This window comes from Deinococcus sp., assembly GCF_018260405.1.
Lineage (GTDB): Bacteria > Deinococcota > Deinococci > Deinococcales > Deinococcaceae > Deinococcus.
The window spans coordinates 256-87,491 of sequence record NZ_JAGLBG010000002.1; the positions used below are offsets into that span (position 1 = coordinate 256).

74 protein-coding genes, 2 tRNA genes and 1 riboswitch are annotated in these 87,236 nt (G+C 63.3%); of the genes, 39 read left to right on the top strand and 37 right to left on the bottom strand.

What is annotated here, in order from left to right:
- The first annotated feature begins 242 nt into the window (after positions 1-242).
- The 6 genes from thiC (at position 243) to thiD (ending at position 5,915) form a co-directional block, all read left to right on the top strand.
- Positions 243-2,063 (top strand): phosphomethylpyrimidine synthase ThiC, encoded by a 1,821-nt coding sequence (gene thiC / locus QZ269_RS00450; RefSeq protein ID WP_291423126.1) that lies wholly within the window; start codon positions 243-245, stop codon positions 2,061-2,063.
- 167 nt (positions 2,064-2,230) lie between these two features.
- Positions 2,231-2,890 (top strand): thiamine phosphate synthase, encoded by a 660-nt coding sequence (thiE, locus tag QZ269_RS00455; RefSeq protein WP_291423129.1) that lies wholly within the window; start codon positions 2,231-2,233, stop codon positions 2,888-2,890.
- 213 nt (positions 2,891-3,103) lie between these two features.
- Positions 3,104-3,298, top strand: a complete 195-nt coding sequence (gene thiS / locus QZ269_RS00460) for a sulfur carrier protein ThiS (RefSeq protein ID WP_291423131.1) — start codon at positions 3,104-3,106, stop codon at positions 3,296-3,298.
- A gap of 75 nt (positions 3,299-3,373) precedes the next feature.
- Entirely contained in the window at positions 3,374-4,177 is an 804-nt protein-coding gene (locus tag QZ269_RS00465) for a thiazole synthase (RefSeq protein ID WP_291423133.1), read from the top strand.
- Positions 4,174-5,154 carry an FAD-binding oxidoreductase gene (locus tag QZ269_RS00470; protein ID WP_291423134.1) on the top strand — a complete coding sequence of 327 codons (981 nt, stop codon included), beginning with the start codon at positions 4,174-4,176 and terminating at the stop codon, positions 5,152-5,154. Before QZ269_RS00465 ends, QZ269_RS00470 begins: the two co-directional genes overlap by 4 nt.
- The gene (thiD, locus tag QZ269_RS00475) at positions 5,151-5,915 is read left to right on the top strand and encodes a bifunctional hydroxymethylpyrimidine kinase/phosphomethylpyrimidine kinase (RefSeq protein ID WP_291423135.1); all 765 of its coding nucleotides are present in this window, start codon (positions 5,151-5,153) and stop codon (positions 5,913-5,915) included. The genes QZ269_RS00470 and thiD overlap by 4 nt, the downstream gene beginning before the upstream one ends.
- Before the next feature lie 242 nt (positions 5,916-6,157).
- Here thiD and hpaI read toward each other — a convergent pair whose 3' ends face one another.
- On the bottom strand, positions 6,158-6,967 hold the full coding sequence (gene hpaI, locus QZ269_RS00480) for a 4-hydroxy-2-oxoheptanedioate aldolase (RefSeq protein WP_291423137.1): 810 nt from the start codon (positions 6,965-6,967) through the stop codon (positions 6,158-6,160).
- Positions 6,968-7,026: 59 nt separating this feature from the next.
- On the opposite strand from hpaI, the gene QZ269_RS00485 reads away from it, so the two are divergent.
- A complete protein-coding gene (locus QZ269_RS00485; protein WP_291423138.1) occupies positions 7,027-8,034 on the top strand; it encodes an LLM class flavin-dependent oxidoreductase in 1,008 nt (335 codons plus the stop codon).
- Here QZ269_RS00485 and hpaH read toward each other — a convergent pair.
- From hpaH to QZ269_RS00500, 3 genes are all read right to left on the bottom strand, one after another.
- Positions 8,024-8,830: a 2-oxo-hept-4-ene-1,7-dioate hydratase gene (gene hpaH, locus QZ269_RS00490; RefSeq protein ID WP_291423140.1), complete on the bottom strand. Its 807-nt coding sequence runs from the start codon at positions 8,828-8,830 to the stop codon at positions 8,024-8,026. The two genes, QZ269_RS00485 and hpaH, sit on opposite strands and share 11 nt — an antisense overlap.
- A gap of 75 nt (positions 8,831-8,905) precedes the next feature.
- Positions 8,906-9,295, bottom strand: a complete 390-nt coding sequence (locus tag QZ269_RS00495; protein WP_291423142.1) for a 5-carboxymethyl-2-hydroxymuconate Delta-isomerase — start codon at positions 9,293-9,295, stop codon at positions 8,906-8,908.
- An 87-nt stretch (positions 9,296-9,382) separates the two neighbouring features.
- Positions 9,383-10,171, bottom strand: a complete 789-nt coding sequence (locus tag QZ269_RS00500; protein ID WP_291423144.1) for a fumarylacetoacetate hydrolase family protein — start codon at positions 10,169-10,171, stop codon at positions 9,383-9,385.
- 393 nt (positions 10,172-10,564) lie between these two features.
- Between QZ269_RS00500 and ilvD the strand changes: the two genes are divergently transcribed.
- Both ilvD and QZ269_RS00510 read left to right on the top strand, forming a co-directional pair.
- Positions 10,565-12,394, top strand: coding sequence for a dihydroxy-acid dehydratase (gene ilvD, locus QZ269_RS00505; RefSeq protein ID WP_291423146.1), 1,830 nt, complete (start codon positions 10,565-10,567; stop codon positions 12,392-12,394).
- A 407-nt stretch (positions 12,395-12,801) separates the two neighbouring features.
- Positions 12,802-13,872 (top strand): transposase, encoded by a 1,071-nt coding sequence (locus QZ269_RS00510; RefSeq protein WP_291423148.1) that lies wholly within the window; start codon positions 12,802-12,804, stop codon positions 13,870-13,872.
- A gap of 28 nt (positions 13,873-13,900) precedes the next feature.
- On the opposite strand, the gene hpaD is transcribed toward QZ269_RS00510, so the two are convergent.
- From hpaD to QZ269_RS00530, 4 genes are all read right to left on the bottom strand, one after another.
- Positions 13,901-14,878, bottom strand: a complete 978-nt coding sequence (gene hpaD, locus QZ269_RS00515) for a 3,4-dihydroxyphenylacetate 2,3-dioxygenase (RefSeq protein ID WP_291423150.1) — start codon at positions 14,876-14,878, stop codon at positions 13,901-13,903.
- The gene (gene hpaB, locus QZ269_RS00520) at positions 14,871-16,403 is read right to left on the bottom strand and encodes a 4-hydroxyphenylacetate 3-monooxygenase, oxygenase component (RefSeq protein ID WP_291423152.1); all 1,533 of its coding nucleotides are present in this window, start codon (positions 16,401-16,403) and stop codon (positions 14,871-14,873) included. Before hpaB ends, hpaD begins: the two co-directional genes overlap by 8 nt.
- A gap of 104 nt (positions 16,404-16,507) precedes the next feature.
- Positions 16,508-18,067 (bottom strand): 5-carboxymethyl-2-hydroxymuconate semialdehyde dehydrogenase, encoded by a 1,560-nt coding sequence (gene hpaE / locus QZ269_RS00525; protein ID WP_291423154.1) that lies wholly within the window; start codon positions 18,065-18,067, stop codon positions 16,508-16,510.
- A gap of 191 nt (positions 18,068-18,258) precedes the next feature.
- On the bottom strand, positions 18,259-18,498 hold the full coding sequence (locus tag QZ269_RS00530; RefSeq protein ID WP_291423156.1) for a hypothetical protein: 240 nt from the start codon (positions 18,496-18,498) through the stop codon (positions 18,259-18,261).
- A gap of 389 nt (positions 18,499-18,887) precedes the next feature.
- Between QZ269_RS00530 and QZ269_RS00535 the strand changes: the two genes are divergently transcribed.
- The 5 genes from QZ269_RS00535 to guaD all read left to right on the top strand — a co-directional run bounded on the left by QZ269_RS00535 (position 18,888) and on the right by guaD (position 26,400).
- Positions 18,888-19,928: a helix-turn-helix domain-containing protein gene (locus QZ269_RS00535; RefSeq protein WP_291423157.1), complete on the top strand. Its 1,041-nt coding sequence runs from the start codon at positions 18,888-18,890 to the stop codon at positions 19,926-19,928.
- A gap of 458 nt (positions 19,929-20,386) precedes the next feature.
- Positions 20,387-21,805 (top strand): FAD binding domain-containing protein, encoded by a 1,419-nt coding sequence (locus QZ269_RS00540; RefSeq protein ID WP_291423159.1) that lies wholly within the window; start codon positions 20,387-20,389, stop codon positions 21,803-21,805.
- The gene (gene xdhB, locus QZ269_RS00545; protein ID WP_291423161.1) at positions 21,799-24,207 is read left to right on the top strand and encodes a xanthine dehydrogenase molybdopterin binding subunit; all 2,409 of its coding nucleotides are present in this window, start codon (positions 21,799-21,801) and stop codon (positions 24,205-24,207) included. The genes QZ269_RS00540 and xdhB overlap by 7 nt, the downstream gene beginning before the upstream one ends.
- Complete coding sequence (gene xdhC / locus QZ269_RS00550) at positions 24,204-25,064, top strand: xanthine dehydrogenase accessory protein XdhC (RefSeq protein ID WP_291423163.1); 861 nt, start codon at positions 24,204-24,206, stop codon at positions 25,062-25,064. The genes xdhB and xdhC overlap by 4 nt, the downstream gene beginning before the upstream one ends.
- 4 nt (positions 25,065-25,068) lie before the next feature.
- On the top strand, positions 25,069-26,400 hold the full coding sequence (gene guaD, locus QZ269_RS00555) for a guanine deaminase (RefSeq protein ID WP_291423165.1): 1,332 nt from the start codon (positions 25,069-25,071) through the stop codon (positions 26,398-26,400).
- A gap of 275 nt (positions 26,401-26,675) precedes the next feature.
- On the opposite strand, the gene QZ269_RS00560 is transcribed toward guaD, so the two are convergent.
- From QZ269_RS00560 to QZ269_RS00570, 3 genes are all read right to left on the bottom strand, one after another.
- Positions 26,676-27,029, bottom strand: coding sequence for a helix-hairpin-helix domain-containing protein (locus tag QZ269_RS00560; protein WP_291423167.1), 354 nt, complete (start codon positions 27,027-27,029; stop codon positions 26,676-26,678).
- A gap of 491 nt (positions 27,030-27,520) precedes the next feature.
- On the bottom strand, positions 27,521-28,555 hold the full coding sequence (locus QZ269_RS00565) for a TolC family protein (protein WP_291423169.1): 1,035 nt from the start codon (positions 28,553-28,555) through the stop codon (positions 27,521-27,523).
- The gene (locus QZ269_RS00570; protein WP_291423171.1) at positions 28,552-30,045 is read right to left on the bottom strand and encodes a TolC family protein; all 1,494 of its coding nucleotides are present in this window, start codon (positions 30,043-30,045) and stop codon (positions 28,552-28,554) included. The genes QZ269_RS00565 and QZ269_RS00570 overlap by 4 nt, the downstream gene beginning before the upstream one ends.
- Positions 30,046-30,543: 498 nt before the next feature.
- Here QZ269_RS00570 and QZ269_RS00575 point away from each other — a divergent pair, with 498 nt between their 5' ends.
- Positions 30,544-31,692, top strand: coding sequence for a branched-chain amino acid ABC transporter substrate-binding protein (locus tag QZ269_RS00575; protein WP_291423173.1), 1,149 nt, complete (start codon positions 30,544-30,546; stop codon positions 31,690-31,692).
- A 425-nt stretch (positions 31,693-32,117) separates the two neighbouring features.
- Here the strand turns inward: QZ269_RS00575 and QZ269_RS00580 are convergent, their stop codons facing one another.
- The 4 genes from QZ269_RS00580 to QZ269_RS00595 all read right to left on the bottom strand — a co-directional run bounded on the left by QZ269_RS00580 (position 32,118) and on the right by QZ269_RS00595 (position 35,627).
- Positions 32,118-32,957, bottom strand: coding sequence for a hypothetical protein (locus QZ269_RS00580; protein WP_291423175.1), 840 nt, complete (start codon positions 32,955-32,957; stop codon positions 32,118-32,120).
- A gap of 539 nt (positions 32,958-33,496) precedes the next feature.
- Complete coding sequence (locus QZ269_RS00585; RefSeq protein ID WP_291423177.1) at positions 33,497-34,174, bottom strand: GNAT family N-acetyltransferase; 678 nt, start codon at positions 34,172-34,174, stop codon at positions 33,497-33,499.
- Positions 34,174-34,656 (bottom strand): MerR family transcriptional regulator, encoded by a 483-nt coding sequence (locus QZ269_RS00590; protein WP_291423179.1) that lies wholly within the window; start codon positions 34,654-34,656, stop codon positions 34,174-34,176. Before QZ269_RS00590 ends, QZ269_RS00585 begins: the two co-directional genes overlap by 1 nt.
- Complete coding sequence (locus QZ269_RS00595) at positions 34,653-35,627, bottom strand: NADPH:quinone oxidoreductase family protein (protein ID WP_291423181.1); 975 nt, start codon at positions 35,625-35,627, stop codon at positions 34,653-34,655. Before QZ269_RS00595 ends, QZ269_RS00590 begins: the two co-directional genes overlap by 4 nt.
- A gap of 131 nt (positions 35,628-35,758) precedes the next feature.
- Here QZ269_RS00595 and QZ269_RS00600 point away from each other — a divergent pair, with 131 nt between their 5' ends.
- Entirely contained in the window at positions 35,759-37,567 is a 1,809-nt protein-coding gene (locus tag QZ269_RS00600; protein WP_291423184.1) for an acyl-CoA dehydrogenase, read from the top strand.
- Positions 37,568-37,765: 198 nt separating this feature from the next.
- Here the strand turns inward: QZ269_RS00600 and QZ269_RS00605 are convergent, their stop codons facing one another.
- Positions 37,766-38,854 carry a mannose-1-phosphate guanylyltransferase gene (locus QZ269_RS00605; RefSeq protein WP_291423185.1) on the bottom strand — a complete coding sequence of 363 codons (1,089 nt, stop codon included), beginning with the start codon at positions 38,852-38,854 and terminating at the stop codon, positions 37,766-37,768.
- 313 nt (positions 38,855-39,167) lie between these two features.
- Between QZ269_RS00605 and QZ269_RS00610 the strand changes: the two genes are divergently transcribed.
- The 3 genes from QZ269_RS00610 to QZ269_RS00620 all read left to right on the top strand — a co-directional run bounded on the left by QZ269_RS00610 (position 39,168) and on the right by QZ269_RS00620 (position 43,384).
- Positions 39,168-40,226: a glucose-1-phosphate thymidylyltransferase gene (locus QZ269_RS00610; protein ID WP_291423187.1), complete on the top strand. Its 1,059-nt coding sequence runs from the start codon at positions 39,168-39,170 to the stop codon at positions 40,224-40,226.
- A gap of 235 nt (positions 40,227-40,461) precedes the next feature.
- Positions 40,462-41,337, top strand: coding sequence for an alkaline phosphatase family protein (locus tag QZ269_RS00615; protein ID WP_291423189.1), 876 nt, complete (start codon positions 40,462-40,464; stop codon positions 41,335-41,337).
- Between the two features lie 652 nt (positions 41,338-41,989).
- Positions 41,990-43,384: a hypothetical protein gene (locus QZ269_RS00620; protein WP_291423191.1), complete on the top strand. Its 1,395-nt coding sequence runs from the start codon at positions 41,990-41,992 to the stop codon at positions 43,382-43,384.
- A 25-nt stretch (positions 43,385-43,409) separates the two neighbouring features.
- Here QZ269_RS00620 and QZ269_RS00625 read toward each other — a convergent pair whose 3' ends face one another.
- From QZ269_RS00625 to QZ269_RS00685, 13 genes are all read right to left on the bottom strand, one after another.
- Positions 43,410-44,120: an alpha/beta hydrolase gene (locus QZ269_RS00625; RefSeq protein ID WP_291423193.1), complete on the bottom strand. Its 711-nt coding sequence runs from the start codon at positions 44,118-44,120 to the stop codon at positions 43,410-43,412.
- Entirely contained in the window at positions 44,113-45,018 is a 906-nt protein-coding gene (pdxY, locus tag QZ269_RS00630; protein WP_291423195.1) for a pyridoxal kinase, read from the bottom strand. The genes QZ269_RS00625 and pdxY overlap by 8 nt, the downstream gene beginning before the upstream one ends.
- A complete protein-coding gene (locus QZ269_RS00635; RefSeq protein ID WP_291423197.1) occupies positions 45,005-45,703 on the bottom strand; it encodes a phosphatase PAP2 family protein in 699 nt (232 codons plus the stop codon). Before QZ269_RS00635 ends, pdxY begins: the two co-directional genes overlap by 14 nt.
- A 200-nt stretch (positions 45,704-45,903) precedes the next feature.
- On the bottom strand, positions 45,904-47,298 hold the full coding sequence (locus QZ269_RS00640) for an IS66 family transposase (RefSeq protein ID WP_291423199.1): 1,395 nt from the start codon (positions 47,296-47,298) through the stop codon (positions 45,904-45,906).
- A 121-nt stretch (positions 47,299-47,419) separates the two neighbouring features.
- Positions 47,420-48,931 carry a Ppx/GppA phosphatase family protein gene (locus QZ269_RS00645; RefSeq protein WP_291423201.1) on the bottom strand — a complete coding sequence of 504 codons (1,512 nt, stop codon included), beginning with the start codon at positions 48,929-48,931 and terminating at the stop codon, positions 47,420-47,422.
- Positions 48,932-49,195: 264 nt separating this feature from the next.
- Entirely contained in the window at positions 49,196-50,290 is a 1,095-nt protein-coding gene (locus QZ269_RS00650) for a GTP-binding protein (RefSeq protein ID WP_291423204.1), read from the bottom strand.
- Positions 50,291-50,703: 413 nt separating this feature from the next.
- Positions 50,704-52,257: a precorrin-3B C(17)-methyltransferase gene (cobJ, locus tag QZ269_RS00655; protein ID WP_291423206.1), complete on the bottom strand. Its 1,554-nt coding sequence runs from the start codon at positions 52,255-52,257 to the stop codon at positions 50,704-50,706.
- Positions 52,254-53,018, bottom strand: coding sequence for a cobalamin biosynthesis protein (locus tag QZ269_RS00660; RefSeq protein WP_291423208.1), 765 nt, complete (start codon positions 53,016-53,018; stop codon positions 52,254-52,256). The genes cobJ and QZ269_RS00660 overlap by 4 nt, the downstream gene beginning before the upstream one ends.
- A complete protein-coding gene (cobM, locus tag QZ269_RS00665; RefSeq protein ID WP_291423210.1) occupies positions 53,015-53,965 on the bottom strand; it encodes a precorrin-4 C(11)-methyltransferase in 951 nt (316 codons plus the stop codon). Before cobM ends, QZ269_RS00660 begins: the two co-directional genes overlap by 4 nt.
- A gap of 98 nt (positions 53,966-54,063) precedes the next feature.
- Positions 54,064-54,813 (bottom strand): precorrin-2 C(20)-methyltransferase, encoded by a 750-nt coding sequence (gene cobI, locus QZ269_RS00670; protein ID WP_291423212.1) that lies wholly within the window; start codon positions 54,811-54,813, stop codon positions 54,064-54,066.
- Positions 54,806-55,945, bottom strand: coding sequence for a cobalt-precorrin-5B (C(1))-methyltransferase CbiD (gene cbiD, locus QZ269_RS00675; protein ID WP_291423214.1), 1,140 nt, complete (start codon positions 55,943-55,945; stop codon positions 54,806-54,808). The genes cobI and cbiD overlap by 8 nt, the downstream gene beginning before the upstream one ends.
- Positions 55,946-55,977: 32 nt before the next feature.
- Positions 55,978-57,630 carry a precorrin-8X methylmutase gene (locus QZ269_RS00680; RefSeq protein ID WP_291423216.1) on the bottom strand — a complete coding sequence of 551 codons (1,653 nt, stop codon included), beginning with the start codon at positions 57,628-57,630 and terminating at the stop codon, positions 55,978-55,980.
- Positions 57,627-58,313 (bottom strand): cobalt-precorrin-7 (C(5))-methyltransferase, encoded by a 687-nt coding sequence (locus tag QZ269_RS00685; protein WP_291423218.1) that lies wholly within the window; start codon positions 58,311-58,313, stop codon positions 57,627-57,629. Before QZ269_RS00685 ends, QZ269_RS00680 begins: the two co-directional genes overlap by 4 nt.
- Before the next feature lie 198 nt (positions 58,314-58,511).
- Positions 58,512-58,652: riboswitch (cobalamin riboswitch) on the bottom strand.
- Positions 58,653-58,905: 253 nt separating this feature from the next.
- Between QZ269_RS00685 and QZ269_RS00690 the strand changes: the two genes are divergently transcribed.
- The 12 genes from QZ269_RS00690 to QZ269_RS00745 all read left to right on the top strand — a co-directional run bounded on the left by QZ269_RS00690 (position 58,906) and on the right by QZ269_RS00745 (position 70,743).
- The gene (locus QZ269_RS00690) at positions 58,906-59,376 is read left to right on the top strand and encodes a MaoC family dehydratase (RefSeq protein WP_291423220.1); all 471 of its coding nucleotides are present in this window, start codon (positions 58,906-58,908) and stop codon (positions 59,374-59,376) included.
- Positions 59,373-59,843 carry a PaaI family thioesterase gene (locus QZ269_RS00695; protein WP_291423222.1) on the top strand — a complete coding sequence of 157 codons (471 nt, stop codon included), beginning with the start codon at positions 59,373-59,375 and terminating at the stop codon, positions 59,841-59,843. Before QZ269_RS00690 ends, QZ269_RS00695 begins: the two co-directional genes overlap by 4 nt.
- 67 nt (positions 59,844-59,910) lie before the next feature.
- Positions 59,911-61,179 carry an acyl-CoA dehydrogenase family protein gene (locus tag QZ269_RS00700; protein WP_291423224.1) on the top strand — a complete coding sequence of 423 codons (1,269 nt, stop codon included), beginning with the start codon at positions 59,911-59,913 and terminating at the stop codon, positions 61,177-61,179.
- Positions 61,180-61,350: 171 nt separating this feature from the next.
- Positions 61,351-62,130: an SDR family oxidoreductase gene (locus QZ269_RS00705; RefSeq protein ID WP_291423226.1), complete on the top strand. Its 780-nt coding sequence runs from the start codon at positions 61,351-61,353 to the stop codon at positions 62,128-62,130.
- Complete coding sequence (locus QZ269_RS00710; protein WP_291423229.1) at positions 62,127-63,254, top strand: phosphotransferase family protein; 1,128 nt, start codon at positions 62,127-62,129, stop codon at positions 63,252-63,254. The genes QZ269_RS00705 and QZ269_RS00710 overlap by 4 nt, the downstream gene beginning before the upstream one ends.
- Positions 63,255-63,256: 2 nt before the next feature.
- Positions 63,257-63,949 (top strand): histidine phosphatase family protein, encoded by a 693-nt coding sequence (locus QZ269_RS00715; RefSeq protein ID WP_291423231.1) that lies wholly within the window; start codon positions 63,257-63,259, stop codon positions 63,947-63,949.
- A 299-nt stretch (positions 63,950-64,248) separates the two neighbouring features.
- A complete protein-coding gene (gene allE / locus QZ269_RS00720) occupies positions 64,249-65,022 on the top strand; it encodes a (S)-ureidoglycine aminohydrolase (RefSeq protein ID WP_291423233.1) in 774 nt (257 codons plus the stop codon).
- Positions 65,019-66,746, top strand: coding sequence for an NAD-dependent malic enzyme (locus tag QZ269_RS00725; RefSeq protein WP_291423235.1), 1,728 nt, complete (start codon positions 65,019-65,021; stop codon positions 66,744-66,746). The genes allE and QZ269_RS00725 overlap by 4 nt, the downstream gene beginning before the upstream one ends.
- 600 nt (positions 66,747-67,346) lie before the next feature.
- The gene (locus tag QZ269_RS00730; RefSeq protein WP_291423271.1) at positions 67,347-68,339 is read left to right on the top strand and encodes a methionine ABC transporter ATP-binding protein; all 993 of its coding nucleotides are present in this window, start codon (positions 67,347-67,349) and stop codon (positions 68,337-68,339) included.
- Entirely contained in the window at positions 68,336-68,992 is a 657-nt protein-coding gene (locus QZ269_RS00735) for a methionine ABC transporter permease (protein ID WP_291423238.1), read from the top strand. Before QZ269_RS00730 ends, QZ269_RS00735 begins: the two co-directional genes overlap by 4 nt.
- A gap of 39 nt (positions 68,993-69,031) precedes the next feature.
- Positions 69,032-69,802, top strand: a complete 771-nt coding sequence (locus tag QZ269_RS00740; RefSeq protein WP_291423239.1) for a MetQ/NlpA family ABC transporter substrate-binding protein — start codon at positions 69,032-69,034, stop codon at positions 69,800-69,802.
- Positions 69,803-69,972: 170 nt separating this feature from the next.
- Positions 69,973-70,743 carry a MetQ/NlpA family ABC transporter substrate-binding protein gene (locus QZ269_RS00745; RefSeq protein ID WP_291423241.1) on the top strand — a complete coding sequence of 257 codons (771 nt, stop codon included), beginning with the start codon at positions 69,973-69,975 and terminating at the stop codon, positions 70,741-70,743.
- A 431-nt stretch (positions 70,744-71,174) separates the two neighbouring features.
- Here the strand turns inward: QZ269_RS00745 and QZ269_RS00750 are convergent, their stop codons facing one another.
- Entirely contained in the window at positions 71,175-73,010 is a 1,836-nt protein-coding gene (locus tag QZ269_RS00750; protein ID WP_291423243.1) for an ABC transporter ATP-binding protein, read from the bottom strand.
- A 252-nt stretch (positions 73,011-73,262) separates the two neighbouring features.
- On the opposite strand from QZ269_RS00750, the gene QZ269_RS00755 reads away from it, so the two are divergent.
- The gene (locus tag QZ269_RS00755; protein ID WP_291423245.1) at positions 73,263-73,820 is read left to right on the top strand and encodes an ankyrin repeat domain-containing protein; all 558 of its coding nucleotides are present in this window, start codon (positions 73,263-73,265) and stop codon (positions 73,818-73,820) included.
- A gap of 159 nt (positions 73,821-73,979) precedes the next feature.
- Here the strand turns inward: QZ269_RS00755 and QZ269_RS00760 are convergent, their stop codons facing one another.
- The 4 genes from QZ269_RS00760 to QZ269_RS00775 all read right to left on the bottom strand — a co-directional run bounded on the left by QZ269_RS00760 (position 73,980) and on the right by QZ269_RS00775 (position 77,559).
- Positions 73,980-75,842 (bottom strand): clostripain-related cysteine peptidase, encoded by a 1,863-nt coding sequence (locus QZ269_RS00760; protein WP_291423247.1) that lies wholly within the window; start codon positions 75,840-75,842, stop codon positions 73,980-73,982.
- Between the two features lie 226 nt (positions 75,843-76,068).
- Positions 76,069-76,145 (bottom strand) — tRNA-Met (locus QZ269_RS00765).
- A gap of 694 nt (positions 76,146-76,839) precedes the next feature.
- Positions 76,840-77,223 (bottom strand): S1 RNA-binding domain-containing protein, encoded by a 384-nt coding sequence (locus tag QZ269_RS00770; protein WP_291423250.1) that lies wholly within the window; start codon positions 77,221-77,223, stop codon positions 76,840-76,842.
- Between the two features lie 132 nt (positions 77,224-77,355).
- The gene (locus tag QZ269_RS00775; protein ID WP_291423252.1) at positions 77,356-77,559 is read right to left on the bottom strand and encodes a helix-turn-helix domain-containing protein; all 204 of its coding nucleotides are present in this window, start codon (positions 77,557-77,559) and stop codon (positions 77,356-77,358) included.
- 267 nt (positions 77,560-77,826) lie between these two features.
- Between QZ269_RS00775 and QZ269_RS00780 the strand changes: the two genes are divergently transcribed.
- The gene (locus QZ269_RS00780; protein ID WP_291423254.1) at positions 77,827-78,600 is read left to right on the top strand and encodes a DUF554 domain-containing protein; all 774 of its coding nucleotides are present in this window, start codon (positions 77,827-77,829) and stop codon (positions 78,598-78,600) included.
- A gap of 353 nt (positions 78,601-78,953) precedes the next feature.
- On the opposite strand, the gene QZ269_RS00785 is transcribed toward QZ269_RS00780, so the two are convergent.
- Together QZ269_RS00785 and QZ269_RS00790 are read right to left on the bottom strand one after the other, a co-directional pair.
- The gene (locus QZ269_RS00785; RefSeq protein ID WP_291423256.1) at positions 78,954-80,537 is read right to left on the bottom strand and encodes a 2-isopropylmalate synthase; all 1,584 of its coding nucleotides are present in this window, start codon (positions 80,535-80,537) and stop codon (positions 78,954-78,956) included.
- 308 nt (positions 80,538-80,845) lie between these two features.
- Positions 80,846-81,271, bottom strand: coding sequence for a DUF3197 domain-containing protein (locus QZ269_RS00790; RefSeq protein WP_291423258.1), 426 nt, complete (start codon positions 81,269-81,271; stop codon positions 80,846-80,848).
- A 103-nt stretch (positions 81,272-81,374) separates the two neighbouring features.
- Here QZ269_RS00790 and QZ269_RS00795 point away from each other — a divergent pair, with 103 nt between their 5' ends.
- From QZ269_RS00795 to QZ269_RS00810, 4 genes are all read left to right on the top strand, one after another.
- A complete protein-coding gene (locus tag QZ269_RS00795; protein WP_291423260.1) occupies positions 81,375-82,076 on the top strand; it encodes a S4 domain-containing protein in 702 nt (233 codons plus the stop codon).
- On the top strand, positions 82,073-83,092 hold the full coding sequence (zapE, locus tag QZ269_RS00800) for a cell division protein ZapE (protein ID WP_291423262.1): 1,020 nt from the start codon (positions 82,073-82,075) through the stop codon (positions 83,090-83,092). Before QZ269_RS00795 ends, zapE begins: the two co-directional genes overlap by 4 nt.
- Positions 83,093-83,099: 7 nt before the next feature.
- Positions 83,100-84,185 (top strand): serine hydrolase, encoded by a 1,086-nt coding sequence (locus QZ269_RS00805; RefSeq protein ID WP_291423264.1) that lies wholly within the window; start codon positions 83,100-83,102, stop codon positions 84,183-84,185.
- 80 nt (positions 84,186-84,265) lie between these two features.
- A tRNA-Ala gene (locus tag QZ269_RS00810) sits at positions 84,266-84,341 on the top strand.
- 273 nt (positions 84,342-84,614) lie between these two features.
- On the opposite strand, the gene QZ269_RS00815 is transcribed toward QZ269_RS00810, so the two are convergent.
- On the bottom strand, positions 84,615-85,307 hold the full coding sequence (locus QZ269_RS00815) for a S24 family peptidase (RefSeq protein WP_291423266.1): 693 nt from the start codon (positions 85,305-85,307) through the stop codon (positions 84,615-84,617).
- Positions 85,308-85,376: 69 nt separating this feature from the next.
- Between QZ269_RS00815 and QZ269_RS13525 the strand changes: the two genes are divergently transcribed.
- Complete coding sequence (locus QZ269_RS13525) at positions 85,377-85,646, top strand: helix-turn-helix domain-containing protein (RefSeq protein ID WP_367272177.1); 270 nt, start codon at positions 85,377-85,379, stop codon at positions 85,644-85,646.
- On the top strand, positions 85,643-87,236 hold a 1,594-nt coding region (locus QZ269_RS00820; protein WP_291423269.1), incomplete at its 3' end, for a DDE-type integrase/transposase/recombinase. The genes QZ269_RS13525 and QZ269_RS00820, both read left to right, overlap by 4 nt.

Consider the following 87,236-nt stretch of genomic DNA (forward strand, 5'->3'; position numbering starts at 1 on the left):
TGATGGCTGTTAGAAGCTCTAGGCCCCCTCTGCCGCGCCTGACCTAAAACAGAGTTTGACCCTTGTGCCCGCACGCCTCTGACAGACGCGCTGATGGCTTTTTAGTGCGCTGAATTTGAGCGACGTTGGTCTGCCTGCCCCAGATCTGCCTGGCCCTGGTCTGACTGCCCCTGGTTCAGAGGCCCCAATGCCGGGCCGCTCTACAAGATTGCCCCGCCTAGCAGAGCGTTAAAGGAGTTTCCATGATTGACCACTCCCGCCTCAGTACCGAGCCTTTTCCCGGTTCCGAAAAGCGTTACCTGACAGGCGAGCGTTTCCCCGAAATCCGCGTGCCAGTGCGGGCCATTAAACTTTCGCCCACTTTGGAGGCGTTCGGCGGCGTGACCCGCACCCTGCCCAATCCCGACCTGCTGGTGCCCGATACCAGTGGCCCCTACACCGACCCCGCCGCGCAGATTGATTTGCAGCGGGGACTGCCACACGCCCGGCCCTGGCTGGCGCGGGCCGACAACACTGAGCCGACGCCGCGTTTCTCGGCGCTGGCTGACATGGACGGGCCGCTGCCCTATCCCAACGTGCTGACCCCGCGGCGGGCCAGAGCGGGGCGGCACATCACCCAGATGCAAGCGGCGCGACGCGGCGAGATCACGCCCGAAATGGAATTCGTGGCCGTGCGAGAAAACCTGCGCCAGGCGGCACGGTTGGAAGGTGGGGACAATGACCTCCTACAGCACCCCGGCGAGTCGTTCGGCGCGAGTCTGCCGCACGTCTACACTCCCGAATTTGTGCGGGACGAGGTCGCGCGGGGCCGGGCGGTTATTCCGGCGAATATCAACCACCCCGAACTGGAACCGACCATCATCGGGCGTAACTTCCGGGTGAAAATCAATGCCAACCTCGGAACGTCCATCGTGACCTCCAGCATTGAAGAAGAGGTGGAGAAGATGGTCTGGGCCACGCGCTGGGGGGCCGATACGGTGATGGACCTGTCTACCGGCAGGCACATTCACCAGACCCGCGAGTGGATTGTGCGGGGCAGCCCGGTGCCGATTGGAACGGTGCCAATTTACCAGGCGCTGGAAAAGGTGGACGGCAAGGCCGAGGAACTGACCTGGGAGGTCTACCGCGACACCCTGATTGAACAGGCCGAGCAGGGCGTAGACTACTTCACTATTCACGCGGGGGTGCGGCTCGCGCACATTCCGCTGACGGCCCGCCGCCGCACCGGAATCGTGTCGCGTGGCGGCAGCATCCTGGCGAAGTGGTGCCTGGCGCATCATCAGGAAAATTTTCTGTACACCCGCTTCAGCGAAATTTGCGAAATCATGGCCGCCTACGACGTGACCTTTAGCCTGGGCGACGGCCTGCGCCCCGGCAGCATTCAGGATGCCAACGACGCCGCGCAGTTTGCCGAGCTGGACACGCTGGGCGAACTCACGCGGGTGGCCTGGGAACACGGCGTGCAGACGATGATTGAAGGCCCCGGACACGTGCCCATGCAACTTATCCGCGAGAACATGACCCGGCAGTTAGACGTGTGCGCCGAGGCCCCGTTCTACACGCTGGGGCCGCTGACCACCGACATCGCGCCGGGGTATGACCACATCACGTCGGCCATCGGGGCGGCGCAAATCGCCTGGTACGGCACCGCCATGCTGTGTTACGTGACCCCCAAGGAACACCTGGGCCTGCCCGACAAGCAGGACGTGCGCGACGGCGTGATGACCTACAAGATTGCCGCGCACGCCGCCGATCTCGCTAAGGGGCATCCCGGCGCACAGGCCCGCGACAACGCGCTGAGCAAGGCCCGCTTTGAATTCAGGTGGCAAGACCAGTTTAATCTCGCTCTGGATCCCGAAAAGGCCCGGAGCTTTCACGACGAGACGCTGCCCGCCGACGCCGCCAAGACCGCACACTTTTGCTCGATGTGCGGGCCGCATTTTTGTTCCATGAAACTGAGCCACGACATCCGCGCCGCCGACGTGCTGGCGGGTCTACAGGAAAAGGCGCGGGAGTTCAAGGAGCTGGGCAGCGAGATTTATGTGGAGGGGGCGGATGACTAGGCAGAAAATGGGTGATAAGGCTGCGGGGTGCCCCCCCCTTCCCGGCGGGCCTGCTCACTCTGCTTCGCCGCTGTGCAAGCCCGTTCGGAGGAAAGAGGCAAGGGGAGGGGGGCTACCCTGCCAAATCTAATTCCCCCCACCCCCCAAATCAAAGCCGAGGCCCCCGCGTGACCCCCTCTGCCCGCGCCCTTGGCTACCTCTATCTCGTCGCCACCCCGCGCCTCAGACAGACGGAGACCGAGTTTCTGCTGCGGGTGCAGGACGCGCTGGACGGCGGCGTGGACACCCTGCAACTGCGCTGCAAGGGCGATGCGGGGCCGTACGGGGAGGCGCGGCCCTACATCGCACTGGCTGAAAGAGTGCGTGACCTCGCCCACGCCAGAAACGTGCCCTTTTTCGTCAACGACCGCGTGGACGTGGCGCTGGCGGCGGGCGCCGACGGCGTTCACCTGGGCCAGAACGACCTGCCGGTGGGCTGGGCGCGGCAGATTGCGCCGGGCCTGCGGCTTGGCCGCTCTACCCACCGCCCCGAGGATGCCGAACGCGCCCTGGCCGAAGCCCCCGCCTATTTCGCCACCGGCCCCGTCTACGCCACGCCCACCAAACCGGGCCGCGCCCCCGCCGGACTGGACTACGTGCGCTTTGTGGCTGCGCTCCGGCCCGCGCTGCCCTGGTACGCCATCGGCGGCATCGACCTGACCAACGTGCAGGAGGTGCTGGACGCCGGGGCCGAGCGCGTCGCGGTAGTACGGGCCGTTCTGGACGCGCCGGACGTGGCGGCGGCGGCCAATGCGCTGCTACAAAAGGTCAGGCAACGGGCCGACTAAGGCCCCGGCCGCCTGTTTCGTTGACCACCCGCCCAGGCACCCCTGCCCAGGCACTGACCGGGTGCCCCACTCCGCGCCCGGAACCCGCTTCCCTTCTGCCCGCGCTGCGGCGCAGCTCTACGAGTCCGCCCTGGTTGAAGGGTTTTTACATACCTTTGAACCCGAATCCGTATCATCCATCATCTCCCAACCACGACCCAGAGGAGCCGAACTATGCAGGTCAACGGACAACCCCATCCCTTTACCCCCGGCCTGACCCTTCACGCCCTGTTGCGCGAGCTGGCCATTGCCCCCGAGCGGGTCGCCATCGCTGTCGGGGACGACTTCTATCCCGGCGGGCAGGCCCCGGACTGCGAACTGGCCGAGGAAGACGTGGTGGAAATCGTGCGGGCGATTGGTGGCGGGTAGGGCACAAGGCCCGGTGCGCCTCTGTTCAAGCCTTTGCCTGCCTTCTGCCAGCCGCCAGCGGCAAAAAGGAACACCATGACCCACTCCGACCCCCTGACCATTGCCGGAAAAACCTTCACCTCACGCCTGATGCTGGGCACGGGCAAATATCACGACTTCACGGTGATGCGGGCCGCACTGGAAGCCAGCGGCACACAAATTGTGACTGTCGCCATTCGCCGCGTGGAACTGAAAGCGCCCGGTCACGACGGCCTGCTAGACGCGCTGAATTTGGAGCGGTATCAGCTGCTGCCGAACACAGCTGGCTGCCGCACCGCCGAGGAAGCTGTGCGGGTGGCGAAACTGGCCCGCGCCGCGACGGGCGTGAACTGGCTGAAACTGGAAGTTATTCCCGATCCCAAATACCTGCTCCCCGACCCCATCGGCACCCTGAAAGCCGCCGAAATCCTGGTGGGCGAGGGCTTTACTGTGCTGCCCTACATTCAGCCCGACGCCGTACTCGCCCGCGCTCTGGAACGGGTCGGTTGCGCTACCGTGATGCCGCTTGCCAGCCCCATCGGCAGCGGCAGGGGCCTGCGCACCTCCGAGCTGATTCGTACCGTGCTGGACGGCGCGGCGGTTCCGGTCGTGGTAGACGCCGGGCTGGGCGTGCCCAGTGACGCGGCACAAGCTCTGGAACTCGGCGCGGACGCCGCGCTGGTTAACACCGCCATTGCCGAGGCCCGCGACCCCGCCGCCATGGCCCACGCTTTTGCGCTGGGTGTGCAGGCCGGGCGGCTGAGCTACCTGGCCGGACGCATGGCCGAACGCGAGAGCGCCAGCCCCAGCAGTCCAGTTGCCGGGGTGGTGCGGCTGCCCGACCCCGAAATCCCGGCGTGACCACCCAAAAGCAGTGGCGCCCGGCCATCATCCATCATCCAGCTCCCATCACCATTATCGGCGCGGGCCTCATCGGGGCGACCATCGCCTTTACCCTGCGCCGCGCCGGATACGCCGTGACCCTGTGGGACGCCGATCTTCCCGGTGCCGCCTGGAAAGCCGGGGCCGGAATGCTGACTCCGGACGGCGAGGGGCTAACGGGCTGCCTCGCACAAAAGGCCCGTGAAAGCCTGCGCCTGTGGCCGGGGTTTGCCCGCGACCTGGAGGCGCAGAGCGGTGTCAACGTCCATTTCCGCGAGGGACTGGAACGGACGCAGCCGGACGGCTCCCGCCGGATGACCCCTGGCGAAGGGCAGGTGCACCCGCCGAGCGTGGTACAAGCGGCGCTGCATGGGCTGGAGGTGCGGCGCGAGACTTATACTCTTTCCCCTTCGCCGGGCAGTGTCCTTGCAGAGCAAGGGGGAGGTAGTGCGTCCAGACCGACTTCATCGGCTCCGTTTCCCCTGACTATCCTGGCAGCCGGGGCTTTCAGTGCGTGCTTTGGCCTCCCGGTCTTTCCGGTGCAGGGGCAGGCGCTCTTGCTGGAGGCCCACAGCGAGCGGCCCGCCCTGTTCGGCCACCGCCGACGCGGGGAGGGCGCAAAAGCCTACGCCCTGGCACGGCCTGACGGCGTGTACGTCGGCGCGACTGTGCGGCAAACCGCTTGCCCCCAGCCTGATGCCCACGCCCGGCGCTGGCTGGAGCAGGCACGCGGCCAGCTGCTGCCCGAGCTGTACGCCGCGCCCGTGAAGCAAACCCTGGTCGGCCTGCGCCCCGGCACAGCAGACGGCTTACCCATCGTCGGGCCGCACCCCGCCTGGCCAAATGTGCTGGTCGCTACCGGCCACGGGCGACATGGGGCGCTGCTGGCCCCCTGGACTGCACGGGAAATCCTGCGGCTGGTACAAGAAAGAACACCACTAGAGGCCCGAGCATGACTCCGCCGCCGGTGGCCCTTACTATCGCCGGTTCGGATTCCGGCGGTGGCGCGGGGATTCAGGCCGACCTCAAAACCTTTGAGGCTCACGGGGTGTTTGGCACCTCGGCCATCACGCTGATTACCGCGCAGAACACCCTGGGTGTGCGGGGCGTGGAGTATGTCTCGCCGGGGATGCTGCGGGCACAGATTCGCGCCGTGCTAGATGATTTTCCGGTTGCCGCTGTCAAGACGGGCGCACTGGGCCGCCCCGAACTGGTGCAGGTGGTGGCCGAGGAACTGCGCGGCGCGGGGTTGCCACTGGTTGTTGACCCGGTCATGCTCGCCAAAAGTGGGGACGCCCTGCTGGACGCAGCAGCCGTTCGCACCTTGCTGGACGAACTTTTCCCGCTGGCGACCCTGATCACCCCCAACCGGCCCGAATGGGACGTTTTGCGGGAGGCGGGTGCCGCCCACTCGTTGCCGCTACTGCTCAAAGGTGGACACGCCCCCACTGGCGACCTGCCTACTGGCGACGCTACCGTAACAGACGAACTTCGCACGCCCGCGCACTCGCTAAGGCTGTCGGCCCCCCGGCTGCACACCCGGCACACCCACGGCACCGGCTGCACACTGTCGGCAGCCATCACCGCGAATTTGGCGCGGGGGCTGGCCTTACCTCAAGCTGTGGCACAGGCCCACGCCTACTTACAAGCGGCGCTCAGGCGTGCGCCGGGGCTGGGCGCTGGACAGGGGCCTCTGGGCTTCAGGTCAGGGCCATAATACAAATTCCGCTAAATTCTAGTCCAGTCTGGGTGCGGGCAGGCCCCATATGGGTGCCGTTCTGCCCAAGAAGCGGGCAGGCTTGCTCAAGCGAGTCCGTTCTGCCCAAGAAGCCGCTTTGCCCAATAAGACACCGCCTGTAGCGCCAAACTCGTCTTTTTTCTCCTCGCCTGCGCCCGGATTGAATCCAACGTGGCCCAGTTCAATCGGCAGGTCGCATGACCCCTCTTACCTTGCCGCGATCAGTACGGCCCAGAGGGTTCCTTTTGCGCGGGTTGGCCGCTTGCCTTGAAGCTCTGGGCCAATGCCCGCGCTCCGCGTGCCAGCAGCGTCGTATCCACGCCCACTGCCACGAAGGTCGCGCCCAGTTCCAGGTACCGTCGCGAGAGTTTTTCATCGGCGCTGAGAATGCCTGCCGCCTTACCCGCCGCCACAATCCTGGAAATGGCTCCTTCGATGGCCTGCACCACGTCTGAATGCCCCGGATTTCCCAGGTGGCCCAGGCTGGCGCTGAGGTCGGCGGGGCCAATAAAGACGCCGTCTACACCTTCGACGGCCAGAATTTCATCCAGATTGTCGAGGGCCAGTTTCGTTTCGGCCTGCACCAGCAGACAGATTTCTTCGTTGGCCCGGTGCAGGTAGTCCGGCACAGCGTTCCAGCGCGAGGCGCGAGCCAGAGCACTCCCTACGCCCCGGACACCCTGCGGTGGGTAGCGGGTGGCGGCGACCATCTGCCGGGCCTGCTCGGGCGTGTCGATCATAGGAATCAGCAGGTTTTGCACGCCCAGATCGAGATACTGCTTGACCAGATGCACCTCACCGACGGGCGGGCGCACAACAGGAAAGACGGGATAAGCAGCCAGCGCCTGCACAATCGCCAGGGTGCTCCGAACATCGTTGGGCGCGTGTTCGCCGTCGATCAGCAGCCAGTCGAAGCCCGCACCAGCGCAGACCTCGGCGCAGTAGGAGTCGGCCAGACCCAGCCACAGGCCAATCTGGGACTGTTTGTGTCTCAGGGCCGCCTTGAACGGGTTGTGCAGTGGGTCGGTCATAGCGTCAGAATAGTCCGAAGTCACGGTCAACAGGCCCCAGGCAGGCGGATACTCGGCACATGACTACCCCCGCCCTCTCCGTTCTTGACCTGACGCCCGTGAGTTCCGGCCAGCAGCCCGGCGAGGCGCTGCGCCACACGCTGAAACTGGCCGAAACGGTAGACCGCGCTGGCTACAAACGCCTGTGGATTGCCGAGCACCACAACAGCGTGGCCTTTGTCAGTGCGGCCACCGAAATCCTGATCGCGCTGGCCGCCGAGCGTACACAGCGCATCCGTGTTGGCTCGGGAGGGGTCATGTTGCCCAACCACTCGCCGCTCAAAGTCGCTGAGAATTTCATGAGTCTGGAGGCACTGTATCCGGGCCGGATTGACCTGGGTCTGGGGCGGGCACCAGGCACCGATGGCCGCACCGCGCTGGCCCTGCGCCGCAGCCGCGAGGCGCTGATGGCCGATGATTTTCCTCAGCAGATCGCGCAGCTACGCGCCTTTGCCGCACAGCTGGACTGGCCCGCCGGAGCCGTCTTTGAAGGCGTGCTGGCCGAGCCGCGCGGCGTGCCACTGCCGCCGCTGTGGATTCTGGGTTCTAGCCTGTACGGGGCGCAGCTGGCAGGCGAACTGGGCGTGGGCTTCGCCTTCGCCTACCACTTTAGCCAGGAAAACCCGCTCACGGCGGTGCAAACCTACCACCGCCACTTCCGGCCCGGCCCCCTCGCAGAGCCTTACGCGGTTCTGGGTGTCAACGCGCTGAGCGCCGACACCGACGACGAGGCGCACGAGCTAGCCCTGACTTCCGCTGCTCTAGCGCTGGGCATTCTGAGCGGGCAGCGCGGCCCCCTGCTTAGCCCGGCAGACGCGCGGCAGTGGCTGAGCGATACGGAAAACGACCCCGCCAAGCTGCTGAAAAAAGCCCGCATCGGCACGCCGCAAAAAGTTTGGGCCGACTTGCAGGAGCTGGCGGCCCAGACGGGTGCGAATGAACTGATGGTGGCCGCATATACCCACGACCCACTCAAGCGCCAGCGGTCTTACGAGTTGCTGGCGCAGGCGGCGGGGCTTAACGGCTAAAGCGGAAGGCGACGCCGCCCAGCGGGCCGTAATCGGCGTGGAAGACGTCGCCCGGTTCAGCCTCGACGGGCCGCGTAAACGACCCCGCCAGGATGACCTGCCCCGCCTCCAGCCTGCGCCCATGCGGGGCATATTTGTTCGCCAGCCACGCTACGCCGTTCGCTGGATGGTTCAGCACGCCCGCCGCCACACCGGTTTCCTCGATCACGCCGTTTTTGTAAAGCAGGGCGCCCATCCAGCGCAGATCAACGTCAAAAGGCCGCACCGTTCGCCCCCCGGTAATAATCCCCGCATTGGCGGCGTTGTCGCTAATGGTATCGAAGACTTTGCGCGTGGCCTTCGTTTCGGGGTCTACCTGCTGAATACGGGCGTCGATGATTTCAATAGCCGGGAAAACGTAAGCGGTGGCATTCAAAACGTCAAAAATGGTGCAGTTCGGCCCCTGAAGCGGTTTTTCCAGTAAGAAGGCCAGCTCCACTTCCACGCGCGGTACGATAAAGCGGCTGGTCGGAATCTCGGAGCCTTCGGGGTAGACCATATCGTCGAGCAGCACACCGTAATCGGGTTCACTGATATTGCTGCTCTTTTGCATGGCCCGCGAGGTCAGGCCGATTTTATGACCGTACACCTCGCGTCCTAGCCCGAGCTTGTGTGCTACCCAGGCGTCCTGCACGGCGTAGGCATCTTCGGTAGTGATGCCGGGGTACTGACGCGAAAGCTGCCCAATCTGGCTGCGGGTTTCCTCGGCGGCATGTAAGCGGGCAACGGCGTCTGTGATCTGTTCCGGGGTCAGCATGATTTCTCCTGATGGAGGGGGGGCAAAGAGTCTAAGGGGCCGGAAGTCCAAGAACATTCTTAGACCTTTGGAGGCTTAGACCTCCTGGTACCGCGCGTGAATATTGTTCTTCTTCCACGTTCCGGCCTCGCTGAACTCGCCAATTTCGGCAGAGAGCATCAGCCCATGCGCGGCGAAGGCTTCAGCAAAATGCTCGGTCAGCACGGCGAACAGCGCGTCTCCAGTTTCTTTCTTGACTTCCTCGCTGCGTCCCTGGGCCAGTTTGAGCGACAGGTGTACGAAGGCGTCCGTCGGCGCAGACGAATCGGCCAGCGCATACTCGCCTAGGCGGTAGGCACGGGCGCGGAGTCCGCCTACTGGAAAGTGTTCAGGGCGGGCCAGCAGCACACCGTTTAGCTTTTGCAGCAGCTCGGGAACGCGCGGATCGGCGATGTTGTCGGTGTATTCAAGGGTGAGGTGAGGCATGGGTTACTGCGGAACGTTAAACCGCCTAAAGGCCAAACGGTCAAACAGCCTGAGCCGTCAGACGATTCGGCACCTAGACCGTTCAACTTATTTCCGCTCCCCCTCATCGGCCATGAGAGGCTCGGCGCTCTCGTCTTCCAGCGCCACCGGGTTTTCCAGTGCACCCAGGCCGTCAATTTCCATACGCATCACGTCGCCGGGGTGAACGTGGCTCACGCCTTCGGGGGTGCCGGTCAGGATCACGTCGCCCGCTTCCAGGGTCATGAAACGGCTCATGAACTCGATCAGTTCGGGGGCGCGCCGGATCATGTCCGACGTATTGCCCTCCTGCCTCAACTCGCCGTTGACATACGAGCGGATGCCCAGGTTGTAGGGGTCGGCAATCTCGTCGGCGGTGACGTAATACGGCCCCATTGGCCCGAAAGTGTCCCAACCCTTGGCCCGCATGGGGGGGCGGTAGTAGTTGGACACGTAATCGCGCACCACCAGATCGTTGGAGATGGTATAGCCGCCGACGTAGTCCTCGGCGTCTTTGGCCTTAACGCGGCGGGCGTCGCGCCCGATAACTATTCCCAGTTCGCACTCGTAGTGCATGTACTTTGCGCCGCGCGGGTAAATCACGGTTCCGCCGTGCGGCAGCAGACTGGTATTGGGCTTGAGGAACATCACTGGCTCGGGCGGGGCCGAGAAGCCCAGTTCCTTGACGTGGTCGCCGTAATTCAGCGCCAGCGCGATGACCTTGCCGGGCTTGAGCGGCAGCAGAAACTGCACGTCTGCGGGCTTGTGGGCTTCGCCCGCCGCGTCGTACAGCAGACCGTCTTGGCGAAGTTCGCCTTTGAGTGTGCGGCCCCCGGCAATAAAATTAGCGGTTTTCATGTGGTCTCCTCGGGTACATTGCACGCCCGGCATAGAGCCAGGGCGATTGTACGCGCCTGGTCCCGCTCCTTGCTGCAAGGTCTTTCCCCCAGATTACCATCCGGTACCGTCGGTGGGGGTCATCCCGGCGCGGGCTTGCGTCACCGCTGCTGACCGTCGTCGCAGCACGCGAGCAGGAGGGAAGCGGGTTCCGGGCGTGGAGTGGGCCGGGGCCTGGGCAGATTGTTAACCAGGCAAACGGCCTAGGCGCAGTGAAGCGGGGGGACGGCCCAGTATGAGCAGACCCGCCGCCTAGTCACGCGCTTGCTGGTGATTGCCCTGGGGACGGAAGTATAGATTTAACCTGAGCCGCAGAACCTTCACCGACCCGTGTCGGCGCTAGACTGCCCCATTATGCCGACCTACCGATCCAGAACCACCACCGAAGGCCGCAACATGGCCGGAGCACGCGCCCTGTGGCGAGCCACTGGCATGCAGGACGGCGATTTCCAGAAGCCGATTATCGCCGTGGTGAACTCGTTCACGCAGTTTGTGCCGGGCCACGTCCACCTCAAGGATCTCGGGCAACTGGTCGCCCGCGAGATCGAGGCGGCGGGGGGCGTGGCAAAGGAATTCAATACGATTGCCGTGGACGACGGGATCGCCATGGGCCACGACGGAATGCTGTACTCGCTGCCCAGCCGCGAAATTATCGCCGACAGTGTGGAATACATGGTCAACGCCCACTGCGCCGACGCGATGGTGTGTATCTCCAATTGCGACAAAATTACGCCGGGCATGCTGATGGCCGCGCTGCGCCTGAATATTCCGGTGGTGTTCGTATCCGGCGGGCCTATGGAGGCAGGCAAGATCAAACTTAGCGAAGGCGACCGGGCGCTTGATCTGGTAGACGCGATGGTGATGGCCGCCGATGACAGCGTGAGTGACGAAGATATTGAACTGGTCGAGCGTTCGGCCTGCCCTACCTGCGGCAGTTGCTCGGGGATGTTTACGGCCAACTCGATGAACTGCCTGACCGAGGCGCTGGGGCTTTCGCTGCCGGGCAATGGCTCGGTGCTGGCGACCCACAGTGACCGCCAGAACCTGTTCAAACGCGCCGGGCACCTGATCGTGGAACTTGCCAAGCGCTACTACGAGGGCGACGACGAAAGTGTGCTGCCGCGCAGCATCGCTACCTACGAGGCTTTCGAGAACGCCATGACCCTAGACATCTCGATGGGCGGCAGTACCAACACCGTGCTGCACCTGCTGGCCGCCGCGCATGAGGCAGGCGTGGACTTCACGATGAAGGACATCGACCAACTCTCGCGCCACGTGCCGGTGCTGTGCAAGGTTGCTCCCGCCAAGGCCGACGTGCACATGGAAGACGTACACCGCGCTGGGGGCATCATGGCAATTCTAGGCGAACTCGACCGCGCCGGGCTGCTCAAGACCAATGTGAACATGATTCACGCCCCCAGCATGAGCGACGCCCTGAATCAGTGGGACGTGGTCCGCACCCAAGACGAAAAGGTTCACGAATTCTACCGCGCCGCGCCGGGGGGGATTCCTACCGTGTTCGCCTTCTCGCAGTCGCGCCGCTACCGCGAGGTAGACCTGAACCGTGAGCAGGGCGTGATCCGCACTGCCGCGAACGCCTTCTCGCAAGACGGTGGCTTGGCCGTGCTGTACGGCAACCTCTCGGAAGACGGCTGCATCGTCAAGACGGCGGGCGTGGACGAGTCGATCTTGAAATTCAGCGGCCCAGCCCGCGTGTTCGAGAGCCAGGACGACGCCGTAGACGGGATTCTGGATGGTAGTGTGCTGGAAGGCGAAGTGGTCGTGATCCGCTACGAAGGCCCACGCGGTGGCCCCGGTATGCAGGAAATGCTGTACCCGACAAGTTACCTTAAGTCTAAGGGCCTGGGCAAAGCCTGCGCTCTGGTTACCGACGGGCGCTTCTCGGGTGGTTCATCGGGGCTGTGCATCGGCCACGTTTCGCCGGAAGCGGCGGAGGGCGGCCTGATCGGACTGGTCGAAACGGGTGACATCATCGAAATCGACATTCCCAACCGCAAGATTCACCTTGCCGTGGAGGATAGCGAACTGGCTGATCGCCGCCAGAAGCGCGACGAACTGGGCTGGAAACCCGCGCAGCAGCGCCCGCGCAAGATCACGGCGGCGCTGCGGGCCTACGCTTCGATGGCGACCAGCGCGGCAAAAGGGGCTGTGCGGAACATCTGAAGGTAGGGCGTGGAGCTGCGCTCGGGGCGATGAGGCAATCATTACCCGCCAGCTACTTACGAACGGCCAAGTGGAACAAGTGAAAAAGAAAGAGTAGGACGTAGAATGAAGGGGGCGGCGGTGTTGTTCCGGCGTGCCCATCCTTCGGAGAACTGCTCTCAGCGCAATCCGTATCAGAAAGCCGGGGCGACCATGTTCAGTCGTCCCGGCCTGTGGTGTCGGGTCTGGCGGCCTGACAAACTTTATGAGAAATCGTCCCCGATAGGGGACAATTTCTGTTAGTGACAATAAAACTGCTCCTCGGCGACGTTCCCCGACTCTACCAGAATGTTCGCCCCTTCCTCAGTCCCCTCCTTTGGAACGATCTCCGCAATGCGGACACCTGTGCCTGGCTCGTTGCAGGGTGCTTGGAAAGCCAGGTCTGCTCTCTCCCTGCATGGGTGAGCGGTCGAATCTCGAAAGCGCAGATCGCGCAAAGCCGAGAGGTTCAGGCCCGCAGGTTCCTGGAGAACCCGAAGATTGATCCTTTTGAGATCTACGCGCCGCTCGTCTTCCAGGCTCTACGCCACTGGGGCGAGCACCGTCTGGTGCTCGCTCTGGACACCAGCATGCTTTTCGGGAACTTCTGCCTGATTCGCTTCGCCGTCACCTTCAGGGGGCGATCCCTTCCACTGCATCAGGAAGTCATCCAGCACGAAAGCGCCCAGGTTTCGACCCGGCAACTTCTTCCTCTGCTCGCCCGAGTCAAAGGCATCCTTGATGCGTTGGGCATCCGTGACGTTCGCCTCCTTGCTGATCGAGGTTTTTGTGACACTGAACTCATGGATTGGCTTTGGGCCTGTGGGTGGAATTACCGCATTCGCATCAAGTCGAACCTGATCCTCGCTGACCTGAAGGGTCAGCGCCTGTGCAAACTGGACGAAATTCGACTTCAGCCCAGAGAGACCCGGTGTTTCCACAACGTCGCGATTACTGGGCAGGTTTTTGGCCCAGTCCATGTGGCGCTCGCTAGACCGACAGACGCTCAGGAGCAGTGGCAGGTCGTGAGCAGTGAGCCGACGAGCCTGGAAACGTTCGCTGAGTACGGTGAACGCTTCCAAATCGAAGAGGGCTTCCTGGACGATAAAAGTGGTTTCCATGGGCTGGAATCCTCGAAACTGCGTGATGTTGCGAGCCTGAACAGGCTCGTCATGGTTGTGGCGCTGGCAACGCTCTTTCTCATCACCAAGGGCGTGCAAATCGTTGCCGAAGGCAAACGGCGGATGGTCGATTCGCATTGGCAACGCGGACTGAGCTATCTCAAAATTGGGGAACGGGCCATGCGCTGGGCACTCAGTCGCGGCCTTGAAGTGTTTACCCACCTGGCACTGCCAGGTGGGCCAGATCCAGAACCTTTGGGAAAACGGAAGAAGAAATGCTCTAACCTCATCACGCTGCTGGAAGTCGGTTGGACCGTGGTTTTACGCCCGCTCTCATAAAGTTTGTCAGGCCGCCAGGGTGTCGGGTTCAGATCACATGTACCGGAATGCCTTTCAGATTGCCTTCCTTGGCAGGCTGAATCCCACCGTCGAAGGCTTCCATTGGGCTGGCTTCTTCAAACCAGCTGCGCGGAGTTTTTGCGCCCCACAGCGTCTGACGGCGGGGGTCGTCGCGCATCCACTTAATGGGTTCAAAGTCGGGGTCGACGGTGATGTAATCGCTGGTGTAAAGCTCAATGCGGTGGCCGTCGGGGTCACGGATATACAGAAAAAAGGCGTTGGACACGCCGTGACGCCCCGGCCCACGCTCGATACGCTCGGGCTGGCGCGCTCCAGCCAGGATGTCGCAGGTCTTGATGATGCTGCCCGCGTCGGGCATCCAGTAGGCCCAGTGGTGCAGGCAGGGGCCAGCGCCGTTGGTCAGGGCAAAGTCGTGCACGCCGCCACGCCGCTGAATCCAGGCGGCCCACCACTGGTCTTGCTCATCTACGGTATACTCGGACACCCGAAAGCCGAGTTCCTGGCAGTACCAGTCCAGCGTCGCCTTGACGTCGGGCACGCGCACGTTGCAGTGGTCTACGCGCTGTAACCCTGGGCCGCGTTGCTGGTGGTATTCCTGCAAGAGCCAGGGATAAGTTTTGACCTCATGGTAAAACGTCACCGGGATGCCGAAGGGGTCTTGCATCCGCAGCATCCGGGGGCGGTCAAGTTCTTCCTCCCAGCGGTGCGGGAGCTTCTGCGCGTCGGCCAGGGCCACCAGCGCGTCCAGGGCGGCCTCGTCGCGCACGCGGTAGCCGAGGTGCCGCACGCGGGGTTCCTCGCCGCCGCCGCACTGCTCCACCTTAAGCGTCCACTCGCGGTCTTCTACGCCGCGCAGGTACAGGGCATTAGATTCTTCGTGCAGGATGTTCATGCCGAGCAGGTCGACGTAAAATTCACGGCTGGCGTTCAGGTCTTTGACGGTGAAGATGGCCTGGGCGATGCGGATGATATCGGGCTTAGGCATGGGCCGCACCATCCCCGCGCTTCAAAAACTCCCCAATCCGCGCCACCGCTTCGCTGCTGTCGTAGACCTCGTACAGCGCCGAGTGCATCCGCACGGGGTCCCCAAAGAAAAAGCGCTCGTACAGTTCCTGGCGACCCGCAAAAGAACTCATGGACATGTCCCAGGCCAGGCGGAACAGTTTGAGGCGTCCCTCGGCGCTGGCGTTGCCGGTTTGCAAGAACTTGGCGATTTGCGGCCCCAGCGGGCCTTCGCGGTCGGCCTTGCTGGGCATCATGATGATTCCGGAGGCGCCCAGCAGTTGCAGCAGTTCGGGAAGGCGGGCGTGGTTGGCAGGGTAGTAGTTGCGGGCGGCGTCCAGCGGAGCGCGGGCGGGGGTCATCACGCCGTAGTCGTTGACCTGGGCCTGCTCACGGGCAGCGACTTCCAGCGCCCGCATGACTTCCAGCATGATGATGATTTCGGCGACTTTGCTCTGAACGTGCTGAAATTGCCCGCTGTTAATCGCGTTGACGATGCTCTGCGCGGCGCCCAGGAAGGCTTCGGTCTTGGCAATCTTGAGGTTGACCACCTGATAGGCCATGTGCAGCACGGCGTCGGTTCCGGCATACGCCTTGTTCGCCAGTTCCACGTCGTACAGCAGGAAAACGCGCTCCCAGGGAACAAGAACATCATCAAAAATCACGAAGGCGTCTTGCTCGTCAAAGCGGCTGCTCAGCGGGTGGTCTTCGCGGTCACGGCCCACGTCAATGGGTTCGCGGCACTGGAAGCTCAGGCCCGGCGTGTTGGTCGGGATACCGAAGCCCATCGCGTAGCGGCTCTTGTCGGCGTTTTCTTTCAGCACCGTACTGGGGAAAATCAGGATTTCATCGGCAATCGGCAGGGTCGCCATCATGCGTGCGCCGCGCACGATCACGCCTTTTTCCGTTTCCTCCACGATGCCCAGCGCGATATATGGGTCGGGCAGTTCGGACGCGAGCTTGGCGCGGTTGACCTGCGGATTGGTCAGCGCGTGGGTCAGGCACAGGTCGTTGTCGCGGATGAATTCGTAGTACTTCCGCATGTTGGCGGCAAAATCCTTCTTAGGGTCGCCGGGAATCGCCGCGCTGCACCCGTTGAAATATTCTGCGCCCATGCCCGCCGCCATCACGTTGGCATTCATGTAGTCGGGGGCGCGGCCCAGAAAGCCGAGGCTATAGTTGGCGCGGATGCGGTGGCTCTCGGCCATCAGGCGCAGGTCTTCTTTCGTCCTGGGCGGCATAAAGGCGCGGGCGTAGCGCTTGCCGCCCTCCTGGTAGGTGAGGGTGTCCTTGTATTCCTCGTCAAATTGCAGGTCGTAGAGGCCAGCCAGCGACTCGCACATGTTGCGGGTGTTGAGGTGCGTGGTGGGGTCTTCCACACGCTTGCCGTCAATGTAAAGGGTGGGCGGATTCTGGCGCAGGCGCTCCAAGAACTGCTGGCCGGTGATTGCGCCCTGGCCGTTGCTGTGCATGGGGGGGATGGACTTGTCGTGGTGCATGGTCGTCATGGCGTCTCCTTAAAAGGTTGAGAGGTTATCTGGTGGCCCATTTCGTAACTGCTGGCTGCACTGTGAACAGGGAGAGGCAAAAAAAGCTGGCCCGACCAAGTTGCTCACTCCCCCGCTTCCTCTTTCGTCACTCTGGGCGCAGCGTTCACCCCCAGCCGCGCCGTCTTGTGCGTCCCCAGCGAAATGGCGATGTTCTTGGTTTCCATGTAGAACTCGAAACTGTAATCGCCGCCGTCGCGCCCGATGCCGCTGTTTTTCACGCCGCCAAAGGGCGTGGGCAGGTGCCGCACGTTCTCGGAATTGACCCAGATCATGCCCGCTTCCAGACCGTGCGCGAAGCGGTGGGCGCGGGTTACGTCGGTTGTCCAGAGGTACCCCGCCAGCCCATAGGCCACACCGTTGGCAATGCTGAGGGCGTCGGCTTCGTCCCCAAAGGGGATGGCGGTCAGCACTGGCCCGAAGATTTCTTCCTGGGCAATCTTCATGTCGTTGCGAGCGCCCGTGAACAGCGTGGGCCGCACGAAATTGCCCTTGTCGCCCACGCGCACGCCGCCCTCGGCAATCGTCGCGCCTTCCTCGCGGGCGCAGCCGAAGTAGGACATCACCTTGTCGAAGTGGCGCGGGTGAACCAGCGGCCCAACCTCAGTTTCGGGGTCGAGCGGGTCGCCCACGCGGATCTTCGCGGCGCGCTGTGCAATCCGGCGCGTGAATTCGTCGTAAATACCTTGCTGAATCAGCACGCGGCTGGAGCTGGTGCAGCGTTCTCCGTTGAGGCTGTAAATCATGAAGACCACAGCGTCCAGGGCTTTGTCCAGGTCAGCGTCATCGAACACCACCACAGGATTTTTGCCGCCCAGCTCGAAGTGAACGCGCTTGAGGGTATCGGCCCCCTGCCGCATGATGTGGCTGCCCGTGGTGGTTTCGCCCACAAAGGCGACGGCCTTAATCAGCGGGTGCTCGGTCAGCGCCTTGCCCGCGCTTTCGCCAAAGCCGTGCACCAGGTTATGCACGCCTTTGGGCAGTCCCGCCTCATCCATGATTTCAGCCAGCAGGGTGGCGCTCACGGGCGACCATTCGGCGGGCTTATGTACCACCGTGCAACCCGCCGCCAGCGCGGGCGCAATCTTCCAGGTGGACAGCATAAACGGCGTGTTCCAGGGCGTAATCACCCCGACGGGGCCAATCGGTTGACGAATGGAATAGTTGATGAAATCGGGCGTTGGAAGGCTTTGCCCGTCGTTGGCACTGGGGGCGAGGTCGGCGTAAAAGCGGAAGTTCTCGGCCCCCCGCGCCGCCGCCGACTTCATGAAGCGGATGGCCTGACCGGTATCCATGCTTTCCAGCACGGCGATTTCAGAGGAGCGCTTCTCAATCAGGTTGGCGATGTTGTGTAAGACCCTGCGGCGCTCGGCTCCGCCTACCTCGCGCCAAGTCTGGAAGGCTTCCCAAGCAGCTTTGGCGGCGCGGTCAATGTCCTGTGCGTCCCCTTCTGCTACCTTTGCCAGAAAGCCGTTGTCTACGGGCGAATGGGTGTCAAAAGTCTTGCCTGCCTGCCCATTGACCCACTGCCCGCCGATGAAATGCTGAATGCCTTTGCTCAGGCGCGAGTCGCGGAGTTGGGCGGCGAGGTCGTGATTGGTTTGGGCTGTTCCGGATTGGGTCATGGTTGAACACTCCTATTTTTTCGCAAGGTTGTAGGAATAGGCGAGGAACTATCTGGTGGAGACTACTTTCCACCGCGCCGAACTTCGGCGAAGGTCTTAAATGGGTGGTACAGGACGTTGTAAGTGTAAACCGGTGTGGCTGCGAAGCGATATTGCGGCCCCAAGTCCTTGTAGCCGACTTTGTCTACCCGTCACAAAAATACCCAGCGTCCCGTCGAAACTGCGTGTGGCATAGAAACCTCGGCCCCTAGCTTGAGTTCGCCCGTTTTGGTCTTGCGGTAGGCGGGGTCTTGAACGTTTTCAATGTCGCTGGTGTGGACATACCCTTGCTTGCCCTTGTAGAAGCCGGAGATGACTTTGAAAAGCGGGTAGGTCTGGCCTGTTCCACTCTCCGAGGGCGCAACAATGGCACGGCTCTGGGAATAATTCATCAGGGCGCCGGGGGCCTTAGTAAGCGTAACCAAGTCGGCGTAACCAAGTCAGCGTAAGAAGTGCCGGAAGCATCTTTTTCCGGTTGAGTGATGGCAATCACTTTTTTGCTCCACCGCACCAAGCCAACGCCTCTGTTGCACTCCCGGTCATCACATAAGACCGCGTCTCATATCCGGCTGCCCTAGCCCAAGCACCCAATGACAGCAGCGCCGCCATCAGTATTTTTCGCATGTTGTCAGTGTGCCGCTGCGCCATGAGCCTCCTCAGCGGAGTGACCCGCTTACTTTCAAAAAATTGTCCTTTAGATTCACTAGTTTACGGGTCATCCGTCCCATTTGGAACTTGGAGAAAGCACCAGACTTTACAAAATTTTTTGTAGATTTCTACAGTGTCTACCTTGCCTACTCAGCTGACTCTTGCGACTCTACCCACTCTGCTCCAGCTTATGCGGGGCGCGGTGTCTTCACGCCGTCCAGAACGTGACCTGGTTCGCCTAGTGGCCCGCTTGACAGGAGGCTTTGCCGAAATCCGGGCCAGTTGGGGCGATGTGGTAGCGCAGGCGGGTACGGTGTCGGGCAATGTGCAGGAGTTCAAGCTGGTACATGCCGGGCGCAATGTGGGCAAAGTGCAGCTTAATGTTCCAGGCCACTGGGCAGATTTGGCCCCAGTTGCAGTAGAATATGCCCTACTGGCCCGGTTGCAGTCGGCGTCAGCGGGCGCGGCGCGGCGGAGGGTAGGAGAGAGAACACTGGACGCCCTGTTAGACGGGCGTGAACAGGCGGGCACTCTGGATGATGAGCCGTTTGCCGTGGCCCTGGCTACATTTGTGCAGAGGCCAGGGCGAGGAACAGGGGCACAGGCCGCGCACGCTTACGCGCTAGACGTACTGGCCGGGGCTGGCGAGGGGTTTTTCAACGAGCGCGGCCTGGGCGGGCTTTGCACGGTGCGGGGTGAGCACGCGGTGTGGCTCTGGCCCACCCACGACTTGCCAGTCGAGGCCCAGGATTTATTCACGGCGCTGCGGGAATCCAGCGGGCAGGCGCTGCGGCTCGGAGTCAGCACCTGCCAGCGCAATGTCGCGGCGGCCTTTGGCGAGGCCGGACAGGCAGCTGGTAAGGTGGGGCCGGACGGAGTTGAGATATTCACCCGCCCGGACGCCCTGCATTCGCTCCTGCAAAGCCCAGCCCTGGACGAACTCCGCCAGCAGGTTCGGGCCGAACTGGCCGCTCTGAACGATGACGGGCGCACCGAGGCTACCTTAATCGCGTTCCTGACACATTCAGGCACACTTGAAGAACTCGCTGACCGCCAGCGGATTCACATCAACACGTTGCGCTATCGCCTGAAAGCTGCTGAGAGAGCCGTGAAGGGGCCTCTAAATTCGCCCGCAACTATCAGTCGGCTTTACCTTGCTCTGGCTCATTCCTGAGCCTCGTGGGAGCCGCATGTGGCCTACCGGGATTCAGTCAAAGCCGTAACTGCGAGATTTTGAAAAGTTCAGGCGTTCGGACAGCGTCAAACTTGGCGGAGTTCGCAACCCGGCGTCCTTCCGGGTTATCAACGAAACAGACAGCAGTTCATATAAACTACCAGAACCGACAATTAGGCCGCTGTTCTCCATGGATAACCGGTGGCTCGCCCCTTTCGTGTACCCTCGGCGCTGAGGACAACCAAGTTTGTCTTTAGCCAAAGCGAGCGGACTCGTAGAGCTGCGCCGAAGAGCGAGTAGGGGAAAAGGTGCGGCCCAGTGTAAGTGTAGGGACAGCCTGGTGTTTAGGTCATCCCTACACGGTAACTTGGCTCTACTTAACCATGTCTCCGGCAAAGCTTTTCGTGTCGGCGGCGTTTCAGGCTCAGGGACCGAGGCACTTTCAAGGAGGCGGGATGATGGAGCAGTTCACTCTAAGCGTCAATGGGCAGCGCAGGCCGCTGGGCCAGGTTAGTCCGCAGACCAATCTGCTGGGCTGGCTGCGCTCGCAGGGGCTGACAGGCAGCAAGGAAGGCTGCGCCGAGGGCGAATGTGGGGCGTGCGCGGTGCTGGTGGCGTGTCCGGAACTGGGTGCGGGCGGCGAGCGCCAGACGCGCTGGGAGGCGCTCAACAGCTGCCTGACACCGGTGCTGGCGCTGGCCGGGCGCGAAATCATGACCGCCGAGGGCCTGGGTACGCCGGAACAGTTGCACCCCGTACAGCGCGAGATGGCGACGCGGGGCGGCAGCCAGTGCGGGTACTGCACGCCCGGTTTCGTGGTCAGCATGGCCGCCGAGTATTACCGCCCTGACCGTTCAGGCGGTGAGCACGGCGTACCCAACGGCTTCGACCTGCATGCCCTAAGCGGAAACCTGTGCCGCTGCACGGGGTACCGGCCTATTCAGGACGCGGCTTACGCGCTGGAGCGGCCCGCGCCCGGCGACCCGCTGGCCCAGCGCTGCACGCTGCCGACGGCCCCCGCTGCCGAACACCAGTTTTCTCTGCCGGAGGGAGCGTTCTATCAACCCCCCGAGTTGCGCCCCGCACTAGAATTTCTGGCGGCGCACCCGGCGGCCAAAGTGGTGGCGGGGAACACCGATTGGGGCGTGGAAGTCAACATTCGTCACGCCCGCACGCCGGTCACGCTGAGCATCGGGGAGGTGCAAGAGTTAAAAGAGTTGCGCTGGCACCCGGAGCGCGTAGAGATCGGCGCGGGGTTGACCCTCAGCCAAATCGAGCGGGGGCTGGGTGGCCGGGTTCCCTTGCTGGCGCAACTCTTTCCGCAGTTCGCCAGCCGCCTGATTCGTAATGCGGCGACCCTGGGCGGCAACCTGGGCACCGCCTCGCCCATCGGGGACAGTCCGCCCGCGCTGCTGGCGCTGAACGCCGCGCTGAAGCTTGTTTCTGTGCGCGGCGAGCGCGAGGTGCCATTGCGGGACTACTTCACAGGCTATCGCCAGACGGCGCGGCAACCCGACGAGCTGATCCGTTCGGTGGTCATTCCGCTGCCGCTGGCGACGCACACGGCTTTTCACAAGATCGCCAAGCGCCGCTTCGACGATATTTCCAGTGTGGCGGTGGCCTTCGCGCTGGACATCGACGGTGGAGTGGTGCGCCGGGCACGCATCGGGCTGGGGGGCGTCGCCGCTACGCCGCTCCGGGCACTGAAAACTGAAGCCGCGCTGGAAGGGCAGCCCTGGACCGAGAGCACCGTGCAAGCCGCCGCCGCCGTGCTGGCGACCGAGGGCACGCCGCTCGACGATCACCGGGCCAGTGCCCGCTACCGCGCGGCCATGCTGGGCCAGGCCCTGCTGCGTTTCTGGGAGGAACAGTGGTAAACAGTCTGCACGAACGTCCACCTACGGCGGCGGTCGGGGAAGCCGCCATTCACGAGAGCGCGGCGCTGCACGTCACTGGGCAGGCGCTGTACACCGACGATCTGGGAGTGCGCTGGCAAAACCTGCTGCACGCCTGGCCGTGTCAGGTACCCCAGACCCACGCACGGGTGACCCGGCTAGACACCGCGCCCGCTCTGAGGGTGCCCGGCGTGGTGCGGGTGCTGAGCGCCGCCGACGTGCCCGGCGAGAACGATTCCGGCGTCAAGCATGACGAGCCGCTGTTTCCAGATGAAATTATGTTTCACGGGCAGGCGGTGTGCTGGGTGCTGGCCGAAACGCAGGAAGCCGCCCGCCTGGGAGCGGAAGCCATACTGGTCGAGTGCGAGCCGCTGCCCTCCATCCTGACCCTGAAGGAGGCCATTGCCGCCGGGTCGTTCCAGGGGTCGGCGTCTACACTGCGGCGCGGGGACGTGGCCCTGGGCTTTACAAACACCCGGCACGTCTTTGAAGGCGAATTCGAGTTCGGCGGGCAGGAACACTTCTATCTGGAAACGAACGCGGCGCTGGCGCAGGTCGACGAGTCCGGGCAGGTGTTCATCCAGTCGAGCACGCAGCACCCCACCGAAACCCAGGAAATCACGGCGCATGTGCTGGGGCTGCCCTCCAGTCACGTTACCGTGCAGTGCCTGCGGATGGGCGGCGGCTTCGGCGGCAAGGAGATGCAGCCACACGGGTACGCTGCGGTTGCTGCGCTGGGCGCGGTGCTCACGGGCCGCCCGGTGCGGGTGCGCCTCAACCGCACGCAGGACCTCACGCTGACGGGCAAGCGCCACCCCTTTCACGCCGTCTGGAAGGTCGGTTTTGGTGCTGGGGGCAAGCTGACAGCCTTGCAGGCCACACTGACCAGCGACGGCGGCTGGAGCCTCGACCTCTCCGAACCGGTGCTGGCGCGGGCGCTGTGCCATATAGACAACGCCTACTCCATTCCGCACGTCGAGGTGTTGGGCCGGGTCGCCAAGACGAATAAAACGTCTCAGACGGCGTTCCGGGGCTTTGGTGGGCCACAGGGCATGTTGGTCATCGAGGATATCCTGGGGCGCTGCGCCCCGCTGCTGGGCCTGGAAGCGCACGAACTCCGGCGGCGCAACTTCTATCAGCCGCACGACGCCACGCCCTACGGCCAGCCGGTGCGCCACGCCGAGCGCCTGGGCCAGTTGTGGGACACCCTGAAGCAGACCAGTGATTTCGAGGCCCGCCGCGCCGAGATTCAGGCGTTTAACGCTTCGCAGCGCCACAAAAAACGGGGGCTGGCGATCACACCGGTCAAGTTCGGCATCTCGTTCAATTTCACGTCCTACAATCAGGCCGGGGCGCTGGTGCACGTCTACAAAGACGGCTCGGTGCTCATCAACCACGGCGGCACCGAGATGGGGCAGGGGCTGCACACCAAAATGATTCAGGTGGCGGCCACGGCGCTGGGCGTGCCCATGGCCTGCGTGCGGCTGGCCCCGACCCGCACCGACAAGGTGCCCAATACCTCCGCGACGGCGGCCAGCAGCGGGGCCGACCTCAACGGCGGCGCGATCAAGGACGCCTGCGACCAGATCGGGCGCCGACTGGCAGAGGTGGCGGCGGGGTCGCTGGTGAGCCGCTCGGTGAAAGTGGGTTCGCTCGGCATTCACCCTGACGACGTGCGCTTCCAGGGGGGGCGGGTGTTCCCGGTGGGCCATCCCGAACTGGGCATGGACTTCCGCGAGGTCGTTCACGATGCCTACCACCTCCGCACGCCGCTATGGGCCGCCGGGTACTACCGCACACCCGGTCTGCACTGGGACCGGGTGGCGATGCAGGGCGAACCGTTCAAGTACTTCGCTTACGGCGCGTCGGTGTCCGAGGTCGAGGTCTGCGGCTTCACGGGCGCGTCTATCCTGCGCCGGGTAGACATCCTGCACGATGTGGGCGACAGCCTCTCGCCGCTGATCGACCTGGGCCAGATCGAGGGCGGCTTCGTGCAGGGTGCGGGCTGGCTGACCCTCGAAGACCTGCGCTGGGACGTATCGGAGGGGCCGGGGCGCGGCAGACTGGCGACTCAGTCCGCCAGCACCTACAAGCTGCCCAGCTTTTCCGAGATGCCGGAGGTATTCAACGTGGCGTTTCTGGAAGGGGCCGCCGAAACGGGCGTGGTCTACGGCTCTAAGGCCGTCGGAGAGCCGCCCTTTATGCTGGCAATGAGCGTGCGCGAGGCGCTGCGGGAGGCGTGCGCGGCCTTCGGCGCAGGCGGGCAGGCTCAAATACTGGCCAGTCCGGCGACCCCCGAAGCGGTCTACTGGGCGCTGGAAGAAGCTAGAGCAGCAGCCAGGGCAGCGGGCACGCAAGACGGCGCGGGACCTCGGGCGCAGTGAACTGGCTGGAGGCCGTCAATCAGCTGGGTGACCTCGGAGAGCCGGGCGTGCTGGTCACGCTGGCCGCCGTGCGTGGACATGCGCCGCGCGAGGCTGGGGCTAAGATGGTCGTAGGCCGCGCCAAATGCTGGGGCAGCGTGGGCGGCGGCAATCTGGAAGCCGAGGCGGTGGCCTGCGCTCGCGCCCTGCTGCGGAACGCGAGCGCTGGGCCAGCGGCGCCGCGACTCCTGACCCTGCGCCTGACCCCTACGGCCCCGAATGAACACGGGCGGCAGTGCTGCGGCGGCGAGGTGACGCTGTTGCTGGAACTGCTGCCCGGTGCGCGGCCCCACGTCGCCATTTTCGGCATTGGTCACGTGGGGCTGGAACTGGCCCTCATTCTGTCGCGGCTGCCGCTGGAACTGCATCTGGTCGATTCGCGGCCCGCGCAGCTGACCCCGGAGCGCCTGGCCGGTCTAGGCGGGGGAGAAGCCCGGCTGCACGTTCGGCACGCCCCGCTGCCCGAAACGGTGGTGGCCGAACTGCCCGCCGGGGCCAGCCTCGTTATGCTCACCCACGACCACGCCGAGGACCTGGTGCTGTGTGACGCCGCGCTGAGGCGTCCGGAGCTAGGGTATGTTGGCCTGATCGCTTCCCCGGCCAAGTGGAGCCATTTCCGTGAGCAACTGCGGCGCGAGGGCCACCGCGACCACGACCTGAGCCGCATCACCACCCCTATCGGCCTGCCTGACATTAGGGGCAAGTCGCCCGCCGTCATCGCCATTAGCGTGGCGGCGCAACTAGTGCAGCAGCTCGAACAGCAGGCGGCCCGCATGTCGGCCAACGTGCCAGCGGCGCCCCTTCAAGGAAATCCGTAACGTCATGACCCAGTTTCAGACCGATCAGGCGCAGCTTTACCGCGCCACTCTCATGCACACGCCCGCCAATCCTTTCAGGCAAGCTGACGCTCTACATCTTCAGGAAGACGGCGGTTTGCTTGTCGGGGGGGGCATCATTCGGGCGAGTGGTGCCTACGCCGACCTCAGAAAAGAGTATCCAACCGCTCCCGTTAGTGACCTGCGCGGCGGGCTGCTGCTGCCGGGTTTTATCGATACCCACGTGCATTTTCCACAGGTGCGCGTCATCGGTGGGCTGGGAATGCCGCTGCTCGACTGGCTGGGCCAGGTCGCCTTGCCCGAGGAGGCGCGGCTGGCCGACCCCGACTATGCCCGCGCTGTGGCCCGTGAATTTACGCGCGGTTTGGTGCAGGCAGGAACGACCACCGCGCTGGTGTTCGGCAGCCATTTTGCGGCGGCGGTAGACGTTTTTTTCGAGGAAGCCGCGCAGCTGGGCCTGCGGAGCGTGGCCGGGCTGGTCGTCAGTGACCGCCTGCTGCGCCCCGAACTGCACACCACGCCGCAGCGAGCTTACGACGAGGCTAAAACCCTGATCGAGAAGTGGCACGGCGCGGGCCGTAACCTCTACGCCGTCACGCCGCGTTTTTCGCTCTCGGCGTCGGAGGGCATTCTGGAGGCGTGTGGCACGCTGCTGCGCGAGTTTCCAGACGTGCGCTTCACCAGTCATATCAACGAGAACCGCGCCGAGATCGGAACGGTTAAGGAGCTTTTTCCGGCGTCGCGTGACTACCTGGACACCTACGAACAGGCTGGGCTGGTCACACCGCGCAGCGTCCTGGCGCACAATGTTCACCCCACGGGGCGCGAACTGGGCGTCATGGCGGCGCACCACTGCACAGCCGCGCACTGCCCGTGCAGCAATTCGGCGCTGGGCAGCGGCTTTTTCCCCTTGCGCCGTCATCTGGACGCCGGGGTTCACGTTTCGCTGGGCAGCGACGTAGGCGGCGGCACCGGCTTTTCGCTGCTCAAAGAAGGCTTGCAGGCGTACTTCATGCAGCAGCTGCTGGGCGAGGACGGTGTCCCGCTGACCCCCGCCCACCTGCTTTACCTGTCTACCCGTGCCGGGGCCGAGGCGCTGGGCCTGGGCGACCTGATCGGCGATTTCAGCGTTGGGCGGCAGTTCGACGCCGTGCTGCTCTCACCGCAGGCCGGAACGCCGCTGCGGGCGGTGTACGACCACGCCGCAGGCCCCGAGCGGAAATTGGCAGCCACTTTCGCCACGGGCACCCCTAGCGACGTGGCCCGGGTCTGGATCGGCGGCGATTTGGTGCATACGCGCACTTCACTCCGGGACTAATCCGCAACCTGTTTCGCTTCTGCCCGCGCTGCGGCGCAGCGTTGTAAGTCCGCCCGGATTGAATCCAACACTGCACAGTTCAATCGGCAGTTCGTAAGTAGCTCGGGACTATGATGCAATCATCACCCGCCAGCTACTGCTTAGCAGTTCTCGGAATGATGGGCACGTCGAGAAAAACACCGCCGCCCCCTCGCATTCTACGTCCTGCTCTTTTTTTCACTCGTTCCACTCGGCAAAAAGATGGTCAAAGGAGCACCATCTTTTTGCAAAATGCTCTAGAAGCTAATGTAGGGCTGCATCTTCAGCACGTTCTTGGAGCCGATGCCCTTGACCTTCTTGACCAGTTCAGCGGCGTTCTTGTAAGGGCGGTTCTTGATCACGTCAGCGGCGATCTTAGCGTTGATGCCGGGGATGGTGGTCAGGTCGGCGGCGCTGGCGGTGTTCACGTTGACGACCTTGCCGAGCATAGGCGCGGGGGTCGCCGTGTTGACCTGGCTGTGGTGGTGGCTGCTGGTAGCCGGGGCTGGCCTGGTCGGGGCGGTGGGAGCGGGCATGGTGGCGGGAGCAGTCTGGGCAAAAGCGGCAGCAGGCAGCAGCAGGGCGGCCAGGGTGAGCATGATTTTCTTCATACCCAGAGCCTATACCAGAGTCCGTATCAGTGGCCTGCACTGACCGGGGGCTACGGCTGTACCGGGGCGAAGTCTAGCGAGTGATTCATTTAAATCACCATACCGTAAGGGGGCTGTCCAGGCGTTCCTTTCAAAAAGAACAGGGGAGATCGGGGCGTTCTTTTCGTAAAGAACAGGCGATTCAAAAGTGTTCTTTTCGTAAAGAACGCAGAGGCCGATTCTACAATCTGCTTTCCAGAACGCAGTTTCCCCAGACTGGCGAGCACCGCTTTGGAGTGCGGCACCACAAAAAAACCTCCCCAGCGTAGGGGAGGGGCATCAGGCAGCGGGGGTTTGTACGGACTCCGGTTAAGTGGTGTGCAAAGACCCTTCAATTCGAGCAGACTCGTAAAGCTGCGCCGCAGAGCGAAGGACAGCAAACCAGAGTTCGGGCTTGGCGTTGGCCCTCCAGTGCCCTTGCAGCTTGTGAACGGAACAGCCCGTAGGCCGGATCAGTAACTGATGCCAGTCAGGTTCTGTCCGGCAGCTACCGACAGGGCAGCGAGGGCCGAAAGCACGTTGTCCTGGGCTTGTAGGCGGGCATACTGCGCCTGCTTCAGCGTCAGCTGGCTGCTTTGCAACTCGACGGCGCTGATCGTGCCGCTCTTCAGGCGGGCGGCGTCCTGGGTGTACTGCTTTTGCGCGGCGGCTTCCTTGCTCTGGGTGACTTTCAGCAGCTCAGTGGTGTTCAGCGCCGACTGATAGGCCGACGACAGCGCCTGAGAGGTGTTCTGCTGGGCGGTGGTTACGTTGCGCTGAGCGTTCGCTAGGGCGGTCTGGGCCTGCTGCTTGGTCTGGGCGGGCGTAAAGTCGTTGTCGGTCAGCTTGACGTTCAGCTGCGCGACCGCCAGGGCATTGTTGACCGCAACGAGGGTGCTTAGGCGTGTACGCGCCGCCTGAAGGCTGCTCAGCGAGGTCGAGAGCTTAGGCACGTTCGGCGCACCAGCCGCCCGCACCGGGCCACTCACGCCCATCTGAGTCGCCAGCTTGGAACTGGCTAGGTTCAGCTGTGCCTGGGCTGCCACTAGATTTTGCTGCCCTCCCGACAGCGAGTTCTGGGCAGTCTGAACGTCCAGATTGGTGGCGTTGCCCGTGCTCAGCTTGACCTTGGCAACCTGAAGAGCCTTGGTCAGCACCTGCACTTGCAAGGTTTGTAAATTGACATTTTCCTGCGCCTCAAGCACGTTGACGTAATCGGTGATGGTCGTTTGCAGGGTCGCCAACTGGGCCGCCCGCAACTGCGCCTGCGAGAGCGAAACGCCGTTGGTGGCGCTCAGTTTCTCGGTTACTAGCGAACTGGGGTCGGCCTGGGTGGCCTGCAAGACGCCCTGCGCCTGGTTCAGGTTGGCCTGGGCGGTCTTGACATCGGCGTTGATCGGCAGCGCGGCCTTGACAGCCCCGGTCAGCGAAGTGGTGGTGGCGGTCTGAGCAAAAGAAACCGCGCCTAGTAAAGCGGCGCCCAGCAGAAGTTGACGGATGGATTTCATGGTTGGCCTCCAGCGGCATTTTGAAGTTGAACTAGGGCGATCTGCGCGGCCACCCGGTCAGTCTGTAGAGTATTTTGAGCCGAAACGAGGGCCAGCTGCGCCTGATTGACATCGTCCTGAGTCGCCAACCCAGCCTCCAGGCGGCTCTGCGCGGTTCCCAGAGCGGTTTGCGCGACCTGCACCTGGGTCTGCTGGGCCTGCAAAGCCAGCAGCGCGTTCCGGTAAGTGTTGTATCTGGTTCGCACGTCCAGTTCCACGTTTTGCTGCGCCACACTTAGCGACAGTTGGTACTGGGTCACGTTGGCGCGGTAGGCGGCCAACTGCGCTCTAAGGGCGGGCGAGTAGACCACGTAGCTGCCGTTCACGCTGGCGGTCAGGTGGTTAGAGTTGCTGCTGGCACTGTCGCCCCAGGGCACGGTGTAGCTGCCGTTCATGGTGCCTTTTTGTAGGTCGAGGCTCGCCCCGATGCCAGTCGAAGCCGTGGGGCCGTAGTTGACCCCGGCGGTCAACGAGGGCAGGGTGTTATTGCGCTGCGCCTGCTCTAGCTGGTCCTGCGCGTCACCGAGCTGCTTGCGGGCGTACATCACCTCGCTGCGGGTCGCCCGGGCACGGCTTACTAGCGCCTCAACCTCCGGATTGCCGAAGCTGGTCGGCGCGACCGAAACGAAGTTGTAGCCGCTCATATCGCGTCCCAGTGCTGCGCCCAGGCTCAGGTGGGCCGTCTGAAAAGCCCCCTGGGCCTGGGCCAGCTGCGCCTGAGCAGTCTGAAGGTTTGCCTGGGCGCTCAGGACACTCTCGGCGGTGGCGTTCTGAAGGTTCTGCTGCGTCTGGGCCACGCTCAGCGCCCGCTGCCGCAGGGCCACGGTCTGCTGGGCCAAGTTGACGGCCTGCTGCGCCGAAACAGCGTTGTAGTACTGCTGAATAACGTTCAGGCGGCCATTGTGCTCGGCGTCGGCCAGGTACGCCTCGGCCAGCGAAAGGTTGCGCTGGGCGCTACGCAGGGTGTACTGGTTGGTGCTCCAGGGCAAAATACCCAGGCTCACGTCTACCCCGGCCACGCCGCCCAGGGTGCTCGGAGCCGTGACGTTGGCTCCGGTAGTGGGTGCCTTGGTGGTGTAACTGGCGCTGTAGCCCCCGTTGCCTACCACACTTACGGTCAGGCCCAGGGCGGTGCGGGCCGCGTTCAGGTTGGCCTGCGCCGCCTCGACGCTCAGGCGCGCCTGCGTGACTGACGGGGCCTGACTCAGTTGCAGCAGGGCCGCTTCGAGGGTCAGGTCTTGGGACGGCGCGGGGGAGGGAGTAGGAGAGACCGGGGCGGCGGTTGGAACCGTAACAGGCGGGGCCGCGACAGATGGTGCAGGAACGACTGGAAGAGTGGCGGCTGGTGGAGTATCTGCCGTCTGCACTGTTGTCTGGGCGGCAGCCACACCCGACAGCAGTGCAGCGCTGAGCAAAACGGCTTTGGGAAGAAGCAGCGCGGGTCTGGGCATCCTCTCCAGTCTGACAGGATGTCCCGAAGCCTGTTCGCAGCTTCTGCGAAAATTCTTCGAATGGATTTTTTTGCCGTTTAGCATGTCAAAAGTCTAACAAATGCTGTCTGAGGAGCCTGATGCCGGGCCTTCGCACAGCCTTCACGTGCGTCTGTCCAATAGCTCGCGGTTACACTTGCAGCTATCCGGCTTGGAAATTAGTGTGGACAGGCGGCCCACGCCCAGAGCACACGGGACGGTGCTGGACGTAGACGCCGACGGTTCCGGCATCCCGGAGGGCAGCTAAGCCGTCTCGACGAAAGCCGGGCACGCGACACCGGGGGCAGCGGCCTGGGGCTGGCGACTGTGCGGGTGCCCCCCGCTTCAGCGTGGTTCTTCCGGTGCAGCCCGCAGCGTGGTCTATCTCCAGGCGTTTTAGCTGTATAGGACGAACCAGAGTCCCGCGAACGGCGTGTATGATGCAGCGCGACGATCACGTTGCTGATCAGGAGACCCCCCATGAACCTAAAAGCCACCGCTCTTTCCCTTATGTCTGCCGGGCTGCTCGGCAGTGCCCAGGCCGCCACCTCTGTCAAGATTGCCACCATCAGCCCTTTGTCGGGGCCAGTCAGTAATATGGGCCTTCAGCTCAAGAACGGCACGCAGCTGGCCGTCAACGAGATGAGGCCCGCGTTTGCCAGGGCGGGCATGACCCTGAACCTGGTGGCCTACGACGATCAGGCCGACCCCGGCACCGGCACCGCCGCCGCCCGCCGCATCGTGGCCGATAAGACCGTACTGGGCGTGGTCGGGCCACTGACCAGCGGCGTGGCGATTCCGGGCAGCGCCGTCCTGGCCCCCAGCCATGTGGTCGCCGTGACGCCGACGGCCACCAGCGACAAGGTGACCGGGCGCGGCCTCGCTAACATGAACCGCGTCTGCGCCCGTGACGACGCGCAGGGTTCGGCGGGCGGCAGCTATCTGGTCAAGACCCTTAAGGCCAAAAAAATATACGTGCTGAACGACAAGACTCCCTACGGCCAGGGCCTCGCCGATCAGGCCGAGAAGGCCATGAAGACGGCTGGAGCAAGCATCGTGCAGAGTGAAGGCATCGACGCCCAGGACCGCGACTTCACGGCGATCATCACCAAGATTCAGGCCCTCAAGCCCGACGCCGTGTACTTCGGCGGCATGTACGGCCAGATTGGCCCCTTCGCCAAGCAGTTGCGCGACAAGGGCGTGACCATTCCGCTGTTCAGCGGCGACGGCCTCGACAGCCCCGATCTGGCTAAACTGGCGGGCACTGGCGCGACCAACATCTATTTCACGACCACCGCGCCCGATACCCAAATCGTACCTGCCGCCAGGGCCGAGGCTAGCAGTTTCAAGAAGACTTTCGGCACCGAGATTCAGGGCTTCGGCATCCTGTCCTACGACGCGGCCAAGGTGATCTTGCAAGGTATCCTGAACGCGGCCAAGGCCAACGGCAATAAGGTCCCCAGCCGCGCTCAAGTCGAAGCGGCGGTGCGCGGCGGCAAGTTCAAGGGACTGACCGGCGATATCGATTTCGACAGCAAGGGCGACCGCGTCAGCGCCAAGATGTACGTCGTGACCCTCAAGAACGGCCAACGCAGCAGCGCCGGAGTGATCGACATTCAGCGTAAATAGAGCAGTTCTCCGAATGATGGGCATGTCGGAACAACACCGCCGCCCCCTTCATGCTATGTCCTGCTCTTTCTTGTTCACTCGTTCCACTCGGCAAAAAGATGGTCAAAAGAGCACTATCTTTTTCCACAATGCTCTAAGTCAGGCGTTCGGATCAACCTGAAATTAAAACTGAACCGGAGGCCACTCAAGCGGGGTGGCCTCCGGTTTGTATTCCCCCACTATGGACTCGCAGAGTTGTCCGGCAGAGATGCATCTGGCGCTTTTGTCAGTGTGCCTTTGCAAGTGTGCCGCAATTGAGCGCAGTCCATATACCTGGCCCCGAATTGAATGAGACAATTTATAAAAACCGTTCAATCTGAGCGGACTCGTAGGGCTGGGCCGCAAAGCGAGTGGCCTCTACCATTCTGCGGCCCGTGTTCAGTGCTTTAAGGAGTGCTGGTGGGCGCGGGCAAACTCACATCGGAGGCGGGCGTTTCGGGCACCACCTCGGGCGGCGCAGCTGTAGAAGTGTTCTCAGGGGGCGCTGCGGGCAAGGCGGAACTGCTGCCTGGAACCGCCGCATTGTCTGCCGGAGAACCGGTCTGCGTAGACACGGGGGCTGAACTGGTTTCCGGCGGCGTTACGGGAGTGGGCGGTGCAATGCGGCTAGTCCGGGAAGGCTGGGCAGTGACGCCCGGCGGCGGTTCGCTGAGCGGTGCTGCCTGGCCGCCGGTGTCTTCGCTACTGGTGTCCTGGCTACTGGTCTGCTGGACCCCGCCCTGATCCTGCTGCTGCCGGGCCTGCTCTTCGGCTTGTTGTTGCGCCTGTTGCTGGGCTTGCTGCTCGGCCTGCTGTTGCTGGGCAAGGGCAATAGCGCGGGCCTGGGCTTCTTGCTGTAGCCGGGCTTGCCGCTCTGCTTCCCGGCGGGCTTCCTCGCGCAGGGCGGCCTGCCGCTCGGCCTCCCGCCTGGCCGCCAGCGCCTTTTCGTAGGCTACGCGGGCTGCGGCACGCTGCTGCTCGACCTTGGCCCAGGGCGTGATCTCGGTGTTGACGCTGTTGTGGGGTTGCGGCTCGGCCACCCGCGACGTAGGCACCCCGCTGACCTTGTCACCCGCCGCACTAACCGTGACTGGCGCAACCGTGCCCGGCGAGCGCCGAATGGTCGTGGCCGGATCGACGGGCACGGGTTTAGGCGGCTGAACCACCTTCCACAAGATTCCTAGACTGCCCAGGAACAGCGCCGCACTCAGGCTGCCCCAGAGCATCAGGTTAGGCTTTGAATGCACAGGGGAAGGGGCCGCCTGTTGCGTTGGCCCCGTTTGTCCTATGTCAGCTGGCTGCTCCACCGAAAAACACCTCCCAGGTGCCGACCTATCATATGCAGCCCCCTGCCAGAACAGATGAGCCGGGCCACACTATGTACACTGAAGGTAATCTTTACATTAACCGGGCGAAACGGAAGTCTTCAGAAGTAGAGCAGTTCTCCGAATGATGGGCAGCACCCTCTTTTTGCAAAATGCTCTAAGTGGCTCCTGGCTACAGGTATGCGCACGGGCGGTTGATTCGGCTCAAGCCCGAAGCACACCGAGCGGACGTGAGAAGGAACAACAGACGGACTGGGCGGTGTGAAGCCGCAGGCGGCGGCCTTCCCGACTGTGGCAGAGTGGTGCGGCAGTCCGTCTTACAGGGGTCCGGGAAAAGCGCCCCAATCCACTCCACTTCCGCCCAAAGCTCCTTTTGGCGACTCGCTCTGCTTCGCAACTTTGTAAGTCCGCTCGGGGCAATGATGCCCTCACCACCTTAGCTGCACCGGCTGAAGCGAACCTTAACGCTCAGGCGAGGCGAGCGGCTTGGCCAGCACCAGATGCACCGTCCCGTGTCCCAGCCAAGGTTTCCAAAAAGCGCTACGCCGGGAAGCGATCAGGATAAACCCCTGTTTGGCGTACACCTTCAGGGCGACCTGATTTTCCAGCGTGGTTGACAGCTGTACGCCGCGCACGCCCAGCGCGTTCAGGCGCTCCAGGTAGCGTTCCAGCAGCGGGCGGCTCAGGCCAAAGCCCCGCGCTTCAGCAAGCAGGTTCAGGTGCAGGTGAGCTGGAAACACGTTCCAGTCGCCATGCGGCGAGGAAAGCAGCTGACCGCGTACAAAATAGGGGAGCGCGGGCCAGGGACGCCGGTAGCGCCCGGTCAGCAGACCCGGCAGCACGACGCCGAACACCACGCCCAGCACTGCCCGGGTGTAGACCGCCTGGTCAGGAGCGCCCAGAATGTAGCCCTCGACCTGTCCCCGGCGCTCGGCCACGAAGGCGACCCGGCCCGCGCCCGCAAAGTAGGGCCGCACCCATAGGTCGGCAAACAGCCGCTGATCCGGAAAATACCGCGCGGCACTCTCACCGAAAAACCCTGTCTGATACGCCACTTCCCCGATGGGCTGCTCGTCGGCGGGGGTGGCCTCCCGAATGGTGAATTCGGCGGCGTCAGGCAGCCCGTCAGGGGCCGACATCAGCCGTCTGTCCCGAACGGCCTTTCCGGCAGTTCCCCGCCCGTAAAACGCTTGGTCAGCCAGCGGTCAAAGCGGGCCATGTTGTCGGCCTGACGCTGGTACGCCCCATTGATGGCCCGTAGCCGTAGGTGCAGTCGCCGCAACTGCTCGTCGCTTAGGGGCACGTCCCCGCGCTGCCAGTCGCGGCGGTAGTAACCCGCGATGTCGTGGGTGGCGCGGCGCAGCACTACCATATCGCGGGCTTCCTCCAGGGTCATGCCCAGCGCCCGAAGGTCGATCAGGTCGCGCAGCAGCCGCAGCGAGTAAGGCCCGTACAGCGATCTCCCCGAGGCCGTTACCTGGTCGGGGGTCAGCAGCCCCAGTTCGGCGTAGTGCATAACGGTGCGGCGCGTGACCCCGGCTTCACGGGCCAGTTCCGCCGTCGTGAAAAAGCGGATGTCCGGACTGGCCCCGGACTTCAGTGCTAGGGGCTGAACACTCACGGAACGATAACCACCTTCCCGGTCACGCGCCGCTCCAGCAGATCGCGCATGGCCTGTGGGGCGCTCTCCAGCGAGTAGGTGCGGCTGACCAGCGGGCGCACCTTGCCTTCGCCGATCCAGGCAGCCAGCTGCGCCAGATGCGCGGCGTTGCCCCTGGAGTCACGTTTGGCGTACTCGCCCCAAAACACCCCGACCAGTGAAGCGCCCTTGAGCAGCGGCAGGTTCAGGGGCAGCTTGGGAATCTCACCGCCCGCAAACCCGATCACCAGATAACGGCCCTCCCAGGCAATTGAGCGGAAAGCCGCCTCGGCATACTGGCCGCCCACCGGGTCGAAAATCACATTCGGGCCTTTGCCGTCTGTCAGGGTCTTGAGGCGTTCACGCAGGTCCTCGCGGCTATACACAATAACCTCATCTGCGCCGTGATCACGGGCAATCTGCGCCTTTTCCCCGGTGCTGACCCCAGCGATCACCTTTGCACCAATGGCCTTGCCGATCATGACCGCCGCGAGGCCCACACCGCCCGCCGCGCCGAGTACGAACATGGTTTCGCCTGCCCGCAACTGGCCCCGGTCAAGAACCGCGTGCATAGACGTGCCGTAAGCCAGCGGCAGCCCGGCGGCAACCTCGAAGGGTAAGCCCTCGGGCAGCGGCATGACCACGGCGGCGGGGGCCCTAAGGTGCGAGGCAAACGCCCCGGTGCCGGTAAACGCCACCACCCGCTGACCGACCTGCAAGTGCCGCACGCCCTCGCCCACGGCGCTCACCACGCCCGATGCCTCGGCCCCGGGCACAAAGGGAAGGGGTGGTTTGATCTGGTACTGGCCCATGACCATCAGCGCGTCGGGGTAGTTCACGCCCGCTGCCCGGACTTCCATGACCACCTCACCAGGGCCGGGAACGGGGTCGGGCTGCTGCTGCACGCTCAGCGCTTCGGGCTGGTCGAATTTTTCACAGGTCAGGGCACGCATTGAAAACCTCCGGGTATAGGGGAAGAAGAGGCAGAAGAGAACAGCTCGAATGGCCTATATTAACGCCAACGTACACAATAGACGCACACGGAGAATCTACCCCCCTTCTCCCGCCTGCAAGGAGTTTAATCATGGCCCCCTTTCTGAGTAAACGCGACCTGCAATTTCAACTGTTCGAGGTGCTGGACACTGCCGGGCTGCCTCAGCGCTCCCGCTACGCCGATCACAGCTGCGAGGTCTACACCGATATTCTGAACCTTGCCTACAACGTGGCCGAGAAGTATTTTGCCAACCATACCCGCGCCGCCGACCTGAACGAGCCGCATATCGAAGGCGGTAAGGTCAAACTGGTGCCGGAAGCTAAGCAGGCCATGGACGCCTTCCGGGACGCCGGGTTTTTCAGCGCCCACCACGACGAGGAACTGGGCGGGTTGCAACTGCCCTGGGTGGTTATGCAGGCGGTGCAGGCGCACTTTCAGGCGGCCAACCCTGGAACGGCCAGCTATACCTTCCTGACCATCGGCAACGCCAATTTGCAGCGGGTGTTTGCCAGCCCCCAGCAGCAGGAAAAGTATATGCGTCCGCTGCTGGAAGGCCGCTGGTTCGGCACCATGGCCCTCTCCGAGCCACATGCCGGGTCCGGGCTGGCCGACATTACGACCACGGCGACGCTGCGTGAGGACGGCACCTACAGCCTCAGCGGTACCAAGATGTGGATTTCGGCGGGTGAACACGAACTGTCGGAAAATATCGTTCACTTGGTGCTGGCCCGTATGAGGGGCGCTCCGGCGGGGGTCAAGGGCATCAGCCTGTTTCTAGTTCCGCGTTACCGCATCGGCGTGGACGGCCGTGTCGGTCAGGGAGACGAGAAACAGAGTAATCATGTTGTACTGGCCGGGCTGAATCACAAGATGGGGCACCGGGGCACCACCAACACGCTGCTCAACTTTGGCGAGGGCGGCGAAACCATCGGCGAGATCGTGGGCGAACCGGGCCGAGGCTTGGCGCAGATGTTCTACATGATGAACGAGGCCCGCATTGGCGTGGGGATGGGAGCGGTCATGAGCGGCTACGCGGGCTATCTGGCGAGCTTAGACTACGCCCGTGACCGTGCCCAGGGCCGTCTGCCCAGCAACAAGGATCCGCACGCACCAGCCATTTCGATTATCGAACACGCCGACGTCAAACGGCTCCTGCTGCGCCAGAAGGTCTTTGTCGAGGGCGGTCTGGCGCTGGGGCTTTACGCTGCCTCGCTGGTCGACGATCTGAACACCGGCCCCGAAGTGCAGAAGGCTGACACCGCCTTGCTGCTTGACCTGCTGACGCCAATTGCCAAATCGTGGCCCAGCAAGTACAGCCAAGAAGCCCTCAGTGACGCGATTCAGGTGATGGGCGGCGCAGGCTACACCCGCGACTACCCAGTCGAAATGTACTACCGCGACAACCGCCTGAATCCCATCCACGAGGGCACCGAGGGCATTCAGGGCAACGACCTGCTGGGCCGCAAGCTGACGGCGGGCCAGGGCCGCGCCCTGGAAGTGCTGCTGGAGCGCGTCCAGACCGACCTGAAAGCCGCCGAGACTCTGGAAGGCACAACCGAGATTCGCGCCGCGCTGGCTCAGGCCATGCAGGACTGCACCGGGGCCATCCGGAGCATTCTGGGCAAGGCTGCTGGTCTTAGCCCCGACCTGTTTCTGGCGAACGCCAATAGCGCCCTGGAGATGGTAGGGCACACGGTTGTTGGCTGGATGTGGCTGCGCCAGGCGATGGCGGCGGCACGCGCCCTGGCGCAGGCAAGGGGAGACGGGCACTTTTACCGGGGCAAGTTACAGGCCGCTCGATTCTTTGCGGTCTACGAGCTGCCGAAAGTCAAACTGCACGCCGACCTGCTGGCAAGTGCCGACACGACCACCAGCGACATGCAGCCCGACTGGTTCTAATAGCGGCAGCGAACCGCGTTATCCGGCGACTTACCTACAGTCTGTACGACCTCTTTGCTTTCTGGGCCTGCTGCCTGGGCTTGCTTTCTGGGTCTGTCGTCCGCGTCCGCTTCTTGAGGCCCCGCAGCCCCGCAAAGCACTTACGAGGGGCAAGGATAGGCGGCGCACAGCATTCTTGTGGTGCTTGTGTCAATGGCCCTAAGCAAAGCGCTCCAGCTCGGGATGGGCCTTAAGCTGCTGAACCACTTTTTTGATGTCCTGGGTGCGGTCTTTGCGGACTACCAGCGTTACTTCATCGGCCCGCACCACCACCACATCCTCCAGGCCGATGGTGGCGATCAGGTCGTCGCCGTTGGTCGTATACAAGATCGCGCCCCCAGTGTCCAGGCCAACGTGGCGGCCCACCGACACGTTCTCGCCGTCACCCTTGAGTAACCTTTCCAGGGCATTCCAGTCGCCCAGATCGTCCCAGCCGAATTCCGCCGGAATCACCGCCACCTGGTCGGACTTTTCCAGAATCGCGTAATCGATGCTGATTTTGGTCAGGGTCGGAAAGACTTCGCGCACGGCGGCCGAGTTGTTGCCGGGCCGCGCGAACGCCCCAGCGAGCGCCTGATAAAGCTCGGGCTGATGCTGCTCGAAGGCCTGCAAGATAGCCTGCACTTTCCAGATGAACATGCCGCTGTTCCAGCTGAAGCCGCCCTGTTCGAGGAAGCCTCTGGCGGTCTGCTCGTCGGGTTTTTCGGTAAAGCGGTTCACCGCGTAGGTCGGCAATTCCCCGCCCAGCAGTTGCGTGCCCTGCTGGATGTACCCGTAGCCCGTCGCCGGAAATGCAGGGGTAATCCCGATGGTGACCAGCTTGCCTGTCGTCTCTGCGACCTCGATGGCCCGCTTGACCACCCGTTCAAACGCCTCGGGATCGGTAATGCGGTGATCTGCCGGAAACACGCCCATAATCGCGTCTAAGTCGGGCTGGTCACGCGCAATACGCAGCGCAGCATACAGCACTGCCGGGGCGGTGTCACGGGCAAGCGGCTCGACCACCAGGTTCTCCAGTGGCATGTCGGGCAACTGTTCGAGCACCTGCCCCCGGTACTCGTTGCCGGTCACGACCATAACGTTCTCAACCGTTCCACTAATCTGCTCCAGCCGGTCACTGGTCGCCTGTAACAGACTGCGCCCGGACTCGTCCAGCGTCAGAAACTGCTTGGGACGGTGACGCCGCGACAGAGGCCAGAAGCGCTCTCCACTGCCACCAGCCAGAATAACAGGAAGAAAATGGGTCATTGCAGACTCCTTGTAGTCAGCTCAGTTGAAGGAGTCAGGTCAGCTGAGAAGACCGTACACCGTGGGCGGCCCATATCCTTCCAAACCCTGGGCAATCCAGCTGCAGGGCTTTGTTTGTCAGGGGAGCTTTCTTCCCGCGGTATGCCAGTATGATTCACCGGGCTATTTTACATCCCGCCCTGCAAAGCAGCAGACAATTTCTGAAGAAAATGAAGGTATCTGGGGATTTTTACACCCTCCTGTCCTCATGTCCCAAGAGTCCATCAGCAAGATGAGAAGATTGGGAGCTCGGCTCACGATTAACATAGGAGTTGTGAAAGCTATCATTCCAGCCGCTGGCCTGGGGACCCGCCTACGACCACTGACCTTTACGCGTCCCAAGCCGGTCTTGAGGGTCGCTAATGAACCTATCATCCGCCACGCGATCAAAACGTTGCAGGAGGCCGGAATAGAGGAAATCGGTGTGGTCGTCTCGGACATGACCCGCGACGAGATTCAGCACGCGCTACGCAACGTCAAATCGCCCGCGATCACCCTGATCAATCAGCACGAGCAACTGGGCCTGGGCCACGCGGTACTGGTGGCCCGCGAGTGGGTCGGCGACAGCGATTTCTGCGTGTATCTGGGTGATAACCTGTTCGAATTCGGCGCCCAGCCTTTTATCCAGCGCTTTACCAAAGACCATCCCGATGCCCTGATCGCTCTGGTCGAAGTCGCGGACCCCACGGCCTTTGGCGTCGCCCGCATGGACGGCGAACGCATCTTGCAGCTGGTCGAAAAACCCAAAGTTCCGCCGAGTAACCTGGCGGTGGCCGGAATCTACTGCTTTACCCAAAGAATCTTTGACATTCTGGGTGTGCTAAAGCCCTCCGAGAGGGGAGAGTACGAGATCACCGACGCTATTCAGGCACTGATCGAAAGCGGCGGACAGGTCACCGGGCAACAAGTGCAGGGCTGGTGGAAGGACACGGGCCGCCCCGTCGACCTGCTCGACGCCAACCGCCTGCTGCTCGAGCGGGTGGTACCGGAAATCAAGGGAGAAGTGATCAATTCGCGGATTTCCGGGCGCGTCTCTATTCCAGCGAGCGCCAAAGTGGTGAATAGCAAGATCGTCGGGCCCGTACTGATCGGTGAAAACGTGGTGATCGAGGACGCTTATATCGGTCCCTTTACCAGCATTGGGCGCGATACCTCCATCCGCCATGCGGAAGTCGAGCACAGTGTTATCGACGCTGAGACGATCATCGAAAACCTCGACACGCGCCTTCAGGACTGCCTGATCGGTGTCCGGGCCCAGGTGCGTGGCGGGCGCAAGATTCCGCGCACGCACAAGCTGACCGTTTCGGACGCCAGCATCATCGAACTGGCCTGAACCCACGCCCCCGGACTTCACCTGGGGATCAACAGGTCTGTCTCTAGACCAACCGGGCCAGCCAGGAGTAGGCCAAAGGATGTCCAGGTGGGGATGAAGGGAGACTCTGCCGTCTGGCTTGGCCCAAAACGCTAGCCTGGATGTACCGAAATGCTGGCACAGACCGTTAGCCTGGGGTATGAAAATATTGGCGCGTTTAGCTTTTGCCCTTCTTTTAGCCTCCAGTTCCAGTCTGATGCAGGCCACGGCCTCCACGCCGACCCCCTCAACGCCGACGCCACCCCCGGCACACACGCTTTCGCATGTCTTTATCTTTGTGCTGGAAAATCATGGCACGGGCAGCGTTATCGGTAATCCCAGACTGCCAGCACTCAATCGCCTTGCCGCCCAGGGAGCGGTGGCGCTGAATAACCACGGCGTGACCCATCCCAGCCTACCCAACTACGTGGCCCTGCTGGCCGGAAGCAGTTTCGGCAGCCACAGCGACGACCCGAACCAGAAATTCAACGTGCCCAACCTGGCAGACCGCCTTGAGGCCGCTGGCCTGAACTGGAAAGGTTATTTTCAGGGCTTGCCCCGCGCCGGGTTCACAGGCGATTACGCCGGGCCGTTTTGGGTGTATGTCAAGCGCCACAACCCGTTTATGCTCTTTCCGTCGGTGGCCCAGAACCCCGCCCGGGCCGCTAATGTGGTGCCCTTAGACCAGCTGGAGCGGGATTTGCAGGCTGGTAAGGCCCCGACCTTCGCCCTGATCGTTCCGGACCTTTGCCATGACCTGCACCGCAACGTCAACTGCTTGGATCAGGCCCGGCTGGCGGCCAACGCCGACGCTTTTATCGCCAAATGGGTGAACGCCATCCGCAACAGCCCGGCCTGGGATGATCAGGCCGCCATCGTCATCACTTTCGACGAGGCCGAAGGCAGCGACAAGCGTGGGGGTGGCGGGCGTATTCCGGCCATCGTGCTGACCCGCTCCGGTCCACAGGGCTATTCAACCGAAACGAACTACAACCACTACAGTTTGTTGCGCACGCTGACCGATGCCTGGAACCTCGCGCCGCTGGGTGAAAGTGCCCAGGCTGTGCCCATGAACGAGATGTTCTTCAAATGAAACCAGCCCCCCCCATTCTGATTTACACGCCGGTGCCGGAAGCAGCCAGGGGGCCACGCCACAGGAGTTCGCTGAATCGACAGGGGTCATACAGGCTGGTTGTGCAGCCCATAAGACTGCTGAAACTGATTTCAGCGTCAGGTAGCTGATTGAAATCTTTGAAGGCTTACTGTACCTTTATCTGCACACCAATGGAAAACCTACTGCCTATTCTGACCGTATGGGGAACGCTTAACATCGCTCTTCTCGCTATCTGCCTAATCAGCGCTGGCCTGCGCTCAAAAGAACCTGCCTCCTGGGATAACGACTGACCGCCACAAAATTTCCCGAGTCCGTATGACTGGAGAATAGACCTCTTGCAAAAGTCACCCGGTTATTTTAATAAGGTTCGCCTCTACTCGCCCTGCTCGGCGAAAGCGGGGATGCGGGGCGGCCCGACCCCACTTTTGCAAGAGGTCTCTTGTTCCCTGCCCAAGGTGAACCCCGCGCTGAACTTAGAGCATTGTGCAAAAAGATGGTGCTCTTTTGACCATCTTTTTGCCGAGTGGAACGAGTGAAAAAAAAGAGCAGGACGTAGAATGAAGGGGGCGGCGGTGTTTTTCCGACGTGCCCATCATTCGGAGAACGGCTCTAACTGCACTAAACTGTAGCCGTGATTGATGTCCAGATGTGCTGGCAGCAGGTGTGCGCCGCCCTTGCCAGCGACCAGTACGACGTGGCCGTGACTATTCTTGACGCGGCCATGTCGGTAGCCCAGCCCGCCCAACGTGCCCGCCTCGCCCTTTACCTGGCCAGTGTCCAGTCGCTTTACGGCGAAACCGGGATGGCCGATGTGCAGTCGGCGTTGGCCCTGGCCCTCAGCAGTGACGCGGCCCTCGGCGCCGACCCGCTGTACCAGGCACTGGCCAGCGAGCAAGCCGCCCGCCGGGGCGAGACCGTCGAGGTTCCGATTGAACTGCGGCAAGCGGCAGACCCCCTGACCCGTTTTCACGCCTTTTGCACCCTGAATCTTATGATGTTGCCGCAAGAAGCCCTGGAAATTGATCTGCCGGTGGCCGAACTGCCCGAGCACCTGCGCTGGCGGCTACGTTCCTGGCAGGCCGACGCCCAGGAGTCACTCGGCCAGACCCAGGACGCCGCCCACCTGTACGCGGAAGCGGCCCACCTGACCCGTGGCCCTAACCGCGCAGTGATGCTTCAGGAACAGTCGGCGCTGCTGCTTAACCTGTCCCAGCCCGAGGAAGCCCGCCGCCTGCTGGAACAGGCCCGCGCCCTGTACACGGGCCGTGATCCCGAAGAAGGACTGAATCTGGCGACGTGGTACTACCTTCAGGCCCAGGTAACGCTGCAACTGGGCCAGCCCGAGGACGCCTTCAAGGAAATTCAGGAAGCCGCCCGTCTCGAAAAGCTGGGGGGCGAGAACAGTTACGGCGTGGCGCTGGTGCGCGGTCAGGTTCTGCTTCACCTGGGGCAGCATGAAAAGGCGCTGGTGGCCTTCGAGGAAGCGCTGCGCCTCGCTTCGGACGGTGACCGCCCGTATGCCAACCACGAACTGGGGGTCGCCCTGCTGGATTTAGACCGCCCGGTGGAAGCCCGCGAGAAACTGGAAAGTGTCTTGCAGGAACCGGGCTATCCTTATATTCCTGAAGTCATGGCCGACATTGCCGAGTGCGATTACCGCCTGGGACGTCTGGCCGAGGCCCAGCAGGGCGCGGAACAGGCGCTGGCGCAGGGTGCGGTGGTGCCTGCCAGTCTGGTGCTGGGCAACGTGGCACTCGACTACTATCACCTCGAAGACGCGCTGGAGCACTACGAGCGCGTGGTGCAGGAGGCCGCCCCCGAAAGCCGCGACTGGGTGATCGGTCACCAGATGGCCGCCGACGTGATGGCGCAGCAGGGCTTTCTGAACCCCGCGCTGGCCTATGCCCACGCCCAGCAGGCCCTGGCACACACCCCCGAAAGTGATGACTGGTACGTTACTTTGCAAGATCACCTTCGCAAAGCCGAGGAACTGCTGGGTCATTCCGGGGGACGCACGCTTAATTGACGCTGGTTTCGATCACAGGCCGAGTTCAAAAGGTCTGGTCATGGTTCGCTCCTTGCGTTGCACAACATGGTGCCAGCCAGCGCGTCAGAATCACGGTGTCGTGGTCGGTGATCGCGTGCCCGGCATTCAGGCGGCGGTCTTCGAGATCAGCTCCCAGCTTCCGTAGCAGCGGAGCAATGGCTTCCCCGAACGGGGCGTAAGGGTCGTCTACGCCGTGCAAGAGCAAGACAGGCAAGCTGTTCAGGATGGTGGTCAGCGGCCCATTCAGCGGCGTACCCAGTGGCTCATCGACCGGGAGCGTCGGGCGAAGCAGCGCCGCGCCCGCCAGCAGGCCAGGGCGGCAAAGCAGCAGCGCCAGCCCAAGCTCTGCACCGTTGCCGTGGCCCAGCAGCACGGTTCGGGTCGGGTTCAGTCCGTACTGCTCGGTGGCCCCGGCCAGAAACGCCGCCAGCGCCTCCGCCTCGCCCCACACCTGTGGCTGGTCGTAATCTGCCGCGCCAAAACGGCGAAAATAGCGCGGTACGCCCTCTTCCAGCGAACGCCCCCGCACGCCCAGCAGATTGGCCTCCGGGGCCACCTCCCGACCGAGGGCGAGCAGTTGCGTTTCGTCGCCGCCCGTACTGTGAAGCAGCAGCAGGGTCAGGTCGCCAGAACCGCGCTTCAGAGAGTGAATCCACCCCTTATCTGCGCCGCCCTGATCTGTCCAGCCCGTTTTAGGCCCGCCGTGGTTAGGCAATTTTTTCGGCCCCGTAGACGTGGCTGGGCGTTTCGTACTCGTTCTGCGCCGCAATAAGTTGAATTTCGCGGGTGCCGAGCTGGTGGGTGATCTCTAGCAGGGCGTACAGGGCGCTCATACTGAGGCTCAGGGCGCGGGGGACGCTGCCCGATTTGAGGTAGTGGCCGTAGAACAGCGCGGCAATGGCGTCGCCGGTACCGTTGCGGGGCGGGTCGAGCGCAAGCATGGGGGTGCGGCACAGCCACGCGCCCTCGCCCGTGACCGCCAGTGTTTCGATCTGCCCTTCCGGCGCGTCCGAGCGCACCAGGCTGGTGACCACGACGATGCGCGGCCCCGCCGGGTTCAGGCGTTCGCGCAGGGCTTGCGCGGCACTCAGGGCAGCGTCCAGCGTGTCAGTTTTGCGCCCGGTCAGTAGTTCCAGCTCGAACTGGTTAGGAGTCACGATGTCGGCGGCGGGAATCGCCTGCGCGGCGATCAGTTCGGGCAGTTCTGGGCGCACGAACACGCCGCGCCCCACGTCGCCCATCACCGGGTCGCAGCAGTACAGCGCCCCCGGATTCACCCCCCGCACCCGCCGCACCGCCGAAACGACCTCGGCCACGGTGCCTTCCGACCCCATATAGCCGCTCAGGACACCGTGGCAGCCCGCCAGTGCGCCGCGAGCCTCAATGCCGTCGAGCAGTTCCCCGACCTGTTGCGCCGGGAACACGGTGCCCGTCCACGCGCCGTAGCCAGTGTGGTTGCTGAACTGCACGGTGTTGATGGCCCAGACCTCGAAGCCCAGGCGTTGCAGAGGAAAGGTGGCGGCGGCGTTGCCGACGTGCCCGTAGCTCACCCATGACTGGATGCTGAGGAGGTTGAGAGGTAGGGCCGGGGCGCGAAGATTACCTGACGTCATGCCCGACAGGATATTCCGTGAACCGGTCGGTGGGCGGGGCCGTGGCCGCACGGTAACCTTCGCGCCCGCCTATCAGCCGGTAGACGCCGTAGACCCAGGCCAGGCCCGCCAGTGCCCCGGCCAGCACGTCGGTGGGGTAATGCACGCCCAGCACCAGCCGCGAAAAGCACATGCTAAGCGTGTACAGCACGCCAAACACCAGCACCGGCCAGCGCCAGGGGGTACGCCAGGCCAGCACAGTCAGCACAGTCATCAGGGCGGCGGCGAACATGCTGTGTCCGCTGGGAAACGAGGGGCCATTTTCGACGACCACGCGGGGCCACAGCTCGGGACGGGCGCGGTGAAAAAATACCTTCATGAGGCCGTTGAGCACCACTGCCCCACCCAGCCCGACCAGCGAGAACAGGGCGAGGTAATGCTGGCGCAGCAGCCAAAGCGTCACTGGAATCAGCACGAACACGCTGCCCATAACCACCGGCCCGCCGAGGTGGTGCAGGAACACGCTGAAGTGCAGCAGGGCCGGAGTGGTGTGGGCGTGCACCATTTGCATCAGCGGCGTCTCGAAGACGAAGCGCTGTTTTTCAAAGAGGTCCTCGGCAATCTCACCGACGATAAAAAGCGGAACCACGACCAGCAGGAGCAGGCTGAGCAGATGAAAAGGATGGGGAGGACGCGGTGAAGACATATCGGAGCAGTATGCTGCGCCCCGCAGCCGCCTGGCTTCATCCATTGGTAGTAGTTGGTCTGCTGCAACGCTTCAGGCAGGCTCTTAACTTATACGGACTTTGCGGTGTGGAGCCGCAGTCCGTATCAGGACAGGGAAAACCTGAAATGGGCCGTGTGATACGCACTGCCCTTTGTTTCGTTAAAACCCGCGGTATCTGATTAGCGGCTGAGGCTGGCCAAGACCTCAACAGGGTCTTGACCGCGCAGGCGGGCAGTCTCTACGACCGACTTGATTCGCATGTGTGCTTCTGCGCCCCGTTTGTTCTTGCTGCACTGGGAGACTTTGCGGGTGATGACCACCCGCCGCAATTGCCGCTCTGCGGCATTGTTCGTCGGTGGAATCTCCGGTTTTTCCAGAAAGTGCAACAATCGTCCTTTCTCCTGTTGCTTCCATAACCCTGCTCTGAGACGCTCACTTTCCGGGGTTCGGAGATCTGTTCGGCTCAGCAGACGGTGAATTCGCCCCTTCACCAATCTCCCTCGATATCGAAACTGCCGCTCTGTCGTCTTCCCCTGTTGAAAGTCCCGATGGACTTTCAGTGCGTCCTGCACGTTCTCCTTCAGTCTCATCAGGTAAGCCAGTCCCTGTCCGGCCCGTCCTTTCACCTGAGCCGCGACATCACTGATGTTGCGAACGACGTGCGCCAGGCACTTCTGCTGACTCATCCCTGCGAACTGCTTTGCGTCGTACACGCTGTAACGGTCGCACACCAGCGTTCCCTGAAACTCGTCTCCCAACACGGCTCGCAATTCAGCGGACGTATGCTGCGGATTCACCTTGAACAGCGCCACATCTGTACTCCGGTAGGCCCCGACCCATGCCTGTTCACCACCGATGCGCCAACCCGTGTCGTCATGATGGATATAGCCCGCCTGCCGGAGTTGCTTCTCCAGTTCCAGCACATGATTCGCCAGTGGACTTCCATCCCCAGCAAGCCGCGATGCGGCTTGACTGATCGCACTCTGGGTCAACCGCAGACCCAGGAGCAGCTCCAAAACGCGGGGCAGTTTCCGCTCTGACACCGCCACTTCATGCCGGATGGTGTGGATGGTCGCTTCCAAGCGAGGCCCGATCCGGTGAGCGGTCGCACCCCACTGGCCCGCTTGCAGGTCAGGATGCTCCCCACGAATCTTCTTGCCGCACTTTGGACAAAGAACAATGGGGACGTTGTAAACGGTCACTTCAACGCGGGGCAGGACAGGCAACTCCGTCACGCTGGCCTTTTCGAAGTGGCTCAAGGTCAACTCGCCGGTGAAGTTGCAGGCTGGACAAAGGTTGGGAAGCTCGACATCGACCTCGTTCGTCACGAAGTCTGGAGCGTCCTTACGGGTGAACTGACCCTGTCCGGATTTTCGACCAGGTTTCTGAGGAGCGACGTACTTATTTTTCTTGCGCTCCAGGTCACTGATGCGCTTCTTTAGCCGGGTGTTCTCTTCGCGGAGCGCCTTGTTCTCGGCTTCCAGTTCCTGAACCCGCTGGGTGAGCTGCTGAACTTGAGACTGGAGTTGGCGGATCGTGTCCATCAGTTCTGTGACCGTTGGCGTCTCCGTCATGCCCTCAGCATACCTGCTTCAGTGCTAGGGGGAGGGCCGCTAATCAGATACAACCCGCGCATACCGGCCCGCAAGGGCGCCGGGGGGTCAACTCCACGCCCGAAATCCAGTTGGCCCCCGCTCAGGCCCGGAAACTGATCGGCCCGAATTCCTTTTCCCACAGGTCGGCTTTGCTGTGTACGCCCGCCAGGTCTAGGGGCGTGGTTCCGCTGAGGTGCAGCGTCCAACCGGATTTGTGCTTTTCCAGTCCTTCGATGCGTACGTTGCCGGTATGCGCCCGGTCGAGGCCGTCGGCGACGCGCAAAATGGCGGCCAGCTGTGACAGCAGGTGACGTTCGGCAGGTGCCAGCGCCATATAGTCGCCGTGAGCCGCTCTGGGCAGGCTGCGGCGGTGGTAACGGGCGGTCAGCGCAATCAGTTCGATGTCACGTGGGCTGAATCCCCGCAGGCCAGAGTTCCGGATCAGGTAGGCGCTGTGCTTGTGGTGCCCGCTCTGCGAGACAATCTGGCCACTTTCATGCAGTGCGGCGGCGGCGGTCAGCAGGCTGCGGGCGTCACCGGGAAAGGCTTCGCCGTGCTGGGTGAGGGCGTCCAGCAGTTGCCGGGAGAGTTCCGCGACCTGCTGGGCGTGCGCCAGATTGACGCCGTAGCGCTCGGCGGTCGCCAGTACGCTGCGCTGCCGGGGGCTGAGGCCGCTGCTAAAGGATTCAAAGCGTGAGAGTTCCTCGGTCAGCATCCCCTCGCGCAGCGCCCCCTCACTGACGGTCAGCTGCACGGCTCCCAGCAGCTCCAGGGCGCTGCACAGCACGGTCAGCCCCGCAACGATGGTGTCGAGGCGCCTTTCGAGGCCGCGTATCCTGGGCCGCAGCGCCGGTTTGGTTCGCACGACCCGGTGCAAAAGTCCCTGAAGGTCGGCGAGGGTAAAGCGTACCCCGTTGATGCTCTGGGTACTTTCACCGCGTGCGGCGGCAATGGCTTGGGCGGCCGCTTCGGCGGTGCCGCTGGACAGAAAAAAGTTAATCTGTTCTTGTCCCCGCGCTGTTCCCCGGAACTGCGGCAGGTAGGGCGTAAGCTGCTGCTCGACCGCCGAGCGCAGCGCCTGGAGTTCGCTACTGTGCCCTACCCCGCCCGGAACGTAATGCCGGGTCATGCGAATGCTGCCCAGCGGCAGGCTCAGCACGTCACGCGCCTGCTGCTCGTCGCCGCGTACCAGTTCCAGGCTGCCGCCCCCCAGGTCGAGCAGCACGTTGTCCGGCCCCAACTCCACACTGTGCGCGACCCCCAAGTAGGTCAGTTCGCCCTCGCGCTCGCCGCTGATAATCGCCGGGTAGATGCCGGTGCGCTCCAGCATCCGCTGCGCGACCTCGGTGCCGTTGGGGGCTTCACGCAGGGCGCTGGTCGCGTACACCCGCACGTCCCCGACGCCCGCCCCACGGGCCAGTTCGCGGAAATGAGTCAGTGCCGAGGCCAGCCGGTCCTCGCCCTCGGGGGTCAGGTTGCCCCCGGCGTCCAGGCACTCACCCAGCCGGGTGCGGTCCTTGAGCGAGTCGAGCACGCGGTAACTGCCTTCTTGCGCTTCAGCGATCAGCAGATGACTCGAATTTGTTCCCACATCGGCGACGGCGACCCTCATGGCCTTTAGGATAGCGGTTTGGGGCGGGGGATCAGGCCCGGCTTATAGGGGAATGGCTGCGCCTGATGCAGAACCAAGGCTGACGGCGGCCTCATGCAGCGCAGCACCCGTGAAGGGGCCTGCCCGCTTCTTGAGCAGAACGGCACCCATGAAGGGGCCTGCTCGCCCCCCACTGCGGGCAAAATTGAGCGCAGTCCGTAGTAGACCCTTATGCTTTTAGACCCCTAGACCGTCTGCACTGCCGACTTTTGCAAAGAGGGCTATTCAGTGCCATGCCTCGCCGGGCAGCGCCTTTTGCAGAGCCTCGATCACCTTTTTACGGCTGATGTGGTAGCCGATAAAAATCAGTTCGTTGGGTGCGCCCGCCTGGGGCGTGGCCGGGGTCGTCTCGACCCGCGAGCGTACCGCCTGCACCGCGTACCGCCCGCCCGAATCGTCGCTGACGAAGCCCTTGACCCGCAGCACCGGGAACACCCGGGCCACGTTTTGCACGGTGCGTACCAGTTCAGACAGGTTCTGCGCCGCGTCGCTGGTCAGGCGGAAGGACTGCCAGCCCGGATCGTGCTCGTGAAAGTGCTGGTGGGTGCTCATGCTGTGCAGGTGGGCGTCGAGGTCGCCGTGCGAGTGCCCGTCGAGCGTGGTGTGGTCATGCAACGGCTGAGCCAGGTCGCCGGGTGCGCCGCTGACCGGGGCCTGATGCGTGACGCTGCGGCGGCTGCCGTGCAGGTTGAGGCCCAGCGTGAGCTGCGTATCGAGCACCGCGCCATATGCCAGTTCCAGGAACCGCACGCGGGGAGCGCGGTAACGCACGTCGGCCTCGGCTTGCAGCAGGTCGCCCTCGCCCAGGTCGTCGATCTTGTTGAGCACCGCCACGTCGGCATATTCCAGCTGGGCATCGAACACGCGGGCGGCGGCCTCGTCGCGCTCGGCCCCGAAGTCGCCCGCCAGCAGCAGCGGCGTATCGACCACGACCAGCGTGGCGTCGAGCAGAAAGTCATCGGCGAACTCGGGGCTTTCGAGTGTGACCATCACGGCAGTCGGCACGGCGAGGCCGCTCGTCTCGATCAGGACATGGTCGAAGGTGTGCCGCCGCGCCGCGAGCGCCCGCAGCGTGCGGGTAAAGTCGTCGCCCTCGCCGCCGTAGGCCAGCAGGCCGCCATGAACGTCGTGCAGTTCGACGCCCTGCTCGCGCACGTCGAGCAGCGGGCCGTCGATGCTAACCTCGCCGAATTCGTTGACGATCACCGCCAGCGTGCGGTCGTGGGTCTGGTTGAGCAGGTTTTGCAGCAGCGTGGTTTTTCCGCTGCCCAGAAAACCGGTGACGATGGTAACGGGCGTTTTAAGGTGATGCTGGGTCATGGTCAGGTTCCTTTACTGCTTCCCGTGTGAAAGTCGCGGAGCAACCGGGTTTAGAGCATTTTGCAAAAAGATGGCGGCTCTTTTTACCCTCTTTTTGCCGAGTGGAACGAGTGAAACAGAAAGGGCGGGACGTAGAATAAAGGGGGCGGCGGTGTGTGTCCGACGTGCCCATCATTCGGAGAACTGCTCTAATCCACATTCCGAATGAATCTGGTTATTTTGGAACAACTACTCAGCGCATAAATGGGGGGAATGAGACAGGAAGGGGCCTGCCCGCGCCCCAATTGCACCAGAATTGAGCGGAATCTGTATAAGGGCAAGAGTCTCGCTGAAGAAGGACAGTCATCCTCTCTGCTTCCTGTAAAGGCCGAAATCCCCCCTGTTCCCGCCGGAAATTACCAGACGCCTGAAGTCTAAGCGAGAGCTTGAAGGGCAGTCTGTACAGCGCTGAACTCACTCAGCGCCCCGGGCAGCGGCGCGGGCCGACGAATAACGATGAGCGGTATGCCCAGCTCGCGGGCGGCCCCGATCTTGGCTCCCAGGCCCCCGGCCTCGCCGCTGTCCTTGGTCACGACGGCGCCGATGTTCCAGGCCCGCCACTGCGCGACGTTGAACTCGCGTGAGAACGGCCCCACGGCGGCGCAGAGGTGATCGGGTTTTATGCCCAGTTCAAGCGCCTGCTCGATGACTTTGGGCTGAGGCGTCAGGCGCACGAACACCTCGGCGCTGGGAGCCTCCCGCAGGAAAGTGCCCAGATCTTTACTCCCGGTTGCCAGAAAGACCCGGCCATAACGCGGCGCGGCCTGCGCCGCCGCTTGCATGTCGTCTACCAGTTCCAGGCCGCTTAGATCGTCCGGCAGACTGCCGGGGCGCTCGTAGCGCAAGTAGGGCAGGCCCAGTTCGGTGCTCAGGTCGCGCAGCTGCGCGGTGATGGCCTGGGCGTAGGGGTGGGTGGCGTCCACCACCGCTCTGGCCCCGACGAGGGCGCGGCGGCGGGCTTCGGCTCCGGCGGGGCCGCTGTACTGGCGTAGGTTAGGGTGCTGCGGGGCCAGGGCCGCGCCCAGTTCGGTGGCGGCGCTCAGCACAACTTGTTCTCCGGTTTCGGCCAGTTGCCGGGCCAGCGCGTTGCCGTCGCCCGTGCCGCTGAAGACCCACACGGCGTTTTCGGGGGCGGCAAAGGCGGAGGGCTGGCTGGCCTGAGCGGTCTGAGCGTCCTGCTCCGGTGCTTCCTGCTGCCAGTCGTTGTAGCCGCGTGGGGTGTACATCCAGCGGCCCTTCGTCGCCGTAAAGCGGTTGCCGATGACGATGGTAGTCAGCATGTCGAATTTCTGGTTCAGCAGCTCGCCCAGCGTCGTCACCCGCACGTCCTGATCCTCGCGGTAAGCATTGCGAACCACGCCGCAGACCGTCTCCGGTTCCTTGTGTTCCAGCATTAGCCGCAGCACGCGGTACACCCCTTCCTGGCGTGCCCGGCTCTGCACGTTATACAGCACGCAGGCGAGGTCGGCCTGGGCAATGTGGGTGGCCCGGTGCTCGATCCACTCCCAGGGGCACAACAGGTCGGACAGGCTCAGGGTGGCGAAATCGTGCGTCAGCGGCGACCCCAGCAGTGAGGCGCAGGCCGTGGCGGAAGTGATGCCGGGAATGACCTCGACCCCGAAGTCCGGCTGCTCGGGCAGGTCCTCGAACACCAGTCCCGCCATCGCGTAGATGCCGATGTCCCCACTGCTGACCAGCGCCACGCGCTTGCCTTCCCGCGCCTTTTGAATGGCGAGTTCGGCGCGGTATTTTTCCTGCGTCAGCGGGGGTGTCAGCAGTTCCTGGGTAGTCAGCAGGGGCCGTACCCAGGTCAGGTAGAGGTCGTAGGCCACGATCACCTCGGCTTCCTGTAAGGCCCGCCGCGCCCGTTCGGGCACCAGTTCCAGCGTGCCGGGGCCGACCGACACCAGACTGAGTTTTCCTTTCATGGTTGCCACCTTTCATCTTCGGCGCGGTCTTCAACCACGGCTACCGTCACGCCATTCAGGGCCGTTTTGGGAACGATCAGCCGCCCGCGCGGGCTGGCGATCAGGGCGCAGGGTTCGCACACGCCTGGCAGCCCAACACTCTGCTGCACCCACTCGCTGGCCGCCGTGACCCAGGGCCGCGCCGCGATGTCCTGGGCCGCCACAACGCGCAGCGGCAGGGCGTACTGCTCGCAAAAGGCCAGCAGGCCCGCTTCATTCGCCTTGAGGTCAACCGTCGCCACCTCACGCACCTCGGTTAAGTTTCTTGCTGCCAGTGCGTGCAGCACGGCGTTTTCGACCTGTTCCAGACTGACCCCGCGCCGCGCCCCAATGCCCAGCGTCAGCGGTTTGACGGTCTCGGTGGCGGTCGTGATCACCGGCACCGCGCCGGTCAGGCGGGCGACCCGGTAGGCCAGCGCGTTGCCGCCGCCCTCGTGCCCGCCCAGCAGCGCCACCGCGAACCGCGCCGCGTCGTCGAGAACGACCACTGCCGGGTCGGTGTGCTTGCTGCGGGGCAGTCCGGCCACGAAGCGCGTGGCGATGCCCACGGCCCCAATCATGACCCAGGCCCGCACACTGGCGAACGCGGCGCCAAAGGCCCCCCGCTGCGGCGTGCCCGCTTCCCAGGGGCGAAACAGCGTGCCCCCAAGCCCGCCGGTCAGGTGCTCGGCCAGGGCCAACGTCTCACGTCTTATGGGCCAGATACCCACGGCCTCAGTCATTCCGGCTCACTGGCTTCTCCCTTTTCGGCGCGGCGAAAGCGGTGGGCGTAGGCCGGGTCGTACAGGCGGCTGACCTCCTGCATGTCGCCGGGGTCGGCCAGCGCGGGGCTGACCAGCAGCATGGTCGTCAGTGCCCACTCGCTCAGCTTTAGCCCCTCGAGCAGCTGCCCCAGCGGCGCGGCGTGGCGGCGCTCCTCGGGCTGGGTGGCCCGCTGAATTAGCGCGGCGGGCGTTTCGGGGGGGTAGTGTTTCAGCAGTTCGGCAATGTTGGCCTCCAGCTGGCTCCCCCCCAGGAACACGCACAGGCTGGCCCGGTGCGCCGCCAGACTCGCCAGATTTTCGGCGTCTGGTACGGGGCTGGCCCGGCCCGAGGCGCGGGTCAGGATAATGGTCTGGGTCACGCCGGGCCGCGTCAGCTCCGCGCCCAAAGTGGCCGCCGACGCCGTGAAGCTGCTTACGCCCGGCACCACGTCGTAATCAATCCCCATTTCCCGCAGCGCCCGCATCTGCTCGGCGGTGGCCCCGTAGATCGCCGGGTCGCCGGAATGCACCCGCGCCACCTTCAGGCCCTCGCGCCCGGCCCGCCTGTACACCGCCACCTGCTCGGTGAGGTTCAGGCCCGCCGTATTCAGTTTTTCGGCGTCCGGGCGGGCGTGTTCCAGCACCGCCTCCGGCACCAGCGACCCCGCGTACAGGATAAGGTCGGCCTCTGCCAGCCGCTTAGCGCCCCGCCTGGTGATGAGATCAGGTGCGCCTGGGCCAGCGCCGATGAACGACACGTGCGCCCCGCTCTCCCGCTTATTGTTCGGACTGGAGACCGGGGCCGTTAAAGGCAGCCCCTGCACTTCATTCAAAAGGCTCCGGGCGGCCTGACGTGAACATCCCACCCGTGCGTGAAATTCGGAGTCGAACCAGTGGTCGTGTTCCATATCGTTTGCGTCGGACATCAGCTCAAGAGCATTGAGCAGTCCATTGGAAAGGACAGCGAGTTGCTCCGAACTTAACTCGACGACTAGAGTTGATGAATCAGCTTGAGCGATCAGTTTCAAGAAAACCTCCGGGGCTTTGTTTTGCGAATAAGCAGCACGCTGAGATAACCGAGTTGTTCGGCGTCGGGCACACTGGAAAGGGAAGGCAACACCACCTCTCCGCCCAGGCCCAGGCGGTGGGCCAGGGCGCAGTGTTCGCTGATTCCCAGTTCGCGCAGCACTTCCAGCACGGCGCTAAGGCGCCTGCCAACCTTCATCAGCACGACCACATCGTTGGCGCGGATGTCGGCGGCCAGCGTGGACACGTCGTCGGGGCAGGGCAAAATCAGCACCCGCTCCTTGCCTTCGCCCAGTGAAAAGCCAGCTCTAGCCGCCGCCGCCGCGTAACTGGTCACGCCCGGCAGCACCGTTTGCGGCAGTTCCGGGGCCTCGCGCCGCAGCGCCGCCACCAGATAGCCCAGCGTGCTGTAGGTCATCGCGTCACCGATGGTCAGGTAAGCGACCCGCTGGCCCTGGCGTCCGAGCGCGGCGATTTCGCGGGCCAGGCCCGCGTAGTGATGGCCTATGCGGGCGTCGTCGCCGTCCATATTGAACTCGATTTCGCGCACCCGGCTATGGTCGAAGTCCAGGTCGCGCAGGGCTTCGAGGGCCACCGAAGCCGCCGACACCCGCGAACGCGGCGCATAGATGTGATCGGCGTTTTGCAGCGCCTCCAGCGCCGCGACGGGCAATAGCCCCGCAGGCCCCGGCCCCACGCCCAGGCCATAGAAGTGGCCGCTGGCGGTTCTTTTTTCTGTGTCAGTCATCGAATCCTTCCTGGCTGCTCGCCTCGGCCAGCGGCGTGCCGTCCAGCGTGAACAGGGCCACCTGAACCCGCTGGACGGCGGGCGCACGCTGCCTCAGCGCCCTGGCAATTTGCTGCGCGACGGCGTACCACACAGCTTTTCTCTGGGAATGTCCGGCCAGCCATTCGGCGCAGGCCTCTACCGTGTTGGCGGCGGCGAGGTGGCGCACGGTGTCGGCGTCGAGTCCTAGCCCGGCAGCTACCCGCGCAACCGCGTTCATCGCCATGCCGCTGTGGCCGCTGTGGGTGTTCCAGTCGCCGTTAAGCACTTTTGCCAGCTTGCCGGGATGTCCCGCGACCAGCAGCAGCGGCAGGGGATAGTCCAGTTCGGTCAGGGTGCCTTGCAAGGTGTCCAGCGCCGTGCCCACAAAATTGCTGATCTGAACGATGTCCTGCCGCGCTACGCTCAGCGTGTCGCAGGCGTAGTCGCGCCCCAGTTTGCCCGGCGTGAACACGATGGCCGGGGGCCGCGTGTAGGCCGCTACCCGCACATACACCTCCACCGAGGCGGCGTAGGCTTCCAGACTCATCGGCTCAACGAGGCCGGTGGTGCCCAGGATACTGATGCCGCCCAGAATGCCCAGGCGCGGATTGAAGGTCTTGCGGGCAATCGCCTCGCCGTTTACGCAGCCCACCGTCACGCTGAACTGCGCGTGCCCGGCAACTTCGGCGGCGGCCCGGCGCAGCATGGCGCGTGGCCCCGGATTGATGGCCGCCTCGCCCACCGGCACCCGGATGCCCGGCGCAGTGACGGTGCCCACGCCCTCACCCGCGTGAAACGTCATGGCCTGCCCCGGCGTCGGCTGCGCCCGTACCCAGAGGGTCGCCCGGTGAGTCGCGTCGGGGTCGTCGCCACCGTCCTTGACAACTTCAGCGTAAGCGCCCGTGTCGGTCAGGCGCACGTTCTGCACGGCAATTCTGAGGCGTCCGGCGTCGTCTGGCAGGGTCACATCTACCTCGCCCGGCGTCCGGCCCGTGTGCAGCAGCGTCAGCGCCGCCTTGAGGGCCGCTGTCGCCGCGCTGCCGGTCGTAAAGCCGCGCCGCAGGCCGTTGGCGGCAGGCACGCTAAGGTCAATGGTCGGTAGGTCAGTCATCAGGCAATTGGTTATTAGAGATTGGGCGGCGATCATTGCTCCGCAGCCGAAGTGGTCTGCCCAGCGTTTCCCGGCTGGGTCAGCGCAGCCAGACGGTTTTGCGCCTCGATCATGCAGGCGTTGACCACGCTGCTGGCCCACGGACTGCCGCCCCGGTAGCCCGCGTTGGTGATGCGCGGCACGCTGAGGGCCGCCCGCAGTGCCGCCTTGCTTTCCACCGTGCCTACGAAGCCCACCGGCAGACCGATGACCAGTCCGGGCCGCCAGCGCCGCTCACGAATCAGGCGCACAGCCTCGAAAATGGCGGTGGGCGCGTCGCCAATCGCCACGATGCAGTCGTTGCCGAACTTCTCGTAGGCCCGCCGGATGCCCGCCGCCGAGCGCGTCATTCCGGCTTCGGCGCTCAGCAGGTGCGTTTCGGTGTCGTGAACCCCGCACCAGACCTGCACCCCCAGCCTAGCCAGCACCTCGCGCTTGAGGCCGCTCTGCACCATCGTCACGTCAGTAACTACCGTCAGTCCGCGCAAAATCGCGTTCACCCCCGCTTCGACGGCGCCCGGCGAGAAATAGAGGTCGGGCACGATGTCGGGGTCGCCCGCCGTATGCACCAGCCGCTGCATGGCGTAGCGGCTCTCGGTGGGCACCCGCGACCAGTCGTACAGACCCCCGATGATCTCGAACGACTGCGCCTCGATAGGGTGCGGCACGTAAAACGGCATGACCTTGCGCTCCGGCGCGGGTTTATCTGGCCCCAGCAGCCCGCGCACACCGCCGTGGTGCCCGATCTGCGGCTGGCCCTGCGCCGCCTCGTAGCCGATGACCTGCACGCGGTATTTGCACAGCGAACAGTTCATGTGCCCCTGCCCGTGAATTCCCTCGTGCGCCCGCTCCAGGAACACCCGCGCCACCTTCTCGTGCGGCCCGAGGTGCCCGGCGCTGGCCCACTGCACGCCCGGCCAGCGCTCGGCCCCAGCCGCCACCGCTTCCCGCACCCGCCGCGCCAGCAGGCCATCGAACAAGAGATAAGGAAAGACGATCACACGCTTAAATTGCCCGCCATTGGCCTGCGCCAGCGCCGCTGCCCGCGCCAGTCCGGTGGGCAGGTCGGGTTTGGCCGTGCCGCTGTAGCACACCGCGCTGGCCCCGTAGCCCAGCCCTTCTTCCAGAAAACGGGCCAGTTTCTGAATGTCGCCGTTGGCGTCCGGGTCAGTGGTGCCGCGCCCAACCACCAGCAGCAGTGTTTCGTCGCGCCGCACCTCACCGCGTGCGCGTTCAGCGGCCCCCTCGGCCTCGACCAGCCGTTCGCGGCAGACTTCCAGCAGCAGCGGGTGCAGGTCCATCGCCGCGCCGTAGTGGAAGGTGACTTCGGGATGCTCCCGGCGCAGCAGATTAAGTTCGCTGGGCAGGTCATTCTTAGCGTGGGTGGCGGCCAGCAGCACGCCCGGCACCAGCACGATCTCCCGTGCCCCCATCGCCACTGCTTCCCGCGCCGCCTCGTCGATGGTGGGGGTATTGAATTCCAGAAACCCGTGGGTCATCACGCGCCCCGGTTGCAGGGCCTTGACCTGGGCGATCAGTTCCTCGAACTGCGCCTTGCTCGCCGGATCGCGGCTGCCGTGGGCGGCAAAAACAATGGCGTAGTCGCTGTCGGTGGCAGGCAGGGAAAGTCCTGGCGCGGCGCTCACGCTTCCCCCTCCAGTCCGGTTGGCAGCGGCGTCAGCGGGCGCACCAGCATAATGCTCATGTCGCTGAAGTCGCGCGTTTCCAGTTCGGTCAGGCTGCCCTGCCAGTCGGCCTCGGCCCGCGTCAGGTTCTCCCACACGGCGACCCGGTGCGCCGGATTCGCGCCGCTCGCTAGCAGGTACGCGGCAATGTCTCTAGGCATAAAGTCCCATGGGCGCGGAATGATGATGGCCCCGCGCCCCGCCGCAAGCACCTCGCGCAGGTGGGCCTTGAACGGCCCGAGGTCGCCCCGGCGGTGAAAGGTAAAAAAGGTCGTCTCATCGAAGCACACCCGCTCCTTGCTTGCCAGAATCTGGGCGCTGGAGATGCCCGGCACCGCCTCGACCCGCTGCCCGCAGGCCGTTTCGACCCGTTCCAGAAATTGAAACCCGCTGAAATGGATGTCGCCCATAAAAACCACCACACAGTTTTTGTCCGCGTGGTGCAGCTGCGCGACTTCCGCGAGCCGGGCCACCTGATCTTTGTACCCCATGGTAATAATCTGGGCCGACCCGGAGATCAGCGGGCGAACCACGTCGACCACGGCGCCGAACCCGGCGACCACATCAGCTTCTGCGATCAGCCGCGCTCCCTTCTGGGTCAGGTAGTCGAGGTGGCCGGGGCCTGCTCCGACGCAGACGATCATGCAGGCACCCGGTCATGAAATGGGCAGATGGACATAAGAACGCTCCAGGGTCGCGGTGCATTGGGGGCGGCAGGCGGGGGCACGGCAGGAAAAAACCCGCTCTGGCCGGGGCCGGAAGCGGGCACGAAAGGTCGTGGCTGCTGGTACGTGGCCCTCTTGATTCAGCGAGAGGTGCGGCCCTGCCCGGAAAAAAAGCGGAGGGCGGGCCGCGTTCCTGAGAGGCATTCGGACTCACAAACCGGATTTAGGCCAAATGTACGGGCCAGGTCTGTATTACCGCTGCGCGACAGTGCCGGAATCTCACCGGACTTCCCCAGGCTCAGGTGGGTGCAGGTTAGCAGAAGTCCGGGCAGGGTGGCCCCCCGGCAGCTGGGCTGTCTGGCTGAGGCCCGCCTGATACGGACTCCCCTCCATTTCGCCCGGATTGAATCCAGGACGGCCCGGTTTCAATCGGCAGTCCGCAGGAGGGCCACGGCAATTGCACATTGTCGCGCCAGCGTTCAGAATGTACGTGTACGTAAATTTTGCATTCGCCCGAACTTCTTGCCCGGAGGTTACCCATGAGCGTTTTTCGTTCCATCTGGTTGACTCTATGAGCACCCTTTCCGTCACCGATTTACAGGCCCGCGCCGGGCAAGAAATTGCCCTGTCCGGCTGGGTGCAGATTACCCAGGAGCGCGTCAATGCCTTTGCCGACGCGACAGGTGACCACCAGTTCATCCACGTGGACCCCGAAAAAGCCGCGCAGGGGCCGTTCGGTGGCCCGATTGCCCACGGGTTTCTGGTGCTCTCGATGCTGGCCGGGGATTTTACCAACGCGGGTGGCCTGCCCGAAATTAAGGGGGGGCACCTGACCGTGAATTACGGACTGAACAGGGTGCGTTTTGTCGCGCCGGTACGGGTTGGCAGCCGCTTGCGCAATCACGCCGTGCTGGGGGCCGCCGAGCCGGGCAAAGGGTACGTTCAGATTACCGTGCAGAACACCATAGAGATTGAGGGTGAGGAAAAACCCGCCTGCATCGCCGAAACCGTGTTCCGGATGTACACCCAGGAGACCGCATGAGCCAGCCGACCAGCCCCGCCGAAATGCTCGCCTACGCCAACAGCGTCATTGCCATTCAGACCTTCTCGACACTGGTGGGGGCGCAGTTCACCAGTATTAGCGCCACCGAAGCCGTGCTGCACGTGCCCCTGCGCGACGACCTGCGCCAGCATCACGGCTTTGCCCACGGTGGATTAATCGCCACGATGGCCGACATCGGCCTAACCTTTATGGGCGCGATGGCCCTTGGCCCCAACGTGCTGACCAGCGAGTACAAGATCAACTTTCTGCGCCCCGGCACCGGCGACGAACTGGTGGCGCGTTCCAGCGTGATTAGCAGCAGCAGGCGGCAGGCCGTGACCCGCTGCGACATCTTCGCGGTGGCGGGCGGCCAGGAAAAACTGGTTGCCACGGCGCTAGGCACCATCGTCAAGTCTGAGGCCGAGCCGGTCAAGGGCGCAGAAATGCTCAGAAGCGGGACTTTCTAGACGCCGTGACCCTCAACCTCGCGTTCCAGAAGTGCGTTTGCCCGTCAAGTTCTCAGGAGGAACCCCTATGACCATGTTCGACGTGACCCCCCGCGCCAAGAAACTGCGCGAGCAGCTCGGCAAATTCATGGAAGCCCACATCTATCCCAACGAGGACAAGGTTGCTGCCGAGATCAACACCGGCGACCGCTGGCACCACCTCGACCTGATCGAGAACCTCAAGGACAAGGCCCGCGCCGAGGGGCTGTGGAACTTCTTTCTGCCGCCCGGCAGCGACCCGGAGGGGCAGTATGGCCCCGGCCTGACCAACCTGGAGTACACCGGCCTGTGCGAGATGATGGGCCGCGTGTGGTGGGCACCGGAAGTCTTTAATTGCAGCGCCCCCGACACCGGCAACATGGAGGTGCTGGCCCGCTACGGCACCCCCGAGCAGCAGGAGCAGTGGCTCAAGCCCCTGCTAAGCGGCGAAATTCGCTCGGGCTTTTCGATGACCGAGCCGGACGTGGCCAGCAGTGACGCGACTAACATCCAGTCGAGCGTCGTGCGTGACGGCGATGAATACGTCATCAACGGGCGCAAGTGGTGGACCAGCGGGGCGGGCGACGACCGTTGCAAGATCAGCATCTTTATGGGCAAGACCGACCCGAACGCCGAGCGGCACCTTCAGCAGTCCATGATCCTGATTCCGATGGACGCGCCCGGCGTGACCAAGGAGCGCATGTTGACCGTGTTCGGCTACGACGACGCGCCGCACGGCCACGCCCAGATGACTTTCGGGGACGTGCGCATGCCTGCCAGCAACATGCTACTGGGCGAGGGCCGCGGCTTCGAGATCGCGCAGGGTCGCCTGGGGCCAGGGCGCATTCACCACTGTATGCGGCTGGTCGGACAGGCTGAACGCGCCCTGGAACTGATGATCAAACGCTCGGCCCAGCGCACGGCCTTCGGCAAGCCGCTGGCTCTGCACCAGCACACCCGCGAGATGGTCGCGCAGAGCCGCATGGAAATCGACCAGGCCCGGCTGCTGACCATGCGGGCCGCGCACATGATGGACACGGTGGGCAACAAGGCGGCCAAGAGCGAGATCGCCGCGATCAAGGTGGTGGCCCCCAATGTGGCCCTGCGCGTCATTGACCGCGCCATTCAGCTGTACGGCGGCGAAGGCGTCTGCCAGGACACGCCGCTGGCCCTGATGTACGCTCAGGCCCGCACCCTGCGCCTCGCCGACGGCCCGGACATCGTGCACGCCGAAACCGTTGCTAAAGAGGAGTACAGGCGCCAGGGCTTCGATACCCGCCAGCTGGCGGGCCGCAGCCAAGCGCCGGTTACAACCTGACGGCCTGACCCCTGCCCCCTCTGACCGCCAGGGGGTTTTGGCGCTGTTGTCACGGGGCCTAAAGCTCGTTCCCGCTAGACTGCGTGTACACCAACCAGATTCAGTGGCGGCGCGGCGGGACAGTCCTGTCTGGTCGCTGCCGTGAACACTTGCCCAGCCAGGAGAACAGACATGGAATTCAAGGACAGGATTATTGTCGTGACCGGAGCCGCCTCGGGAATCGGGCTGGCGCTCGCTACCCGCTTTGTTCGGGAAGGCGCCAGGGTTACCGCGTCGGACCGCAACCCGGCAGGCCAGGAAAAGGCGGCGGCCATCGGAGCGCGGTTCATTGCCGCCGACATCTCCAATGAGGCCGGGGTCAAGTCGATTATCGACGACGTGCTGGCGCATGAAGGCCACATTGACCTGTTCTGCTCGAATGCCGGAATTGCTATCGGGGAGGGGCCGGAAACGCCCGACAAGCAGTGGAACCTAATTCAGAATATCAACGTCATGAGTCACGTCTGGGCGGCGCGTTACCTCGTTCCGCACTATCTGGAGCGCGGCGAGGGCCACTTTCTGAACACCGCTTCGGCGGCGGGCCTGCTGACCGAACTGCACTCGGCCCCCTACGCCGTGACAAAGCACGCGGCGCTGGCCTTTGCCGAGTGGCTGGCGATTACTTACGGCGACCGGGGCATCAAGGTGTCGTGCCTGTGCCCGGAAGGGGTCTGGACGCCCATGATCGAGAACACGCCGATCTTGCAACAAACCGCCATCACCACCGACCAACTGGTCGAAAAGATGGTCGAGGTGCTGCGGGTTGACGGCTTCCTGATCACCACCCATGACACCACTCTGCGCGGTTTTCAGAACAAGGCGAGCAACTACGACGAGTGGATCAGCAAGATGCGCCACCTGCGCACCAAGGCGATGGCCCTGCTGGACGCCGAGGCTAGTGACCACGCATGACCCGCCCAGGCACTGGCCCCAACGCTACGCCGGACGCTGCCCCGGTGCGTCCGGGTGAGGAACTGCCGCTGGATAGGCTGCGTGAGGCCCTGCGCGGCAAGGTGCCCGGCAACGCCGAACAGCTCGAAGTGCTGCAATTTCCGGGCGGCATGTCCAACCTGACCTATCTGGTGCGCCTAGGCGCACCAGCAGGCGACGGTCAGGAATACGTGCTGCGCCGCGCTCCGCTGGGGCCGGTCGCCAAGGGTGCCCACGACATGGCGCGGGAGTATCACCTGCTTGAAAAAATCAATCCTGCGCTGCTGGCGGCTCCCGCGCCTGCCCTGCTGGTCGAGGACCCGGAGGTGCTGGGGTCGCCCTTTTACCTGATGGAACGCCGCCGGGGGGTGATTGTGCGGACCGAACTGCCCCCCGAATACGCCGCCAATCCGCAGGCTCCGGGCAAGCTCTCGGCGGCGCTGGCCGACACGCTGGCCGACACGCACGGGGTGGATATAGATGCGGCCGGCCTGCGCTCCATCGGCAAGCCAGAGGGCTTCAACCGCCGCCAGGTCGAGGGCTGGGCCGGGCGCTGGCGGCGGGCACGCGAATTGCTCGGGGGCACGCACGACCTGCCCGAACCGGCTGACCTTCACGACGAAGAAGTTATTGCGTGGCTGGAAACCAACATTCCGGCGGAAACGGCCCATACCCTCGTGCATAACGATTTCAAGCTGGATAACCTGATGCTCGACCCCGCCGATCCTTCACGGGTGGTGGCGCTGCTCGACTGGGAAATGACCACCGTGGGCGACCCGCTGGTGGATCTGGGCCTGACCCTGACCTACTGGACCATGCCCGAGCAGCCGGGCCGCGCCAGGAGCGTCATCGGGGCCAGCGGCAGCGACCAGGGCTATTTCACGCGCCAGCAGTTGCTCGACCGCTACGCCGCCCGCAGTGGCCGCGACGTGAGCAATATCAACTGGTATGAGGTGCTGGGCCACTTCAAACTGGCGGGTATCGTCATCCAGATTTTTGCCCGCTACCGCCTGGGTCAGACCAGCGACCCGCGTTTTGCCCCGCTGGCTGGGCAGGCCCAGTGGCTGATCGAGGAAGCCTGGCGGCGCATCCAGGCAGCGGACTGAGCATGAGTGAACTGATGCTGGTACGTCACGGTCAGGCCACGCCCTTTGAACAGGATACCGACCAGCTTTCGGCGCTCGGGCACCAGCAGGCGCGGGCCGTGGGCCGTTTTCTGGCAAACTATCAGCCGACCCATGTGCTTCATGGGCCGCTGGTGCGTCAGCGTCTGAGCGCCGAGCAGGCTGGGCAGGGGAGAGCCTGGCCGGAAGCGGCGCTTGACCCCCGGCTGGCCGAGTTCGACGGCGACGGCCTGATGCATACCCTGGCCCCGCTGCTGGCCCGACAGGATGCGGCGTTTGCCGCGCTGGTCGCCGAATTCCAGGCGGGGCGGCAGATCCCGCAGCGCAACGCCCACTTTCAGCGGATGCTCGAAGCGCTGGCGGCGGCGTGGCAGGTGGGCAGCGTCACCGATAAGCAGGTCGAGGGCTGGGCCGCCTTCCGCGCCCGCGTCCGGGCGGCGCTGGGCGATGTGCTGCACCTACCTGCCGCAAGCCGGGTGCTGGTCTTTACCAGCGGCGGCGTGATCGGGCTGGCGGTGGCGCTGGCCCTCGACGCACCCGACGCCTCGGCGCTCAAGGTCAACTGGCGCGTCAAGAACGGCAGTCTGACCCGCTTTACCTTTGGGGGCGGGCGCTTCACCCTCGATACCTTCAACGAGGAAAGCCACCTGACCCCCGAGCTACGAAGCTGGCGTTGATGGGCAAAAGTCGCCGGGTTCGTGGCGAGCACCCCCGGCCCAGGTGCAGAAAGCCAGCAACGTCGCTGCTGCTCATCAGGCCCAGGCCACCAGGGGCAATCTGGTGTGCCAGAAGCGTGGTGCCAGGAAGGAACCGGCCACTGGAGCCTCCCTTCAGGGCCGCTGCCTGTTTGGGGGCAGGTTTTTTCACTTTTTCGCGGCGCTGCCTGGATGCCTCTGGAGGTTCTGGCCTGCCTTCCGGTACAGTGGTTTCCAAAAGGCTTGGCGGCCCCGTATGCTGCCTGGCCTACGGAGAAACCATGAAACAGCTCGGCGTCACCCGCAGCGCTCTTGAAGCGACCCACGCGGTCATTACTCCCGAAACCTTCGTCCGTACAGCTCTGGCCGAGTGGCCTGGCAGCGCCATCGTGCTGCACATCGCCCCGGTTATCGGCCTGGGTTCGCGCTTCGTGCAGTTCACCGCCGAAATGCCCGCCGGAGCGGTGGCCCAGGAGTCGGCGCACGGCTATCAGCGCTTTGCCTTTGTGCTGGACGGTGAAGTCAAGGTAAGCGTTGGCGGCGAGGAGCGCACCCTCAAGGAGTACGATTACGTGTTCTTGCCCGCCAGCACCGCCCACACCCTCACGGCGGTGGGTGCAGCGCGGGTCGCCGTCTACGAAAAGCCCTACGAGGCCCTGTACGGCACCCAAGCGCCCGCCGTGGTCTGGGGCAACGAGCGTGAGAATCCTGGTTACGAGTTCGGGGGCGACGACCACCTGATCGCCCGCAAGCTGCTGCCCGACGACCCGCGTTTTGATTTCATGGTTAGTACCATGAGTTTTGCGCCCGGTGCGTCGCTGCCCTACGCCGAGATTCATCACATGGAACACGGCCTGCTGATGCTCGAAGGCGAGGGTCTCTACCAACTGGCCGGACACTATTACCCGGTGATGCGGGGCGACGTGATCTGGATGGGTGCCCATTGCCCGCAGTGGTACGGGGCGCTGGGGCGCAGCTGGAGCAAATACCTGCTGTACAAGGACATGAACCGCCACCCGCTGAACCTGCTGCACCTGAAGGGCAGTGGCCTATGAGTCACGCCTACTTGCCCCTAACCGACCACTACGACGTGAAACGGGGCGCGGACGGCCACCGGTACATCAGGCCCCTGATCAAGGGCTTTAACCTGACCCGCATTCCGCTGCTTAACAAGTCCACGGCTTTTACCGAGCAGGAGCGGGAGGCGCTGGGCCTCGACGGGCTGCTGGCACCACAGGTCGATACGCTGGAGGTACTGGTCGAGCGGGCCTACCGGCAGTTCAGCAAGCAGCCTGACCCGCTGGAAAAGCATGTGTACCTACGCAACCTGCAAGACCGCAACGAGGTGCTGTTCTACGCGCTGCTGACAGCTCACATCGAGGAGATGCTGCCTATCGTCTATACCCCGACGGTCGGCGAGGCGGTCAAGCGCTTCAGCCAGATTTACCGCTACCCGCGCGGCCTGACCCTCAGCACCCGCAACATTGCCCGCGCCCATCAGGCCCTGGCGAACGTACCGCTCAACGACGTGAGAATCATCGTTGCCACCGATTCGAGCGCCATTCTGGGCATCGGGGATCAGGGCTTCGGCGGCATGGCCATCAGCATCGGCAAGCTCAGCCTGTACACCGTAGGCGGCGGCGTCGGCCCCGACAAGACCCTGCCCGTCGAGTTGGACGTGGGGACCGGGCGCGAGGATTTACGAGCCGACCCGCATTACCTGGGCGTCAAGCACGAACGCCTCACTGGTGATGAGTACCTGAGCTTCATTGACCGCTTTGTCGAGGCGACGCTTAAGCGCTATCCCAGGGCCATTATTCAGTGGGAGGACTTCTCGAAGGACGCGGCGTTTAGCGTTCTGGAGCGCTACCGCCGGGTGGTGCCCAGCTTCAACGACGATATTCAGGGCACCGGCGCAGTGGTGCTGGCCGGGGTCATCAACGCCTGCCGCCTCAAGGCGCAGACGCTGGGTGAGCAGGTCGTGGTCATCCACGGGGCGGGTGCGGGCGGGGCCGGGGTCGCGGCGGCCATCCGCGAGGGAATGCGGCGGGAGGGCCTGTCGCCTGACGAGATCGCCCGGCGCGTCTTCGTGCTCGACTCGCGCGGCCTGCTGACCGACGACCGCGTGATGGAAAACTACAAGCGCTCCCTGGCGACGCCCCAGGCGCTGACCACTGGCTGGCGCGGCACCGACCTGCTCAGCGTGATTCAGGAGGCCGGGGCGACCGTGCTGCTGGGCCTTTCCGGGGTGCCCAACACCTTCAGCGAGGAAATCGTGCGGGCGGCCCAGGCCAACACGCCGCGCCCGCTGGTTTTTCCGCTCAGCAACCCGACGGCCAATTGTGAGGCGCTTCCCGAGGACGTCCTGCGCTGGACAGACGGGCAGGCGATGGTGTGTACCGGCAGCCCCTTCGCGCCCGTGATTCTGAACGGCCAGACGTATGAGATCGGGCAGGGTAACAATGCTTTCATTTTTCCTGGCCTGGGCTTCGGCGCGATTCTGGCCCGCGTGCGCGAAATTACCGACGAGATGGTCACCGAGGCCGCCTACGCCCTGGCCGACTACACTGCCGCTCACCACCCGTCGCGCATCTACCCCCCGGTGGGCGAGTTGTCGAAAGCCAGCGTGCACGTTGCCGTGGCGGTTATCAAGCAAGCCCTCCGGGACGGGGTCGCCACCGAGTTCAGCATTCGCCGCATGGACGACGCCGCGCTGCACGAGTTCGTCGGGCGCAAGTTCTGGCAGCCCAGATACCTGCCCTTTCACGACGAGGCTTGATTACGGACTGCCGTCTGTGTTGTTGACCACCCCCCCAGGCAACGGGTGACCCACTCGCGGGGGGACTCGTGCCACTCGCGCAGAGAGAGTGACTTGCAGAGGCGTGCCGCAAAGAAGCGAAGCGGCAGAAGGGTGAGTGGTTCAGCAGAGGCAGTGTGTCACTAGAACAACAAAAAGTTCCCCGCATAGGCTTGCCTGGCAAGGCGGGACGCGCCCCCAAAAGTCCGGCAATGGTTGACAGCTCCGATCAACTTTCCTAAAGTAGCCCCTGGCCTGCTTGTCAGGTCGCCTTTATCCAGAGACGGCGTGTGGAAACTGGTCACCCCGGGTGTTTCAGACAAGCGCCGCAGCAACCGGCCTTCATCACGGCACGGTGCTTTCCAGCCCCGGCAGAGTCCAACGATGGTTTGCAGATGCCGGGAACGATAAAGGAAGGGTGTTCCTCCGGGGCCAGAGCGCTCCGGGCGGGTTCCAACGGACAGACTTCAGGCGGGTGTGTCCCCTTCCGAATCAGGCTGCTCACGCGGCCCCAGCCAGGAAGGGGGCATCCTTTTTTGTGTTCTGTCCCCCGCCATATTCAGGAGGCCACCCTTGAGTGACATTGCCCTATCTCCATCAACTCTGCCCCCATCAGCTCTGCCCACCTCAGCTGTCCCCGCGCTCCAGTTCATAGATGTTCGCAAGACCTACCCCGGACAGGCCCAACCCGCCCTGCGCGACCTCACGCTGATCGTCCCCAGGGGCAGCCGCACCGGCATCATCGGGCGCAGCGGCGCAGGCAAAAGCACACTGGTGCGCCTGATTAGCGGCCTGGAAACCCCAGATGCCGGGCAGCTGCTGATCGCCGGACAAGACGCCGGGCAACTGAGCAGCAAGGCCCGCCGGGAGCGGCAGTCGCACACCGGGCTGGTGTTCCAGCACTTCAATCTGCTGGCGCAGCGCACCGCCCTGGGCAACGTGACTCTGCCGCTGGAACTGCTGGGCGTGCCGCGTGAGCGCCGCGAGGCCCGCGCCCGCGAACTGCTGGCGCAGGTGGGGCTGGGCGACTTCGCGGGCCGTTACCCGGCGCAGCTGTCCGGCGGGCAAAAACAGCGCGTCGGGATTGCCCGCGCCCTGGCGACCGACCCCGACCTGCTGCTGGCCGACGAGGCCACCAGTGCGCTGGACCCCGAAACCAGCGCCGGGATTCTGGAATTGCTGACGCAGCTTCAGCGCGAACGCGACCTGACCCTGGTCATCGTGACGCACCAGATGGAAGTCGTGCGGGCCGCCACGACGCACGTGGCCGTGCTGGACGCCGGGCAGCTGGTCGAGAGCGGCGAAACCCGCGCCCTGCTGGGCCATCCGGGGCATGAGGTGACCCGCGCCCTGCTGGACGCCCACCGCCCCGAAGTGCAGCTGGCCCCCGGCGAGGTGCTGCGCCACGTCAATCTGAAAGACCTGAGCAGCCAGACGCTGGCGGCGCTGGCCGGGCTGGGTGCCCGCATCGTGCTGGCCGAGGCTCATCCGCAGGGCGTGGACACCTGGCTGGCCCTGCCGGAAGCCCAGGCGGGTTTGCTCGCGGCCCTTAACTTGCAGGCGGTGGGCGCGTGAGCTGGGCCGAAATCTGGCCGCTGCTGTGGCAGGCGACGCTGGAAACCTTTCAGATGGTTCTTCCCGCCGCGCTGATGGCCGAGGTGCTAGGACTGGCGCTGGGGGTGCTGCTCACGCTGACCCGGCCCGGTGGTTTACTTGCCAACCGCCCAGTAAACCGCGTGCTGGACGCTATTGTTAACATCGGGCGCAGTTTGCCGTTCATCATCTTGCTGGTGCTGCTCATTCCGTTTACGCGCCTGATAACCGGCACCAGTATCGGCTCTACGGCGGCCACCGTGCCGCTGACCATCGCAGCTATTCCGTTCGTGGCGCGACTGGTAGATGGGGCGCTGTACAGCGTGCCGGGCGGCGTCATCGAGGCGGCGCGGGCCATGGGAGCCAGCACCGGCCAGATTGTAAGTAAGGTGCTGCTGCCCGAGGCGCGGCCCGCCCTGATTCAGAGCTTCACCGTGATGCTGGTCAACCTGATTGGCTACTCGGCTATGGCCGGGGCCATCGGCGGCGGGGGCCTGGGCGACCTGGCGATTCGCTACGGCCACCAGCGTTTCGAGACCGACGTGATGATAGCCACCGTCCTCGTGCTGCTGCTGCTGGTGCAGGGCGTGCAATGGCTCGGTGACTGGGCCGCCAGCCGCGCCGACCACCGCTAATCTTCCGCTTTTCCACTTCTGCTCAAAGGAGTTACTAACATGCGTAAAACACTGCTTCTCTCGGCCCTTACTCTCGCCTCTTTCGCTAGCGCGGGCACCCTGCGCGTCGGCGCGACTCCGGTTCCGGCGGGCGAACTGCTGAACTTCGTAAAACCCATTCTGACCAAGCAGGGCGTAGACCTCCAGATTAAAGAATTCAGCGACTACGTGCAGCCCAACGTGGCCCTGGGTGAGGGTAGTTTGGACGCCAACCTGTTCCAGCACACGCCGTATCTCAATGCCTTTCAGCAAAACCGCCCGCTGAACATCGTGGTGGTCAAGAAGATTTATCTGCCGCCGCTGGGCCTGTACAGCAAAAAGTATAAAAATGTGACTGATATTCCAAAGGGTGGCACCATCGCCGTGCCCAACGACCCTAGCAATGAGGCCCGCGCCCTGCTGCTGATTGAAAAGTCGGGGCTAATTCGCCTGAAAGCCGGGGCCGGGGTTAGGGCCACGCCCGCCGACATCGTGAGCAATATCAAGAACCTCAAGTTCCGTGAGCTGGAAGCCGCGCAGCTGCCGCGCTCCCTTCAGGACGTGGACGCCGGAATCGTGAATGCCAACTACGCGCTGGAAATCGGGCTGAACCCGGTCAAGGATTCGCTGTTTCACGAGAGTAAGAACAGCGTGTACGTCAACGTGCTGGCGACCACCAAGGACAAGCTGAACAACCCCGACTTGCAAAAGCTGGCGGGGGCCCTGACCAGCCCCGAGGCCAAAGCCTGGCTGCTCAAGAAGTACGGCGGCACCGTCATCCCCGCGTTCTGAACCCACTTTTTCTTAGAGCCGTTCTCCGAAGTGATGGGCACGTCGGAACAACACCGCCGCCCCCTTCATTCTCCGTCCTGCTCTTTTTGTTCACTCGTTCCACTCGGCAAAAAGATGGTCAAAAGAGCACCCTCTTTTTGCACAATGCTCTCATTTTAAGGAGTTTCGCCATGCGTAAGATTCTGATTCTGTCCGCCTTTGCCCTGGCCTGCGCCGCCTCCGCTGGAACCCTGCGAATCGGAGCCAGCCCGGTGCCGCACGCCGAAATCTTGAACTTCGTTAAGCCGATTCTCGCCAAACAGGGCGTGGAGCTGCAAATTAAGGAATTCAGCGACTACGTGCAGCCTAATCTGGCTCTGGCCGACGGCAGCATCGACGTGAACTACTTCCAGCACGTGCCTTACCTCAACGCCTTTCAGAAGGATCGCCCGCTGGGTATCGTGGCCGGGGTCAAGATTCACGTCGAGCCGATGGGCGTGTACAGCAAGCGCGTCAGGAGCCTCAAAGACCTGAAGAACGGGGCGACTATCGCCCTTCCCAACGACCCCAGCAACAGTGGCCGCGCCCTGAAGCTGCTCGAACGCGCGGGCCTGATTCGCCTTAAGCCCTCGGCGGGCATCAGCGCCACCGTGATTGACATCACCACCAACCTCAAGCACCTCAAGTTCAGCCAGCTGGAAGCCGCGCAGCTGCCGCGCTCCCTTCAAGACGTGGACACGGCGGTTATCAACACCAACTACGCGCTCGATGGTGGCCTGAATCCACTCAAGGACGCGCTGCTGATCGAAGACAGCCACAGCCCGTATGCCAACGTGCTGGCCGTCAAGCCTGCCACGCTGAAGAACACCGATTACCTGAAACTGGTCAGGGCGCTGCAAAGCCCCGAGACAAGGGCGTTCATTCTGAAAAAGTATAACGGGGCCGTGGTTCCCGCGTTCTAAAGTCACTCCAGCTGCAAGCCCTCGCCAGTTTGCGCGGGGGCTTTTGCTTTTGCACAGCGGGGTAAGGTGGGCAGTGGAAGAAAGCGTGGAGTGTATGTAGTGGTGTGACTGGGCGGGGGCCTCATACAGACTGCCGATTGAATTTGACATAAGCAGATTCAATCTGAGCGGAGGCCAGAAGGAAAGATGCGGGGTTGGCGCTGTGGCAGTACAGGGGGTGGCCCTCTTGGGCAAAGCGGCTTCTTGGGCAAAACGGACTCGCTTGAGCAAGCCTGCCCGCTTCTTGGGCAAAATGGCACCCAGGATGGGGCCTGCCCGCTTCTTGGTCAGAACGGCTTCTTGGTCAGAACGGCACCCGTATGGGGCCTGACCGCACCCAGGATGGGGCCTGCCCGCTTCCCGCTTGTACCAGCATTGAGCGGAAGTCAGTATCAGCCTTCAACCGTTTCGGCGTAGCCCTGCGCCTGCAAGTGAAACAGCGCCGCGTACTTTCCGCCGCGCTCCAGCAGTTGCTCGTGGCTGCCCGACTCGGTCACCACGCCCCCTTCGAGCATGATGATCTGGTCGGCCAGGCGCACGGTCGAAAAGCGGTGCGAGATCAGGAAGGTGATGCGCCCACCAGCCTGTTCGCGCAACGCCGACATGGTTTCAAATTCGGCGCGGGCGTCGAGTGCGGCAGTCGGCTCATCGAACACCAGCACCGAGGCGTCGCGGAAGTACAGCCGGGCCAGCGCCAGCCTTTGCCATTGCCCGCCGGACAGCTGCCGCCCCCCCTGAAACAGCCGTCCCAGAGGGGTATCCAGCCCTTGCGGGAGGGTCTCGATGTACTCGGCCCCCGCCTGCTCGACTGCCTGCTCGACGCCCGGGCGATCCCCCAGCCGCGCGACCTCGGCAATGGCGACATTTTCCAGGGCGCTCATCTGGTATTGCCCGAAATCCTGAAAGATGATGCTCATTTCCTTTTGCACGCTGCGCGGAGAAAAACGGCGCGAGTCCAGCCCGTTGATCAGGATGCGCCCATTGGTCGGCTCGAACAGGCGCGTGAGCAACTTGACGATGGTGGTCTTCCCGGCCCCGTTTTCGCCCACCAGGGCCAGGGCGTGCCCACGCTGAACAGTAAAATTCACGCCGCGCAGCACGTCACGGTCGGTCAGCGGATAACGGAAGGCCACATCCTGAAATTCGATGGTGTGAATTGGCCCTTCCCAGGTGTCGCCCGCCGAGAGGTCACGGTCGGGAAGTTCCAGAAAGTCGAACAGGTTACGCATGTACAGCAGGTTCTGATAAATCCCGCTCAGACCGTTCAGGAAGCCCGAAACGGTGCCTTGTACCTGCGAAATCCCCAGGATGAATACACTGAAGTCGCCCACGCTGATCTGCCCGTCTGCCGCGCGGCGCAGAATCAGCGCACTCGCCAGCCCGATCAGCAGCGCCGAGGTCAGCGACGCCCCGAACCCCCACGCCGACCGCTGGCGCACCACGACCTCCAGCTGCCGCCGGAAACCCAGGTAATACTCGCGCCAGCGCCCCAGCAGGTACGGCTCGAACCCGAAGAGGCGCACTTCCTTGACCAGGGTGTCAGAAGTCAGCAGACTGCCCAGATAGGTTTGTACGCGGGCATCGTGCGTCTGGCGGCGCAACATGCGGTAGTTTTCGACGCCGAAGCGGTTGCTGACGTACACGCCCGGCAGGCTGGCAAGCAGCACCAGCGGCAAAATCCAGAACCCCAGCCGCGTCATCAGGGCACCGACTGACACCAGCGTAATCACCGACCCGATCAGCCCCACGATCTGCATGGCGACGCCCAGTGGCCGGGTGCCGACCTCGCGGTAAGCCTGTTGCAGCCGGTCATAGGTTTCGGCGTTTTCGAACGCTTCGACGCTCAGGCCCGAGGCTTTTTCAAGAATCCGGCGCGACACGCTGTATTGCAGGCTGTCGCCCAACAGCTGTTGCGCGGCGTTCTGCACGGTCGAGAGCAGGCTGCCGAACACTGTCAGGCCCACCTGCACGCCCAGCAGGGAGAGCAAGTTGTGGTAGGTCGCGTGGCCCTGAATGGCGCGGGCCACCTCGTCTAGCAGCAGCTTGCCCACGTACAGGTTGGCGGCGGGCAGCGCACTGCTTAGCAGGCTGGTCAGCGCGTAGTTCGCGGCCTGCGTGGGGCTGGCCTGCCAGACGATTTGCAGCGTTTCGGTCAGGTCGTGCAGCCGGATACGAACATTCGGGTCAGCGGGGGTCGGGGAAGCATGCGTATGCGGAGCGCCAGTCATTAGGCCGAGTTTGCCGTATTCCGGCCCTGTTGTGGCCCGATTTGCTCCGGCAGGGTGACAGAATAGAGGTCATCCGGTCGCTGGAGCAGATAGAATCAGTTGCCTGGACGCTGCTTTTCATCAATGTTTTTTCGGCACAGCCTCTCATGTTGTTAAAAATGATTCCTAATAAGCTTAGGAAGTCAGTCCTGACTGACCCTCTGGTGCGCCCGGAGTTTTGTGGCTTACGGCCCGGCCCAGGAAAGGAGACCCATGTCTGAAACGCATACGACTGCCCCTGGGGGCGCAAGCGCCGGAAACGCGATTGATCCCGAAGTGCTCGAAATTCTGCAATCGGCTTTTGCGGCAGCCCGCAGCGGTGACGCCGAGTATCTGGGCCAACTGCTTGGCAGAGGCCTACCCGCCAACCTGCGTAACGACAAAGGCGATAGCCTGATTATGCTAGCGAGCTATCATGGCCACCATGACGCAGTCCGGCGCCTTCTTCAGGCCGGGGCAGATACCGAGGTCGCCAATGACCAGCTACAGACTCCTTTACAGGGGGCCGCCTTCAAGGGTGATCTCGAAATGGTCGAGCTGCTGGTCGCTGGCGGCGCAAGTATCGAGGGACGCAGCCCCAACGGACGCACGGCGCTGATGCTGGCCGCCATGTTCAACCGCACCGAGATTGTGCAGTGGTTGCTCGATCATGGCGCAGACCCCACTCTGCGTGACGCGAGCGGAGCGACCGCCGCCGACGCCGCCAGAGTCATGGGTGCGCCCGACACGGCCCGTCAGCTCGAGCCGCTTGTATCACGGCCCCCTGAATAAGGCCGTGCTCTGCATGGCCCAAGGCGGCGGGCACGTCGGAAAAACACCGCCGCCCCCTTCGTTCTACGTCCTGCTCTTTTTTTCACTCGTTCCACTCGCCAAAAAGATGGTCAAAAGAGCACCATCTTTTTGCAAAATGCTTTAGTGCGGCATCAATAGTTACTTGAAATCGAATTCAACTGTCTGGGACGCATCATTGCCCGCGTAATCGAACACTGTGAAGTCCAGCTCGAACTCACCACTCGGCAACTCCTTCTGCTTCGCCCTGAGTTTCGACAGATTCTCATCACTGATTTTCAGCACGGCCTTCTGCACCGCGAAGTCATATTTATCCGTCTTCGCGTTATACGTCCGCAGATAGAATTGCAGCTTGCCGCCCGCCTCCACATCAATTCCGATCGGTGATTCCCCGCTGTTGTCGAGTACGCCAGTAATCTCACCGTCTTCATTGAACTGAACCATCACGTCGAACGGGTCCTCTCCAGGGGCTGTGTACTGCGCGTAGGCCGTCAGGAACTCATCGTCTGGTTCTGCGTGCTCCGCCGTGACGTATGTGCTCTGCACGCCATCGGTCATCGTCCACGCCTGGGGCTCCCAGTCGAACTCGTAGTCCCCGCCGACCAGACGCGTGTAGTACACGTCGCCGTAATCGAAGTACGCATCTGGCCCGTTCTTCCGGTACAGGCTGGCCATCACGGCGTACACGTCCGCCCCAGCGGCTGTAAATTCGAAGTGGGCACTGCCGTCCTTGTTGACGCGCGTCATGTCTGCGTTCTTGAGCTGGGGCGGCGTAGTGTCCGCCTTTACGGCTGCCGTCCACGCACGCTGAAGACCCAACCACCCGGTACCCGCGTTCATGGGCAGCGCCGCATACCGCTTCAGGGTACCGCCGTCCGGCACGGTGTTCTGATGAGTCGGGAAATACACCGATAGCGCCGACGCTGCCAGGCGCTTTTGCCCGACCGATTTGGCCACGATCAATTGCTTGATGGCTGCGGAAAGGGCCGCCGCCTGCCCCTTGAGCGTCGCGTCCGGGGTGTACTGCCCGACCCTGTCTGCAAAGTGACCCAGATCAACGTAGGGACGGGTGGTACCGGGGCGCCCATCGTCGCTGAAGTCGTACTGGATAGCCTCGCCCCGGGCGCGCCAGAGGTACCCGGCTGTCTGGGGCGAGGCAAACGCTTTAGTCAGGCTGGCCGCGAACGTGTTCAGGGCAGCCTGCGTGGCGGGCCAGCGACTCGTGTCGTACGCCGCGTGCACACCGTACAGCCGATCACTCGGGCTGGAGCGGTGCTGCGCTTCCCAGAACTTGACTTCCTGCGCGCCGAAGGTGGTCATGTTCTGCTCAGGCGTACGGTTGAGGGCCTGCAGGGTCGGCGCGTAGTTCCAGCCGTCCCCGTAGTCGATTTCCGCATCAGCGATGTACAGGCGGGTCAGGGGCGCGAACTGCGCGACGAGTTCTGCGCCGCCCATCAGGCAGGTATCGAAGGCCAGGAAGTCCAGTTTCTGGATCCCCAGGTTCTTCAGGGCCTGGCCCGTAGCGCGGCTGAATGCCTCGGGCGTGAGGGTGCCCGGCTGATCCTCGGAGACGCCGGGGCCGTGGGTGTCTCCGCCGAAGCCGCCGTCCCACTGTCCGCCGTGGTCCCACATGATCAGGCCGTGATGCGCGGACGGGTAAGCTTTGTAGGCCCAGGTGAGGAAGGACGAGACGTTCTGCGCGTCGTCACTGTTGAGTTCAGGAAGACGCTGGACGGAAACACGCTTGCCGTTCTCGATGACGCCACGCTCCACGCCGGGGCTGGCACCACCTTCGTCATCGTTACGGTCGAGCTGATAGACCACGCGGACGTTCTTAAGCGGCCCGGCGGCGGCCATTTCTTCCAGGTCGGTCAGGGCGCTGGAGTCGAGGTTGTGATCCGCGTCGAGGTAGACGGCGACCGTCCACGGAACCGGGGCCTGCTGCGCGGCGGCGGAGGTGAGGCTCAGGGCGGTGCTCAGCATCAGGAGGGAAACTGGTTTCATTCCTGTCATCCTATCGATTGACCGTTAAATGAGAAGAATTGTCCAGCAATAAGAGGAGCAGACTTAAAGCCTACCCAGAAAGTGCATGGATGGGAGCGACAGAAGCCAACTTGCGCCAGATAATGAGGCAGGCGGCCAGTTCGGCAAACCCCAGATAGAGCTGCTGCTAGTCTAACGAAAACAGCAAAAACCCGTGCAGCGCGTGCACGGGCTTAATGCTGAAGCTTGGTGGCGACATCGAGACTTGAACTCGAGACCTCACGATTATGAGTCGTGCGCTCTAACCAGCTGAGCTACGTCGCCTAGTTCTCGGTGCTGCTTTGGCGTGGCAAACGCCCATGCACGGGCCAAACACTGAGTTCGGCGCTGAAAAAATGTAGCACCCCCTGGACGCGATATCAAGTGCAGGGAGCACACGGGGGTGTAACTCAGAATTGCGGGATCGGGAAAGCGCGGTGACGCAGGGTTCGAAATGGAAGTGGATTCGTTTTAGATGCGTTTCGTGCGCGTAGAGCCACCATTGCAGTTGCGCCTGGTCTTGACCAATGCTGTCCAGAACGCTTCAAACGATGCCCAATCACGCTTTTGTTTGCTCCTTCAATCTGTCCCGAGCCGATAGGCCAACCCTGCTCCCGGTATCTGACATAGTCCATTTGCCCTTTTCGTTCGAGTAGATAACGGGCTGCCGTGCAGCCCGCCTCAGACCAGTTCCGCCGTTTTTCTTCGGGTCGTAAGTGTGTCTGCAACCACTCTGCCCCATTGCATTCACCTCGTAACCACGCTCGGCGTTCGTCGGCTCGCAATGCTTCATTCCAACCAAGTTCCTGCATCACCGTATCCACATAACCTGCGGCGTGGTAGACATCTAGAACCACATTCGCCCCAATCAGACTCAGTGTTTGAGCCGCCCATGGTGCACCGTCCTGGCGGCCTGACAAACCTTATGAGAAATCGTCCCCGATAGAGGACAATTTCTGCTTGCCAAACACTCTGGAGGTTATTTTTTGCGTTTGGCAGAAGGTTTTTTGGCTGGGCCGGGGCCAGCGGTGGTGCGCTCTTTGGCGTCGCGCATAAACGAGCGCAATTTGGCCTCAAACTGGGGGCTTTGCCGTCCGATGGCCCGGGGACGCGGGACTTCTTCTGGCTCTTCAAGCAGTTCCTTGATCGAAAGGTCGAGGCGGCCACGTTCATCGCGGCCCAGCACCTTCACTTCCACGGTATCGCCCTCATGGACGTGATCGTGGATGTTCCGGACAAACGAGTGGGCAATCTGCGAGATATGCACCAGCCCTGTTTCGCCGTTCTCGAACTGTATGAATGCGCCGAAATCTGTGACGCGGGTGATGCGGCCCTCCGCTACTGCACCGGAATCAAGCTGCAAAGGTCTTCTCCTTCAAAGGCATGAGGCATAGCTTACACCATAACTGGGGCCGTGCGCATAACTCTCATTAACCTTCAGGTCATAGATGCCCCCGGCAGAAGTTCACAGACGGGTTTTTTCTACTGCCGGGCTTTAGGCACTGAGGGCCAGATCGAGGCCCAGAAAGCGCCATAACGCCCGGCGCGGAATACGCAGCCCGCTCGGGTGTTCGACGGCGTGCAGGCGACCATCTTTGATCCAGCGGCGCACAGTGCGTTCGTGCGTGCTGGTGAAGGCGGCGACTTCGCTGACTTTAAGCAGCTTGGGCAGGTTTTGAAACTGGCCGTCTAATGTCATTACAGACCCCCAAAAAGCACACGGGGCCACCAGTCGGCAGCCCCATACAGGATTTTAAGTTTTGCAACAGCGGCTGAGCGAAGGCGCACCACATCCACACCGCTTGGGGGTGTGTGAGAGGCAAGGCAGGTCATTCGCTTCAACTTGCTGGAAATGTAGCATGTGAACTTTCAGCCCAACGTCAGACGTTTAGGGCTGAAGTTCATGCTTGAGGGGGGAGAGCGTCAGGAGGTCTTTTGATCCTGCGCCGAGCTAAATTGAAAGGATATGGGTCTTCTGACGCAAGTTTCTGGCACTCTGATCAACGTCGTGGCCGTGCTTCTCGGTACGGCGCTGGGCCTGAGTTTCGGTAGCCGCCTGCCCGAGCGCACCCAGCGCAGCCTGCTGCAAACCCTGAGTCTGGTGACCCTGTTTATTGCCCTGGATATGGCCAGCAGCCTCAACAAGGTCGGCGGCGGGCACATTCCGGGGGTCATTCTGACGCTGCTAAGTCTGGCGCTGGGCGTGGTGGTCGGTGAGGCGCTGGGCATCGAGGAGGGCTTGACCCGCCTGGGCGATCAGCTTAAGCGCCGCTTCAAGGGAGGTGGACTATTCACCGAGGGCTTTGTGGCGGCCAGTCTGCTGTTCTGCATCGGGCCGATGACCGTGATCGGCGGTATTCAGAACGGTCTGACGGGCAATTCTTCTACTTACGTGCTCAAAAGTACACTTGACGGGATCGCGGCGCTGGCGCTAGCGGGGGCTTACGGCGTCGGCGTGGGCTTCAGCGCCCTCAGTGTGCTGATTATTCAGGGCGGCATCAGCCTGCTGGCCGGAGTATTTGCGGCCAAGCTGCTGGGTGGGGCCGACCCGGGCATCCTAAAAACCAATCCTTACGTGTTGCTGCTGACTGGGGCGGGCGGCATGATGATCGTGGGGATCAGCTGGAACCTTATGCTGGCGGGCCTGGGCATGGATGACAAACGGGTGCGCGTGGGCAGTATGCTTCCGGCGCTGTTTATCGCTCCGTTGGCGCTGTGGTTGGCGACCCGGCTGGGGTAGGCTCTGCTGCGGGCCACCTGCGCGGCGTACCACCGCTATAGGAAAGTTGAAGCCGGGGTCGGCTGCCACTGCCTGGAGCGGAGCAGGGCCGCCCAGCATCTGCACCTTCCAGCGCCTGCAACCATGATGAGCACAGTGGTCAGTGGCAAAAGCGCCAGGTTGCCTAGCAAAGACAGGGCCAGCGCCCAGTGAATTGAGCGTGGGCATGCGCTGCTGCCTGTACCAGTCCAGGAACAGTCTGATCCTAGGCTGGAGCCTGTCGGTTGGCTGTGGCGCTCGGTACAGTCAGCGTGAGCCAGACCAGCAAGAAGGCGGGAACCCTAAAGCCCCCGCCCCTGCGTTTCAATGCCGTATCAAATGCGGCCCGGAGCCATCTCACCTTCGCGGCGTTCGCTGCCCATGCCCGCCACGATCATGTTCATCACGCGCACCCAGGCGCGGGCGCTGGCTTCCACGACGTCGGTGGCAACACCAGTGCCACTCAGCAGCTTCTCACCGTAGCGGGCGGTGATGCTCACCTCGCCCAGCGCGTCGTCGCCCTTGGTCACGGCCTGAAGGCGGTAGCTTTCCAGCTCCGGGTTCAGGCCCGTGATCTTGGCAATCGCGCTGTACGCCGCTTCGACTGGGCCGTCGCCGTGGGCCGTAGCGTCGACCGGGCCGTCGGGGGTTTGCAGGCGAACGAAGGCCACCGGGGTCATGTTCATGCCGCTGGTAATCTGAAAGCCTTCCAGGCTGAAGGTCTGCGGCACGTCGGCCCGCGACTCCACCAGTGCCCGCAGGTCGTCGCTGTAAATCTGTCCCTTGCGGTCGGCCAGGTCCTTGAAGCGCCCGAACAGGTACTGCACCTTGTCGTCGGGCATGTCCTCATAGCCCAGGTCCGTTAGCGCCTTGCGGAAGGCGGCGCGGCCCGAGTGCTTGCCCATCACCAGCACGGCGGCCTCGCGGCCCACCAGCTCGGCGTTCATGATCTCGTAGGTTTCGCGGGCCTTCAGCACCCCGTCCTGGTGAATGCCGGACTCGTGGGCAAAGGCGTTGTCGCCCACGACGGCCTTGTTGGGTTGCACGGGCATGCCGCTTAGGCGAGAGATCAGGCGGCTGGCGCGGTAGATTTCGCGGGTGTGGATTCCGGTTTCAAAGCCGTAGAAGTCTTTGCGAGTATGAAATGCCATCACAATTTCTTCCAGACTGGCGTTTCCGGCCCGCTCCCCAATGCCGTTGATGGTGCATTCGATCTGCCGTGCGCCGCCCTCGACTGCGGCAATCGAGTTGGCGACCGCCATGCCCAGGTCGTCGTGACAGTGGCTCGACAAGATGATATGAGCGGGCAACTGCTCTTTCAAGAAGGCGAACAGCTTGCGCATTTCCTCGGGGGTGGTGTAGCCAACCGTGTCGGGCACGTTCAGGGTGGTCGCCCCGGCTTCCACAGCTGCCCCGAGAATGCGGGCCAGAAAGTCCCAGTCGCTGCGGGTGGCGTCCTCGGCACTAAATTCCACGTCGTCTACAAAGCTGCGGGCCAGTGTAACGGCCATCACGGCCCGCTCGACCACGGCGTCGGGTTCCAGGTTCAGCTTTTTGGCCATGTGAATGGGGCTGGTGGCAATAAAGGTGTGAATGCGGGGCTTTTCGGCGGCCTCGACCCCTTTGGCGGCGGCCTCGATATCGGCCTTGTTGGCGCGGGCCAGTCCGGCGATGACTGGGCCACGCACCTCGCGGGCAATGCGGCTGACGCCTTCCAGGTCACCGGGGCTGGCAATCGGGAACCCGGCCTCGATCACGTCCACGCCCAGACGGGAGAGCGTGTGGGCAATTTCCAGTTTTTGGGAGTGGTTCAGGGCAACGCCCGGCGACTGTTCGCCGTCACGCAGGGTCGTGTCGAAAATGCGGATGCGCTCGGTGCTTTGGCGGTGGGCGGGCTGGTTCGCGTCGGGCAGGGTCATGTTCGGCTCCTTGATGGTGCAGGTCTTAGGGCTGAAAAACAGAGGAAAACACAAATGAAGCGGCAAAGAAAAACCCCGGAGGCGTTGATTCCTCCGGGGGATGAGCTACTGGCCTGTGTCGCCGTTCACTCCACCGGAGGAAGGCTAAGAAGAAGCAGGCCGAAACTTTGCATGTGCAGAGTGTAGGGGTAGTGGGGGGCCGTTGGCAAGGGGTCACTTGTCAGCTCGCTGCACTTTCGCCTGCACTGAGGATGCAGAGATGAGCGGCGCTGTTCCAGAAGCCCCCGTTATGTTAAAGGCAACGCACGTTAGAATTCCGCTTGCGCCTTGCCGGGCAGCTTCGTATAGATTGCGGCGTCGCTCGGGTTGCTCGCGGCCCGCAGCTGCTGGACAGTGTCGGCGTCGGTGCCGTCGGTCACGTGGTCGAATTCCGGCCCGTTCAGGACGGTTTCGCGTACAGGCATGTCGTGTGACACCGCCCAGTGAACCAGTTCGGCCAGCGCCGTCTGCCCCGCCTCGCCAAAATGGGGGCCGAACGCGGCGGCGCTCAACTGGGCCGTGGCCTGCATTCCCCGACCAGTCATGAACAGGGCGGCGTAGCGAGCACCTTCGCGCTGGCCCTGGCGGTCGGTCAGCAAGATCAGGTGCGAGTCTTGCGGCAAAACCCCGTTCATCACGGCCTGCAAGGTTTCAAGCGGCGCACCGGACAGGCCCAGGGGTTCGGGGATTTGCATAGGCCCCAGCATAGTGCAGTGCAGGTCTAGCGGCAGGCCCAGGGTGCAGGGCGGGCACAGCCGCTACTGTCCTGCGTGCTCCGGCTGCTTTATGCTGCCTGCCATGAAGCAAAAGCTCTCCACACTGGTGGCTCAGGCCCGCGGAGGCCGCGTTGTGCGTACTCCGTTTCTCGACGGTGACGCCATCGACCGCCGCCTTCTTCAGGATCAGGAAATACACCACCGCATCGCCGGAGGCTTTCCCGATGCCCGGCGCGTGGTGCTCACGCTGTATCCGGCTCATATTCCAGAGGTCGGTGCGGGTGTAGCGGTGCTGCGCCTGACCCCGCAGGAAGCGGCCCCCGCCTGGGACGCGCAGGATTTTGCCGTGCAACTGCGCCGTCTGGAGCTGCCCGAAGATCAGCTGGGCGACATTCGTGAAGACCGGGGCGGCGCCTTTCTGGTGGCGGCCACCGGCAAGAGCGCCGAGAAGATCGCCGCGCTGACCGAACTTGGCGGGCGCGAGGTCGAGGTCGAGGAAGTCGGAGAAACAGCAGGCAAGGGCAACAAATTGCGCGAGGTCGTGGTGCCCTCGATGCGCGTTGATGTGGTGGGCGCAAAAGGTTTCGGGGTCAGCCGGGCGTATTTTCAGCAGGGCATAGACGGCGGCAAGGTGCGTCTGAACGGTCAGCCTGCGCGTGCCAGCAGTGAGATCCGCGAGGGCGACAGTCTCAGCGCCGATGGCATGGGGCGCATCGATTTTCGGCGGGTGGTCAACGAGACGCGGCGGGGCAACTTCAAGGTTGAACTGGATGTTCACCGATGATCGACCTGCTTCTGCGTAACCCCGATGTGCCGCCGGAAGAACTGACCGAGCACCTGACGCCCAGCGCCCGCTTTCAGAACGTGCGGTTTGAAAATTACCGCCCCAACCCCGAGTATCCCAGTCAGGCCGAGGCGCGGGATCGGCTAACTGAGTTCGTGCGTAGTGCCCACGCGCAGCCGGGCGGGTTCCGGCTGTTTCGCCGCGCCAAACCTGGCGGCAAGGGCATCTATCTGGACGGCGGCTTCGGCGTGGGCAAAACCCATCTGCTCGCCAGCACCTATTACGCGGCCCGGGAAAGTGGTCTGGGGCAAGTCGCCCTGATGAGTTTTCAGGACCTGATGTACCTGATCGGAGCGCTTGGTATGTCACGCGCCGTGAATACCTTTCGCGGTTACGCCCTGCTGCTGATCGACGAATTTGAGTTAGATGATCCCGGCAACACCCACATGGCGAACACCTTTTTGGAACAGCTGATGCCCGCCGGAACTAGTGTGGTGGCGACCAGCAACACCGAACCGGGGGCGCTGGGCGCGGGCCGCTTCAACGCCGCCGACTTTGCCCGCCAGATTCAGGGCATCGCCTCGCGCTTCGACGCCTGGCGCATTGACGGCCCCGATTACCGCCAGCGCGGAACCGAACCCGAAGAAACGCTCTCGCCCGGTGAATATGCCGAGTGGATGATGCGCCAAGACCCCATGACGACGGCGGTGGTCACGCACCGCGACCTGAACCGCCACCTGCTGGAAGTGCATCCCAGCCGCTTTGCCCGAATGCTGAGCGGAATCGACGCGCTGGCCGTCGAGGACCTGCAAGCCATGCCCGACCAGAACATGGCGCTGCGGTTCGTGCATTTTGTCGACAAGCTCTATGACCTGGGACTGCCCGCTGCGTTTACGGGCGCACGCCTGTCGAGCCTTTACGACGACGGCTACCGCTCGGGCGCATTTGCCAAGAAGTACAGCCGTTCGCTGAGCCGCGTCTCGGAAATGCTGCACGAAGCCCGCCACCCGGCCTAGCTCCAGCATGTTCTGGAACGACCCGGCGAAAGCGGCGCTGAATCAGCTCGGCGAGGTGTTGGAGCTGAACCCAGCAGACCGGGCCCCGCTGTTGCCGCTGCTGCGTGGCGCTCTAAGGAGCGGTGGGGTCGTCGGCCTTTCACGGGCGGGGCGGCAGACGATCGTCTCACTGGCGGGTGTACCGACGGACGGCGTCTTCGAACTGGCGAGCGTGACCAAGCCGTTCACAGCGGCGCTGGTAGGTGGGCTGGTTCAGCAGGGTCGGCTGAGCTGGGAAGGCCGTCTGTCGGCGCTGGGCGGTCCGTTCCGGGGCTTGCCCGCCACCTTTACCCCCTACTCGCTGGCGACCCATACGGCGGGCCTGCCTTTCCACCCGGCCCGCGCCGCGCTAAGGCAGTTCACACAGTTCAACGACCCATACGGCGGCCTGAGTCCCAGGCAAGTCCTGGCAAGTGCCCGGCGCTGGGCACCGCCCGTGGGCCGCCAGCCACCGCGTTTTGCCTACTCCAATCTGGGATTCGGCGTGCTGGCGCTAGCTGCCGCCTACGCTGCCGGAGAAGACCTCTCGGGGCTGGGCTACGGAGTGGGCTACGGAGCTGCGCTGCGCCGCCTAGTAACTGCGCCGCTGGGCCTGGAAAGCGTGACGCTTGTTCCACCGCCCGCCGGTCTGGTTACTCCCCGGGGGGTGCTGGGCAGTTCCGAAACGACCTCCTTCGGCGCCCTGGTCGGGGCCGGGGGCCTGTACGGGAACGCGGCAGACCTACTGGATTTTGCCCGCTCTCAGCTTCAGGGCGCCAGCGGCGCGTTCTGGAGGGCCGCCGCAACACCTCCGGGCCTCAGTGCGCCGCGCAGTGCCGTGGCTCCGGGATGGTTTTACACGCCCCTGGCGACCTCGAAAACGGCTGCGGGTGATGTGGTCTGGCACGACGGCGTAGCGCGTGGCACCCGCACGGCGCTGGGCTTTTGCCCCGCAACGCAGACCGCAGTGGTGGTGCTGGCACGGGGTGGGCTGCCGCTGGCGGGGCAGCGGGCGCTGGTGCCTGTGCTGGCGCTGCGGCTGCTTGGGGTGCGGTTCGAGCCGCGTTCGCCCTGACGCCCCCGCCCTGAACAGAACCTTGCAGCGTTGTCAGCGGCGTGGTATAATCTTTCTCGCCTGAAATAAAGGGCAGTGATGGGGTCATAGCTCAGCTGGGAGAGCGCGTCGTTCGCAATGACGAGGTCAGGGGTTCGATCCCCCTTGACTCCACCACAAAGAAATCCTCCGGAAAGGGCGGACGGGCTGTATACAGATCATCTTGCTTCCCCTTGTTGTGATGTGATTTATCTGTCTGTATCCATAAACAATTGAATGTCAACGGAACAACCGGAATACACCGGGACCGGCAGAAATGATCTTGAGCGCCCCTCGACTGGGACGCTCAATTCCTTTAGTGTGGTTCCGGTTGTTGCTTTTTCTAATGGATCGGGGCGATCCGGTTCCACCAGGCTCTCTGTAAAGAATTAGGTGTCAACGTCAACACGCTCAGACGACGGCAATGTTGCTGTGAATACGGACAACACGACCAACCATCCGGGCAACTCGGCTCGGCGGGATCAGGGCCGTAGCTGGGTCGGAGTATTCCTGGTTGGCGCTGTCGAGTATCCCGCCGGGGCGGAGGCGCTTCACGACATAGCCGTCGTCAACTAGACGGGCTACAACAGGTGAGTTGATCTCAGGTTCAACATTGCGGTCAACAATCACGATGTCTCCGTCGTAGATTGGGCGCTTACCCCCTGCCATGCTGTCTCCGCAAACGTGGAAGGCAATTAGGTCGCGGTTGTCAGCGAACGCTTTTTCAACGTAGACCATGTCATCCGAGTCAATCAGACGCTCTGGACCAGCGCCTACGCAGCCTGCAACGTATACAGGCACCTGCTGCACGCCCAGCACTAGGTCTGCGCCAGGGGCTTCAGGATCGAACAGATACATGATTTCGTGTGTGGGCTTGCCCAATGCTGCGGCTAGCTTCGTGATGCTCTGCCATTTGGGCATGATGGCAACACCCTTAACAACTCGGCCATTCAGCATGTCGTACATCACGGTGTCGCTAAGTCCTGCGTAGGCTGCAAACTCCACCACGTTGGATAGACCTAGCTCGGCAATCTTTTTGGCGACCATCGCGTGCAGCGGTCCCCGGCGCACCTTGCTCTTAGAGTTGCGTTCCTTCGCTGTCATGCGTGAAGTGTAATTGATTTTCCGCAAATGCGGATGTACACTTTACGCATCTGCGGAAATGGAGGTGGCATGTTAGGACCGAAGATCACAAAGCGTATGTCTGAGCTGGGCATAAAAACCCAGTCTGATTTAGCGTCCAGAACGGGCTTATCCGTGAGTTACGTCAATGATTTAATTCGTGGCACACGTGGTAAACGGCTTGGACACATGACGACCCTGAAGCTGGCAAAAGCACTCAAGGTTAAGCCTATTTTTTTTCGCCAGCGATTCCGCAAACGCGGTAAACGGTGCAGCGAATCACGCAAATGCGAGAAGCCGGGTGGGGAATGCCGCACATGAGTAAGAGTCGCGGCGCACTTCTCAATATGACGGAGCTGATGCGTCTGTACGACAGGTCCAAACCGACCATTGAGCGCCACCTGGCTGGACTTCGCAAGGCTGGAACTCCTGCTTACAGCGAAAAAGTCCCTGAACGCCACAGCAAGGGCGGCGTGCTGGTGAGCTACTACGACCCGGCCACACTCGGCTGGGAAGTCCCACGGGGCTGTCTCCATCAAATCCTGGGTGATGGTGACAGCCCCCTGTCTCCATCACCTGTCTCCATCACGTCAAGCTGTCTCCATCAATTGCCGAAAATCACCACGAGCGCGGAGGAAACTGGTTCGCAGGCTCCGCTTACGCCCAAGCTGTCTCCATCACAAAACATGATGGTGACAGCTCCCGGTTTCGACCCGGCCACCATCCTACTGACTCAACATGGTGAGGTCGCCAGCGGGGTGTATGCGGACACAGATGGGGCCTTGGACAAACACAGGGAACTGTTGCCAGTACTCCAGACTCCAGCCGGGACGACCCTTCGGTCACAGGCCATCGAACAGGCGGCACGGCAGCGCGGGGTCAGCACGCGAACGGTGCGCCGCGAAGTGGAAAAGGTGGAGCGCCGGGGCCTCGACGGCCTCAAGAAACACCGTCGTGCCGACGCGGGCAGCTTCCGCTTACCACTTCAGACCTTGCAGATCATCGTGTCCGCGCTGGTCAGCAACTCGCCGACGACCAGCGTGGCCTTCATCCACCGCACTCTGGTGCGGGCTGTACCCGACGCCATGGTGCTGCCACGACGCACAGGAAGAGAGGTGACGGTCACAGCCGTTACCGTAGGCCGCGTCAAGAAGATGATGCTGGACCACCCGACTCTGCGCCTGCTGTTTGCGAACGCGGATGACCGTAAGGAATTCCTGCGCTCGTACACCGGCCAAGTTGTGGCTCTCCACGCGAACGAGATGTGGCAGTTGGACATGACCCGTTGCGACGTAGAAGTTGTGGACCCGGAGACTGGGCGTATCTATAGGCCACGTGTGCAGGCTGTGATTGATGTCTACTCGGGCTGCATTATGGGCATCGCGTTCAGCGAGTCCGAGGATCAGGCGCAGGCCGATCTGGCTCTGATGCGGGCCATCATGCGGAAGTCCGGCCCCCTGGCCGAGCATTACCCGCTGTTTGGGATTCCAAAGCGCCTCTATATCGACAACGGGAAAACTTACTCCAGCGAGCACTTCCACCGCATTGCTGCTGGCCTGGGCATTGAGGTCGTCCACTCCCTTCCCCGCGTCTCCCATACTCGCGGCGCGGTTGAACGCTTTTTCGGGACCCTGCATAACCTCGAACGCGCCATGACCGGCTATGTCGGTCAAAACGCGGTGGACCGCTCCAGCGAGGAACTGAAGAAGCTGCGCGTGGCGACCCAGCGATGGCTGGACACCGGTGTAGACCCTGGCCCCGGCAAGCGCCACCAGACCATTCAGGAGTATCAGAACGCGGTGCTGGCGTGGCTGGTCGTCGAATATAACCAGTGGATGGTGGACGGGCAAACCCGCCTGGAACACTTCCGCGAGACCGCTCCAGACTCCACTCTGCTGGAACTCGACCCCG

Coding starts and splice junctions, on each gene's coding strand:
- thiC (WP_291423126.1), top strand. CDS start 243: ATGATTGACCACTCCCGCCTCAGTACCGAGCCTTTTCCCGGTTCCGAA.
- thiS (WP_291423131.1), top strand. CDS start 3,104: ATGCAGGTCAACGGACAACCCCATCCCTTTACCCCCGGCCTGACCCTT.
- QZ269_RS00465 (WP_291423133.1), top strand. CDS start 3,374: ATGACCCACTCCGACCCCCTGACCATTGCCGGAAAAACCTTCACCTCA.
- thiD (WP_291423135.1), top strand. CDS start 5,151: ATGACTCCGCCGCCGGTGGCCCTTACTATCGCCGGTTCGGATTCCGGC.
- hpaI (WP_291423137.1), bottom strand. CDS start 6,967: ATGACCGACCCACTGCACAACCCGTTCAAGGCGGCCCTGAGACACAAA.
- QZ269_RS00485 (WP_291423138.1), top strand. CDS start 7,027: ATGACTACCCCCGCCCTCTCCGTTCTTGACCTGACGCCCGTGAGTTCC.
- hpaH (WP_291423140.1), bottom strand. CDS start 8,830: ATGCTGACCCCGGAACAGATCACAGACGCCGTTGCCCGCTTACATGCC.
- QZ269_RS00495 (WP_291423142.1), bottom strand. CDS start 9,295: ATGCCTCACCTCACCCTTGAATACACCGACAACATCGCCGATCCGCGC.
- QZ269_RS00500 (WP_291423144.1), bottom strand. CDS start 10,171: ATGAAAACCGCTAATTTTATTGCCGGGGGCCGCACACTCAAAGGCGAA.
- ilvD (WP_291423146.1), top strand. CDS start 10,565: ATGCCGACCTACCGATCCAGAACCACCACCGAAGGCCGCAACATGGCC.
- hpaD (WP_291423150.1), bottom strand. CDS start 14,878: ATGCCTAAGCCCGATATCATCCGCATCGCCCAGGCCATCTTCACCGTC.
- hpaB (WP_291423152.1), bottom strand. CDS start 16,403: ATGACGACCATGCACCACGACAAGTCCATCCCCCCCATGCACAGCAAC.
- hpaE (WP_291423154.1), bottom strand. CDS start 18,067: ATGACCCAATCCGGAACAGCCCAAACCAATCACGACCTCGCCGCCCAA.
- QZ269_RS00530 (WP_291423156.1), bottom strand. CDS start 18,498: ATGAATTATTCCCAGAGCCGTGCCATTGTTGCGCCCTCGGAGAGTGGA.
- QZ269_RS00540 (WP_291423159.1), top strand. CDS start 20,387: ATGGAGCAGTTCACTCTAAGCGTCAATGGGCAGCGCAGGCCGCTGGGC.
- guaD (WP_291423165.1), top strand. CDS start 25,069: ATGACCCAGTTTCAGACCGATCAGGCGCAGCTTTACCGCGCCACTCTC.
- QZ269_RS00560 (WP_291423167.1), bottom strand. CDS start 27,029: ATGAAGAAAATCATGCTCACCCTGGCCGCCCTGCTGCTGCCTGCTGCC.
- QZ269_RS00565 (WP_291423169.1), bottom strand. CDS start 28,555: ATGAAATCCATCCGTCAACTTCTGCTGGGCGCCGCTTTACTAGGCGCG.
- QZ269_RS00570 (WP_291423171.1), bottom strand. CDS start 30,045: ATGCCCAGACCCGCGCTGCTTCTTCCCAAAGCCGTTTTGCTCAGCGCT.
- QZ269_RS00575 (WP_291423173.1), top strand. CDS start 30,544: ATGAACCTAAAAGCCACCGCTCTTTCCCTTATGTCTGCCGGGCTGCTC.
- QZ269_RS00585 (WP_291423177.1), bottom strand. CDS start 34,174: ATGTCGGCCCCTGACGGGCTGCCTGACGCCGCCGAATTCACCATTCGG.
- QZ269_RS00595 (WP_291423181.1), bottom strand. CDS start 35,627: ATGCGTGCCCTGACCTGTGAAAAATTCGACCAGCCCGAAGCGCTGAGC.
- QZ269_RS00600 (WP_291423184.1), top strand. CDS start 35,759: ATGGCCCCCTTTCTGAGTAAACGCGACCTGCAATTTCAACTGTTCGAG.
- QZ269_RS00605 (WP_291423185.1), bottom strand. CDS start 38,854: ATGACCCATTTTCTTCCTGTTATTCTGGCTGGTGGCAGTGGAGAGCGC.
- QZ269_RS00615 (WP_291423189.1), top strand. CDS start 40,462: ATGCAGGCCACGGCCTCCACGCCGACCCCCTCAACGCCGACGCCACCC.
- pdxY (WP_291423195.1), bottom strand. CDS start 45,018: ATGACGTCAGGTAATCTTCGCGCCCCGGCCCTACCTCTCAACCTCCTC.
- QZ269_RS00635 (WP_291423197.1), bottom strand. CDS start 45,703: ATGTCTTCACCGCGTCCTCCCCATCCTTTTCATCTGCTCAGCCTGCTC.
- QZ269_RS00640 (WP_291423199.1), bottom strand. CDS start 47,298: ATGACGGAGACGCCAACGGTCACAGAACTGATGGACACGATCCGCCAA.
- QZ269_RS00645 (WP_291423201.1), bottom strand. CDS start 48,931: ATGAGGGTCGCCGTCGCCGATGTGGGAACAAATTCGAGTCATCTGCTG.
- QZ269_RS00650 (WP_291423204.1), bottom strand. CDS start 50,290: ATGACCCAGCATCACCTTAAAACGCCCGTTACCATCGTCACCGGTTTT.
- cobJ (WP_291423206.1), bottom strand. CDS start 52,257: ATGAAAGGAAAACTCAGTCTGGTGTCGGTCGGCCCCGGCACGCTGGAA.
- QZ269_RS00660 (WP_291423208.1), bottom strand. CDS start 53,018: ATGACTGAGGCCGTGGGTATCTGGCCCATAAGACGTGAGACGTTGGCC.
- cobM (WP_291423210.1), bottom strand. CDS start 53,965: ATGTCCGACGCAAACGATATGGAACACGACCACTGGTTCGACTCCGAA.
- cobI (WP_291423212.1), bottom strand. CDS start 54,813: ATGACTGACACAGAAAAAAGAACCGCCAGCGGCCACTTCTATGGCCTG.
- cbiD (WP_291423214.1), bottom strand. CDS start 55,945: ATGACTGACCTACCGACCATTGACCTTAGCGTGCCTGCCGCCAACGGC.
- QZ269_RS00685 (WP_291423218.1), bottom strand. CDS start 58,313: ATGATCGTCTGCGTCGGAGCAGGCCCCGGCCACCTCGACTACCTGACC.
- QZ269_RS00690 (WP_291423220.1), top strand. CDS start 58,906: ATGAGCACCCTTTCCGTCACCGATTTACAGGCCCGCGCCGGGCAAGAA.
- QZ269_RS00695 (WP_291423222.1), top strand. CDS start 59,373: ATGAGCCAGCCGACCAGCCCCGCCGAAATGCTCGCCTACGCCAACAGC.
- QZ269_RS00700 (WP_291423224.1), top strand. CDS start 59,911: ATGACCATGTTCGACGTGACCCCCCGCGCCAAGAAACTGCGCGAGCAG.
- QZ269_RS00705 (WP_291423226.1), top strand. CDS start 61,351: ATGGAATTCAAGGACAGGATTATTGTCGTGACCGGAGCCGCCTCGGGA.
- QZ269_RS00710 (WP_291423229.1), top strand. CDS start 62,127: ATGACCCGCCCAGGCACTGGCCCCAACGCTACGCCGGACGCTGCCCCG.
- QZ269_RS00715 (WP_291423231.1), top strand. CDS start 63,257: ATGAGTGAACTGATGCTGGTACGTCACGGTCAGGCCACGCCCTTTGAA.
- allE (WP_291423233.1), top strand. CDS start 64,249: ATGAAACAGCTCGGCGTCACCCGCAGCGCTCTTGAAGCGACCCACGCG.
- QZ269_RS00725 (WP_291423235.1), top strand. CDS start 65,019: ATGAGTCACGCCTACTTGCCCCTAACCGACCACTACGACGTGAAACGG.
- QZ269_RS00740 (WP_291423239.1), top strand. CDS start 69,032: ATGCGTAAAACACTGCTTCTCTCGGCCCTTACTCTCGCCTCTTTCGCT.
- QZ269_RS00745 (WP_291423241.1), top strand. CDS start 69,973: ATGCGTAAGATTCTGATTCTGTCCGCCTTTGCCCTGGCCTGCGCCGCC.
- QZ269_RS00750 (WP_291423243.1), bottom strand. CDS start 73,010: ATGACTGGCGCTCCGCATACGCATGCTTCCCCGACCCCCGCTGACCCG.
- QZ269_RS00755 (WP_291423245.1), top strand. CDS start 73,263: ATGTCTGAAACGCATACGACTGCCCCTGGGGGCGCAAGCGCCGGAAAC.
- QZ269_RS00760 (WP_291423247.1), bottom strand. CDS start 75,842: ATGAAACCAGTTTCCCTCCTGATGCTGAGCACCGCCCTGAGCCTCACC.
- QZ269_RS00775 (WP_291423252.1), bottom strand. CDS start 77,559: ATGACATTAGACGGCCAGTTTCAAAACCTGCCCAAGCTGCTTAAAGTC.
- QZ269_RS00780 (WP_291423254.1), top strand. CDS start 77,827: ATGGGTCTTCTGACGCAAGTTTCTGGCACTCTGATCAACGTCGTGGCC.
- QZ269_RS00785 (WP_291423256.1), bottom strand. CDS start 80,537: ATGACCCTGCCCGACGCGAACCAGCCCGCCCACCGCCAAAGCACCGAG.
- QZ269_RS00790 (WP_291423258.1), bottom strand. CDS start 81,271: ATGCAAATCCCCGAACCCCTGGGCCTGTCCGGTGCGCCGCTTGAAACC.
- QZ269_RS00795 (WP_291423260.1), top strand. CDS start 81,375: ATGAAGCAAAAGCTCTCCACACTGGTGGCTCAGGCCCGCGGAGGCCGC.
- zapE (WP_291423262.1), top strand. CDS start 82,073: ATGATCGACCTGCTTCTGCGTAACCCCGATGTGCCGCCGGAAGAACTG.
- QZ269_RS00805 (WP_291423264.1), top strand. CDS start 83,100: ATGTTCTGGAACGACCCGGCGAAAGCGGCGCTGAATCAGCTCGGCGAG.
- QZ269_RS00815 (WP_291423266.1), bottom strand. CDS start 85,307: ATGACAGCGAAGGAACGCAACTCTAAGAGCAAGGTGCGCCGGGGACCG.
- QZ269_RS13525 (WP_367272177.1), top strand. CDS start 85,377: ATGTTAGGACCGAAGATCACAAAGCGTATGTCTGAGCTGGGCATAAAA.